The organism is Streptomyces sp. NPDC029122, assembly GCF_055569445.1.
In genome coordinates, this window is sequence record NZ_JBVHWK010000011.1 from 1 (window position 1) to 110061 (window position 110061).

Annotated in this window: 104 protein-coding genes, 1 tRNA gene and 1 pseudogene (1 of these 106 only partly in view); 66 read left to right on the forward strand and 40 right to left on the reverse strand. The window is 72.6% G+C overall.

Annotated features, from left to right (window positions below):
• From ACZ4WZ_RS15450 to ACZ4WZ_RS15465, 4 genes are all read left to right on the forward strand, one after another.
• On the forward strand, nucleotides 1-510 hold a 510-nt coding region (locus ACZ4WZ_RS15450), incomplete at its 5' end, for an Hsp70 family protein (protein WP_467890134.1).
• Nucleotides 510-1184 (forward strand): nucleotide exchange factor GrpE, encoded by a 675-nt coding sequence (grpE, locus tag ACZ4WZ_RS15455; protein WP_467890137.1) that lies wholly within the window; start codon nucleotides 510-512, stop codon nucleotides 1182-1184. The genes ACZ4WZ_RS15450 and grpE, both read left to right, overlap by 1 nt.
• 39 nt (nucleotides 1185-1223) lie before the next feature.
• Nucleotides 1224-2399: a molecular chaperone DnaJ gene (gene dnaJ / locus ACZ4WZ_RS15460; RefSeq protein WP_467890140.1), complete on the forward strand. Its 1176-nt coding sequence runs from the start codon at nucleotides 1224-1226 to the stop codon at nucleotides 2397-2399.
• A gap of 1 nt (nucleotide 2400) precedes the next feature.
• Nucleotides 2401-2865 carry a heat shock protein transcriptional repressor HspR gene (locus ACZ4WZ_RS15465; RefSeq protein WP_467890142.1) on the forward strand — a complete coding sequence of 155 codons (465 nt, stop codon included), beginning with the start codon at nucleotides 2401-2403 and terminating at the stop codon, nucleotides 2863-2865.
• 105 nt (nucleotides 2866-2970) lie between these two features.
• Here the strand turns inward: ACZ4WZ_RS15465 and ACZ4WZ_RS15470 are convergent, their stop codons facing one another.
• On the reverse strand, nucleotides 2971-4002 hold the full coding sequence (locus ACZ4WZ_RS15470) for a helix-turn-helix transcriptional regulator (RefSeq protein WP_467890146.1): 1032 nt from the start codon (nucleotides 4000-4002) through the stop codon (nucleotides 2971-2973).
• Nucleotides 4003-4284: 282 nt separating this feature from the next.
• On the opposite strand from ACZ4WZ_RS15470, the gene ACZ4WZ_RS15475 reads away from it, so the two are divergent.
• Entirely contained in the window at nucleotides 4285-4599 is a 315-nt protein-coding gene (locus tag ACZ4WZ_RS15475) for a Rieske (2Fe-2S) protein (protein ID WP_030228709.1), read from the forward strand.
• A gap of 174 nt (nucleotides 4600-4773) precedes the next feature.
• Here the strand turns inward: ACZ4WZ_RS15475 and ACZ4WZ_RS15480 are convergent, their stop codons facing one another.
• Nucleotides 4774-5178, reverse strand: a complete 405-nt coding sequence (locus ACZ4WZ_RS15480) for a pyridoxamine 5'-phosphate oxidase family protein (RefSeq protein ID WP_467890149.1) — start codon at nucleotides 5176-5178, stop codon at nucleotides 4774-4776.
• A 158-nt stretch (nucleotides 5179-5336) separates the two neighbouring features.
• Here ACZ4WZ_RS15480 and clpB point away from each other — a divergent pair, with 158 nt between their 5' ends.
• Both clpB and ACZ4WZ_RS15490 read left to right on the forward strand, forming a co-directional pair.
• The gene (gene clpB / locus ACZ4WZ_RS15485; RefSeq protein WP_467890152.1) at nucleotides 5337-7943 is read left to right on the forward strand and encodes an ATP-dependent chaperone ClpB; all 2607 of its coding nucleotides are present in this window, start codon (nucleotides 5337-5339) and stop codon (nucleotides 7941-7943) included.
• Between the two features lie 145 nt (nucleotides 7944-8088).
• Nucleotides 8089-8628 (forward strand): type III secretion system chaperone family protein, encoded by a 540-nt coding sequence (locus tag ACZ4WZ_RS15490; protein ID WP_467890155.1) that lies wholly within the window; start codon nucleotides 8089-8091, stop codon nucleotides 8626-8628.
• Between the two features lie 13 nt (nucleotides 8629-8641).
• Here ACZ4WZ_RS15490 and ACZ4WZ_RS15495 read toward each other — a convergent pair whose 3' ends face one another.
• Complete coding sequence (locus ACZ4WZ_RS15495) at nucleotides 8642-9787, reverse strand: hypothetical protein (RefSeq protein ID WP_467890158.1); 1146 nt, start codon at nucleotides 9785-9787, stop codon at nucleotides 8642-8644.
• Between the two features lie 13 nt (nucleotides 9788-9800).
• On the reverse strand, nucleotides 9801-10988 hold the full coding sequence (locus ACZ4WZ_RS15500; protein ID WP_467890161.1) for a pyridoxal phosphate-dependent aminotransferase: 1188 nt from the start codon (nucleotides 10986-10988) through the stop codon (nucleotides 9801-9803).
• Nucleotides 10989-11720: 732 nt separating this feature from the next.
• Here ACZ4WZ_RS15500 and ACZ4WZ_RS15505 point away from each other — a divergent pair.
• The 9 genes from ACZ4WZ_RS15505 (at nucleotide 11721) to ACZ4WZ_RS15545 (ending at nucleotide 21550) form a co-directional block, all read left to right on the forward strand.
• Complete coding sequence (locus ACZ4WZ_RS15505; RefSeq protein ID WP_388933309.1) at nucleotides 11721-12239, forward strand: DUF2617 family protein; 519 nt, start codon at nucleotides 11721-11723, stop codon at nucleotides 12237-12239.
• A 192-nt stretch (nucleotides 12240-12431) separates the two neighbouring features.
• Entirely contained in the window at nucleotides 12432-14072 is a 1641-nt protein-coding gene (locus ACZ4WZ_RS15510) for a polyamine aminopropyltransferase (protein ID WP_467890164.1), read from the forward strand.
• A 54-nt stretch (nucleotides 14073-14126) separates the two neighbouring features.
• Nucleotides 14127-14963 (forward strand): SRPBCC family protein, encoded by an 837-nt coding sequence (locus ACZ4WZ_RS15515; RefSeq protein ID WP_467890167.1) that lies wholly within the window; start codon nucleotides 14127-14129, stop codon nucleotides 14961-14963.
• 19 nt (nucleotides 14964-14982) lie between these two features.
• The gene (locus tag ACZ4WZ_RS15520) at nucleotides 14983-15771 is read left to right on the forward strand and encodes an aldose epimerase family protein (RefSeq protein ID WP_467890170.1); all 789 of its coding nucleotides are present in this window, start codon (nucleotides 14983-14985) and stop codon (nucleotides 15769-15771) included.
• 21 nt (nucleotides 15772-15792) lie between these two features.
• Nucleotides 15793-16356, forward strand: a complete 564-nt coding sequence (gene pyrE / locus ACZ4WZ_RS15525; RefSeq protein ID WP_467890173.1) for an orotate phosphoribosyltransferase — start codon at nucleotides 15793-15795, stop codon at nucleotides 16354-16356.
• A 301-nt stretch (nucleotides 16357-16657) separates the two neighbouring features.
• Complete coding sequence (fbaA, locus tag ACZ4WZ_RS15530) at nucleotides 16658-17680, forward strand: class II fructose-bisphosphate aldolase (RefSeq protein WP_388933322.1); 1023 nt, start codon at nucleotides 16658-16660, stop codon at nucleotides 17678-17680.
• A 267-nt stretch (nucleotides 17681-17947) separates the two neighbouring features.
• A complete protein-coding gene (locus ACZ4WZ_RS15535; RefSeq protein ID WP_467890176.1) occupies nucleotides 17948-18736 on the forward strand; it encodes a ScbR family autoregulator-binding transcription factor in 789 nt (262 codons plus the stop codon).
• 82 nt (nucleotides 18737-18818) lie between these two features.
• Nucleotides 18819-19526 carry an AfsR/SARP family transcriptional regulator gene (locus ACZ4WZ_RS15540; RefSeq protein WP_467890179.1) on the forward strand — a complete coding sequence of 236 codons (708 nt, stop codon included), beginning with the start codon at nucleotides 18819-18821 and terminating at the stop codon, nucleotides 19524-19526.
• Between the two features lie 104 nt (nucleotides 19527-19630).
• On the forward strand, nucleotides 19631-21550 hold the full coding sequence (locus ACZ4WZ_RS15545) for a helix-turn-helix domain-containing protein (protein WP_467890182.1): 1920 nt from the start codon (nucleotides 19631-19633) through the stop codon (nucleotides 21548-21550).
• 41 nt (nucleotides 21551-21591) lie between these two features.
• Here ACZ4WZ_RS15545 and ACZ4WZ_RS15550 read toward each other — a convergent pair whose 3' ends face one another.
• Nucleotides 21592-22761: an IS701 family transposase gene (locus ACZ4WZ_RS15550; protein WP_467890185.1), complete on the reverse strand. Its 1170-nt coding sequence runs from the start codon at nucleotides 22759-22761 to the stop codon at nucleotides 21592-21594.
• Nucleotides 22762-23036: 275 nt separating this feature from the next.
• Here ACZ4WZ_RS15550 and ACZ4WZ_RS15555 point away from each other — a divergent pair.
• The 5 genes and pseudogenes from ACZ4WZ_RS15555 to ACZ4WZ_RS15575 form a co-directional block, all read left to right on the forward strand.
• Nucleotides 23037-24089, forward strand: a pseudogene (locus tag ACZ4WZ_RS15555) (CE1758 family FMN-dependent luciferase-like monooxygenase); the annotation flags it as partial.
• A 150-nt stretch (nucleotides 24090-24239) separates the two neighbouring features.
• Complete coding sequence (locus ACZ4WZ_RS15560) at nucleotides 24240-24653, forward strand: DUF3151 domain-containing protein (RefSeq protein WP_467890523.1); 414 nt, start codon at nucleotides 24240-24242, stop codon at nucleotides 24651-24653.
• Nucleotides 24654-24782: 129 nt separating this feature from the next.
• Complete coding sequence (locus ACZ4WZ_RS15565) at nucleotides 24783-25631, forward strand: tryptophan 2,3-dioxygenase family protein (RefSeq protein ID WP_467890188.1); 849 nt, start codon at nucleotides 24783-24785, stop codon at nucleotides 25629-25631.
• The gene (gene kynU, locus ACZ4WZ_RS15570; protein ID WP_467890191.1) at nucleotides 25624-26835 is read left to right on the forward strand and encodes a kynureninase; all 1212 of its coding nucleotides are present in this window, start codon (nucleotides 25624-25626) and stop codon (nucleotides 26833-26835) included. The genes ACZ4WZ_RS15565 and kynU overlap by 8 nt, the downstream gene beginning before the upstream one ends.
• A gap of 171 nt (nucleotides 26836-27006) precedes the next feature.
• Complete coding sequence (locus tag ACZ4WZ_RS15575; protein WP_467890194.1) at nucleotides 27007-27885, forward strand: alpha/beta hydrolase; 879 nt, start codon at nucleotides 27007-27009, stop codon at nucleotides 27883-27885.
• Nucleotides 27886-27909: 24 nt separating this feature from the next.
• Here the strand turns inward: ACZ4WZ_RS15575 and ACZ4WZ_RS15580 are convergent, their stop codons facing one another.
• Nucleotides 27910-28587 (reverse strand): macro domain-containing protein, encoded by a 678-nt coding sequence (locus tag ACZ4WZ_RS15580; RefSeq protein ID WP_467890197.1) that lies wholly within the window; start codon nucleotides 28585-28587, stop codon nucleotides 27910-27912.
• A 170-nt stretch (nucleotides 28588-28757) separates the two neighbouring features.
• On the opposite strand from ACZ4WZ_RS15580, the gene ACZ4WZ_RS15585 reads away from it, so the two are divergent.
• The gene (locus tag ACZ4WZ_RS15585) at nucleotides 28758-30392 is read left to right on the forward strand and encodes an ADP-ribosyltransferase domain-containing protein (RefSeq protein WP_467890199.1); all 1635 of its coding nucleotides are present in this window, start codon (nucleotides 28758-28760) and stop codon (nucleotides 30390-30392) included.
• 21 nt (nucleotides 30393-30413) lie between these two features.
• Here the strand turns inward: ACZ4WZ_RS15585 and ACZ4WZ_RS15590 are convergent, their stop codons facing one another.
• The 3 genes from ACZ4WZ_RS15590 to ACZ4WZ_RS15600 form a co-directional block, all read right to left on the reverse strand.
• The gene (locus ACZ4WZ_RS15590) at nucleotides 30414-30917 is read right to left on the reverse strand and encodes a carboxymuconolactone decarboxylase family protein (protein ID WP_388933356.1); all 504 of its coding nucleotides are present in this window, start codon (nucleotides 30915-30917) and stop codon (nucleotides 30414-30416) included.
• A gap of 93 nt (nucleotides 30918-31010) precedes the next feature.
• On the reverse strand, nucleotides 31011-31640 hold the full coding sequence (locus ACZ4WZ_RS15595; protein WP_467890202.1) for a DUF6879 family protein: 630 nt from the start codon (nucleotides 31638-31640) through the stop codon (nucleotides 31011-31013).
• Between the two features lie 198 nt (nucleotides 31641-31838).
• On the reverse strand, nucleotides 31839-33122 hold the full coding sequence (locus tag ACZ4WZ_RS15600) for an adenylosuccinate synthase (RefSeq protein WP_467890205.1): 1284 nt from the start codon (nucleotides 33120-33122) through the stop codon (nucleotides 31839-31841).
• A 184-nt stretch (nucleotides 33123-33306) separates the two neighbouring features.
• Here ACZ4WZ_RS15600 and ACZ4WZ_RS15605 point away from each other — a divergent pair, with 184 nt between their 5' ends.
• A complete protein-coding gene (locus ACZ4WZ_RS15605) occupies nucleotides 33307-34179 on the forward strand; it encodes a diacylglycerol kinase (protein WP_467890526.1) in 873 nt (290 codons plus the stop codon).
• Nucleotides 34180-34249: 70 nt separating this feature from the next.
• Here ACZ4WZ_RS15605 and ACZ4WZ_RS15610 read toward each other — a convergent pair whose 3' ends face one another.
• The 7 genes from ACZ4WZ_RS15610 to ACZ4WZ_RS15640 all read right to left on the reverse strand — a co-directional run bounded on the left by ACZ4WZ_RS15610 (nucleotide 34250) and on the right by ACZ4WZ_RS15640 (nucleotide 41685).
• The gene (locus tag ACZ4WZ_RS15610; protein ID WP_467890208.1) at nucleotides 34250-35467 is read right to left on the reverse strand and encodes a cytochrome P450; all 1218 of its coding nucleotides are present in this window, start codon (nucleotides 35465-35467) and stop codon (nucleotides 34250-34252) included.
• A gap of 26 nt (nucleotides 35468-35493) precedes the next feature.
• Entirely contained in the window at nucleotides 35494-36153 is a 660-nt protein-coding gene (locus ACZ4WZ_RS15615; RefSeq protein WP_467890211.1) for a response regulator, read from the reverse strand.
• Nucleotides 36150-37478, reverse strand: coding sequence for a sensor histidine kinase (locus ACZ4WZ_RS15620; protein ID WP_467890214.1), 1329 nt, complete (start codon nucleotides 37476-37478; stop codon nucleotides 36150-36152). Before ACZ4WZ_RS15620 ends, ACZ4WZ_RS15615 begins: the two co-directional genes overlap by 4 nt.
• A gap of 87 nt (nucleotides 37479-37565) precedes the next feature.
• Complete coding sequence (locus tag ACZ4WZ_RS15625) at nucleotides 37566-38237, reverse strand: response regulator (RefSeq protein ID WP_467890217.1); 672 nt, start codon at nucleotides 38235-38237, stop codon at nucleotides 37566-37568.
• Entirely contained in the window at nucleotides 38234-39541 is a 1308-nt protein-coding gene (locus tag ACZ4WZ_RS15630; RefSeq protein WP_467890220.1) for a sensor histidine kinase, read from the reverse strand. The genes ACZ4WZ_RS15625 and ACZ4WZ_RS15630 overlap by 4 nt, the downstream gene beginning before the upstream one ends.
• 10 nt (nucleotides 39542-39551) lie before the next feature.
• Complete coding sequence (locus ACZ4WZ_RS15635) at nucleotides 39552-40763, reverse strand: acyltransferase family protein (protein WP_467890223.1); 1212 nt, start codon at nucleotides 40761-40763, stop codon at nucleotides 39552-39554.
• The gene (locus ACZ4WZ_RS15640) at nucleotides 40756-41685 is read right to left on the reverse strand and encodes an alpha/beta hydrolase (protein WP_467890226.1); all 930 of its coding nucleotides are present in this window, start codon (nucleotides 41683-41685) and stop codon (nucleotides 40756-40758) included. The genes ACZ4WZ_RS15635 and ACZ4WZ_RS15640 overlap by 8 nt, the downstream gene beginning before the upstream one ends.
• Nucleotides 41686-41949: 264 nt before the next feature.
• On the opposite strand from ACZ4WZ_RS15640, the gene ACZ4WZ_RS15645 reads away from it, so the two are divergent.
• The gene (locus ACZ4WZ_RS15645) at nucleotides 41950-42429 is read left to right on the forward strand and encodes an HIT family protein (protein WP_467890228.1); all 480 of its coding nucleotides are present in this window, start codon (nucleotides 41950-41952) and stop codon (nucleotides 42427-42429) included.
• Nucleotides 42430-42458: 29 nt separating this feature from the next.
• Here the strand turns inward: ACZ4WZ_RS15645 and ACZ4WZ_RS15650 are convergent, their stop codons facing one another.
• The 5 genes from ACZ4WZ_RS15650 to ACZ4WZ_RS15670 all read right to left on the reverse strand — a co-directional run bounded on the left by ACZ4WZ_RS15650 (nucleotide 42459) and on the right by ACZ4WZ_RS15670 (nucleotide 46599).
• Nucleotides 42459-43094, reverse strand: coding sequence for a LysE family translocator (locus ACZ4WZ_RS15650; protein WP_467890231.1), 636 nt, complete (start codon nucleotides 43092-43094; stop codon nucleotides 42459-42461).
• A gap of 5 nt (nucleotides 43095-43099) precedes the next feature.
• A complete protein-coding gene (locus ACZ4WZ_RS15655; protein WP_467890234.1) occupies nucleotides 43100-43546 on the reverse strand; it encodes a nuclear transport factor 2 family protein in 447 nt (148 codons plus the stop codon).
• Between the two features lie 81 nt (nucleotides 43547-43627).
• Nucleotides 43628-45376, reverse strand: coding sequence for a serine/threonine-protein kinase (locus ACZ4WZ_RS15660; RefSeq protein ID WP_467890237.1), 1749 nt, complete (start codon nucleotides 45374-45376; stop codon nucleotides 43628-43630).
• A 124-nt stretch (nucleotides 45377-45500) separates the two neighbouring features.
• Nucleotides 45501-45977, reverse strand: coding sequence for a MarR family winged helix-turn-helix transcriptional regulator (locus ACZ4WZ_RS15665; protein ID WP_467890240.1), 477 nt, complete (start codon nucleotides 45975-45977; stop codon nucleotides 45501-45503).
• A complete protein-coding gene (locus tag ACZ4WZ_RS15670) occupies nucleotides 45970-46599 on the reverse strand; it encodes a DJ-1/PfpI family protein (RefSeq protein ID WP_467890243.1) in 630 nt (209 codons plus the stop codon). The genes ACZ4WZ_RS15665 and ACZ4WZ_RS15670 overlap by 8 nt, the downstream gene beginning before the upstream one ends.
• A gap of 163 nt (nucleotides 46600-46762) precedes the next feature.
• On the opposite strand from ACZ4WZ_RS15670, the gene ACZ4WZ_RS15675 reads away from it, so the two are divergent.
• From ACZ4WZ_RS15675 to ACZ4WZ_RS15685, 3 genes are all read left to right on the forward strand, one after another.
• Nucleotides 46763-48115 carry an aminotransferase class III-fold pyridoxal phosphate-dependent enzyme gene (locus ACZ4WZ_RS15675; RefSeq protein WP_467890246.1) on the forward strand — a complete coding sequence of 451 codons (1353 nt, stop codon included), beginning with the start codon at nucleotides 46763-46765 and terminating at the stop codon, nucleotides 48113-48115.
• Between the two features lie 109 nt (nucleotides 48116-48224).
• A complete protein-coding gene (locus tag ACZ4WZ_RS15680) occupies nucleotides 48225-48896 on the forward strand; it encodes a GntR family transcriptional regulator (protein WP_467890249.1) in 672 nt (223 codons plus the stop codon).
• A gap of 100 nt (nucleotides 48897-48996) precedes the next feature.
• Nucleotides 48997-49647: a hypothetical protein gene (locus tag ACZ4WZ_RS15685; RefSeq protein WP_467890251.1), complete on the forward strand. Its 651-nt coding sequence runs from the start codon at nucleotides 48997-48999 to the stop codon at nucleotides 49645-49647.
• 68 nt (nucleotides 49648-49715) lie between these two features.
• Here the strand turns inward: ACZ4WZ_RS15685 and ACZ4WZ_RS15690 are convergent, their stop codons facing one another.
• On the reverse strand, nucleotides 49716-50441 hold the full coding sequence (locus ACZ4WZ_RS15690; protein ID WP_467890253.1) for an SLATT domain-containing protein: 726 nt from the start codon (nucleotides 50439-50441) through the stop codon (nucleotides 49716-49718).
• A gap of 274 nt (nucleotides 50442-50715) precedes the next feature.
• Here ACZ4WZ_RS15690 and ACZ4WZ_RS15695 point away from each other — a divergent pair, with 274 nt between their 5' ends.
• The 7 genes from ACZ4WZ_RS15695 to ACZ4WZ_RS15725 all read left to right on the forward strand — a co-directional run bounded on the left by ACZ4WZ_RS15695 (nucleotide 50716) and on the right by ACZ4WZ_RS15725 (nucleotide 57058).
• Entirely contained in the window at nucleotides 50716-51060 is a 345-nt protein-coding gene (locus ACZ4WZ_RS15695; RefSeq protein ID WP_388933403.1) for a YbaB/EbfC family nucleoid-associated protein, read from the forward strand.
• Nucleotides 51061-51161: 101 nt separating this feature from the next.
• Nucleotides 51162-51761 carry a recombination mediator RecR gene (gene recR, locus ACZ4WZ_RS15700; RefSeq protein ID WP_467890255.1) on the forward strand — a complete coding sequence of 200 codons (600 nt, stop codon included), beginning with the start codon at nucleotides 51162-51164 and terminating at the stop codon, nucleotides 51759-51761.
• The gene (locus ACZ4WZ_RS15705) at nucleotides 51754-52401 is read left to right on the forward strand and encodes a DUF5063 domain-containing protein (RefSeq protein ID WP_467890258.1); all 648 of its coding nucleotides are present in this window, start codon (nucleotides 51754-51756) and stop codon (nucleotides 52399-52401) included. Before recR ends, ACZ4WZ_RS15705 begins: the two co-directional genes overlap by 8 nt.
• Nucleotides 52402-52593: 192 nt before the next feature.
• Complete coding sequence (locus tag ACZ4WZ_RS15710; RefSeq protein ID WP_007264986.1) at nucleotides 52594-53874, forward strand: aspartate kinase; 1281 nt, start codon at nucleotides 52594-52596, stop codon at nucleotides 53872-53874.
• Nucleotides 53871-54941: an aspartate-semialdehyde dehydrogenase gene (locus tag ACZ4WZ_RS15715; protein ID WP_467890261.1), complete on the forward strand. Its 1071-nt coding sequence runs from the start codon at nucleotides 53871-53873 to the stop codon at nucleotides 54939-54941. The genes ACZ4WZ_RS15710 and ACZ4WZ_RS15715 overlap by 4 nt, the downstream gene beginning before the upstream one ends.
• A gap of 264 nt (nucleotides 54942-55205) precedes the next feature.
• Entirely contained in the window at nucleotides 55206-55925 is a 720-nt protein-coding gene (locus tag ACZ4WZ_RS15720) for a SigE family RNA polymerase sigma factor (protein WP_467890263.1), read from the forward strand.
• Nucleotides 55922-57058 (forward strand): hypothetical protein, encoded by a 1137-nt coding sequence (locus ACZ4WZ_RS15725; protein WP_467890266.1) that lies wholly within the window; start codon nucleotides 55922-55924, stop codon nucleotides 57056-57058. The genes ACZ4WZ_RS15720 and ACZ4WZ_RS15725 overlap by 4 nt, the downstream gene beginning before the upstream one ends.
• On the opposite strand, the gene ACZ4WZ_RS15730 is transcribed toward ACZ4WZ_RS15725, so the two are convergent.
• Entirely contained in the window at nucleotides 57036-57899 is an 864-nt protein-coding gene (locus ACZ4WZ_RS15730; RefSeq protein WP_467890268.1) for an SURF1 family protein, read from the reverse strand. The two genes, ACZ4WZ_RS15725 and ACZ4WZ_RS15730, sit on opposite strands and share 23 nt — an antisense overlap.
• A gap of 43 nt (nucleotides 57900-57942) precedes the next feature.
• Nucleotides 57943-59778, reverse strand: a complete 1836-nt coding sequence (locus ACZ4WZ_RS15735) for a S9 family peptidase (RefSeq protein ID WP_467890270.1) — start codon at nucleotides 59776-59778, stop codon at nucleotides 57943-57945.
• Nucleotides 59779-59887: 109 nt separating this feature from the next.
• Here ACZ4WZ_RS15735 and ACZ4WZ_RS15740 point away from each other — a divergent pair, with 109 nt between their 5' ends.
• From ACZ4WZ_RS15740 to ACZ4WZ_RS15755, 4 genes are all read left to right on the forward strand, one after another.
• Nucleotides 59888-60055: a hypothetical protein gene (locus ACZ4WZ_RS15740; RefSeq protein WP_467890273.1), complete on the forward strand. Its 168-nt coding sequence runs from the start codon at nucleotides 59888-59890 to the stop codon at nucleotides 60053-60055.
• Nucleotides 60056-60213: 158 nt separating this feature from the next.
• A complete protein-coding gene (gene codA / locus ACZ4WZ_RS15745; protein ID WP_467890276.1) occupies nucleotides 60214-61515 on the forward strand; it encodes a cytosine deaminase in 1302 nt (433 codons plus the stop codon).
• Nucleotides 61516-61525: 10 nt separating this feature from the next.
• Nucleotides 61526-62119, forward strand: coding sequence for an HD domain-containing protein (locus ACZ4WZ_RS15750; protein ID WP_467890279.1), 594 nt, complete (start codon nucleotides 61526-61528; stop codon nucleotides 62117-62119).
• Nucleotides 62120-62149: 30 nt separating this feature from the next.
• Nucleotides 62150-63283 carry a hypothetical protein gene (locus tag ACZ4WZ_RS15755; RefSeq protein WP_467890281.1) on the forward strand — a complete coding sequence of 378 codons (1134 nt, stop codon included), beginning with the start codon at nucleotides 62150-62152 and terminating at the stop codon, nucleotides 63281-63283.
• On the opposite strand, the gene ACZ4WZ_RS15760 is transcribed toward ACZ4WZ_RS15755, so the two are convergent.
• Nucleotides 63280-63930, reverse strand: a complete 651-nt coding sequence (locus tag ACZ4WZ_RS15760) for a TetR-like C-terminal domain-containing protein (RefSeq protein ID WP_467890283.1) — start codon at nucleotides 63928-63930, stop codon at nucleotides 63280-63282. The genes ACZ4WZ_RS15755 and ACZ4WZ_RS15760 overlap by 4 nt on opposite strands.
• A gap of 101 nt (nucleotides 63931-64031) precedes the next feature.
• On the opposite strand from ACZ4WZ_RS15760, the gene ACZ4WZ_RS15765 reads away from it, so the two are divergent.
• On the forward strand, nucleotides 64032-64844 hold the full coding sequence (locus ACZ4WZ_RS15765) for an alpha/beta hydrolase (protein WP_467890285.1): 813 nt from the start codon (nucleotides 64032-64034) through the stop codon (nucleotides 64842-64844).
• Nucleotides 64845-65420: 576 nt separating this feature from the next.
• On the forward strand, nucleotides 65421-66239 hold the full coding sequence (locus ACZ4WZ_RS15770) for a hypothetical protein (RefSeq protein ID WP_467890287.1): 819 nt from the start codon (nucleotides 65421-65423) through the stop codon (nucleotides 66237-66239).
• Between the two features lie 195 nt (nucleotides 66240-66434).
• Here the strand turns inward: ACZ4WZ_RS15770 and ACZ4WZ_RS15775 are convergent.
• A tRNA-Pro gene (locus ACZ4WZ_RS15775) sits at nucleotides 66435-66508 on the reverse strand.
• 100 nt (nucleotides 66509-66608) lie between these two features.
• Nucleotides 66609-67547, reverse strand: a complete 939-nt coding sequence (locus tag ACZ4WZ_RS15780) for a metallophosphoesterase (protein WP_467890291.1) — start codon at nucleotides 67545-67547, stop codon at nucleotides 66609-66611.
• Nucleotides 67548-67615: 68 nt separating this feature from the next.
• Between ACZ4WZ_RS15780 and ACZ4WZ_RS15785 the strand changes: the two genes are divergently transcribed.
• On the forward strand, nucleotides 67616-68077 hold the full coding sequence (locus ACZ4WZ_RS15785; protein ID WP_388933441.1) for a GatB/YqeY domain-containing protein: 462 nt from the start codon (nucleotides 67616-67618) through the stop codon (nucleotides 68075-68077).
• Nucleotides 68078-68167: 90 nt separating this feature from the next.
• On the opposite strand, the gene ACZ4WZ_RS15790 is transcribed toward ACZ4WZ_RS15785, so the two are convergent.
• Nucleotides 68168-70513: a transglycosylase domain-containing protein gene (locus tag ACZ4WZ_RS15790; RefSeq protein WP_467890294.1), complete on the reverse strand. Its 2346-nt coding sequence runs from the start codon at nucleotides 70511-70513 to the stop codon at nucleotides 68168-68170.
• 397 nt (nucleotides 70514-70910) lie between these two features.
• Between ACZ4WZ_RS15790 and ACZ4WZ_RS15795 the strand changes: the two genes are divergently transcribed.
• On the forward strand, nucleotides 70911-71261 hold the full coding sequence (locus ACZ4WZ_RS15795; RefSeq protein ID WP_361602800.1) for a WhiB family transcriptional regulator: 351 nt from the start codon (nucleotides 70911-70913) through the stop codon (nucleotides 71259-71261).
• A gap of 38 nt (nucleotides 71262-71299) precedes the next feature.
• Here ACZ4WZ_RS15795 and bagB read toward each other — a convergent pair whose 3' ends face one another.
• Both bagB and bagA read right to left on the reverse strand, forming a co-directional pair.
• A complete protein-coding gene (gene bagB / locus ACZ4WZ_RS15800) occupies nucleotides 71300-72631 on the reverse strand; it encodes an ATPase BagB (RefSeq protein WP_467890297.1) in 1332 nt (443 codons plus the stop codon).
• Complete coding sequence (gene bagA, locus ACZ4WZ_RS15805; protein ID WP_467890299.1) at nucleotides 72628-73614, reverse strand: ATPase BagA; 987 nt, start codon at nucleotides 73612-73614, stop codon at nucleotides 72628-72630. Before bagA ends, bagB begins: the two co-directional genes overlap by 4 nt.
• A gap of 46 nt (nucleotides 73615-73660) precedes the next feature.
• Between bagA and ACZ4WZ_RS15810 the strand changes: the two genes are divergently transcribed.
• The 5 genes from ACZ4WZ_RS15810 (at nucleotide 73661) to ACZ4WZ_RS15830 (ending at nucleotide 76583) form a co-directional block, all read left to right on the forward strand.
• A complete protein-coding gene (locus tag ACZ4WZ_RS15810) occupies nucleotides 73661-73822 on the forward strand; it encodes a DUF4177 domain-containing protein (protein WP_007264966.1) in 162 nt (53 codons plus the stop codon).
• Nucleotides 73819-74289 (forward strand): RidA family protein, encoded by a 471-nt coding sequence (locus tag ACZ4WZ_RS15815; RefSeq protein ID WP_467890303.1) that lies wholly within the window; start codon nucleotides 73819-73821, stop codon nucleotides 74287-74289. Before ACZ4WZ_RS15810 ends, ACZ4WZ_RS15815 begins: the two co-directional genes overlap by 4 nt.
• A gap of 202 nt (nucleotides 74290-74491) precedes the next feature.
• Nucleotides 74492-75400 carry an NUDIX hydrolase gene (locus ACZ4WZ_RS15820; RefSeq protein WP_467890305.1) on the forward strand — a complete coding sequence of 303 codons (909 nt, stop codon included), beginning with the start codon at nucleotides 74492-74494 and terminating at the stop codon, nucleotides 75398-75400.
• Nucleotides 75397-76242, forward strand: a complete 846-nt coding sequence (locus ACZ4WZ_RS15825; RefSeq protein WP_467890308.1) for an MBL fold metallo-hydrolase — start codon at nucleotides 75397-75399, stop codon at nucleotides 76240-76242. The genes ACZ4WZ_RS15820 and ACZ4WZ_RS15825 overlap by 4 nt, the downstream gene beginning before the upstream one ends.
• The gene (locus ACZ4WZ_RS15830; RefSeq protein WP_467890310.1) at nucleotides 76239-76583 is read left to right on the forward strand and encodes a hypothetical protein; all 345 of its coding nucleotides are present in this window, start codon (nucleotides 76239-76241) and stop codon (nucleotides 76581-76583) included. The genes ACZ4WZ_RS15825 and ACZ4WZ_RS15830 overlap by 4 nt, the downstream gene beginning before the upstream one ends.
• Nucleotides 76584-76678: 95 nt before the next feature.
• Here the strand turns inward: ACZ4WZ_RS15830 and ACZ4WZ_RS15835 are convergent, their stop codons facing one another.
• Together ACZ4WZ_RS15835 and ACZ4WZ_RS15840 are read right to left on the reverse strand one after the other, a co-directional pair.
• On the reverse strand, nucleotides 76679-77482 hold the full coding sequence (locus ACZ4WZ_RS15835; RefSeq protein WP_467890313.1) for a nucleotidyltransferase domain-containing protein: 804 nt from the start codon (nucleotides 77480-77482) through the stop codon (nucleotides 76679-76681).
• A 142-nt stretch (nucleotides 77483-77624) separates the two neighbouring features.
• Nucleotides 77625-78299: a Crp/Fnr family transcriptional regulator gene (locus ACZ4WZ_RS15840; protein WP_007264960.1), complete on the reverse strand. Its 675-nt coding sequence runs from the start codon at nucleotides 78297-78299 to the stop codon at nucleotides 77625-77627.
• Between the two features lie 358 nt (nucleotides 78300-78657).
• Here ACZ4WZ_RS15840 and nth point away from each other — a divergent pair, with 358 nt between their 5' ends.
• The 3 genes from nth to ACZ4WZ_RS15855 all read left to right on the forward strand — a co-directional run bounded on the left by nth (nucleotide 78658) and on the right by ACZ4WZ_RS15855 (nucleotide 81517).
• Nucleotides 78658-79413, forward strand: coding sequence for an endonuclease III (nth, locus tag ACZ4WZ_RS15845; RefSeq protein ID WP_467890529.1), 756 nt, complete (start codon nucleotides 78658-78660; stop codon nucleotides 79411-79413).
• Between the two features lie 171 nt (nucleotides 79414-79584).
• Nucleotides 79585-80301 carry an NUDIX hydrolase gene (locus tag ACZ4WZ_RS15850; RefSeq protein WP_467890316.1) on the forward strand — a complete coding sequence of 239 codons (717 nt, stop codon included), beginning with the start codon at nucleotides 79585-79587 and terminating at the stop codon, nucleotides 80299-80301.
• A 13-nt stretch (nucleotides 80302-80314) separates the two neighbouring features.
• Nucleotides 80315-81517 carry a MarP family serine protease gene (locus tag ACZ4WZ_RS15855; protein ID WP_467890532.1) on the forward strand — a complete coding sequence of 401 codons (1203 nt, stop codon included), beginning with the start codon at nucleotides 80315-80317 and terminating at the stop codon, nucleotides 81515-81517.
• Nucleotides 81518-81924: 407 nt separating this feature from the next.
• Here ACZ4WZ_RS15855 and ACZ4WZ_RS15860 read toward each other — a convergent pair whose 3' ends face one another.
• The 5 genes from ACZ4WZ_RS15860 to ACZ4WZ_RS15880 all read right to left on the reverse strand — a co-directional run bounded on the left by ACZ4WZ_RS15860 (nucleotide 81925) and on the right by ACZ4WZ_RS15880 (nucleotide 89768).
• Nucleotides 81925-82884 carry an alpha/beta fold hydrolase gene (locus tag ACZ4WZ_RS15860; RefSeq protein ID WP_388933466.1) on the reverse strand — a complete coding sequence of 320 codons (960 nt, stop codon included), beginning with the start codon at nucleotides 82882-82884 and terminating at the stop codon, nucleotides 81925-81927.
• Entirely contained in the window at nucleotides 82881-83342 is a 462-nt protein-coding gene (locus ACZ4WZ_RS15865; RefSeq protein WP_467890320.1) for a phage holin family protein, read from the reverse strand. Before ACZ4WZ_RS15865 ends, ACZ4WZ_RS15860 begins: the two co-directional genes overlap by 4 nt.
• Nucleotides 83343-83396: 54 nt before the next feature.
• Nucleotides 83397-84890: a Na+/H+ antiporter NhaA gene (nhaA, locus tag ACZ4WZ_RS15870; RefSeq protein WP_467890323.1), complete on the reverse strand. Its 1494-nt coding sequence runs from the start codon at nucleotides 84888-84890 to the stop codon at nucleotides 83397-83399.
• A 183-nt stretch (nucleotides 84891-85073) separates the two neighbouring features.
• Entirely contained in the window at nucleotides 85074-87029 is a 1956-nt protein-coding gene (acs, locus tag ACZ4WZ_RS15875; RefSeq protein WP_467890326.1) for an acetate--CoA ligase, read from the reverse strand.
• A 243-nt stretch (nucleotides 87030-87272) separates the two neighbouring features.
• Complete coding sequence (locus ACZ4WZ_RS15880) at nucleotides 87273-89768, reverse strand: SulP family inorganic anion transporter (RefSeq protein ID WP_467890329.1); 2496 nt, start codon at nucleotides 89766-89768, stop codon at nucleotides 87273-87275.
• A 233-nt stretch (nucleotides 89769-90001) separates the two neighbouring features.
• Between ACZ4WZ_RS15880 and ACZ4WZ_RS15885 the strand changes: the two genes are divergently transcribed.
• Nucleotides 90002-91312, forward strand: coding sequence for a polysaccharide deacetylase family protein (locus tag ACZ4WZ_RS15885; protein ID WP_467890332.1), 1311 nt, complete (start codon nucleotides 90002-90004; stop codon nucleotides 91310-91312).
• On the opposite strand, the gene ACZ4WZ_RS15890 is transcribed toward ACZ4WZ_RS15885, so the two are convergent.
• The gene (locus ACZ4WZ_RS15890; RefSeq protein WP_467890335.1) at nucleotides 91269-92282 is read right to left on the reverse strand and encodes an ATP-binding protein; all 1014 of its coding nucleotides are present in this window, start codon (nucleotides 92280-92282) and stop codon (nucleotides 91269-91271) included. The genes ACZ4WZ_RS15885 and ACZ4WZ_RS15890 overlap by 44 nt on opposite strands.
• A gap of 109 nt (nucleotides 92283-92391) precedes the next feature.
• Here ACZ4WZ_RS15890 and ACZ4WZ_RS15895 point away from each other — a divergent pair, with 109 nt between their 5' ends.
• A complete protein-coding gene (locus tag ACZ4WZ_RS15895; protein ID WP_467890337.1) occupies nucleotides 92392-93222 on the forward strand; it encodes a Fic family protein in 831 nt (276 codons plus the stop codon).
• Nucleotides 93223-93821: 599 nt separating this feature from the next.
• Here the strand turns inward: ACZ4WZ_RS15895 and ACZ4WZ_RS15900 are convergent.
• Nucleotides 93822-94691 (reverse strand): HAD family hydrolase, encoded by an 870-nt coding sequence (locus tag ACZ4WZ_RS15900; protein ID WP_467890340.1) that lies wholly within the window; start codon nucleotides 94689-94691, stop codon nucleotides 93822-93824.
• A gap of 488 nt (nucleotides 94692-95179) precedes the next feature.
• Between ACZ4WZ_RS15900 and ssd the strand changes: the two genes are divergently transcribed.
• The 7 genes from ssd to ACZ4WZ_RS15935 all read left to right on the forward strand — a co-directional run bounded on the left by ssd (nucleotide 95180) and on the right by ACZ4WZ_RS15935 (nucleotide 100375).
• The gene (ssd, locus tag ACZ4WZ_RS15905) at nucleotides 95180-96328 is read left to right on the forward strand and encodes a septum site-determining protein Ssd (RefSeq protein ID WP_467890535.1); all 1149 of its coding nucleotides are present in this window, start codon (nucleotides 95180-95182) and stop codon (nucleotides 96326-96328) included.
• Nucleotides 96325-97473 (forward strand): TadA family conjugal transfer-associated ATPase, encoded by a 1149-nt coding sequence (locus ACZ4WZ_RS15910; RefSeq protein ID WP_467890343.1) that lies wholly within the window; start codon nucleotides 96325-96327, stop codon nucleotides 97471-97473. The genes ssd and ACZ4WZ_RS15910 overlap by 4 nt, the downstream gene beginning before the upstream one ends.
• On the forward strand, nucleotides 97434-98354 hold the full coding sequence (locus ACZ4WZ_RS15915) for a type II secretion system F family protein (RefSeq protein WP_467890346.1): 921 nt from the start codon (nucleotides 97434-97436) through the stop codon (nucleotides 98352-98354). The genes ACZ4WZ_RS15910 and ACZ4WZ_RS15915 overlap by 40 nt, the downstream gene beginning before the upstream one ends.
• Nucleotides 98354-99130 (forward strand): type II secretion system F family protein, encoded by a 777-nt coding sequence (locus ACZ4WZ_RS15920; RefSeq protein ID WP_467890349.1) that lies wholly within the window; start codon nucleotides 98354-98356, stop codon nucleotides 99128-99130. Before ACZ4WZ_RS15915 ends, ACZ4WZ_RS15920 begins: the two co-directional genes overlap by 1 nt.
• A gap of 72 nt (nucleotides 99131-99202) precedes the next feature.
• The gene (locus ACZ4WZ_RS15925; protein WP_388933502.1) at nucleotides 99203-99400 is read left to right on the forward strand and encodes a DUF4244 domain-containing protein; all 198 of its coding nucleotides are present in this window, start codon (nucleotides 99203-99205) and stop codon (nucleotides 99398-99400) included.
• A complete protein-coding gene (locus ACZ4WZ_RS15930; protein ID WP_467890353.1) occupies nucleotides 99387-99764 on the forward strand; it encodes a TadE family type IV pilus minor pilin in 378 nt (125 codons plus the stop codon). The genes ACZ4WZ_RS15925 and ACZ4WZ_RS15930 overlap by 14 nt, the downstream gene beginning before the upstream one ends.
• Nucleotides 99765-99970: 206 nt before the next feature.
• Complete coding sequence (locus ACZ4WZ_RS15935; RefSeq protein ID WP_467890537.1) at nucleotides 99971-100375, forward strand: Rv3654c family TadE-like protein; 405 nt, start codon at nucleotides 99971-99973, stop codon at nucleotides 100373-100375.
• Here the strand turns inward: ACZ4WZ_RS15935 and ACZ4WZ_RS15940 are convergent.
• Nucleotides 100347-102794, reverse strand: coding sequence for a DEAD/DEAH box helicase (locus ACZ4WZ_RS15940; protein ID WP_467890356.1), 2448 nt, complete (start codon nucleotides 102792-102794; stop codon nucleotides 100347-100349). The two genes, ACZ4WZ_RS15935 and ACZ4WZ_RS15940, sit on opposite strands and share 29 nt — an antisense overlap.
• 82 nt (nucleotides 102795-102876) lie before the next feature.
• On the opposite strand from ACZ4WZ_RS15940, the gene bldG reads away from it, so the two are divergent.
• The 7 genes from bldG to topA all read left to right on the forward strand — a co-directional run.
• On the forward strand, nucleotides 102877-103218 hold the full coding sequence (gene bldG, locus ACZ4WZ_RS15945; protein ID WP_361602310.1) for an anti-sigma factor antagonist BldG: 342 nt from the start codon (nucleotides 102877-102879) through the stop codon (nucleotides 103216-103218).
• A gap of 103 nt (nucleotides 103219-103321) precedes the next feature.
• Nucleotides 103322-103762 carry an ATP-binding protein gene (locus tag ACZ4WZ_RS15950; protein WP_467890361.1) on the forward strand — a complete coding sequence of 147 codons (441 nt, stop codon included), beginning with the start codon at nucleotides 103322-103324 and terminating at the stop codon, nucleotides 103760-103762.
• 278 nt (nucleotides 103763-104040) lie between these two features.
• On the forward strand, nucleotides 104041-106443 hold the full coding sequence (locus ACZ4WZ_RS15955) for a sodium-translocating pyrophosphatase (RefSeq protein WP_467890364.1): 2403 nt from the start codon (nucleotides 104041-104043) through the stop codon (nucleotides 106441-106443).
• 172 nt (nucleotides 106444-106615) lie between these two features.
• Nucleotides 106616-107176 carry a small secreted protein gene (locus tag ACZ4WZ_RS15960; protein WP_467890366.1) on the forward strand — a complete coding sequence of 187 codons (561 nt, stop codon included), beginning with the start codon at nucleotides 106616-106618 and terminating at the stop codon, nucleotides 107174-107176.
• A 150-nt stretch (nucleotides 107177-107326) separates the two neighbouring features.
• The gene (locus ACZ4WZ_RS15965) at nucleotides 107327-108841 is read left to right on the forward strand and encodes a DUF7059 domain-containing protein (protein WP_467890369.1); all 1515 of its coding nucleotides are present in this window, start codon (nucleotides 107327-107329) and stop codon (nucleotides 108839-108841) included.
• Nucleotides 108842-108966: 125 nt separating this feature from the next.
• Nucleotides 108967-109164, forward strand: coding sequence for a hypothetical protein (locus ACZ4WZ_RS15970; protein WP_467890372.1), 198 nt, complete (start codon nucleotides 108967-108969; stop codon nucleotides 109162-109164).
• A 267-nt stretch (nucleotides 109165-109431) separates the two neighbouring features.
• Nucleotides 109432-110061, forward strand: the 5' portion of a protein-coding gene (topA, locus tag ACZ4WZ_RS15975; RefSeq protein ID WP_467890375.1) for a type I DNA topoisomerase. The gene runs 2214 nt beyond the window's last position; 630 of the gene's 2844 nt are visible here — the first part of the coding sequence; the start codon lies at nucleotides 109432-109434; the stop codon falls past the right edge of the window.

The following is a 110061-nucleotide window of genomic DNA, read 5'->3' on the forward strand; positions in this document are numbered from 1 at the left end:
TCCTTCGACATCGACGCCAACGGCATCATGCACGTCACGGCCAAGGACCTCGGCACGGGCAAGGAGCAGAAGATGACCGTCACCGGCGGCTCCTCGCTCGGCAAGGACGAGGTCGACCGCATGCGCCAGGAGGCGGAGCAGTACGCGGAGGAGGACCTGCGCCGCAAGGAGGCCGCCGAGTCCCGCAACCAGGGCGAGCAGCTCGTCTACCAGACGGAGAAGTTCGTCAAGGACAACGAGGACAAGGTCCCGGCCGACGTCAAGGCCGAGGTCGAGGCCGCCGTCACCGAGCTGAAGGAAAAGCTCAAGGGCGAGGACACCGCCGAGATCCGCACCGCGACCGAGAAGCTCGCCGCGGTCAGCCAGAAGCTCGGCCAGGCCATCTACGCCGACGCCCAGGCCGCCCAGGCCGCCGGTGACGCGGGCCAGGCCGGCGCGGCGGACGCCGCTGACGACGTCGTCGACGCCGAGATCGTCGACGACGAGAAGCCGAAGGGCGGCGCTGCCTGATGTCGGAGGAGACCCCGGGTTTCGACAAGGAGCCTGAAGTCCCCACCGGCGCCGGCGCTGACGACGCGGAGCCGAAGGCCGCCGACTCCTCCACGGAGGGCGAGGCGGCCCCGGCCGGGGACAAGGCCCAGGGCATCGGGCAGGAAGCGGCCCTGCTGGCGCAGCTGGACCAGGCCCGTACCGCGCTCGGCGAGCGCACCGCGGACCTCCAGCGGCTCCAGGCCGAGTACCAGAACTACCGCCGCCGCGTGGAGCGGGACCGGGTCGCCGTCAAGGAGATCGCGGTCGCGAGCCTGCTGACGGAGCTCCTCCCGACCCTGGACGACATCGGCCGGGCGCGGGAGCACGGCGAACTGGTCGGCGGCTTCAAGTCGGTGGCCGAGTCGCTGGAGACCGCCGCCGCCAAGATGGGGCTGCAGCAGTTCGGCAAGGAGGGCGAGCCCTTCGACCCGACGATCCACGAGGCCCTGATGCACTCGTACGCGCCGGACGTCACCGAGACGACCTGCGTGGCGATCCTGCAGCCGGGGTACCGGATCGGCGAGCGCACGATCCGCCCCGCGCGGGTCGCGGTGGCCGAGCCCCAGCCGGGCGCGGCTCCCGCCGCGAAGTCCGAGTCCGGTGACGGCGACACGCCGTCCGACAAGGACACGGATGCCCCCGACGAGGGCTGACGCACACCATGTAGGGATCCGAGAGGAGGGACACCCGGGATGAGCACGAAGGACTTCGTCGAGAAGGACTACTACAAGGTCCTCGGTGTCCCGAAGGACGCCACCGAGGCCGAGATCAAGAAGGCGTACCGGAAGCTCGCCCGCGAGTTCCACCCGGACGCCAACAAGGGCGACGCCTCGGCCGAGGAGCGCTTCAAGGAGATCTCCGAGGCGAACGACATCCTCGGCGACGCCAAGAAGCGCAAGGAGTACGACGAGGCCCGCACGCTGTTCGGGAACGGCGGCTTCCGCCCCGGCCCGGGCGGCGGCGGCTCGTTCAACTTCGACCTGGGCGACCTGTTCGGCGGTACGCAGCAGGGCGGCCAGGGCGGCTTCGGCGGCGGCCTGGGCGACGTCTTCGGCGGCCTGTTCGGCCGCGGCGCCGGCACCGGGGCGGGCCACCGCACCCAGCCGCGCCGCGGTCAGGACATCGAGTCGGAGGTCACCCTCTCCTTCACGGAGGCCGTGGACGGCGCGACCGTCCCGCTGCGGATGTCCTCGCAGGCCCCCTGCAAGGCCTGCTCCGGCACCGGCGACCAGAACGGCACCCCCCGGGTGTGCCCGACCTGCGTCGGCACCGGCCAGGTCTCCCGGGGCAGCGGCGGCGGCTTCTCGCTGACCGACCCCTGCGCGGACTGCAAGGGCCGCGGCCTGATCGCGGAGACTCCCTGTGAAGTGTGCAAGGGCAGCGGGCGCGCCCGCAGCTCCCGCACCATGCAGGTCCGGATCCCGGCGGGCGTCTCCGACGGCCAGCGGATCCGGCTGCGCGGCAAGGGCGCGCCGGGCGAGCGGGGCGGCCCGGCGGGCGACCTGTACGTGGTGGTGCACGTCGGCACGCACCCGGTGTTCGGCCGCAAGGGCGACAACCTCACCGTGACGGTCCCGGTGACCTTCGCTGAGGCCGCTCTGGGCGCCGACATCAAGGTGCCGACCCTGGGCGGCCCCCCGGTCACCCTGAAGCTCCCCCCGGGCACCCCCGGCGGCCGCACCATGCGGGCCCGCGGCAAGGGCGCGGTCCGCAAGGACGGCACCCGCGGCGACCTGCTCGTCACGGTGGAGGTCGCGGTTCCGGCGGAGCTGTCGGACAAGGCCCGCGAAGCCCTGGAGACGTACCGGGACGCGACCGGGTCCGAGGACCCGCGCGCCCTCCTGTTCGAGTCCGCGAAGGGAGCATGACATGGACGGCCGCCGACGACAGCCCCGCTTCGGCGAGGGGGCGTACCAGCTCACCGACGAGACCCCGGTCTACGTGATCTCGGTGGCCGCCCAGCTCTCGGGCCTGCATCCCCAGACCCTGCGCCAGTACGACCGCCTCGGCCTGGTCTCCCCGGACCGTACGGCCGGCCGCGGCCGGCGGTATTCGGCCAGGGACATCGAACTGCTCCGCACGGTGCAGCAGCTGTCCCAGGACGAGGGCATCAACCTGGCGGGGATCAAGCGGATCATCGAATTGGAGAACCAGGTGGCCGCGCTCCAGCAGCGCGTCGCCGAGCTGTCCGCGGCCGTGGACGGAGCGGCAGCCGCCCTCCGGGCCCGCGAGGCCCAGGTGCACGCCTCGTACCGCCGCGACCTGGTCCCGTACCAGCCGCCGGTGCCGGGCAACGCACTGGTCGTCTGGCGCCCCAAGCGCACCGGCGACTGACCTCCCCCAGCGCCCTGAAGGCCCCGTCAGCCCCCTCCCGTCGCGGAGCGGGCCCGACGGGGCCTTCCGCGCGTCACGGGCCCTCTGAGGGCCCGCGGGCCCTCCTCAGCCCTCGGGGAGCTCCGCCGGGTTCGCGCTGTGCAGGATCCCGGACTGGGCGATGAGGTAGCCCAGCTGGGCCCGGCTGCCGCTGCCCAGGGCGGCGGCCAGCTTCGCGATGTGCGCCCGGCAGGTGCGTACGTTCATTCCCAGCCGACGGGCGATCGCCTCGTCCACGTGCCCCTCGATCAGCAGCTGGGCGATGGACCTCTGGACCCCCGAGATACCATCCGGGTGGTGCGTGTAAGTGACCTCGTCGCCCAACGGCACGGCTCTGCGCCACAGTTGTTCGAAGACCTTGATGAGGTAGTCCACCAGTCCCGGGTGCCGCAGTTCCAGGGCCACCCGCCGGTCGTCGCTGGCGGGGATGATGGCCACGGTGCGGTCGAAGATCATGAGACGCTCTATCAGCTCCTCCAGCGTGCGGATCTCCACCTTCCCCGTGGAGATCCGGTCCACGTAGGCGAGCGTGCCCTGGCTGTGCCGCACGGTGTGCTGGTAGAGCGTCCGGATGCTCACCCCGCGGTCGATCATCGGCGTGGCCCGCTCCAGGGACTCGCTGAGGACGAAGGTGGGGCGGGCGCCACCCGGCTGGACCGTCAGGGCCTCGGTGTGGCACTCGGCGGTGGCCAGGTCGATGGCGGCGTTGATCTGGTCGAATCCCTCCAGCACCGTGATGGCGTGGGTGTTGGCGGGGCTCTGCGCGCTGATGGTGAGGAACGGCTCGAATGCATCGGTGAGATCTACGGCGGTGCGTCTGCGCTCCTGGATCTCGCGTTCGATCGGATGGAGCCGCTGGGCCAGCGCGATGGACGGAGGAACCGCGCGCAGCTGGTTCGCGTCGTCCGGGTCGGGTCGCAGCAGTGCGAATTCGAGCAGGCAGGGGGCGTTCACGACCTCGCCGCGGGCCACGCGGCCGGTGCTCAGGGCGGCGGCGTACAGTCGCGCTCCCTCGCTGCACATCTCGGTGACGGGGTGGCGATGTGTCGGGTTTATGTCGCTCTTGGGCAAATCTCCACCCCCCAGGGTCCTGAACATGTAAGAACATGATGCATCGTCCCTGTGGCACTGACGTGCCTGAATGAGCCATCGTCTGTCAGTGCGGGGGAGAGGATTCCATCAAGTGAGGACGAAGCCGACCATGTATAAGAGAATGCTTCGCTCGGCGCTTGCCGTTGTTTTCTCCGCCGTCGCGGTCTTTGGAGCAGTCGTCGCCGTCAGCGGTGACGAGGGAAGCGCTCAGGCTGGTGCCAGCTCGTTGGCCGGGACGGCGGCCGAGAGCGATTTCGGCTGGAACAGCACCCCTGCGAAGGCGTCCTGATGACCCCCGACGACCGCGACTTCCGCCGCGAAATGGCTTCCGCCTACCGTTCCGGGTGGCAGTTCATCGACCTCGCCACGGCGATCCCCTACGCCGGCGACTCGCTGATGGTCACCCTTTTCGGCCAGCCGATAGTCGTCGTGCGCGAGGAGGACGAGGACGTCCGTGCCTACCGCTGCCTGCGCCGCCCCCGGGGCGCACCGCAGCCCGTCCGCTGCGAAGTGCGGTACGGCATGGTCTTCGTCAACCTCGATCAGCGTGACCACCAGCTCTTCGAACCCGATATCACCACCGCCACCCCCCGCAGTGCCTGAGGCGATTCCCCCGTCGTTGCAGATCGCTCCAGGTGCTACCCCCACACAACGGCGCCATCGTGGACCTGACCACGATGGCGCCGTTGTGATGTGCGCGTCCAGTGGTTGAACCGGACAATCGCCCGAGGACCCGTCGGGAAACGCTCGAGGACTCCTGCCGCCCCCCGCGCGCCCTCAGGCCCGGCCCATGGCCCGGTCGAGGGTGATCTCCAGGACCACCCGGTCCGGGTTCGGCGAGGGCGTCCGCCCGTACCGCTCCGCGTAGCGCGCCACGGCCTCGGCGACCGACGCCTCGTCCGTACGGATGACCGCGCGCCCCTCCAGGGTGGCCCAGCGCTTGCCCTCCATCTGGCAGACCGCCGCCCGCGCGCCGCCGCCGGGCGCCGCCAGGACGTTGCGGACCTTCTTGCTGTGCTTGTTGCTGATCACCCGTGCCAGCCCCGCCTCGGGGTCGTAGGTCACGCCCACCGGCACCACGTGCGGGGTGCCGTCCGGCCGCGGGGTGGTCAGGGTGCAGACGTGCCGCTCCCGCCAGAAGGCGAGGTACTCGGGCGTCGGGTTGAGTACGTCATGGGACATGGGCGGAAGCGTACGCCCGCGGACCGGCCGATCCGGCAGGAGAACGGCCTTGAGTGGAATAGACTCAACTTTGCGGATGCTGAATCTGTCAGAGTCCGCACGCCGCCGCCCGTCGTGCGCAAGCGCCACCCAGGCCCGCAGGAGAGGAGAAACCGAGAATGGACGCCGAGCTGACCAACAAGAGCCGCGACGCCCTGAACGCGGCCACGAGCAGGGCCGTCAAGGACGGCCACGCCGACCTGACCCCCGCGCACCTCCTGCTGGCCCTGCTCGCCGGCGAGGACAACGAGAACGTCACCGACCTGCTCGTCGCCACCGACGCCGACCAGGCCGCCGTCCGCGCCGGGGCCGAGCGGCTGCTCGCCGCCCTGCCCAGCGTCACCGGCTCCACCGTCGCGCCCCCGCAGCCCAGCCGCGACCTGCTCGCCGTACTGGCCGAGGCCGACGGCCAGGCCGGCCGCCTGGGCGACGAGTACCTCTCCACCGAACACCTCCTCATCGCCGTCGCCGCCAAGGGCGGACCGGCCGGTGAGGTCCTGTCCGCCCAGGGCGCCACGGCGAAGAAGCTGCTGGACGCCTTCCAGAACGCACGAGGAGCACGGCGGGTGACCACCCCCGACCCCGAGGGCCAGTACAAGGCCCTGGAGAAGTTCGGCACCGACTTCACCGCCGCCGCGCGCGACGGCAAGCTCGACCCCGTCATCGGCCGCGACCACGAGATCCGGCGCGTCGTCCAGGTCCTCTCCCGCCGCACCAAGAACAACCCGGTGCTCATCGGCGAGCCCGGCGTCGGCAAGACCGCCGTCGTCGAGGGCCTGGCCCAGCGCATCGTCAAGGGCGACGTCCCCGAGTCCCTCAAGGGCAAGCGGCTCGTCTCCCTCGACCTCGGCGCGATGGTGGCCGGCGCCAAGTACCGCGGCGAGTTCGAGGAGCGGCTCAAGACCGTCCTCGCCGAGATCAAGTCGAGCGAGGGCCAGATCATCACCTTCATCGACGAGCTGCACACCGTCGTCGGCGCCGGCGCCGGCGGGGACTCCGCCATGGACGCGGGCAACATGCTCAAGCCCATGCTGGCCCGCGGCGAGCTGCGCATGGTCGGCGCGACCACCCTCGACGAGTACCGCGAGCGGATCGAGAAGGACCCGGCGCTGGAGCGCCGCTTCCAGCAGGTGCTGGTCGCCGAGCCCACCGTCGAGGACACCATCGCGATCCTGCGCGGGCTCAAGGGCCGCTACGAGGCCCACCACAAGGTCGTCATCAACGACAGCGCCCTCGTCGCCGCCGCCACCCTCTCCGACCGCTACATCACCTCCCGCTTCCTCCCCGACAAGGCCATCGACCTCGTCGACGAGGCCGCCTCCCGGCTCCGCATGGAGATCGACTCCTCGCCCGTGGAGATCGACGAGCTCCAGCGCTCCGTCGACCGCCTGCGGATGGAGGAGCTGGCCCTGAACAACGAGTCCGACCCCGCCTCCCGCGAGCGCCTCGACAAGATCCGCAAGGACCTCGCGGACAAGGAGGAGGAGCTGCGCGGCCTCACCGCCCGCTGGGAGAAGGAGAAGCAGTCCCTCAACCGCGTCGGCGAGCTCAAGGAGCGCCTGGACGACCTGCGCGGCCAGGCCGAGCGCGCCCAGCGCGACGGCGACTTCGACACCGCCTCCAAGCTGCTCTACGGAGAGATCCCGCAGCTGGAGCGCGAGCTGGCCGCGGCCACCGAGGCCGAGGCCGCGGCCGAGGCGTCGAAGGACTCCATGGTCAAGGACGAGGTCGGGCCCGACGACATCGCCGACGTGGTCGGCGCCTGGACGGGCATCCCGGCCGGCCGCCTCCTCGAAGGGGAGACCCAGAAGCTCCTGCGCATGGAGGACGAGCTGGGCCGCCGCCTGATCGGCCAGACCGAGGCCGTACGGGCCGTCGCGGACGCCGTGCGCCGCACCCGCGCCGGCATCGCCGACCCGGACCGGCCGACCGGCTCGTTCCTCTTCCTGGGCCCGACGGGCGTGGGCAAGACCGAGCTGGCCAAGGCCCTCGCGGACTTCCTCTTCGACGACGAGCGGGCCATGGTCCGCATCGACATGTCGGAGTACTCCGAGAAGCACAGCGTGGCCCGCCTCGTCGGCGCCCCGCCCGGCTACGTCGGCTACGAGGAGGGCGGCCAGCTCACCGAGGCCGTCCGCCGCCGCCCGTACAGCGTGGTGCTGCTGGACGAGGTCGAGAAGGCGCACCCCGAGGTCTTCGACATCCTGCTCCAGGTCCTCGACGACGGCCGCCTCACCGACGGCCAGGGCCGGACGGTGGACTTCCGCAACGCCATCCTGATCCTCACCTCCAACCTGGGCAGCCAGTTCCTGAGCGGGCACGGCCCGGGTGAACCGGTCACCTCGGAGGAGCGCAAGAAGGAGCAGGTCCTCGAGGTGGTCCGGGCGAGCTTCAAGCCGGAGTTCCTCAACCGCCTCGACGACCTCGTGGTCTTCTCCGCGCTGACCCGCGACGAGCTGACCCACATCGCGGAACTCCAGATCGCCCGGCTCGCCAAGCGCCTCGCCGACCGCCGGCTCGTCCTGGACGTCACCCCCGAGGCCCTGGCCTGGCTGGCGGACAAGGGCTACGACCCGGCGTACGGAGCCCGGCCGCTGCGCCGCCTCATCCAGACGGCCGTCGGCGACCGCCTCGCGAAGGAGATCCTCTCCGGCGAGGTCCGCGACGGCGACACCGTACGGGTCGACGTGGCCGGCGACGGCCTGCTGGTCGGCCGGGCAGCGTAAGGGTCCGCCCCCGGACGGGTGAGCCCCGTCCCGCAAGGGCCGCCGCGCCCCCGTGTCCGCCCGGAGCGGATCGGGGGTGCGGGGCTGGACACGGGGTGGGCGCGATGGGGGAGGATGGCTGTATCCGCACGAAGGGAAGTACACGGTGAGCATCGACCCGGCCTCGATTCCGAACTTCGGGGGTAAGCCCGAACCGCAAGGCCAAGGACCGGCGGGCCCCGTCGTGCCCGACCAGGACCTGGTCAAGCAGCTCCTGGAGCAGATGGAGCTGAAGTACGTCGTCGACGACGAGGGCGACCTCGCGGCGCCGTGGGAGGACTTCCGCACCTACTTCATGTTCCGCGGCGAGGGCGAGCAGCAGGTCTTCTCCGTCCGGACCTTCTACGACCGCCCGCACGCCATCGACGACAAGCCGCAGCTGCTCGAGTCGATCGACGACTGGAACCGCCGCACCCTGTGGCCCAAGGTCTACAGCCACACGCACGACGACGGCTCCGTCCGCCTGATCGGCGAGGCGCAGATGCTGATCGGCACCGGCGTCAGCCTGGAGCACTTCGTGTCCTCCACGGTCAGCTGGGTCCGCGCGTCGATCGAGTTCGACAAGTGGCTGCTCGAACAGCTCGGCCTGGAGAAGGACGTCGACTCCGCCGAGGGCGACGACAAGAAGGAGGAGGACGGCGAGTAGCCGTCCGTCCCCCTTACAGGGGTACCCGCGCCATCAGGAGCAGGTACGCCCCGTAGCCGTACGAGAGCCCGGCCAGGCCGGCGGTCACCGCGACCGCCGTGCGCGGCCGGGCTCTCGCCAGTGCGGCCGCCACCGGCAGCAGCAGCGGGAACGCGGGCAGCAGGAACCGCGGCTTCGACTCGAAGAAGCCCGCCCCGCCGAAGGTGATCACCAGCAGCGTCCCGGCGTACACGAGCAGCGGCAGCGGCGTCCGGTCCAGTACGGCCAGCACCGCGAGCAGCCCGGCGGCGGCCAGCGCGGCCAGCGTCACCCCGGCCGGGATGGTCACGGGCCCGCCGGACAGCGCCCGCCAGGCCGTCTCCAGGGTCCCGCCGCCGAAGTCGAAGCGCGAGCCCCACTGCCGCTGCACGGTGAAGTAGCCGAGGGGGTCGTGCCGGTGCGCCCCGACGGCGACGACGTACGCGGCCCAGCCCGCGGGCGCGAGCAGCCCGGCCGCCCACACCGCGGGCGCGCGGTTGCCCCGTACCACCAGCTCCCGCAGGGCCAGCACCGTCACGGCCGCGGCCACGGCGATCCCGGTGGGCCGGGTCAGTCCGGCGAGCGCCGCCAGGGAGGCCGCCCACAGCCAGCGCTCCCGCAGCAGCGCGTACAGGGACCAGGCGGCCAGCGCGCACAGCAGCGGCTCCGTGTAGGCGAGGCTCAGCACCACCGCGTGCGGCAGCGCCGCCCACAGCGCGACGAGCAGCACCCCGGCCCGCGCCCCGAGCAGCAGCTCCCCGATCCGGTACACGCCGACGGCGGCCACCGCCGCGGCCGTCCAGGCCACCACCAGCCCCGCGAGGGGACCGCCGCCGAGGAGGTCCACCAGCAGCGGGTACAGCGGGAAGAAGGCGTAGTCGCTCTGGATGGAGTCGGAGGCGGGCCACATCTGGGTGCGGCCGTAGCCGTTGGCGGCGATGGAGAGGTACCAGAAGGAGTCCCAGGAGCCGCCGAGCACCTTCACCGGGTTCCGGCCGTCCCACCAGGCGCCCAGGGCGATCACCAGCACCCCGGCGCCGCGCACCGCGGCGAACGCCCCGAGTGCGAGCCCGGCCGGCCGGGCCGTCCCCGGTCTTCGTCCCGTCCGCGCGGAGGCGGGCGGGATGCGTCCCGTCGTCACGCCCATGCCGGCCCTACAGCTGCCGGAGGCGGTCCACGGCCTCCTGGAGGACGTGGGTCTGCTTGCAGAAGGCCCAGCGGACCTGGGTGGCCCCGGCGGACGTGTCGTCGTAGAAGACCTGGTTGGGGATGGCGACCACCCCGCAGCGCTCGGGCAGGGCGCGGCAGAAGGCGAGGCCGTCCTTCTCGCCCAGGGGAGAGATGTCGGTGGTGACGAAGTAGGTGCCCTGCGGGCGGAAGACCTCGAAGCCGGCGGCGGCCAGCCCGTCGCAGAGGAGGTCGCGCTTGGCGGCGAGGTCCGCGCGGAAGCCGTCGAAGTAGGACCCGGGGAGGGCGAGGGCCTCGGCGACGGCGTACTGGAAGGGGCCGGAGGAGACGTACGTCAGGAACTGCTTGGCCGAGCGGACCGCGGAGACCAGCGCGGGCGGGGCGGTGACCCAGCCGACCTTCCAGCCCGTGAAGGAGAAGGTCTTGCCGGCGGAGGAGATGGTGACGGTGCGTTCGCGCATGCCGGGCAGGGACGCCAGCGGCACGTGCCCGCCCTCGAAGACGAGGTGCTCGTAGACCTCGTCGGTGACGACCAGCAGGTCGCGTTCCACGGCCAGTTCGGCGATGGCGGCCAGTTCCCCGCGGGTCAGGACGGTGCCCGTCGGGTTGTGCGGGGTGTTGAGCAGGAGCAGCCGGGTGCGCGGGGTGACGGCGTCGCGCAGGGCGTCGAGGTCGGGGCGGAAGTGCGGGGCGCGCAGGGTGAGCGGGACGCGGACCGCGCCGGCCATGGCGATGCAGGCGGCGTAGGAGTCGTAGAACGGCTCCAGCGCGATGACCTCGTCGCCCGGTTCGAGGAGGGCGAGGAGGGAGGCGGCGATGGCCTCGGTGGCGCCGGCGGTGACGAGGACCTCGGTGTCCGGGTCGTAGGACAGGCCGTAGAAGCGCTGCTGGTGGGCGGCGATCGCGGTGCGCAGCTCGGGGATTCCGGGGGCCGGCGGGTACTGGTTGCCGCGGCCGTCGCGGATCGCGCGTACGGCGGCTTCGGCGATCTCGGCGGGGCCGTCGGTGTCGGGGAAGCCCTGGCCCAGGTTGATCGACCCGGTGCGGGCGGCCAGTGCCGACATCTCCGCGAAGATCGTGGTGCCGAAGGCGGCAAGGCGGCGGTTGAGGAAGGGGCGGCTGCTGCTGCTCGCGGGTGCGCTCATGGGCGCCATCCTGCGGGGAACCTCTGGAGTTGCTCAAGTGTGCTTTCGGGGCGTTGGCGCGGGGGCATCCCCCCTGCACGCGGGCCACGGGGGTGCCGCGACCCGGGTGACCGGGGTGTGAGGAAGGGGGCGGGACCGTGGTCCTTGTCCTGGTTCTCGTGGTGGCGGCGGTCGTGGGGATCGTCCTGCTGGTGACGCACTTCTCCGGGCCGGGCGGCACCGGGTCCGGGGGCTCCGGCTCCGGCTCCAGCTCCAGCTGGTGGGCGGGTGGCGGAGGGTCCTCGTTGTCCTGCGGTTCGTCGTCGTCGTCCTGCGGTTCGTCCTCCTCGTGCGGGTCCTCGTCGTCCTGCGGTGGCGGAGGCTGCGGGTCCAGCTGACACTGGTACGGGTGTTGCGGGCGGCGAACCGGACGGTGCGGGGAAGCGTGCGCGGATCCGGTGTGGAAGGGGCGCCCGCAGGGGACAACTTCCTTCGGGCGTCCGCTTGTTCGGGCCGACACTACGGCGTACGGGCGGCGTCGTGTTGAACACGTGAACCGTGAAGCCCCCGGGGGGATGTAAACCCCGTCAAGTTGGGTAAAAACGCTGTGAGTGCCGTGCCTTTCATGATTCCCTCGGTTGAGTAGACCAGTCCCCGGACCTCCCGGGACTTCCTGTGGACCCGTGCCGGTGTCCCCCCACCCGTTGACTACCGCTGGCGGGCCCCGGCCCATCTCCCCTCGCGCGTTTGCGGAGCCGACTCATGCTCACGACCCTCCAGACCACCTACACCGACACGCGTGCCGCCGATCTCGCCTGGGCCCTGGGACGCGACCGGCTGCCCGCCCTGGCCGTACTGAACCTCCAGCTCGCGGACGCGAAGGTGGAGTTGCGCCTGCTCGGGGCCTCTCACCAGGTGCTCCTGGAGGAGGGTGAGGTGCTCTGCTCGGAGACGGTCGCCTGTATGCCCGGCAGCAGTACGCCGCTGCCGCTCGGCGTGGCGAAGCGGGTGGGCGACTACGAGTACGAGTTCGCCGCGCGGGTCGAAACCCTCTCGCGGGGCTCCTTCGCGGGACGGGCCCAGGAGCTGCTCGCACTGGTCGCGGACCACCCCAACGGGCTAGCCGGCACCTTCCCCGGTGACCCGCACGCGTTCACCGCGATGCTCGCGCAGCGCCACGAGGGCCAGGTGCGCTGGCGGACCTGGCACGCGTACCCGCAGGAGGGGCAGTTGGTGGCCACCCGCACCCGGGTGGGCGTGCGGATGGGCGCGCCCGTCTAGAGCGGACGCCCGGCCGGGCCCCGACGCTCACGTTCCGGCGGGCGCTCCCGGCCGGGTACTCCAGGTCGGGTGCTCCCGGCCGGACGGTCGCGCGCGGGCTTGCCCCGATTACTCCAACTGGCCTGACCGACACGCCACTTACACCCATGTGGGTGACAGGGTGTCGGTGGGCGGTGACGTACGGTTCGCTGCATGATCGACCGTTCCGCCCCCCGCGGGCTGCTCCCGGCGGCGGAGCCGCGGGGCGTGCAGACCGTCCATGCCGCCCTGCCCGTACGCCCGCGGACCGGCCGACTCCTCGTGCTGGCCACGGTGTTCGTCTGCGCGGCCTGCGGGCTCGTCTACGAGCTGGAGCTGCTCGCCCTCGGCTCGTACCTCATCGGCGACTCCGTCACCCAGGCGTCGGTCGTGCTGTCCGTCATGGTCTTCGCCATGGGCGTCGGCTCCCTCCTCGCCAAACGCCTGCGCCGCCGGCCCGCCCTCGGCTTCGGCGCCATCGAGGCCGCGCTCGCCCTGCTCGGGGGCTTCTCCGCCATGGCCCTGTACGCGAGCTTCGCCTGGCTCGGCGAGTCCAGGACCGCGCTCGTCGCCTTCTCCTTCGGCATCGGAGTGCTCATCGGCGCGGAGATCCCGCTGCTGATGGTCCTCATCCAGCGCATCCGCAGACAGGACGCCGGCGGGGCCGTCGCCGACCTCTTCGCCGCCGACTACGTGGGCGCCCTCGTCGGCGGGCTCGCCTTCCCCTTCCTGCTGCTGCCCGTGCTCGGCCAGCTCACCGGGGCCATGCTCACCGGCACGGTCAACGCCGTCGTCGGCGGCGGACTCGTCCTGTGGCTGTTCCGCCACGACCTCAGCAGACGCTCCCGCTGGCTGCTGGTCACCGCCAACGCGACCGTGCTCGCCCTGCTCGCCTGCGCCACCCTCCTCGTCGACGACTTCGAACGGGCCGCGCGCACCGCCGTCTACGGCGCGGAGGTACGGGTCGCCGCGCAGACCGGGGTGCAGGAGCTGGTGCTGACCGGGCCGTCCACCGGGTCCCCGCGCTCCCTCGACCTCTTCCTGGACGGCCGGCTGCGGGTCAGCGGCTACGACGAGTACCGCTACCACGAGGCCCTGGTCCACCCCGCCATGACCGGTCCGCACGCCCGCGTCCTGGTCCTCGGCGGCGGCGACGGGCTCGCCGCCCGCGAGGTGCTGCGCTACCGGGACGTCGCCTCCGTCACCGTCGTCGAGCTCGACCCCGGCGTGGTCCGCCTCGCCCGCACCGACCCGATGCTCTCCGCGCTCAACGCCCGGGCGTACGAGGACCCGCGCATGGACGTGGTCACCGAGGACGCCTTCCGCTGGCTGCGGGGCCCCGCAGCCCGGCACCGCTTCGACGTCATCCTCTCCGACCTGCCCGACCCCGGCATCACCCCGAGCACGAAGCTGTACTCGCAGGAGTTCTACGGGCTCGTCGCGCGGGCCCTGACGCCGGGCGGACGCATCGCGGTGCACGCCGGCCCCCTCACCACGAGGCCGCGTACGTACTGGACCGTCGAGTCCACCCTGCGGGCGGCCGGCCTGCTCACCACCCCCTACAGCACGGGCGGCCGGCTCTCCGGCTTCGCCGCCGGGCCGGACCGCACCCAGGGCGCGGCCGACGCGCCGCCGCAGGACTGGGGCTTCGTGCTCGCCGCCCACGACCGGGTGCCCGAGCTGCGCGTGGACCGCGACACCCCCGCCCTGCTGGCCGTGTCGACCCAGGGGCTGCGGGACGCGGCCCGGGACGCCGCCCGGGGCCGGCCGGCCGGGCTCCCGCCGTCCACGCTGCCGCATCCGCGATACCAGTGAGCCCGGGCGTCGTGTCCGTGTGCACGGGCGGGTCCCGTCGGTAGGCTCGACCGCATGGAGCATCAGGTGTTCGTTCCGGTACCGGCAGAAGACGTCCGCGCCGTGCTGCGTGATCCCGCCCGGGTGGCCCGCTGCGTCCCCGGGCTCCAGCAGGACGCCGACACCGCTGCCGGGCCGCCGGCCGGGCGGCTCAAGGTCCGGGTCGGCGGGCACACCGTGACCTACCGGGGCGTCCTGTCCCTCACCGAGCGGGACCCCGACCACTTCGCCGCGGAGGGCGAGGGCGCCGAGGTCCGCGGCAGCGGGACCGTCAGCCTCGCGCTCGTGCTGCGGCTGGTGCCGTACGACGGCGGGACCCGGCTGGAATTCAGCGGCGGGGCCACGGCGGACGGCCGGGCCGCCGCCTTCGACCCGCAGGCCGCCGCCACCGCCGCCGGGCGGCTGCTCGACCGCTTCGCCGCCAACCTGGCCGGCGCGGCCGGCGCCGCGGGCGACCCGGTGGCCGAGGCCGAGGAGGCGGAGACCGAGGGGGAGGCCGAGTCCGGCCCGTCGGTCTTCGACACCGAGGTCCCGCCTCCCTCGCTCGACCCCTTCCTCGACGGCGATCTCACCGAGTTCGCCTCCTTCGCCGGGGCGGGGAGCGGGGAGGAGCCGGACGCGGGCCCCGCCGGCCCCGGACGCCCGCCGGCCGAGGCGGCCCACGCCCGCCGCACGATGATCGGCCGCAGCGCGGAGGAGGTCGACCACGCGCCCCCGCGCGGCCGCTACGCCCCGGTCCCGGCCCCGTCCTCCGCCGGCGGCCAGAACGGCCTGCGCTGGATCGCCCCGGCGGCGGCCCTGGCGCTGGCCTCGGCGGTCGTGGTCGGAAGGGCGTTGCGCCGGCGCCGTTGACGCGCCGTAGGGTCGCCGTATGACTACGCAACTGAGCGCCGGCGGCGCGGAACTCACCATCGATCAGGAAAACGGCTGCCGGGTCAGCAGTCTGCGCGTCGACGGCATCGAGCTGCTGCGTCAGGGCCCGAAGTTCGGGTCCTTCCCGATGGTCCCCTGGTGCGGGCGTACGGCGAACGGCCGGTTCCATGACGGCGCCAAGGTCCACCAGCTGCCGCTCAACCATCCGCCGCACGCCCTCCACGGCTTCGCCCGCGACGCGCCCTGGAAGACGGCCTCCGTCGACGGCACCACTGCGGCCTTCACCTATGACCTCGTCGACCCCTGGCCCTACGCCGGCCGGGTGACGCAGGTCTTCGAGCTGGGCGAGGACGCGCTGACGATCCGCATGGGCGTGGAGACGTACCAGGACTCCTTTCCGGCGCAGGCGGGCTGGCACCCCTGGTTCAACCGGGTCCTGACCGACGGCGGGGAGCCGGCCCGGATCGGCTTCGACCCGGCCTGGCAGGAGGAACGCGACGAGGACCACATCCCCACCGGCCGCCGGATCGACCCGAAGCCCGGCCCCTGGGACGACTGCTTCGGGATGCCCTACGGGGTCGACGTCACCCTCGCCTGGCCCGGCCAGCTGGACCTGAGGGTCACCAGTCCCGCCGAATGGGTGGTCGTCTACGACGAGCAGCCCGAGGCCGTCTGCGTCGAGCCGCAGTCGGGCCCGCCGAACGGCCTGAACACCCTCCCGCGCCTGGTCACACCGGTGGACCCGCTGGAGATCTCCACGACGTGGGCGTGGCGCCGGCTCGGCTAGCCCGCACTTAAGCTCGTTGTCATGAGTGACGTCAACGAAGTAATGCCGTCCGGCACACGCGATGCGCTTCTGCAGCAGATCAAGGACAAGGCCGTCGTGCACGGCAAGGTGACGCTTTCCTCCGGCAAGGAGGCCGACTACTACATCGACCTCCGCCGGATCACCCTCGACGGCGAGGCGGCCCCGCTGGTGGGGCAGGTCATGCTGGACCTCACCGCCGACCTCGAGTTCGACTGCGTCGGCGGCCTGACCCTGGGCGCCGACCCGGTCGCCACCTCGATGCTGCACGCCTCCGCCGCGCGCGGCGAGCGCCTGGACGCCTTCGTCGTCCGCAAGGCGCAGAAGGCCCACGGCATGCAGCGCCGCATCGAGGGCACTGATGTGAAGGGCAAGCGCTGCCTGGTCGTCGAGGACACCTCGACCACGGGCGGCTCGCCGCTGACCGCCGTCGAGGCGGTCCGCGAGGCCGGCGGCGAGGTCGTCGCCGTCGCCACCATCGTGGACCGCGGCGCGGCCGACGCGATCGCCGAGGCGGGCCTGCCCTACCTCACCGGCTACCGGCTCGGGGACCTGGGTCTCGCCTGAGCCCTCCCCGGCGGCTGCGGCCGTCTCGGATCGTGGGCGTGAAGGGGTGGCGGCCGGTCGCGGTCCGGGGTCAGGGCAACGGGCGGCCCAGGTCCCGGAGGCCGACGCTCCGGTCCTGACCTGCGCCTTTTCGGAGGGCCGGGGTGTTTCACGTGGAACACCCCGGCCGTCCCGCCGAACGAGGGGTGACAGGCGGGGTGGAGTGTCGCGCCGAGTCTGGAAAGATAGGCGCGACGGCGACGTCGCCCCCAGGTCAGGGCCCGCAATAAGCACACTCCCCGCACATCCAAGGAGCGGACAGATGCCCATCGCAACCCCCGAGGTCTACAACGAGATGCTCGACCGGGCGAAGGCAGGCAAGTTCGCCTACCCGGCCATCAACGTCACCTCGACCCAGACCCTGCACGCTGCGCTGCGCGGCTTCGCGGAGGCCGAGAGCGACGGCATCATCCAGATCTCCACCGGCGGTGCCGAGTTCCTGGGTGGCCAGTACAGCAAGGACATGGTCACCGGCGCGGTCGCCCTGGCCGAGTTCGCGCACGTCGTCGCCGCCAAGTACGACGTCACCGTCGCGCTGCACACGGACCACTGCCCCAAGGACAAGCTGGACGGCTACGTGCGTCCGCTCCTGGAGGTGTCCGCCGAGCGCGTCGCCCGCGGCCTGAACCCGCTCTTCCAGTCGCACATGTGGGACGGCTCCGCCGAGACCCTGGCCGACAACCTGGCCATCGGCCAGGAGCTGCTCGCCAAGGCAGCCGCCGCGAAGATCATCCTCGAGGTCGAGATCACCCCGACCGGCGGCGAGGAGGACGGCGTCAGCCACGAGATCAACGACGAGCTGTACACCACCGTCGACGACGCGATCCGCACCGCCGAGGCCCTGGGCCTGGGCGAGAAGGGCCGCTACCTGCTCGCCGCCTCCTTCGGCAACGTGCACGGCGTCTACAAGCCGGGCAACGTCGTCCTGCGGCCCGAGCTGCTCAAGGACCTCCAGGCCGGCGTCGCGGAGAAGTTCGGCAAGGCCTCTCCGTTCGACTTCGTCTTCCACGGCGGCTCGGGCTCCACGCCGGAGGAGATCGCCACCGCGCTGGAGAACGGCGTCGTGAAGATGAACCTCGACACCGACACCCAGTACGCCTTCACCCGCCCGGTCGCGGACCACATGTTCCGCAACTACGACGGTGTCCTGAAGGTCGACGGCGAGGTCGGCAAGAAGTCCACCTACGACCCGCGCACCTGGGGCAAGCTGGCCGAGGCGAGCATGGCCAAGCGCGTCACCCAGGCCTGCGCCGACCTGCGTTCCACGGGCACCAAGCTGAAGTAAGCGGCGAGGGCCCGAAGGGGTCCGCCGGGACCTGAAGGGGTCCGCCGGTCCGTCACGGACCGGCGGACCCCTTTTCCGTACGCCCCGCGCCGTGGATGCGGCTGGGTACGACAGGGGTCCGGCAGGGATTCGGTGCGGATTCGGTACGGATTCGCCCGAGGTGACATACGCCGGTGGACGTGGAGGGCGGCGATGGTGTGGAATCTAGGCAGAGAAACGTACCCGCCGGGATGTAATGCCGGCGGGCCAGGAGAGGCGACGCCGGCGATGAAGACAGTGCGACCCCAGGTGAAGCAGGACCGGGCGGTGCGCACGCGTCGGGCGATCCTGGAGGCGGCGGCGCTGGTGTTCGAGGAGTACGGCTACGACACGGCCAAGCTCTCGGACATCGTCAACATCGCCAAGGTCACCAAGGGCGCGCTCTACTTCCACTTCGACTCCAAGGAAGGCCTGGCCCAGGCCGTCATCGACGCGCAGAACGAGTCGCAGCCGCAGATGCCGCCGCAGCAGTACAAGGCGCAGGAGTTCGTGGACATCGGCATGGTCTTCTCGCACCAGCTGCGGCACGACGCGCTGATGCGGGCCAGCGCCCGGCTCACACTGGACCACGCAGGCCGCAGCCTGGACCGGGTGACCCCGTACCAGACCTGGATCGAGCTGCACGTCCCCTTGCTGGAGGAGGCCCAGCGGCGCGGGGAACTGCTGCCGAACGTGGACCCGTGGGTCCCGGCCCGCCTGATCGTGGGCGCGTTCGCGGGACTGAACACCATGTCGTACACGCTGGGGCTGGACCTGGACGCGCAGGTCTCGGAGCTCTACACGCACGTGATGCCCGGCGTGGTGGTCCCGGCCGTGGCGATCCGGCTGGACACGGCCCCCGGGCGGGGGGCGCGGGCGCTGTACGGGCCGCAGGGGACGCACGAGTGCCGGTACGGCTGCGCGGGCGGTGTGCCGCCCCGGGAGGGGGAGGCGCCCGAGGAGGTCCGCGTGACCGCCGAGGGAGATCGCGTGGCCGCCGAGGGGGCCCGGGCGGCCGTCGAGGAGATCTCCGCCTGAGGCCGGTCCGTCCCGCCCGCCCCCTTCCCAAAAAGATCCTTCCGGGTATGATTTTTCTGCTCGCCTGCCCAGGGAGATCACTGTGGACATTGAGGTACTCGGCGCACCACGGGTCACCGAGAACGGTGTGCCCATCACGGCCCCCACGCCGGAGTCCCGGCACGTCCTGGCGGTCCTCGCCGCCTGTCCCGACCGGGTCGTGCCCGCTTCCGTCCTCGCGGACGAGCTGGCCCGCCGCGTCCCGCCCGAGCACGCCCACGCCGCCCTGCACACCGCCGTACGCCGGCTGCGCGAGCGGTTCGCCGAGGCGCTGGGCGCCAGCTCGGTACGCACTCCCGAGACCGTGCTGTCCACGCGGCCCGGGGGGTATCTTCTCGACACCGGCGGCGGCCGCTGCGACGTCCGCGAGTTCGAGCGCGAGGCGGGCGCCGGCTACCGGGCCATGGGGCGGGGCGACGCCGTGCGGGCCGCCGCGAGGCTCCGCCGGGCACTGGACCTGTGGACCGGCCCCGTCCTGGACGGCATCGACGCCGGGACCTGGCTGCGCCGCCGCATCGCCTGCCTCGACGCCGACCGGCTCTCCGTGCTCGGCCAGTGGGTCGAGGCGGAGCTCGCGCTCGGACGCCACCGCGAGCTGCGCCTCGCGCTCGCGGGCCTGCGCGGCGCGGGAGCGGGCCGCCCCGGCGACGCGTACCTGGCGGCCCTGGGCCGGGCCGAGGCCCGCGTCGAGGCCGCACGGACGGCCCGCCCGGCCCCCGGGCTCACCCTGAGCTGCGCCGCCCGCACCTGACTTGGCGTCATACCCCCGGGGCGGCTGCTTGACCCCCCGCCCGGCGGAACCTAGGTTCGGGTCCGGGGACGGAAAGCGGCTGGTCGGGTGGGGGGAGCGGCGGTATGCGCGGGGACGGGGGCGGCCCGCTGGCCGTACTGGAACTGCTCGCTGCGGACGCCCCGCAGAGCCGCTACGAGACCCTGCTCGCCGAGGCCCGCGCCGCGGGCGCGGACGAAGCCGAACTCGCCGCCCTCACCCGGGCCGTGGAACTCGCCCGCTCGGTACGGGCCCGCGCGAGCAGCGGCAAACAGCGCGAGGCCGCCCTCACCGCCCTCGTCGACACCGCCCACGACCTGACCTCCCCGTACGACATCGACGGCCTGCTGCGCCTGATCACCCGCCGGGCCAGACGCCTCCTCGGCTTCGACATGGCCTGGCTGTCGCTGAGCCGCCCGGACGGGTCCGCGTACGTACGCACCTCCGAGGGCGAGACCACCGCGCTCAACGTAGGCCTCGAACTCGGCACCGGCCGGGGCCTCGGCAGCATCGCGCAGGCCCGCCGCTCCCCGGTGTGGACCCCGGACTACCTCGCCGACACCAGCATCGCGCACGCCCCCGGCATCGACGCCGTCGTCGAGGCGGAGGGTCTGCGCGCGATCATCGCGGTCCCGCTGCGGCGCGGGGACTCCACCCTCGGCGCCCTCTACGGATCCGACCGCGCTGTACGGGAGTTCACCCCGGACGAGATCGGCATCATGCTCTCCCTCGCCGACCTGGCCGCGGTCGCCATCGAGAAGGCCCGGCTGCTGGAGCAGACCCGCGACGAGGTCACCGAGCTGGAGGCCTACGGCTCGCGCACCCACACCGCCCTCACCCGGGTCCGCTACCTGTGGGAGTGCCACGCCCGGCTGGCCGGGCTGGTCCTGGACGGCGCCGGTCTCGCCACCGTTGCCCGGGCCACCGCCGACGCGCTGGACGGCGTGCTCCAGGTGCGCGACCCGGGCGGGCGGCCGCTGACCGCGACCGGGGAACTCCCCGGCCTGGACGAGGAGGCGGTGACCAAGGGCGCCCTCCAGGCCCTCACCGACCGGCGTCCGGTGCGCCTGCCCGGCGACCTGTGGCTGGCCCCGGTACTGGCGGGCGCCGAGGACCTCGGGGTGCTGCTGCTCAGCGCCTCCGCGCCGCTCGCCGAGGAGGACGTACGGCTGCTCCAGCTGTCCGCCCAGTCCGTCGCCTCCCTGATGCTGATCCAGCGGGGCACGGCCGCCGCCGAGGGCCCCGTCCACGACGAACTCCTCGCGGACCTGCTGGACCGGCCCCACTCCGTCGACCTGCACCTGCTGGAGCGCACCCGCCGGCTCGGCATCGACCTCGACCGCCCGCACGTGGTGGTCGTCGCCCGGCCGGAGGGCGGCGAACTGGGCAAGGCCGTGGCCTGGGCGTCCTCGTACGCGTACCGGACGGGCGGGCTCAAGGGCGTCCGCCGGGGCTGCATCGTCCTGGTCCTGCCCGGCACCGACGCCTCCGCCGCCGCGCACCGGGCCTCCGCGGAGCTGTCGCCGCTGCTCGGCCACGCCGTGTCCACCGGGGCCGCCGGGCCCACCCGGGGCCCGGGCGAGGTGGCCCGCGTCTACGCCGAGGCCGTGCGCTGCCTGGACGCGCTGACCGCGCTCGACGGGGTGGGCGGCACCGCCTCCCTGCGCGAACTGGGCTTCCTCGGCATGCTGCTGTCCGCCGACCACGACGTGGAGTCGTTCATCGCCGGGACCATCGGCCCCGTCCTGGAGTACGACGCGGACCGGCTGACGGAGCTGACCCGCACCCTGGAGGCGTACTTCGCCTCGGGCGCCAGCCCCACCCGCGCCGCCGAGGCCCTGCACGTGCACCCGAACACCGTCTCGCGCCGGCTGGACCGCATCGCCGAACTCCTCGGCCCCGACTGGCAGGAGCCCGCCCGCGCCCTGGAGATCCAGATGGCCCTGCGGCTGCGCCGGACCCGCACGGTCCTGCACGACCGCCGCGCCGCCGCCGACCGGGCCTGAGGCCCCGCACCCGGCCTTCCGGAGCCCGCCGGGGCGGGGCCTCACGCCGCCGCGTAGTGCTCCGTGCCGGTCAGGGCACGGGCCGCGTGCGCGACCGAGGCCAGCGTGACGTGCCGGTGCCAGCCGGGCAGGGCCCGGCCCGCGAAGTCCCGCAGCCCCGCCTCCCGTCCGCTGTGCTCGGCGGCGAAACCGACCCGCCGGCCCTGCTTCGTCAGCCGCAGCAGCGGGCCCACGGGGAGCCGTACCAGGTCCGTCAGCCACAGCTGCGCCGGAGGGCGGCGCGGGTCCGTCCACTCGCCGACCAGCAGCAGGTGGCGGCGGCGGGCCGGAGAGGGGTCGGGCATCATCACCCGCACCGCGACCGCCAGGGTGCTGCGGTGACGGCCCCCCGGCAGCGTCGGGTCCGGGTCGGTCCACTCCACCGGGGTGCACAGCCCCTTCACCGCCTGCAGGACGTCCCGCGCGGGGCGCGCCCCCGCGCCGTGGCCCGGCAGCGCCGGGTCGGTGACCAGCAGCGGAGTGGCCGGGCCGATGCGGGCGATGACGGGCAGTCCGGCCTCCGCGAAGCGGTTCATGGTGGAACGGCTGCCGATCCGCTGGATGTCGAGCACCACCGGGCGCCGGTTGCCGCTGCGCCGCACGGTCTCGATGACGGCGGTCGCCGCGGACTCCTCGTACGCGGCCTGCGCGTCGGCCGGCTCCAGCGGTTCGGAGCCGTCGCCCTCCGGCAGGTGCATCCGCCACCCGACCGGAGTGACCAGCCCCGCCGAGGCGAACCAGGTCCCGAAGGCCTGCTGCCCCCGGAACATCTGCCCCTGGTGCGGGTCGAAGCGGTGCGCCACCCCCACCGAGTGCTCCCCGCCCTTCGGGATGGCCATCGGCTGCGCCACCCACGCGGTCAGGGGGGTGGCCGCCTGGAGGAACCCGGCGAGCGAGGCGCGGATCGGCTCCCAGTCCCAGGTGGAGCCGGAGATGAAGTGGTGCATGCTCTGCTCCGCGGCACCGCCCCCGAACTGCCCCGCGATCCCGCGCATCGACTTCCGGCCGGGCAGCGCCAGCAGCCCCCGCACGTACTGCCGGCCCTTCTCCCGCTGGTCCTTGCGGCGCAGCGAGCACAGGACCGCGGCACACAGGTCGTCGGCCGCCTCGTGGACCGGGTCCCGCCGGACCGGCACCGCCGTCCCCGTCCCCCTGCTGTTGATGCTGCTCATGACCGCTTTCACGACATGCCCCCCTCGGCGTGCGTCCACTGCGCCTCTACCGTCCGCCGAGCACCCCTCTTCCGGGGAGGTGCGCCGGCCACCGCACTTCGCCGGATCGTGGTGGGGCCGCCACACCCCCGCCGGACTTGACGGACTGCCCGGGCGGACCTGGCCGGTCCCCCGCGCGTCGGGCACGGTCGGATCGCGGGGCCCACGGGCCGCGGTGCCGGGCCCGCCCCGGCGCGGTGCCCCGCACGGCGGCGGTGCGACACGGGAGGGGCGGGGTGCAGTTCGGCGTCTTCTCGATCGGCGAGGCCGTCCCCGATCCGTCGACCGGCCGCACGCCGACCGAGCACGAGCGGATCCGGGCCATGACCGCCCTCGCCGTGCGGGCGGAGGAAGCCGGCCTCGACGTCTTCGCCACCGGCGAGCACCACAGCCCGCCCTACGTGACCTCCTCGCCGCCGACGCTGCTCGGCTACCTCGCCGCGCGCACCCGGCGGCTGATCCTGTCGACCGCCACCACCCTGGTCACGACCAACGACCCGGTCCGCGTCGCCGAGGAGTACGCGCTGCTCCAGCACCTGGCGGGCGGCCGCCTCGACCTGATGACGGGCCGGGGCAACACCCCGAACTGCTATCCCTGGTTCGGCCAGGACCTGCGCCAGGGCATCGCGCTGGCCCGGGAGAACTACGCCCTGCTGCACCGCCTGTGGCGGGAGGAGGACGTCGACTGGCGGGGCCGTTTCCGGGCCCGCCTCGACGGCTTCACCTCCGTGCCCCGCCCGCTGGACGGCGTACCGCCCTTCGTGTGGCACGCGTCGGTGCGCTCGCCGGAGATCGCGGAGCAGGCCGCGTACTACGGCGACGGCTTCTTCGCGGACAACCTGTCCGCTCCCGTCGAGCAGTACGCGCGCCTGGTGGAGCTGTACCGCGCCCGGTACGAGGAGCACGGCCACGGCACCGCCCGGCAGGCCGTCGTCGGGCTCGGCGGGCAGGTCTTCGTACGGGCGCGCTCGCAGGACGCGGTGCGCGCGTTCCGCCCGTACTTCGACCGGTCCCGGCTCCACGGCGGGCGCTGGTCCCTGGAGGAGTGCGCGGCCCGGACCCCGCTGGCGGTGGGCAGTCCCGACCAGGTCATCGAGAAGGTGCTCACCTTCCGGGAGGTCTACGGGGACTACCAGCGCCAGCTCTTCGCCGTGGACCACTGCGGGCTGCCGCTGGACGCGGCCCTGGAGCAGGTCGACGTGCTGGGCGAGCGGATCGTGCCGGTCCTGCGCCGGGAGCTGGCCGCCTCACGGCCCGCGGGCGTACCCCCGGCTCCCCGCCATCCGGCGGCCGGGCCGGGGGGTGCGGGCCACCCGCCGGCCGGACGCGCTGCCCGGCGCTGCTCGGCCGCGGGCCGTTTGGCCGTGGGCCCCGCGCCTGCCTCGCCGCTGCCGCCGCCCGCTTCGCCACTGCGCGCCGTCGTCGGCCAGACTGGGCCCATGTCGATTCACCAGAACCTGCTCGGGGGCCCCGCCCCCACCCACCTGCCCGACGAGCCCGCGCCCCGCGAGGCGCTCGCCGCCGGTACCGACCCGGCCGAGGTGGCCGCCGCGCACCCCTCCTCCTCGCTCGCCTGGGCCGCCCTCGCCGACCAGGCGTACGCCGCCGGCCGGACGGTGGAGTCGTACGCGTACGCCCGTACCGGCTACCACCGCGGCCTCGACGCGCTGCGCCGGGCCGGCTGGAAGGGCCACGGCCCCGTGCCGTGGGAGCACGAGCCGAACCGCGGCTTCCTGCGCGCCCTGCACGCCCTGGCGCGGGCCGCCGGGGCCATCGGGGAGAAGGAGGAGTACGAGCGCTGCTCGACCTTCCTGCGCGACTCCTCGCCGACGGCGGCGGACACGCTCGCATAACGCTGTCGAGGCTCGCCCTAGAGGGTCTCCGGATCCCCTGCTTATGATGCGTGGCAGGGGACCGGGGCTCCACTTACCTCACCGGAAGGAGCGGACCGCTACCCGGAAGCACGTGTCGAGGAGACAGAAATGTCGCACGCCCTTGATGCCTCCGGAGCCGGTTCGGACACCCCGAACCTCGACTTCGACGGCACGACTCCGTACGAGGACTACGTCCAGGCGGACGTCCTCACCCACCTCCAGCACCTGCGCTCGGACGACCCCGGCGAGATGGTGTTCCTGGTGACCACCCAGGTCATGGAGCTGTGGTTCACGGTCATCGTCCACGAGTGGGAGACGGCCGCCCGCGCCCTGCGCGAGGACGACATCCCCGTCGCGATGGACGCGCTGAAACGATCCCTCCGCGAGCTGGAGGCCCTGAACGCCTCCTGGCGGCCGCTGGCCCAGCTCACCCCCGCGCAGTTCAACGCGTACCGCGCCGCCCTGGGCGAGGGTTCCGGTTTCCAGTCGGCGATGTACCGCCGGATGGAGTTCCTGCTGGGTGAGAAGTCGGCGTCGATGCTGGTCCCGCACCGGGGCGCGCCGCGGGTCCACGCCGAACTGGAGAAGGCCCTCCACGAGCCCAGCCTGTACGACGAGACCCTGCGCCTGCTGGCCCGCCGCGGCCTTCCGGTTCCCCGGGCGGTCCTGGACCGGGACCTCGCCCTGCGGTACGAGCCCTCCGCCGAGGTCGAGGCCGTCTGGACGGCCCTGTACGCGGACCCGTCCGGCCCGCACGCCGACCTGCACCGCCTCGGCGAGGTGCTGACGGACGTCGCCGAGCTGGTCTGGCGCTGGCGCAACGACCACCTGGTCGCGACGCGCCGGGCGATGGGCGCGAAGACGGGAACGGGCGGCTCGGCCGGGGTGACCTGGCTGGAGAAGCGCGCGTCGAAGAACGTCTTCCCCGAGCTCTGGACGGCCCGCAGCCATGTCTGACCCCGGCCTGAACCCCATACCGGAGCTCCAGGAACGGGCCGCGAGGCTCGACGACGAGGACGGGCTCGGCAAGCTCCGCGCGCGCTTCACCCTCCCCGAGGGGGTCGTCTACCTCGACGGGAACTCCCTCGGCCCGCTGCCGGCGGGCGTTCCCGGCGCCGTGGCCGACGTCGTGCACCGCCAGTGGGGCGAGCTCCTCATCCGCTCCTGGGACGAGAGCGGCTGGTGGACCGCCCCGCAGCGGATCGGCGACCGCATCGCCCCGCTGATCGGTGCCGCCCCCGGTCAGGTGACCGTCGGCGACTCCACCAGCGTCAACCTCTTCAAGGCGCTGGTCGGCGCCGCCCGCCTGGCGGCGCCCGGCCGGACCCGGATGCTGGTCGACGCCACCACCTTCCCGACGGACGGCTACATCGCCGCGTCCGCCGCCCGGATGACCGGCCTCGAACTCGTCCCGGTCGATCCGGCCGACGCGGCCGGCGCCTTCGGCGACGACACCGCCGTGGTGCTGCTCAACCACGTCGACTACCGCACGGGCCGGCTGCACGACCTGCCCGCCCTCACCGGCGCCGCGCACGCCGCGGGCGCGCTGATCGTGTGGGACCTGTGCCACAGCGCCGGAGCCCTGCCCGTCGGCCTCGACGCGCACTCCGTCGACCTCGCGGTGGGCTGTACGTACAAGTACCTGAACGGCGGCCCCGGTTCCCCGGCCTACATCTACGTGGCCGAGCGGCACCAGGGTGCCTTCGACTCCCCGCTGCCCGGCTGGAACGGCCACGCCGAGCCCTTCGCGATGACCCCGGAGTACGTCCCCGCCGGGGGCGCGGCCCGGGTGCGCGTCGGGACCCCGGACATCCTGTCCATGCTGGCGCTGGAGTCGGCCCTCGACGCCTGGGAGGGCGTCGACATCGAGGCGGTGCGCGCCAAGTCCCTCGCGCTGACCGACTTCTTCCTCGAGTGCGTGGCCGCGTACGTCCCGGACGGGCGGGTGGAGCCGGTGACCCCGGCCGAGCACGGCCGGCGCGGCAGCCAGGTCTCGTTGCGGGCCGTGGGCGCCCGCGAGGTGATGGCCGAGCTCATCTCCAGGGGGGTCGTCGGGGACTTCCGCGCCCCCGACGTCCTGCGGTTCGGGTTCACGCCGCTCTACGTCGGTTTCGCCGACGTGGAGCACGCGGCGCGCACACTGGGTCGCATTTTCGGGTGACGCGGTAGCGAAACGTCACACCACGGGGCGGGCGGGGCTACGGCTCCGCCCGCCTCCGTGCGGGCCCGATCCGGCGGCTGGTGGGGCGTGCAGGCCTGGTACGGTCCCGCTCTGTCGGAACACCGGAACATCTGTCCCCCCTGTCCCACGCGTTACCGAGAGGTTGAGCCGATGACGGACCCCGCAGTCGAACGGGACGCCGCCGAGGCCGCCTCGGCCTTCGCCCACCCCCCGGTCGCGCCCGACGCGAGCGCCGCGTACGGGGACCACCCCGACCAGGTCATCGACTTCTACGCCCCGCGCGGCGAGGGCCCGGCCGGCTCCGCCCCGCTGGTCGTGGTCCTGCACGGCGGGGCCTGGCGGGCCCCGTACGACCGGCAGCACATCACCCCCTTCGCGGACCTCCTCGCCCGGCGGGGCTTCGCCGTCGCCAACGTCGAGTACCGGCGCGGCAGCTCCCTGCCCCACCAGGACGCCGAGGGGCCGGTGGCCGGGCGCTGGCCCGAGACCTTCGACGACGTGGCCGCCGCCATGGACGCCCTGCCCGGCCTGGCCGCGGCCGCCCTGCCCGCCGCCGACTCGCGGCGGACCGTGGTGGCCGGCCACTCGGCGGGCGGCCAGCTCGCGCTGTGGGCGGCGGCGCGGCACGTCCTGCCGTACGGCGCGCCCTGGCGGCTGTCCGGCCCGCCGCCGCTGCGCGGTGTGGTGGCGCTGGCCCCGATCGCGGACTTCGGGGTCGCGGAGGAACGCGGCGTGTGCGGCGGCGCGTCGGCGCAGCTGCTGGGCGGGCCGGAGCACTGGGAGGCCCGGCTGCCCTTCGCCGATCCGGCGGCGCTGCTCCCCACGGGCATCGCCACCACCGTGGTGCACGGGCGGGAGGACATCGTGGTCCCGCCGGCGGTGGCGGAGTCGTACGTGGCCGCGGCCGCGAAGGCGGGCGAGATGGTCGGTCTGACCCTGGTCGAGGGCGTCGGCCACTTCCCCCTGATCGATCCGGCGGCGGACGCCTGCGCGGTGGTCGCGGAGGAGATCTCCCAACTGGCCTGGTAGCCGCCCGCGGTGTGGAGCGGCCGGTCAGCGGCGGGACGCGGCCCGCCGGGGCGGGGTGATGCGGACGCGCTTGCCGGCCGGGGCGCTCTCTATGTCGTCCAGCTGCGCGGTGATCGTCGCGCGGAGGTCGTCGTAGTCCTCGAAGCGGTGGTCGTTGAAGAGCGTGTAGCCCGTCCACATCAGGTTCGCGCAGACCCGCGCCGGTACGCGACCGGTCCGGGCGCCCATGCCGACGAGCGCCACCGAGCGGATGCTGCCGGGCCGCGTCTCGTTCTGCTGGTGGATCGCCTGGAAGGCGGCCGCACAGGCCAGGGCCACGTTCAGGGTCTCGCTGACGTTCTGCGAGGACGTCTCCATCGTCGGCGTCGAGATCAGGAACCGCGGGGTGACCGCCCCGGACGGCACGCACACCGCGCTGCCCACCGGGAGGCTGCCCGCGAACCGGTCGCGTATCGCCCGCTGCACGCGCAGCTGGATGCCGGCTCCCAGGAACCGCTTGACGGCCGCGTCGACCCCGCCGTCCATGCGCCCCCGGGAGTTGGTCGGGCTGACCCACGCGTCGACGTCCTCGTCGAGGATCGATCCCCGGCGGATCTCGATCCCGGGGGTGTCGGCGAAGGCGGCCCGCCACGCCTCCACCACACCGGGGTTGACGTCGGTCAGTACGACCCTGAGCGCAGGCTGCACGCGGTCCTCGGTCATCATCCACTCCTATCGGGAATCGGTCTTTCCGACCGCTCACCACGTTAGCGGCGGCCACTGACAATCGGCCTCCGGACAGCAGCCGATGACGGTCGGTCAGCGGTGTCAGTGGCCGCTGCTAGCCTGCGGAAAGATTCGAAGTCCGGTTCGACATTTCGGAGTTCCTCACCATGCCCGAAACCAATTCCCCGGCCCCCGCCGCACAGCCCGACCCCAATGACCCGCTGGCCCTGGCCGAATTGTTCAAGGGCGGCGGCGAACCGTGGTTTCCGCTGCTCAAGCCGGTCATCGAGGCGCAGCCGAACGCCGCCGCGTTCATCGGTGCGGGCCGCGGTCCGGAAGTCGTGCCCGTCCGCGAACTGACCTTCCAGGCGCTCAAGCCGAATCCGCCGCACAAGTGGAAGGTAGTCGTCTTCGGGCAGAATCCGTATCCCAGGCCGGAAAGCGCCACCGGCATAGCCATGTTCGACAACACCTTCCACGACTGGAAGGACAGCCAGTTCGGCAGGGTCGTCAGCATTCGCTGCATCATCAAAGCGGCGGCGATGTGGAAGTACGGAATTCCGAAGAAGACCCCGATCGCCGACATACGCGCGCTCCTGAAGGAGCGGGACACCGTGCAGCCGCCGGAATGGTTCCAGGCGATGCTCACCCAGGGCGTGCTCCTGCTGAACGCGGCGCTGACCGCCGCGAGCGACGGGGCGCGCGGCGGGGCCGATCCGCACACCGCCTTCTGGCGGCCGGTAGCCGAGCGGATCGTCGAGGAGATCCTCAAGGCCAAGCAGGACGCCGACGAGGAGGACCGCGGCGTCGTCTTCGCCTGGTGGGGGGCACACGCGCGCAGCCTGAAGAAGGTCGTCCTCGAACTCCAGAAGAAGTACCCCGGGGTCGAGGTCCGGCACATCGACCACGCCAATCCCGCGGCCCAGGGCGACATCTTCTGCGACGGCGACCACTTCGCGACGGTCAACGACGCCCTCGCCTCCGTGGGCGCGGACCCGGTCGACTGGCTGCCGGCCAAGGGGTGGAACGAGCGGGCCGCCGCCGGGACCGGCGGGACGGACGGCGAGGACGTCGCCGCCCGCATGGGCGCCTTCATCGCGTCCACCATGGAACTGCACCAGCTGTATCTGGAGCGCCTCGCCGGCGTCAAGGACGAGGGGCTCGTCCTCCCCGCGATCACCGGGGTGTTCGACACCCCGCTCATGGAGTTCCGGGACGCCGTCGCGCCCGTCGCCGAGGTGCTGTCCGGTCTCGGCCGGCACGTCGACGAGTCGTACGCGTTCGGCAAGGCGCGGGCGGACGGAGCGGCCGGCGGACTGTCCGCCGACGCGGTCTCCGCCCTCCACCTCTACACCTGCGAGTCCGCGTTCTACCGGAAGATCAACGCGGCCCTGCGCGACCCGGACCGCTCGCGCCTCGTCCCGTACCTGCCGTACCTGCGGCTGCTGTTCGCGGCGGTCTCCGGGCTGCCCGCCCGCACGGAGCCGCTGTACCGCGGTGTGGCGCTGGACCTGCGGGCGCAGTACCCGATGGGCCGCACCGTCACCTGGTGGGGCGTGTCCTCCTGCACGCCCAAGCTCGGCGTGGCCCGGGGGTTCCTCGGCAGCCGCGGCAAGCGGACGCTCTTCGAGGTGGTGCCCGCGCGGGCGGTGGGCATCCGCGACTTCTCCGCGTTCACCGAGGAGGAGGAGTTCATCCTCTCCCCGGGGACGCAGCTGAAGGTCACGGACGTGAAGACCGAGCGCGGCGGCCTGTGCACGGTGCGGCTGACCGAACTGGAGGACCAGACGCTGGTGTCCTGACCCGGCAGCGGCCGCCGGCCCTCAGTCCCACTGCTGGTCGGCGAGGGAGGCCACCGGCTGGGGCTTGCCGATCACGGCCACGGCGATGAAGAAGCCGATCTGGCCGATCGCGATGGTGAGGGTGGCCAGCGCCTTCTCGTCGTAGTGCTTCGCCACCTCCGCGTACAGCGCGTCCGGGACGCGCTCCTCGCCGTGCGGGGCGGGCTGGAGGGTGGCCTCCACCAGTGCGAGCGCGGCGCGCTCGGCCTCCGTGAAGTAAGGGGCGTCCTGCCAGGAGGAGACGGCGGTGATGCGCTCCTCCGTCTCCCCGGCCTTGCGGAGGAAGGCGGTGTTCAGGACGGTCAGGTAGGTGTTGCGGACGATCTGTCCGGCACGCAGGTGGACCAGGCTGATCGTGGTGCGCGGCACCGAGCGGTTGCCGGTGGCGCGGAAGAGGGCGGCACTGATGTCGCTCAGCTCGGGCACGAACTCGCCCGGGTCGGACATCCGCGAGACCGGGGTGGCGGTGGCGGAGGTGTTCGTCATGGCTGCTGCTCTCCTTCAGTCGGTGTCTTCACAGCACTGACGGACGGAAGAGCGCGGATGTGACAGGTCCGGGGAGGAGGATCCGGGAAGTTTTCAAGCCGCCGGGGGCGGCGGCAGGTGCGCGACGGAGTGGGTGAAGTACGTCCGCAGGTCCTCGGCCCTCGCGTAGGCCCGCCTCACGTACACCTCCCAGGGTTTGACGATCGCCGGGTCCTCGTACCGGCGGCTGCCCGTGTGGACGCCGTCGGGGGTGTGGAGGACCTCGTACAGGACACGGCCGTCCAGGATCACGATCTCCGGCAGCGGGCCGCCGCCGGCCGCCTCGGCGAAGGAGAACTCCTCGGCGGACAGCACCCGCGTCTGGTGCCCGGCCTCGGCGCGCATGTGGAGCCAGTGCAGCCGCCACTGCACGTACGGGGACAGCGGCTCCTCCACCACCCGCAGCCGGCGGAGGGGCGAGCCGTTGCGGCTGTCGTCGTCGGCGGCCCTGCGCGCGGTGGTGCGCTCCGCCTCGATCAGCCGGAGCACCTCCCGCCAGTCGCCCCGGCGCAGTGCCTCCCGGGCCGGGTTGCCGGTCTCCTCGAAGTGCTGGAGCCGCTCCAGCCGCCAGGAATCGCCGTTGCGGACCGCCGCGCGGCGGGCCCGCAGGTCCTCGGCGTAGGCGTCGGCGTCGAGCGCCTCGCCTCGGGTCGCCGGGAGCGCCGGCGCGCGGAGATCGTGCATGGAATCCCCAGCCCTGGGTGACGAATGGGCCGACTGTACCGAACGCGATCCGTCGGACGCGGTACGTGTTCGCGCGGGTCTGCCGAATCGTGTCTTCAGGCCCCGGGTACGCCGAAGGGGCGGGGTGCGCGGTGCGCTCCCCGCCCCTTCGGACGCGGGTGGCCGTGGTGGCCGTGGTGGCCGTCCTGGCCGTCGTGGCTAGAGGAACGAGTTGATCTCGATCGTCTCGGTGCGGCCGGGGCCGACGCCGATCGCGGAGATCGGTGCGCCCGACATCTCCTCCAGCGCCTTCACGTAGTTCTGCGCGTTCTTCGGCAGGTCGGCGAAGGTCTTGGCCTTGGTGATGTCCTCGGACCAGCCCGGGAGGGTTTCGTAGATCGGCTTCGCGTGGTGGAAGTCCGTCTGCGAGTACGGCAGCTCCTCGACGCGCTTGCCGTCGATCTCGTACGCGACGCAGACCGGGATCTCCTCCCAGCCGGTCAGCACGTCCAGCTTGGTGAGGAAGAAGTCCGTCAGGCCGTTCACGCGGGTGGCGTAGCGGGCGATCGGCGCGTCGAACCAGCCGCAGCGCCGGTCGCGGCCGGTGGTCACACCGCGCTCGCCGCCGATGCGGCGCAGCGCCTCGCCGTCCTCGTCGAACAGCTCGGTCGGGAACGGGCCCGCGCCGACGCGGGTCGTGTAGGCCTTGAGGATGCCGATGACGCGGCTGATCTTCGTCGGGCCCACGCCGGTGCCGGTGCAGGCGCCGCCGGCGGTCGGGTTCGAGGAGGTGACGAAGGGGTACGTGCCGTGGTCGACGTCGAGCAGGGTGCCCTGGCCGCCCTCGAAGAGCACGACCTTGTCGTCGTCGAGCGCGTTGTTGAGGATCAGGGTGGTGTCGGCGACGTAGCCCTTGATCTGGTCCGCGTACTGGAGCATCTCCTCCACGATCGCGGAGGCCTCGATCGCGCGGCGGTTGTACAGCTTCGCGAGGAGCTGGTTCTTGCCCTCGAGGGCCGCTTCGACCTTCTGGGTGAGGATCGACTCGTCGTAGAGGTCCTGGACGCGGATACCGATGCGGTTGATCTTGTCCGCGTACGTCGGGCCGATGCCGCGACCGGTGGTGCCGATCTTGCGCTTGCCGAGGAAGCGCTCGCCGACCTTGTCGAGGGTGACGTTGTACGGCGTGATCAGGTGCGCGTTGCCGCTGATGAGCAGCTTGGAGGTGTCGATGCCGCGCTCGTTCAGGCCGCGCAGCTCGGAGAGCAGGACGGCCGGGTCGACGACGACACCGTTGCCGATGACCGGGGTGCATCCGGGGGAGAGGATGCCGGACGGGAGAAGGTGCAGCGCGTACTTCTGGTCACCTACGACCACGGTGTGGCCGGCGTTGTTGCCACCCTGGTAGCGCACTACATAGTCAACGGATCCACCGAGCAGGTCGGTGGCCTTTCCCTTGCCCTCGTCACCCCACTGAGCTCCGAGCAGCACAAGAGCGGGCACAGGCGTACACCTCTTCCGGATGGGGCATGTCCAAGGTCAGGGGGCGTACGACGATGTACACCGCAGGCTGAGCCGTCGGACCGGTACCCCGGAATAGACGAAGGCCCTGGCGCAATAGCGCAAGGGCCTCTTGCACAAAGATGCTACCCGAGGAAGGACCGAGGTGTCGGCTCCAGAGCCCGTCATGAGCCATGCGGGCGCGCCGGTAGGCGGCCTGCTCGTGCTCGTCGACCCGGTCGCCCGCCGTCTTGACGGCGAGTCCGTGCGAATCGCGAAGGATGTGTTGTCAGCGGGAGCCGCGGCGAAAATCTGCCTCCCGGATTCGCAGGAGGAGTTTGCGCGGGCCCTCGCCCGCCGGGGTCATCGGCGGCCGGTGATCGTGGGGGACGACCGGGCCCTGGTGCGGGCCGTGGGGCTGCTGCACCGGGAGCCGGAGCCGGGGGACGGGGTGGTCTCGCTGGTCCCGGTGGGGGCGCCGGGTTCCCTGGCGCTGGCCCGCTCGCTCGGGGTGCCGCTGTCGGCGGTGCTGGCGGCCCGGGCGGCGCTGGACGGGGTGGCCCGGCCGCGGGACCTGCTGGTGGACGACGGCGGCGGCGTGGTGCTGGGCGGGCTGCGGATCAGCCCGCCGGTGCCGGCCGTACGGCGGGGCGGGGGCTACCGCTCGCTGCTGCGGACGCTGCTGCCGGGCCCGGCGGCGCCCGTGCGGCCGGTGCACCGGCTGCGGGTCGAGGTGGACGGGGTGGTGCTGGCCGACGGGGACCGGCCCGTGGAGGACGTGGCCGTACGGACCGCCGGGGGCGGGGCGGGGCCGGCGGAGGTGGTGGTCCGGCTGGCGGGTGCGCCGCCGCTGACGGGCCGTGCGGAGGCGGTCACGGTGTCCGGGGTGTCTGGTATGTCCCGGTACTCGGGGGTGCCCGGGGCGTCGGGGGTGCCGGGGGTGTCCGGGGTCTCCGGTGAGGGCTTCCGCTACCGGGCCGACCATGCCCTGGCCGGGCCGGTGCGCCGGCGCACGTGGACGGTGCGGCGGTCTGCGTGGTCGCTGACGCTGCCCCGGTGAGGCGGCGTACGGCCGGGCCGCGGCGGGGCGCACCCGGTGGGCGCCCCGCTCCGCGCTGCCCGGGCAGGCCCTAGAACTCCACCAGCAGCTCCCGCAGGCCCCGGATCACATAGCCGTCCTGCCACTGCGGCTCCCGCACGAGCCGCATCGGCGGGCCGCCCGCGTCGAGCAGCGCCCCGAAGGAGGACGCCAGCTCCAGCCGGGCCAGGGGTGCGCCCAGGCAGTAGTGGATCCCGGCACCGAAGGTCAGGTGCGGATTGTCGGCCCGCTCCAGGTCGAGCGCGTCCGGGTCCTCGAAGCGCGCCGGATCCCGGTTCGCGGACCCGAAGAGCAGCGCCACCTCGGCTCCGCGGGGGATGACGGTGTCCCCGACCTCGATGTCGTCGAGCACCCAGCGCTCGAACATCTGGAGGGGCGTGTCGTAGCGCATCAGTTCATCCACAGCTGTGGACAACTTTTCCGCGTCCACCGCTCCGGGGTGCGCACGCAGCGCGGAAAGCTGCTCGGGGTTGCGGAACAGGGCCCACCAGCCGTTCACCGTGGTGTTCACGGTCGCCTCGTGCCCGGCGTTCAGCAGGAGGACACAGGTCGAGATCATCTCCTGCTCGCTGAGCCGGCCCTCCTCATCGTGGGCGGCGATCAGCCCGGAGATCAAATCAGCGCCGGGCTCCTTGCGGCGCTCGGCGATCAGCTCCCGCAGGTACGCGCTGAACTCCACGCTCGCCGTCACCGCCCGCCGCGCGGTCTCCGCGTCGGGCCGCAGCTCGTACATCCCGCAGATCTCCGCCGACCAGGGCCTCAGCAGCCCCCGGTCCGCCTTGGGGACCCCCAGGAGCTCCGCGATCACCGCCACCGGCAGCGGCTCGGCGACGGCCGTGAGCAGGTCCCCGCCTCCGGCGTCCCGCAGCCCGTCCACCAGTTCCCGGGCCAGCCGCTCGACCGACGGCGCCAGCTGCTCCACCCGGCGCGGGGTGAACGCCTTCGACACCAGCCGCCGCACCCGGGCGTGCGCGGGATCCTCCAGGTCCAGCAGGCCGTTCCCGTTGAGCACGTGGAACGGTTCGTGCTCCGGCGGCGGAGCCTCACGCCCGAACTCCTCGTGGCTGAACCGGTGGAGGTACGTCCTCCCCAGCCGCCGGTCCCGCAGCAGCGCGCTCACATCGGCGTAGTGCGGCACCAGCCACTGACCCGTCGCCTCGCACCACACCGCCCGCCCCTGCTCCCGCAACTCCCGGTAGGCGGGGTACGGATCGGCGACGAAGGCGGCATCCCACGGATCAAAACCCATTCCCGCAGCCTAAGGGCGACCCCGCGCTAAGCGGGCGTCACCAACCGGGTCTCGTAGGCGTACACCGCGGCCTGGGTCCGGTCCCGCAGCCCCAGCTTCACCAGGATCCGGCTCACATGCGTCTTGATCGTGGACTCCGCGACCAGCAGCCGGTCCGCCATCTCCCCGTTGGACAGACCCTGCGCGATCAGCACCAGCACCTCCGTCTCCCGCTCCGTCAACTCCGCCACCCCCGACGGATCCGCCGTCCTCCGCACCTCCGAAAGCTTCGAGAACTCCGAGATCAGCCGCTTCGTCACCGACGGGGCCAGCAGTGCCTCTCCGGCCGCCACCACCCGCACCCCCTCCGCCAGCTGCCGGGCGGAGGCGTCCTTCAGCAGGAACCCGGACGCCCCCGCCCGCAGCGCCTGGTACACGTACTCGTCGAGGTCGAAGGTCGTCAGGACCAGCACCTTCGCGTCCGAGTCCGCCGCCACGATCTGCCGTGTCGCCTCCAGACCGTTCACCTCCGGCATCCGGATGTCCATCAGCACCACGTCCGGCCGCAGGGCCGCCACCTGCGCGATGGCCTGCCTGCCGTCGACCGCCTCTCCGACGACCTCGATGCCCTCCATCGCGTTCAGCAGGACGGAGAAACCCTCGCGGACCATCATCTGGTCGTCGACGATCAACACCCGGATCGTCATGCCGGCTCCTCCTCGGACTGGGGCCGGCTGCGCACCGGTATGAAGACGGCCACCTCGTACCCGCCCCCCGCGGTCTCCCCGGCCGTCATCTCCCCCTCCAGCATCGCCACCCGCTCCCGCATTCCGGTGATCCCGTGCCCGGCTCCCGGCGAAGGCCGGATGTCACCGGCCGCCGGGCCGTTGACGACCCGTATCCCCAGGCCGCCCAGCACGTACGAGACCTCCACCCCGGCCACCGCACCCGGAGCGTGCCGCAGGCTGTTGCTCAGGGCCTCCTGGGTGATCCTGTACGCCGACAGCTCCACGCCCTGCGGCAGCTCGCGCACCGCACCCGTGACGGTCTTGTCCACCCGCAGCCCCGCCTCCCGCACATTGGCCAGCAGCCCGTCCAGGGAGGCCAGCGTCGGCTGCGGGGCGTCCGGCGCCTCGTAGTCCGCGGACCGCACCACGCCCAGCACCCGGCGCAGCTCCGTCAGAGCCGCCACCGCGTTCTCGCGGATGGTGACGAAGGCCGCCTCCAGCTCTGGCGGCGGATTCTTCACCCGGTACGGGGCCGCCTCGGCCTGGATCGCCACGACCGACATGTGGTGCGCGACCACGTCGTGCAGCTCCCGCGCGATGGTCGTCCGCTCCTCGAGCAGGGTCCGCCGGTCCCGCTCCACGGCCGTCACCTCCTGCTGGGCGATGACCGCCCGCCGCGCCTCCCTGCGGGTGTTGCGGACCGTCACCGCCAGGAGGGCCACCGCCGAGAAGAAGGCCATCGGCGCGACCGTGGTGCCGTCCCCGTCCCCCACCAGGACCGGAAGGACCGTCCCGTACAGCAGGGTGATGACCCACATCCACCCGGCGGCCCGGGGCCGAACCCGCACGGCCACGAAGGTCATGACGGCGAGGGTCGCGAGGAAGGTGCTCGGCGACCAGGGCCAGGTCATGGTCCGGTCGGAGACCATCGACAGGGCGGTGGTCACGGCCAGCACCACCCAGAACGCGCCCGCGGGCCGCACCAGGGTCATCAGCACCGGTGCCGCAGCCAGCAGCCCCAGCAACAGGAACTGGAGCGGCGGCCCGCCGTACATGTTGTCGGCGCTCGCGAGCACGGTCACGAAGAACGCCGTGGCGACCACCACCGCATGCGGCAGGTAGGCCGCCTTGGGCCGTATCCCCCGGGGCAGCCGGCGCACCAGCGGTCCGTCCGTGCGCATCAGGGGGAGCGGCCGGTAGGCGAAGGCATCGGTGAGCAGGTCGTCCCGCAGGCTCTGGATGAGGCCCGAAGCCAGCCGCAGTTCGGGGGGCCGGGGGGTCACCCCGGTGGTCGTCTCGGTCATGTCCAAACCGTAGGCCGCCGCCCCCCTCGACCGCGTCGCCGCTGAAGGGGATATGACGGCGTCCCCCTCAGGTACTACACGGTGCCCTCAGTAGCCCACCGGGCGGATCAGCCCCGTCTCATAGGCGAACACCGCGGCCTGGGTCCGGTCCCGCAGGCCGAGCTTCAACAGGATCCGGCCCACATGGGTCTTCACCGTCTGCTCGGCCACCACGAGATGCGCGGCGATCTCCGCGTTGGAAAGGCCCTGGGCGATGAGCGACAGCACCTCGGTCTCCCGCTCCGTCAGCTCCTCGATCCGCGCCCTGGACGGTGCGCGCGGAGCGCCCAGCCGGGAGAACTCGGTGATCAGCCGTCTCGTGATGTTCGGTGACAGCAGGGCCTCCCCGGCCGCGACCACCCGCACGGCCTCGGCCAGCTGGTCGGCGGAAGCGTCCTTCAGGAGGAAACCGGAGGCGCCCGCGCGCAGCGCCTCGTACACGTACTCGTCCAGGTCGAAGGTGGTCAGTACCAGGACCTTCACCGCCGAATCAGGTGTGCCCGTGATGACGGAGGTGGCCTCGATACCGCCCATCCCCGGCATGCGGATGTCCATCAGGACCACGTCCGGCGCGAGTTCCCCGGCCTTCGTCACGGCGTCCGCGCCGTCCGTGGCCTGGCCGACCACCTCGATGTCGGGCTCGGCGTTCAGCAGGACGGTGAAGCCCTGCCTGACCATCATCTGGTCGTCGGCGATCATCACCCTGATGGGAGTGCTCATACGTCCTTCTTCATCTCGGAGGGCGAACCTCCTGGCGGATCCAGGGGGAGTACGGCGCTCACCTCGTACCCGCCGTCGGGCCGCGGGCCCGCGGCCAGTTCGCCCCCCAGCATGCCCGCCCGCTCCCGCATGCCGAGCAGCCCGTGCCCCGCTCCGGGCGAGGGCGGGGCCGGCCGGGTCGGGGCGGAGTTCGCGACGCACAGGTGCAGATCGCGCGGCCCGTAGGCGATGCCCACCTCCACCCGGGAACCGGGGGCGTGCCGCAGACAGTTGCTCAGAGCCTCCTGCACGATCCGGTAGGCGGTGAGCTCCACACCGGGGGCCAGCGGTCGCCGTATGCCCGCGATCTCGGTGGTCACCTCCAGCCCCGCCCCCCGCACGTTGGCCACGAGGCCGTCGAGCTCGGCGAGGGTGGGCTGCGGATGGTGCGGGTTCGCCGGATCGTCGGCCTGCTCGGAGCGCAGTACGCCGAGGACACGACGCAATTCGGTGAGGGCCTCCAGCGCGTTCTGCCGGATGCCCGCGAGGTTCTCCTTCAGCTCCGCCGACGGGTTCTCCACCAGGTGCGGGGCCACCTGCGCCTGGATGGAGATCACCGACATGTGATGGGCGACCACGTCGTGGAGCTCACGGGCGATCCGGCTGCGCTCCTCCAGCAGCGTCCGCCGCGCCCGCTCCTCCTCCGTCAGCGTCTCCTGTGCGACGAGCCGGCCGCGGGCCAGCCGCGTCGCCCGCAGGGCGTATCCGAGGAGCCCGGCGAAGCCGAAGGCGAGGCCGGTCACGAAGAAGCTGCTGGTGCTCCGCTCCGGCCTGAAGAGCAGTTCGGCCAGGCCGGTGAAGGCCATGGAGATGGCCACGACCGCTCCGGTCACCCGGGCCGGTACCCGCAGGGCGACCAGCAGGACCAGCGGGACGAAGGCGACGACGGCGCCAGGCATCCAGGGCCAGGTCTGCCCCGGCCCCACGTGATCGTGGATCGCGTAGGCGATCACTCCGGTCGTGATCAGACCGAGCCACCAGGCGGCGACCGGCCGCGACAGCGCGAGCCCGATCGACAGTCCCGTCATGAGGGACATGACCACTGGCGGTCCGCCCGTGACGTGGTAGTGGTCGAAGAGCTGCTGGTTGGTCAGGAAGCCGAAGAAGACGGCCAGGTACACGACCACCACCTGCGGCAGCCGGCTCAGCCACCGGGGCCGCGACATCTTCGGGAGCGGATCCCGCCGCAGGGTGAACAGTTCCTGGAGCAGGGCTCCGCCCTCGGCGGTGGACGGCTCGGCGGGCGGGACGGATCGCTGGGTCACACGGGCCAGACTAGGCATGGGCGGCCTCCCGATCGGACGGCCGCAGGGGGCCTCGGGGCCGTGACGCCGGCCCGGTGCGGACCGTCCGCGGGGTTCGGCGGCCGCGCGGCCGTTCGTGGATGTGGAAAGCGGCCCAGCAGACGGCCAGGGCCGCCGCGAACACCGGAAGCCACAGCAGCCGGGCGGCTATCCAGCCCGCCGTGCCGGGCACCGTGTGCAGGCCGGGCAGGTCGGACGGGACCAGCAGCCCGAGAGCGGTGACGGACATCATCGCGGTCTGGTGCCAGAGGAAGACGGTCATCGCGGACAGGTTCATCAGGGCCACCTTCGCCCAGCTCCGGGGCCGGTGCCGCATGGCCCGTGCCAGCGGTCCGCGCACCAGCAGAGCCAGCCCGCACTGGGCCAGCCCGAAGGCCACGGCGGCAAGCGTCGGAGGGTTCAGGTTGGACACCGCCGCCCCGGGCACCCCCACCATCGACGCCGGATATCCGCCCCACAGGACCAGTGCGGCGGTGGCGGCCGCGCCCCCGCCCAGCAGCAGCAGGGCCGGACGGCGCCGGGCGAACGCACCCCCTGCCCAGGCGGCGCCCAGGGTGTAGGGGACGAGCCAGCCCGCCGCGACATTGACCCAGCCGATCCACTCCGGCCCGCCCAGGCCGAACCTCCACACATCGACCCCCGCCACCACGGCCACGGGCCACAGCGGGCTGAGCCGGGCCACCAGCGGGGTGACCGCGGTCAGCGCGGCGAACACCAGCAGGAACCACAGCGGCGACCACACCAGCCGGAGCAGGGTCCGGACGGTGTCCCACTCCGCGCCGCCCAGCAGCAGCCCTCCCGCCACGACGGCCCACAGCACGAGCACCGCCGCCACCGGACGGAACAGCCGGCCCAGGCGCCGGCGGACCCAGCTCCCGTACGTGACCCCGCGCGCCCGCGCCGACGCGTAGCCCTGGGCCCCGACATGCCCACCCACCAGGAAGAACACGGCCAGGGTCTGGAACACCCAGGAGACCGGCGCCAGCCAGGGCATGTGGGCCAGCGGACTCGCCCCGCGAAGACCCCCGTCGGTACTGGTCAGCGAGGTCACCAGCCAGTGCCCGAGGACCACCCCGAGGATCGCCAGGGCCCGCAGGGCGTCCACGGACCGGTCCCGGTGGGCCGGGGTCGCGTCCTCGATGCGATCGGCGAGGTCCGACCAGCGGCGGTGCAGCCTACGCATGCGGGGCCTCCGCTCCGAGGACGATGCGGGCCAGGCTGCCGAGGGACTCGGTGCCGGGCTTGAGGTAGTCGCTGTGCCCGGCGGAGCCCGCCGCGAAGACGCGCGCCCCGAACGCGGGATCCACGGGATCGGTACCGAAACCGACCCCGCCCAGCCGGACATGGGGAACACCGCCGATCCAGTCACCGGAACCCCGGCCGGCCCACACCCGGGCGGTGGTCGGCAGATCCGACGCGGAGGCCGCTCCCGTGCCCGGACTGCCGTACAGGGCCATGTCCGTGACCTCGGGGCCGGTACGGGTCCGGCCGCAGACCACGGAGCCGTACGAATGGCACAGCAGGGAAATCCGGGCGCTGGCCGGGGCCACGCTCCGCAACCCGGTGAGGAACGGCCGCAGTTCGGCTGCGGCCCGGTCGGCGCGGGCGGCGGTCAGGACGGTGGTGCTCACCGTGCCCGGCGTGTCGTAACCCAACCAGGCCACTACCGCCGAGCGTGGATGCTCGGCCCGGAGCCGCTGCTCGAGGGAGAGCGCCCCCTCGCGGAAGCGCTGGTAGGTGTCCAGGTTCGTATCGGAACCCGGTACCAGGACCGCGATCCGGTCCGCGCCGCCCAGATCGCCGAACACCTCTATCGCGCGGCCCTGTCCGCGGCCGTCGAAGGCGAGGAACTGCGCTCCGGACCCCGCCATCGCCCGCAGTCTCGTCGCCCGGCCGCCGTGGCCCGCGTCCGCGGCCGTCCGCGCCGCCTCGGTGATGCCGGTGAGGGCGGCCGCGTACCGGTTCCGCAGGGTGGCGGACTCGGGGACGGCACCCGGCGCCGGCGCGGGGATCCGCGGGGATGCGGCGGCGGACACGGGGAGCACGACGGCCGCGGCGACGAGACCGGCGAGCAGGGTGCGGCGGAGGCGGCTGCCAGTGCTCATGTCGGGTTCCTCTTCCTGTCCTTCGCTCCAGGGCGGGCAGGCGCCCGCTCTCGCAACGAAGTTAGGAATCGGAACCCCTCGTCGGCGTCACGCCGCGGAGCGGGCTTCAGAGGTGGCTCTCAGGTATGACCGGCAGTACCAGAGAGCCAGCCCACAGCCGTTCTCCACCGGTTCACGAACACCGTGACGGGCACACCAGCACCCGGCCGCGCACGGTCGCGGACGGACAAAGGGGCCTTCAGTGCCGTTGGTTAGGGTCTCTGAATGAACGAGACCGACTGGCGGAACGACCGCATAGGCAGCGCCCACCGGGGCGAGAACCCCACCGTCCTGCGCCGACTCGACGCCGGATTCGCGGCCATCGGGGACCGGCAGTTCCTGCCCGGGTACTCGGTGCTGCTGACCGACGACCCCGCCGTGACCCGGCTCTCCGAGCTGGCCCCGGCGCGCCGGATCGCGTACCTCACCGACCTGGAGCGGCTCGCCGAGGCCGTCGAGCGCGCCTGCGCGCGGCTCGACCCGGCCTTCCGCCGCGTGAACATCGAGATCCTCGGCAACACCGACCCCTACCTGCACGCCCACATCTGGCCCCGGTACGACTGGGAGCCCGAGGACCTCGTCCGGATGCCGGTCTGGCTCTACGAGGACGAGGAGTGCTGGCGCGGCGACCGCCACGCGCTGGCGCCCCGCCACGACGGGACGAGGGCCGCCATCTCCGAGGAGCTCGACCGCCTGCTCGCATAGCCGCCCGGTCCCGGCCCCTTACCCGGGAGCTACGCCGTGGACGTGGCCACGCGCACCCCGAACCCGATCAGGACGATGCCCGTCGCCCGGTCCATCGTCCGGCGGACGCGCGGCCGCGTGAAGAACCGCCGGGCGCGCGACAGGACGTAGACGTACGTGCTCAACCAGGCCAGCGTCAGCAGTACGTGGACCAGGACGAGAAGCGCCATCCCCGCCGCCGGGCTCAGGTCCGGCGGTGCGAGGCTGGGCAGCAGACCGGTGTAGAAGACGGCGATCTTCGGGTTGAGGGCGTTGCTGACCAGGCCGGTGCGCCAGGCACTGCCGCGGCCGCGCGCGGCGCGGCCGCCCTGCTCCGGGGCGGTGTCGTCCAGGGCGGCCCCGCCGCCCGGGCGGCGTAGGGACTGCGCGCCGAGGAAGCAGAGGTACGCCGCTCCCGCCAGCTTGACCACGAGGTACACCTCGGCCGAGGCGGCGAGCAGCGCCGCGAGCCCGGCCACCGTGAGGGCGCCCCACAGCAGCAGCCCGGCGGCGATCCCCCCGACGGTGCGGAGCCCGTCGGCCCGTCCCCTCGAGACGGCCCGCCGGGTCACGATGGCCATGTCGGGGCCGGGGACGAGGGTCAGCAGGGCGAGGACGCCGGTGGCCGCGGCGAGTTGCGTGAGCACACGGCTCAGTCTGCCACCAGGGGTTCGACGTAAACGGCTCTCCAGCGGGGCGCGGGGTCCTGTCCAGGGCTCGTCCAGTACTCGCGGGCTCCGACGACCTGTCCGTCGCGCACCGTCCACAGGGATACGGCCCGGTAGAGGACGTGGTCCTCGGGTATCTCCACCTCGGTGACGACGAGGTCTCCGTCCGCGAGGATGCGCAGGACCTCGACCGAGCCGATGGACCGCTCCTCGGTGCCGCCCGCGCCGCCGGTTCCGCCTGCGGCTCCCGTGCCGCCCGTGCCGTCCGCCTCGTCGCTGAGGACGGCGACGAAGTTGGTTCTGCCGACGATCCGCTCGCCGCTGACCGGCCACTCGATGACCGCGTCCTCGGCGACGAGCCCGGCCACGCCGTCCCAGTCGCGTGCCTCGATCCGCTCCCACAGTTGTGCCACTACCTTCAAGGGCTCCATGTGCCGCAGTGTGCGATGGGCGCGTCGTACGCAACAAGGCCTGTTTGCAGGCTTATTGACTTCGACACAAACGGCTTCCGGCTACTCCCTGTCATACCTGAGAGGGGGATTGGCTCCCCCGTCCAGCTCGCGGAGCAGGCTCCCGTCGGACAGCAGCAGCAGTCGGCTCCAGCCGCCCGGGGTGCAGGTGGGAGGGGCTCCGGAGGTGACGGTGGAGGAGTCGAGTTCCACCGGATCCGGGGCACTGCGCAGGGAGGCCCGCCAGGAGCAGGAGTACGCCGGGTTCTCGACCCGCAGGGTCATGACGGAGTCGCCGACGGTGCCGGGGGTGAGGGTGAGGCGCCAGCTGGTGGAGCCGGAGGTGGCCCGCCAGGTGCCGGCGTAGGCCTGCGGGAGCCGGCCCGCCGGGGTCCCGCTTCCCGGGCTCCCGGCGGCCGGAGCGGATGCGGAACCGGAACCGGATCCGGATGCGGAACCCGATGCGTCCGTGGAGGCGCCCGGGCCGCCGGTGGCCGCCACCGGCGGCGGGGACGCGGGATCCTCGCTCATCACGGCGTACACCGTGCCCCCCGCGGCCGCGGCGACGACGACCGCCACCGCGGCGAGGAACGCCGTCGACGCGGTCTTCGGGCGGGACGGGGGAACGGCGGGCGGCGGCCCGTAGGGGTGGTGGACGTGGGCCGGGAAGGGAGTGGTGGCGGGAGCCGTGGTCGGCACGGGCGGCAAAGGCGGCACCGCTGAGGCCGGCGGGACCACCGAGGCCACCGTGGCCTCTGAGGCCAGAGAAACCACCGGGCCCACCGAGACGGAAGGGGCGGAAGGGGCTGGAGGGACCACCGATGCCACCGTGGCCGTCGGTGCCCACGGGGCGGCGCCGGCCGGCCCCGGGCCGGGAGCGGACGCCGGCCCGGCGTCCTCGCGGTCGAGCAACTGCACGGCCTGCCGCCCCAGCTGCGCCACGAGCGGTGTCGGGAGCCAGGGTTCCAGGGCCCGCCCGTCGGACACCGTGTCGCCCGCCCCCACGCGGGCCAGGACGGCCTCCGGGTCCGGCCGGGCGGCGGGATCCTTGTGCAGGCAGTCCGCGACGAGCTCACGCAGCCCCACCGGTACGCCGTCCAGGTCGGGTTCGGCCTCGACGATGCGCAGCAGCAGCGCGGCGGTCCCGCCGGGGTGTTCCGCGTCGCCGAACGGCAGCCGCCCGGAGGCCGCGTAGGCCAGGACGGCACCGAGGCAGAACACGTCGCAGGCCGGGGTGACCGGTTCGCCGCGCACCTGCTCGGGGGCCATGAACCCGGGCGAGCCGATGAGTTCCCCGGTCCGGGTCATCCCGCTGTCGGTGTCCTCCAGGGGGCGGGCGATGCCGAAGTCGATGACGCGGGGGCCGTCGAGGGTGAGCAGTACGTTGGAGGGCTTCAGATCCCGGTGGATCAGCCCGGCACGGTGGATGTCCTGGAGGGCGTACGCGAGTCCGGCCGCGAGGATCCGTACCGTGCGGGCGGGGAGCGGGCCGAAGTCGTGGGCCACGACCTGGCGCAGGCTCGGTCCGGCGACGTAGCCGGTGGCGAACCAGGGGGTCACCGCCTCGGTGTCGGCGTCGAGGACGGGCGCGGTCCAGTCGCCGCCGACGCGCCGGGCGGCGGCGACCTCCTGGCGGAACCTGGAGCGGAACTCCTCGCGGAGGGCCAGACCTGGGTGGACGAGCTTGACCGCGACGGTGCGGCCGCGGTCGGAGCGCGCGAGGTAGACCTGGCCCATGCCGCCGGCCCCGAGCCGGGACAGGAGGCGGTAGGGGCCGATGTGGTGCGGATCGGCGGGGTGGAGCTGTTCCATCGCCGGGTGGTCCCTTCCCCCTGGGCTGGCCGGACGGAGCGAGCGTAGTGCGGTGCGGCCCGCAGCGGGAGGGAGGGAGGGAGGGAGGGAGGGGGCGGCCGTGGCCGTGGCCGCCCGTCCGGGCTCAGGAGGCTTCCCGGTCCTCCGACGCGATGGCCGCCAGGGCCGCCGAGAGGCGTTCCAGAGCGGTGACCGTTTCGGCGAGGCCCGCTTCGCCCAGGGCTGCCGTCAGCCGGGTGGCCAGCGCCGCGTGGTCCGGGTCGATGCGGGCGACCGCGGCGCGGCCCGCCTCCGTCGGGCGGAGCAGCTTCGCGCGCCGGTGGGCCGGGTTCTGGACGTACTCGGCGAGGCCGTCGGCCGCCAGCAGGTCGGCGACCCGCTGCACGCTCTGCCGGGTGATCCCCATGGTCCGGGCGATGCCGGCGACCGGCAGGGGCTCCCGCAGCACGGCGCCCAGCACCTGCCAGCGCGCGGCCGTCAGTCCGGCCGGGCGGGCCAGTTCCTCCGAGACGGAGAGGAACTGCCCGTTGAGCCGGAAGACGCCGAGCGCGGTGCGGCTGAGGAGGTCCTGCCGGGCCGGTACGGAGAGCGGGTCAGGCATCGCCCGCCTCCGCGGCCGCCATGAGGACCGGGAACGCGCTCGCGTCGGAGTCGTGGAAGAGGCGGTACCAGGCGTCGAGCACGTCCGGCTTGTACGCGCCGAGCCGGGCGAAGACCTCCCGCGCGAAGGCCACCGGTTCGGTCGGGCCCGCCGTGATCAGGTCGCCCGCCGTCACGGCGTCGGCCTCCACGTACTGCCCCGCGCCGCCGTACCCGGGCTGCTCCGCGAGGTAGAACGGGGCCGCGCTGGTGTGCGGGCGGTCGTCCAGCAGGCCCTCCCGCGCGAGGCCCGCCGTGGCTCCGCAGATGGCCGCGACCGGCACTCCGGCCGCCAGGAACTCGCGGGCCTTGGCCGCGAAGGGGGCCAGGTCGTCGCCGGTGTCCCAGAGCGCGGCGCCGCTCAGCACCAGCAGCGAGGAGTCCTCGGGCCGCAGGTCGGCGAGGGACAGGTCCGGCAGGATCCGGACCCCGCCCATCGTGGTCACGGGAGTGCCGGCGGCGAAGCCGACGGTGCGGATCTGGTGGCCGCGCTGGGCGAGGTGCGCGGTGGTGTGGCCGGTCTCCCAGTCCGCCCAGGTGTCGTAGACCGCGAGGTGGACGGGCTTGGCGGGGGTCTCGGTCATGGTGCTCGCCTCCGGACGCAGGACGAAATGTATGACAGAAGGCTGTCATTTTGGGAGTGTGCTGTCAATGACGGTGCCGGCAGACAGACTGCCGAGAGCGGCCCCCCACCCCCATACAGTCCGCCGATATCCCTTCCGACCTGCGCACTTCTAGCGTGACCGCATGACCCCTCATGTCACCGGCGCGTCCGTCAAGGCCGCCGACCGCGCTCACGTCTTCCACTCGTGGTCCGCCCAGTCCCTGATCGACCCGCTGGCCGTCGCCGGCGCCGAGGGCTCGTACTTCTGGGACTACGACGGCAACCGCTACCTCGACTTCTCCTCCCAGCTGGTGAACACCAACATCGGCCACCAGAACCCCAAGGTGGTCGCGGCCGTCCAGGAGCAGGCCGCCAAACTCTGCACCCTCGCGCCCGGTTTCGCCGTGGACGTCCGCTCCGAGGCCGCACGCCTCATCGCCGAGCGCACCCCGGGGGACCTCGACAAGATCTTCTTCACCAACGGCGGCGCCGAGGCCGTGGAGAACGCCGTACGCATGGCCCGGCTGCACACCGGCCGTCAGAAGGTGCTCTCCGCCTACCGCTCGTACCACGGGGCCACCGCCGCCGCGATCAACCTGACCGGCGACCCGCGCCGCTGGCCCTCGGACACCGCCTCCGCCGGTGTCGTCCACTTCTGGGGGCCGTTCCTCTACCGCTCGCCCTTCCACGCCACCACCGAGGCCGAGGAGTGCGAGCGCGCCCTCGCCCACCTCGCCGACACGATCGCCTTCGAGGGCCCGCAGAGCGTGGCCGCGATCATCCTCGAGTCGGTGCCCGGTACGGCCGGGATCATGACCCCGCCGCCCGGCTACCTGGCCGGCGTGCGCGAGCTCTGCGACCGCCACGGCATCGTCTTCGTCCTCGACGAGGTCATGTCGGGCTTCGGGCGCACCGGCGCGTGGTTCGCCGCCGACCACTGGGACGTCACCCCCGACCTGATCACCTTCGCCAAGGGCGTGAACAGCGGCTACGTGCCGCTCGGTGGCGTCGCCATCTCCGCCGCCATCGCCGAGACCTTCGCCACCCGCCCCTACCCCGGCGGGCTCACGTACTCCGGCCACCCCCTGGCCTGCGCCGCCGCCGTCGCAACGATCAACACGATGGAGGAGGAGGGCATCGTCGCCAACGCCGCCCGCATCGGCGCCGAGGTGATCGCCCCGGGGCTGGCCGACCTCGCCGAGCGGCACCCCTCCGTCGGGGAGGTCCGCGGGCTCGGCGTCTTCTGGGCGCTGGAACTCGTACGCGACAAGGAGACGCGCGAGCCGCTCGTCCCGTACAACGCCTCCGGTGCCGCCAACGCCCCCATGGCCGAATTCGCGGCGGCCTGCAAGGCGTCCGGGCTGTGGCCTTTCGTCAACATGAACCGGACACACGTCGTCCCGCCGTGCACCGTGACGGAAGCCGAGGCCAAGGAAGGCCTGGCCCTCCTCGACGAGGCGCTGACGGTGGCCGACCGCCACACGGTCGGGGCGTGAGGGTCCGGATAGCGGGCGACATATCCGCATACCGGTCCTAGACCGCTCGGTTTCAGCCGCGCTGTCTGGCCTAAGGTGTCCGAAGCTCTATGGAGGAGACGGACCCCCTATGCCAGGCAGCCGGAGCGGAGGCGTCACCCGCAACACCCTTCGGCAGCAGATCGCGGACGCGCTGCGTGACGAGGTGCTCGCGGGGCGTCTCCCTCCGGGGACCGAGTTCACCGTGAAACAGATCGCCGAGCAGTACGAGGTCTCGGCGACCCCGGTGCGCGAGGCGCTGGTCGACCTCTCGGCGCAGGGACTGCTGGAGTCGGTGCAGCACCGGGGCTTCCGGGTGCGGGTCTACACGGTCGACGACTTCCGGGGGATGATCGAGGCCCGGACGCTGGTACTCGACGGGATCTTCCGGCGGCTCGGCGAGTGCGGAGCCCCGATCGGCACGGGAGAACTGCTGGTCTCCGTGCGCCGCCGTGCGGAGGAGGCGCGGCGAGCGGCGCGCAGCGGTTCGCTCGAAGTGCTGATCGGCTACGACCTGCGCTTCTGGCGGGAGCTCAGCGAACTGGCCGGCAACACCTACATCTCGGACTTCCTGCACCGCATCCGCGTGCAGTGCTGGGTCTTCTCGGTGCCCCACCTCCAGGGGGCCCCGGAACTGCGGGCCGCGCTCTGGGACGGGCACAACGAGCTGGTGGACGCGGTGACGCTGGCCGACGCCGACGAGGTACGGCGCATCGTGCGCGCGTACAACCAGCACGGGCTGGACTGGGCCGCGAGCCTCTGACGCCGCCGGCCCGCCCGGCCGGGTCCTGCGCACCCCTTCGCGGAGCGTGTCCGGAGCATTACCCTGGCCCGATCGGCGGCAACGACTGATCGGAGCCCGCGTGGCCTGTGACCTGTGGCTGGTCCCTCTTGTCGACGTGCTGTGCCACAGCCCCGACAACCCCTTCGCGGAAGAGATCGCCTCGTACGACAAGGCGCTGGGCGAGGCGGGTCTGCCGTCGGTTCCCGTGTTCGCGTACATGCCGGGCCTGAGCGGGGACGTGGCCCCGGTGGCCGGCTTCGACTACGACGCCCTGCACTTCCTGCGGCGGGCGTACCTGCTCCAGATCCGCGGTCTGCCGGTGACGCCGGTGGACGAGCTGGGCGGGGACTACGAGCAGCTGCTGGAGATGTTCGAGGCCACAGCGCAGCAGTCGCACCTGGTGTGGCACTACGACCACGCGGGGGCGTACGTCCCGGTGGACTTCGCGGTACCGCTGGCGAACGAGGAGCTGCTGGCCGGGGGCGGCCCGCTGGGCTCGGCGCAGGGGCTGCTGCGGGAGCTCGCCCTCGTGGCCCCCGCGATCGGGATAGACCCGGCGAACCCGCCCGCCGCTCCGGCGCCGCCCGGGGGACCGACCTCGCTGGAGGAGCCCGCGGGGCCCGTTCCGTACGACGAGAGCCCCTTCGCCCGGGAGCGGCACGTGTGGCTGGGCCTGCACGCGGCGGCGACCCGGAGCCTGGGCCAGGGCTCGATGATCATCTTCAGCTGACCGCCTGACCGCCTGACCGCCTGACCGCCCCACCGGCGCGCCGCCCCGCGAGCGGCGCGCCCCCGTGTTCAGCGCGGCTGCTCCGGGGGCCGCTGCCGGGGCATGTTGGGGCGGGTGCCGGGGGGCAGCGGGAAACGGGCCGGGGGGACGCCCGGGTCCGGGCGGGCGGGCGCCCCGGCCAGGGACTGCATCAGCAGCGGCGCCGACCCGGCCCGGAATTCCACCATCCAGTCGGCCGTCTCCGAGCGCACGAGCTCCGTGATGTCCTCCGAGAAGCGGCGCAGCACGGTCAGGCACCGTTCGGCGGCCTCACTGGCGGTCCCCTCGGTGGGTCCCAGTACCTCGCGCACGTTCTCCGAGGCCCAGTCGAACTGGAGCGTCTGCAGCCGCCGCTGGACGGCCTGCGCCGTCGCCACGTCCCGCATCCAGCCGGAGGTCAGCCCGAAGAACCGGTCGCAGGCCAGGCAGGCCGCGGCCAGCAGCAGCGACAGGTAGCCGTACGAGGCCGCGCCCGGGGCGGAGCCCGTCAGCTCCAGCAGTGGCAGCGCCGCGCCCGTGACGGCGCCGACGGCCGCGCCCGCCCGTAGCGTCCGCGCGCCCCGGCGCTTCCACGCCCGGTCGGACAGGTACCACTCGGCCGTGCGCAGTGCGTCGGCCTCCACCCGCCGGTAGAGCTCGTCGAGCCGCTCGGCGGGCTCTCCCCAGTCCCCGAGAGGGAACGGCCGCCCGGTGAGGTCGCCGTCCTCTGCGGGATCCCGGGGTGGCCCCTCGGGCTGCATCTCCGGCTGACTCACCCGGCACTCCCTCTGCCTGCGCTGACGTGTGATGCGCGTGTGCGCAATGGTGCGCATGCTCTTCCTACCTTCGAATGACGCGCGATGGACAACGAATCCCGGGTTTTCCGCCCGCAAGGAGGGCTCCAGCAGGGACGCGCACGCCCGGCCTCTCACCCGAAAGAGTTGGTCCTCCCGGCGTAGGGCGCGGCGCCCGGGGAGCACGTAGGCTCGGATTGACCGAGCCTTCCCCGAAGGCGATCCGCAGCCGTTGCGACGTACGGAGTGAGTACCTGTGATTCCCGGTGGTGGCCAGCCCAACATGCAGCAGCTGCTTCAGCAGGCCCAGAAGATGCAGCAGGACCTCGCGGCGGCTCAGGAGGAGCTGGCCGTGGCAGAGGTCGAGGGTCAGGCCGGCGGCGGTCTCGTGAGGGCGACCGTCACCGGTTCCGGTGAGCTGCGCGCCCTCGTCATCGACCCGAAGGCCGTGGACCCGGAGGACACCGAGACCCTCGCCGACCTGGTGGTCGCGGCGGTCCAGGCGGCCAACGAGAACGCACAGGCGCTCCAGCAGCAGAAGCTGGGGCCGCTGACCCAGGCGCTGGGCGGCGGCAGCGGCATCCCCGGCCTGCCGTTCTAGTCCGGTCCCGGGAGCCCCTCCTGCCGGACCCCCCGTCCGGCAGACACCCCGTAGACACCCCGTAGACATCCCTCCCGCCCGACACGAAAGAAGGCAGTCCGTTGTACGAAGGCGTGGTCCAGGACCTGATCGACGAACTGGGCAGGCTGCCCGGCGTCGGGCCCAAGAGCGCGCAGCGGATCGCCTTCCACATCCTGCAGGCCGAGCCCACCGACGTGCGGCGCCTGGCGCACGCGCTGCTGGAGGTCAAGGAGAAGGTCCGGTTCTGCGCGGTGTGCGGGAACGTGGCGCAGGAGGAGCGGTGCGGGATCTGCCGCGACCCGCGCCGCGACACGGCGGTCATCTGCGTGGTCGAGGAGCCGAAGGACGTCGTCGCGATCGAGCGGACCCGCGAGTTCCGGGGCAAGTACCACGTCCTCGGCGGGGCGATCAGCCCGATCGAGGGCGTCGGACCCGACGACCTGCGCATCCGGGAGCTGCTGGCGCGACTGGCGGACGGGACGGTGACCGAGCTGATCCTCGCGACCGACCCGAACCTGGAGGGCGAGGCCACCGCCACCTACCTCGCCCGCATGATCAAGCCCATGGGCCTGAAGGTCACCCGCCTGGCCAGCGGGCTCCCCGTCGGGGGAGACCTGGAGTACGCGGACGAGGTCACGCTCGGGCGGGCCTTTGAAGGAAGGCGACTTCTCGATGTCTGACGCAACGCTGCACGCCCAGGGCCAGGATCCGGACGACTTCGCCGTCCAGATCGCGGACCAGATCGAGTCCTTCATCGTCGCGGTCACCGAGGTGGCCAAGGGCGAGGACCCGGACAGCGCCGTTCCCTTCCTCCTCCTGGAGGTGTCCCAGCTGCTGCTGGCGGGCGGCCGGCTCGGCGCGTACCAGGACGTCCTCCCCGAGGAGCGCTACGAGCCCGACCTGGGCCCGGAGCCGGACGTGGACGACCTGCGCGAGCGGTTCGCCCTGATGCTGGAGCCGGTCGACGTCTACTCCGAGGTCTTCGACCCCTACGAGCCGCGCAAGACCCCGGTCGCGCACCGGATCTCCGACGACCTGGCCGACGTGGTCGCCGACCTGCGGCACGGGCTCATCCACCTCCAGGCCGGCCGGGTCACCGAGGCCCTGTGGTGGTGGCAGTTCTCGTACTTCACCAACTGGGGCCCGACGGCCTCGGCCATGCTGCGCGCCCTCCAGTCGCTGATCGCCCACGTACGCCTCGACCAGCCGCTCGCGGCCCTGGACGGCCTGGACACGGACGAGGACATGACCGAGGACGACCTCGCGGAGCAGGCCGGCGCGGTCATGGCCGAGGAGCTCGGCCAGCTGGGCCGCAAGTAGAGCGAGCGCGTGCCGGGTGGTTCCGGTGCCGGGTGGTTCCGGCCGGTTCCTGCTGGTTCCGGCCGGTTAGTGGTGTCCGCGGGGCAACCGTTCCGCTGATCTTTTGATCTCATGATGTGGTACGAGGCGGTCGGATCCCGGCCGCTCGTTAGACTGCACCAGCAAATGAGACGGACCGAGCGAGGAGCGCACGTGGGCCTTGTCGTGCAGAAGTACGGAGGCTCCTCCGTAGCCGATGCCGAAGGCATCAAGCGCGTCGCCAAGCGGATCGTGGATGCCAAGAAGAACGGCCACCAGGTGGTCGTCGTGGTTTCCGCGATGGGCGACACGACGGACGAGCTGATCGATCTCGCCGAGCAGGTATCCCCGATGCCTGCCGGGCGTGAATTCGACATGCTGCTGACCGCCGGAGAGCGGATCTCCATGGCCCTGCTGGCGATGGCGATCAAAAACCTGGGCCACGAGGCCCAGTCGTTCACCGGCAGCCAGGCAGGCGTGATCACCGACTCGGTCCACAACAAAGCGCGCATCATCGATGTGACGCCGGGCCGTATCCGCACCGCGCTGGACGAGGGCAACATCGCCATCGTCGCCGGCTTCCAGGGAGTGTCCGCGGACTCCAAGGACATCACCACCCTCGGCCGGGGCGGCTCGGACACCACCGCCGTCGCGCTCGCCGCGGCGCTGGACGCCGAGGTCTGCGAGATCTACACCGATGTCGACGGCGTCTTCACCGCGGACCCCCGCGTCGTGAAGAAGGCCCGGAAGATCGACTGGATCTCCTCCGAGGACATGCTGGAGCTCGCGGCCTCCGGTTCCAAGGTGCTCCTGCACCGCTGCGTCGAGTACGCGCGCCGCTACAACATTCCGATCCACGTCCGTTCGTCCTTCTCCGGACTGCCGGGTACCTGGGTCAGCAACGAGAAGCCCGAGTCGCAAGGGGACGAGCAGGTGGAGCACGCCATCATCTCCGGAGTCGCCCATGACGTCTCCGAAGCCAAGATCACCGTCGTCGGCGTTCCGGACAAGCCGGGCGAGGCCGCGGCGATCTTCCGCGCCATCGCGGACGCCGAGATCAACATCGACATGATCGTCCAGAACGTGTCGGCGGCCTCCACGGGCCTCACGGACATCTCCTTCACCCTTCCCAAGACCGAGGGCCACAAGGCCATCGACGCCCTGGAGAAGGCGAAGGCGCAGATCGGCTTCGACTCCCTGCGCTACGACGACCAGATCGGCAAGATCTCCCTGGTCGGCGCGGGCATGAAGACCAACCCGGGCGTCACCGCCTCCTTCTTCCAGGCGCTGTCCGACGCGGGCGTCAACATCGAGCTGATCTCCACCTCCGAGATCCGCATCTCGGTCGTCACCCGCCAGGACGACGTCAACGCGGCCGTGATCGCCGTCCACACGGCCTTCGGCCTCGACTCCGACAGCGACGAGGCCGTCGTCTACGGAGGCACCGGACGATGAGCCCGCACCGGTCGGCCCCGGCGCTCGCCGTGGTCGGGGCGACCGGAGCGGTCGGATCGATCCTGCTCCAGATCCTGTCCCAGCGGGCGGACGTCTGGGGCGACATACGCCTGATCGCCTCCCCGCGCTCGGCCGGCCGGGTGCTGGCCGTCCGCGGCGAGGAAACCGAGGTGATCGCCCTCACCGAGGACGCCTTCGAGGGCCTCGGTGCCGGCGATGTCGTGCTGTTCCTGACGCCGGCGGAGGTGTCGGCGCGCTGGGCCCCCGTGGCCACCGCGCGCGGTGCCGTCGTGGTGGACCAGTCCGCCGCCTTCCGGGAGGACCCCGGGGTGCCCCTGGTGGTGCCCGAGGTGAACGCCCACGCCGTACGGAACCGGCCGCGCGGGATCGTCGCGGGCCCGGACTGCGTGACCGCCGCGATGATCGCCGCCGTGGGCGCACTGCACGCCGAGTACGGGCTGGCCGAGCTGGTCGTCTCCTCGTACCAGGCCGCGAGCCGGGCGGGCCGGGCCGGTGCGGAGGCGCTGCGCAGGCAGCTGACCCAGGTCGCCGGGAGTCCCCTCGGGGAACTGCCCGGGGACGTACGCCGTGCCGTGGGCGAGGACACCGGGCCGTTCGCGGCACCGCTCGCGCTGAACGTGGTGCCGTGGTCCGGCGAGCTGCGGGCGGACGGCTGGTCCTCGCACGAGCTGGCCGTGCGGGCGGAGACCCGGCGCATCCTCGGTCTGGAATCGCTGCCGGTCGCCGTGACCTGCGTACAGGTCCCCGTGGTGACCGGGCACTCCCTGACGGTGCGGGCGCGCTTCGAGCGGGAGGTGGCCGCGGTGCGCGCCCGGGAAGTCCTGGAGGCCGCGCCGGGTGTGGTGCTCGTCGACGATCCGGCGATGGGGGAGTTCCCGACCCCGGCCGACGCGGCCGGTACCGATCCGGCCTGGGTGGGGCGGCTGAGGGGTTCGCTCGACGATCCGAGGGCCCTGGAATTCTTCGTATGTGCGGACAATCTACGCAAAGGCGCGGCATTGAATGCGACTCAGATCTCGGAACTGATCGCGGGTGAATTCGCGTAATCGCTTTGTAGGATCGGTGGTGATCCCTTGATCAAGGTGATGGTCCGAGTGCCGCCTGGATGAATGGGGCAATCGGGAAGAGCGGGTACGCATGAAGGCAATCGGGAAATTGCTGAAGACTCTGCCTCGCGCGTACAACCCTGACGGGGGGACGCGTGTCCAACGGGCGTGGCAGAGGCACTGTTGGACGTGGCCGTCCTACCGGCGCGCAGCGGGATCGTTCCCTCGCGGCGGCGCCCAGGCGCGCCCGGCGGCGGTTTCCCCGTGATCGTGCCCGTCCCGCCGGCCAGCGTGCCGCACATCGCACCACCGACCCGGGGGGGCCGCGTGCCCTCGCCCCGCGATAGCGCGGACACCCCCACGAGCCCGCAGACGGCCGGTGCCCTCCCGCCGGAGGCCTTGATACCGGCCGATACCGCAGCCGTCGGCGAGCCGGGCGCCGGTGCCGGAGCCGACGCCGTCGGCGACGCCGAGCGGCCGGTCGTGGCCGGTACCACCGTCGACCACCTCACCGAGACCTACCAGGCCCACTACCGCTCCCTCCTGGGCCTGGCCGCGCTCCTCCTCGACGACACGGCCTCCTGCGAGGACGTGGTCCAGGAGGCCTTCATCCGTGTCCACTCGGCCCGCAAGCGGGTACGGGACCGCGACAAGACCCTGGCCTATCTCCGCCAGACCGTCGTGAACCTCTCGCGCTCCGCGCTGCGCCGCCGCATCCTCGGGCTCAAGCTCCTGTCGAAGCCGATGCCGGACATGGCCAGCGCGGAGGAGGGGGCGTACGACCAGCTGGAGCGCGACGACCTGATCAGGGCGATGCGCGGACTCCAGCGCCGCCAGCGCGAGGTGCTCGTCCTGCGCTATTTCGCGGACATGACGGAGGTCCAGGTCGCCGAGACGCTCGGGATATCGCTCGGCTCGGTCAAGGCGTACGGATCGCGGGGCATTGCCGCGCTGAGGGTGGCGATGGAGGCCGCGCAGTCATGAGGGACGACCACAGGAACCCGGCCGGCCCCGCCGGGACGGCCACGGCCGACGAGCAGGCGCTGCGCGGCCTGCTGGCCGGGGCCGTTTGTGGACTGGAGCCTTCCGAGGGTGCCCTGGAGCGGCTGCGGCACGCGGTGCCCGCCCGCCGGGCCCGCAAACGGCAGGCCCTCCTCGCGACGGCCGCGGCGGCACTGCTCGCCGGCACCGCGGTCCCGGCCGCGCTGCACCTGGGCTCCGACGAGGGGACGGCGGCCGGACACTCGGCCATGGCCGGTCACGGGGAGTCGCAGGGCGGCAAGCCGGGCGACCTCTCCGATCCCCGCCAGAACGGCTCCGAGGACGTGGCCGGGCCCAGGCCGGTGGCATCCGCGGCCAAGGGCCGGGACGCCGACACCGGGCGCCCGTCCCCGCAGACGAGCGGCTCCCCCTCGGGGGGCGCGGTGGCAGGCCCCTCCAGCACCGGAGCGGGCGCCCCCGCCGGCGGCGCCGGCCACGGCCCGCTGCCGCCGCTGGGGGCCGCGCCCGGAGCGCCGGAGTGCACGGCCGACCAGCTGGGCGTGTCGGGCAGTGCCCGGCCCCCCGGGACCGACGGCAAGGTCTACGGCAGCTTCAAGGTCACCAACGTCTCCGCCCGCGGGTGCACGGTCTCCGGCCCCGACACCGTGACGGCCGCCTCGGTGGCCTCCGTCGGCCCGCCGCCCGCGCAGCCGCCGGTCACGGTGACCGGCCACACGGCGGGGGACCCGGCGAGCGCGCTGCTGCCCGACCCGTCCGCCGAGGCACCGGTCGTGCTGCTCCAGCCGAACAGCGCCTACGAGGTGCGGTTCGCCTGGGTGCCTTCCGACCGGTCCTGCCCGGCCGCCACGCACAGCGCGTCGCTCAAGCCCCAGCCGCAGCCCGCCGCCGGTGAGCGGGGCGGTGCGGCGGACGGTACGGCCGGCGCGGGCGAGCCGGCGGGCGCGGACGAGGCGCCGGCCAAGGACCCGCAGAGCGGCCCCGAGAACCCGGAGGGCGCCGGGGTGGAGGTCTCCCACACCCCGGGCGCGGGCGCCCCCGTCACCCAGACCACCATCCCGGAGGCCTGCGGCGGCACGGTCTACCGCACGGGTCTCATTCCGCCGGGCGCGCCGTAGCCGGTGCCGGTTCCGGTGCCGGTTCCGTGGCCGGGCCGGTGCCGGGGGCCGCGTCCGTAGCCGCCCGCGCCGCCGGGGCCGCGTCCCCGGCGGGCAGAAGCCCCGCCTCGGCGTCGCGCAGGGTCTCCACCTCGCGCCGGTAGAGCCGGAACCACATGAAGAGCACGAAGACGATGAAGACGAACCACTCGCCGGTGTAGCCGAGGTTCTGGAAGGCCTTCAGGTCCAGCCCGGTGTTGGCCGGTGCCTTCGCCGGCACGGGGGTCATCCCGTCCACCGGCGTCTGCACCGTCAGCCATGCGTCGTACAGCGGATCGTGCACCAGGTTGACCAGCGTGGCCGCACTGATCACCCCGAGCTGGCCCGGCGGCAGCCCGCCCTGCGCGTGCACGCCCTTGGTGCCCGAGTTCTCCGAGGACTGCAGGGCCCCCGTCACCTCGACCCGCCCGGCCGGCGGGGCCGGTGCCTTGGCCGGGTCCGCCGGCCCCGGCAGCCAGCCCCGGACCACGGGAATCGTCTTCCCGGAGTCGGCGCGCAGCAGGGTCAGGACGTAGAAGCCGGGCTTCCCGCGGAGTTCCCGTTCGGGGACCAGGAGCTGCTGTCCGTACTCTCCGGCCGTGGAAGCGAGCTGCCCGGAGGTCGTCGTGTCCACCGGGAGCAGCGAGTCCAGCGGGGCGGCCGCACGGGCGGCGGGACGCTCGGCCGACGCCTCCTTGTGGCTGCCGACGCGGTCCTCGAACCGGCCGAGCTGCCAGGTCCCCATGAACAGGCAGAAGGGGATGGCGAGCGCGACGAAGACGTTGATCCCCCACCAGCGCGGGGTCAGGAGAAACCGGTGCACCCCACCAACGGTACGGGGGGTGCGCCGGGGCTCCGGTGCCGGGTCAGCGCGGCAGGCCCTGCGGCAGGTGCTTGAGCGCGAATTCGAGGTCCATCCGGACCTGCTTGATGCGCTCCTCCACCACCAGCGAACCGTGCCCCGCGTCGTACCGGTACACCTCGTGCACCGCACCGCGTGCCGCGAGCCGGTCCACGTAGTTCTCGATCTGCCGGATCGGACAGCGCGGGTCGTTCACGCCCGCCGCGATGTGCACGGGCGCCTTCACCGCGTCCACGTAGGTCAGCGGCGAGGACGCCTCGAAGCGCTCCGGGACCTCCTCCGGGGTGCCCCCGAAGAGGGTGCGGTCCAGGGACTTCAGGGCCTCCATCTCGTCGTGGTAGGCCGTCACGTAGTCCGCCACGGGTACGGCGGCCAGCCCGACCGCCCAGTCGTCGGGCCGCATGCCGATGCCCAGCAGCGTCAGGTAGCCGCCCCAGGACCCGCCGGACAGCACCAGCCGCGCCGGATCCGAGAGGCCGGAGGTGACGGCCCACTCGCGGACCGCCGTGATGTCCTCCAGCTCGATCAGGCCGACCCGGTGCTTGAGGGCGTCCGTCCACTCACGGCCGTAGCCCGTCGAGCCCCGGTAGTTGACCCGCACCACCGCGAAACCGTGGTCCAGCCAGGCCGCCGGGGTGGCGGCGAAGGCGTCGGAGTCGTGCCAGGTGGGACCGCCGTGGATCTCGAAGATCGTCGGGAAGGGCCCGTCACCGTGGCCCACGGGCCGCTGGGCGAGTGCGTGGATCCGCCCGCCGGGTCCCTCCACCCACACGTCCTCCACCGGTACCGAGCCCGGCGGCCGCATGCCCGGAGGATCCAGGACGACGCCGCCGGCCGTGGACCGTACGGCGGCCGGTTCGGCTGCCGAGGACCACTGGTACTCCACCGTCCCGTCCGGGCGGGCCGTCGCGCCGGACACCGTCCCCGGCGGAGTGTCCACCCGTACGAGTTCCCGCGCGGCCAGGTCGTAGCGCCACAGCTCGCTGCGGGCCTCGAAGCCGTGCGCGATGAGCAGCGCGGTCCCGTCCGGGTACCACTCGGCGCTCACGTCGCCCGGCAGGTCGATGGCCAGGTCCTCCTCGGTCCCCGTGGCCACGTCCCACACCATCGGCTCCCAGCGGCCGCGCCGCTGGTGCCCGACGAGGAGCCGGGTGTCCCCGGCGACCGGCGCGAAGCCGAGCACCTCGAGGCCCAGTTCCTCGGTGCCGCCCCGGGAATCGTCCAGTTCCGCGACGGTGGCGCCGTCGAGGGTGACCACGCGCAGGGCCGAGTGCATGGCGTCGCCGTGCTCGGTGTGCTCGATCGCGAGCAGGGTCCCGTCGCGGGACAGGTCGCCCACGCCGGCCGACTCGCGGTGCCGGTAGATCACCTGAGGGGCCCCGCCGCCCGGGCGTACGACGTGGATCGTGGAGCCGTCCTCGTCGGTGGACCGTCCCACGACCGCCGTGCCGTCACGGCCGATGGCGAGCCCGGCGGGGTAGGCGGGCTCCAGCCCGGGCGTGGCGGGCTCGTCGGGTCCGCCCGCGAAGGGCTGGCGGACCCAGGTGCCGAACTCGTCGCCGTCGGTGTCGGAGAACCACCAGATCCACTCCCCGTCGGGGGAGAGGGCGCCGTCGGTGGTGCCGTTGGGGCGGTCGGTGGCCTGCCGCTGCGTACCGGTGGCCCGGTCCCAGGCGTAGAGCTCGTAGGTTCCGGTGGCGTTCGAGACGAAGAGCGAGCGGTCCGGGGCGTCCTCGGCCCAGTCGGGCAGTCCCACGCGCGGCGCCCGGAAGCGCTTCTCCCAGTCGGGCATCCCGGAAGCGGAGTCGGTGCCGGGGCTCAGGTCGCTGTCGCTGGTCATGCGCTCCATTCTCACGGGTCCTGCCGCACCGGGCGGCCGGGATGCCGAGTGGGCCGAACGGGCGCATGGTGGTGTGCGTACGACGAGCGCTCCCGAGAGGGTGTTGATCATGGCCAAGAAGGCTCGTGGCGGGCACCACGGCCACCAGGATTCCGAACGCGCGGTGGCGAAGAACACGGCGGCCGAGGCACGCGCCAAAGCGGCGGGCAGGGAAGCCCAGTCGCTCTCGGCGAAGACGCGCGGCATGCAGCAGAAGGCGCAGGCCAAGCGGGGCTGAGCCTCGGCACTGGCCAGCCCGGCGCGTTCCACGTGAAACGTGGAGGGTGCGTCGTTTCACGTGGAACGTGCGTGCGGGCGTGTGCGTCGTTCCACGTGAAACGTCCGGGCAGGTGCGTTCCACGTGAAACAGCGGGCCGCGTGCGTACGCTGGACCGCATGCGGATGATCGTCCGGGGAGCCCGGCTGCTGCACGAGCACGGCCTGTCCGACGTCGAGGTCGCCGAGGACGGCCGGATCGCCCGGGTGATCCCGCACGACGACCAGAAGGAGCCGCCGGCCACCGGCGTGCTCATCGAGGCCCACGGCGGGCTGCTCAGCGCCCCCTTCGCCGAGCCCCACATCCACCTGGACACCGCCCTGACCGCCGGTCAGCCCCGCCCGAACGCCTCGGGCACCCTCTGGGAGGGCATCGCCTGCTGGAGCGAGCGCAAGCGGACCCTGACCCGCGAGGACGTGGTCGCGCGGGCCACCGAGGTGCTGCGCTGGCAGGCGGCCAACGGCGTGCTGCACGTCCGTACGCACTGCGACGTCACCGACCCGTCCCTCACCGCGCTCGACGCGCTGCTGGAGGTCCGCGACCGGGTGCGGGACATCATGACCCTGCAGATCGTCGCCTTTCCTCAGGAGGGCATCGTCTCCTTCCCCGGTGGCGAGGCGCTGCTGCGCGAGGCCGTCGCGCGCGGGGCGGACGTCGTCGGCGCGATCCCGCACTTCGAGGACACCCGCGAGGACGGTGTCGCCTCGCTGCGGACCGCCTTCGCGGTGGCCGAGGAACACGGCCTGCGCGTGGACGCCCACTGCGACGAGATCGACGACGAGCAGTCCCGGTTCGTGGAGGTGCTGGCCACCCTGGCCCTGCGCTCGGGCCTGCGCGAGCGCGCCACCGCCTCCCACACCACGGCCATGGGCTCCTACAACGGCGCCTACAGCTTCAAGCTCCAGCGCCTGCTGGCCCGTTCCGGTATCAACCTGGTCGCCAACCCCTTCGCGAACCTCAACCTCCAGGGCCGCTTCGACGCCTACCCCAAGCGGCGCGGCCTCACCCAGGTCAAGGAGATGCTGGCCGCCGGGGTCAACGTGGCCTTCGGTCACGACGACGTGATGGACCCCTGGAACGCGCTCGGTACCGCCAACCCGCTCCAGACCGCCCTCGTCGGCCTCTACGCCGCCCAGCTCACCGGCGCCGACGACATCCCGCTGGCGTTCTCGATGGTGACGGACCGTGCGGCCCGCGTCCTCGGCCTGTCCCCCTCCGAGTACGGCATCGTGGCGGGCGCCCCCGCCTCCTTCGTCCTCCTCCCGGCGCCGGGCCCCGAGGAGGCGATCCGCCGGCAGGTCCGGCCCCGGTACGTGGTCTCGCGCGGCAGCGTCCTCGCCGAAACCCCGCCCGCACCGGCCCGGCTGTGGTGGCCGGGGGAGGCGGGCCCGTCGGAGGTGGACTTCAGCCCGCGCGTCTAAGGTGCGGTCCATGACGTGGACCCTTCACAACCTTGACTCGGACACCGCCCGTTCGGCCTTCGAGATCGCCTCGGAGTACGCCGACGCCGCCCTCCTCAACCACTCCGTGCGCTCCTACGCCTTCGGCGCCGAGTACGCGCGCGTGCACGGCCTCACGTACGACGCCGAGCTCCTCTATGTCAGCGCCCTGCTCCACGACCTGGGCCTGACCGCGCCCTTCGACAGCCACACCCTGCCCTTCGAGGAGGCCGGCGGCCATGTGGCCCGGCTCTTCACGGCGGGCCTGGGCTGGCCCCCGGCCCGCCGCGCCCGCGCGGAAGAGGTCATCGTGCTGCACATGCGGGACGACGTCACCGCCGCCCAGGACGTGGAGAGCCACCTTCTCCAGGTGGGCACGAGCGCGGACGTGTCGGGCCTGCGCGTGGCCGACTTCGACCCGTCCTTCCTGACGGGCCTCTTGGAGCACTATCCCCGCCTCGGCTTCGGCCCGTCCTTCCTCGCCCTGGTCGAGGACCAGGCGAGCCGCAAGCCCACCTGTGCGGCGGCGGCCTACGTCGCGGCCGGCGCGGCCAAGCGCATAGCCGCCAACCCCCTGGACGCGTGACGCCCGCGCGGATGCCGCGTTGAGGGGTGCGTGAACCCCACCCATCCCTCAGCGCAGTACCCCTTCTCGGACGCTGCCACACTGTCCTTTCGACCACTGAGCTTCGGGCAGTTGAGCCGTGGCTGGGTCGTCGATGTGAGAGCGGCCGATCTGGTCCCGCTCGCGGCCTCCGTGGACAGCGCGCGCCGGCTTCGGGCCCGGCGCGGGTTCCTGGCGGACAGTGAACCCAACCTCGGGCTGGCCGCGATGCTGCGCCACCGCCCGGCGGACTTCGGATTCGTGGGGCAGATCGTGCTGGGCGCCGAGGCCGTCGAGCTGGTCCCCGAGCCGGGGGCGTTCTCCGATCACATTCACGTCATCGGGCCGGAGTGCATCGACGGGCTGCAGCGGCTCCGGATCATCGCGGAAGCCGTCGGGTGCCTGCCGACCGCCGACCTCGAGCAGGCCGTTCTGCGTGTCGAGATCCTCTGCGGCAAGGAGCGCCGCCGAGCGCGGGTCCTGTACGACGCGGCCGATCGTTACCTGAACCCTTCGACGGCGCAAGACGGTCTCGTCCGGTGCCCCCACGTCCTCCGGCTGATGGACGCGGACTGGGAGAAAGGCACGTTCGACCCACGCCGTGGCGTCACCACAGGCCCACGTGGCGAGCACTTCACGATGGCCGAGGTGACCCAGTCCCTGGCCTGCCTCGCGCCCCAGCGCCACCCGGAAGCAGCGCACCTGGCGGCCACGCCCGAGGGGCGTGAGGTCTTGTGGGGCGGCATCGGCTCCGACCTGTACGGGCAGCTCTTCCATGCGGGAGTGACGCCGCTCGGTGTCGTCCGCGCGATGGAAGCCTGGCAGCAGGCGCGGGCCACGCTGCATTCCCTGCCCGGACGGCTCAAGCAGGGACACGGGCACCTGATCCAGTACGCTCCGGCCCTCATTTGCTGGATGGCGTGCCGCCGGCTGCCCCTGGACTCGCTCCACGACCTCCGGTCCGACTACCGGTGGGACGAAGCCATCTCGTTCCGGCTGCCCGCCGCGACGGAGGCTGCCGCCGAGCTCCTCGTGGGCCGCTACCGGGCCCTCCGGCCCGGCCGCGGACCCTACAAGCCGGAGGCGCCCACGATGGGCCTGTGGCTCGAACTCCTCGAGGACCTCGCCCCGCAAGCCCCCCTCTAGAGCCCCCGCTCCACCATGGTGATCACGTCCTGGCCCGCGTCGTGCGCCTGCTCCGGGGTGATGCCGCGGAGGGGGCCGTCGATGATCAGGGAGGCCAGGCCGTGGACCGCCGACCAGGCGAGGAACTCCGCGCCCGGGCGGCGGGAGTCCGGCAGGGCGCCGGTCTCCACGAGGGCGTCCAGTGAGGCGCTGAGCAGCTCGAACGGCGTGAGCCCGCCCGCCCCGGCGGCCGTGGCGTCGGCGGCGTACGTCATGTCGTCCGGGACGTGGAAGGCCGTCCGGAACCAGCCCGGCTCGGTCACGGCGAAGCGGATGTAGCCCGTCCCCACCGCCCGGAAGCGGGCCCGGGCCTGCTCGGCGGAGGTCCGGGCGGCGGGCAGGGCGTCGATCTCCGCCTCCATGGCCAGGGCCACGCGGGCCATCGCGGCCTGCGAGACCCCGTGCACCAGGGCGCCCCGGTCGGCGAAGTGACGGTAGGCGGCGTTCGGCGACACCCCCGCGCGCCGGGTGGCCTCGCGGAGCGAGACGGAATCCGGTCCGCCCTCGCGCGCCAGCTCCAGGGCGGCTTCGAGCAGCGCGTTGCGCAGGTTCCCGTGGCGGTACGTGCTGCGCTTGGGCGGCGGTGGCGGTTCGGTTTCCGAAGGCATGGGGCTCGGTTCCTCGCTATATGTGGACGGCGTCAACTTCCAGGTATAGCCTACGAGGGAGATGTGGACGTCGTCCACATGTGACTTCAGGGGGTCCCACCGTGCAGAAGGCCGTTTCCCGCGACGGAACCGTCATCGCCTACGACCGCACCGGCGAGGGTCCCGCCCTCGTGCTCGTGGGCGGCGCCTACCAGGTGCGGGAGGACCCGAGGTGGGCCACGCTCGCGGGCCTCCTCGGCGACCGGTTCACCGTCGTGACGTACGACCGGCGAGGCCGCGGTGACAGCGGCGACACCTCCCCCTACGCGGTGGAGCGCGAGATCGAGGACCTGGCGGCCGTCATCGCCGAACTCGACGGCCCCGTACGCGTGATGGGCATGTCCTCCGGTGCCGTCCTGGCTCTGGAGGCCGCCGCGCACGGCGTTCCGATGAAGGAACTGGCTCTGTACGAACCCCCGTTCGTCATCGACGACAGCCGTCCGCCGGTCCCCGTCGACTACGCCGACCAGCTGGACGCGGCCATCACCGAGGGCCGGCGCGACGACGCCGTCACCCTCATGCTGACCACCGCCGTGGGCGTCCCGGCCGAGTTCGTCGGGCAGATGCGCGAGAGCGGCATCTGGAGCCACTTCGCGGCGCTGGCCCACACCCTCCCGTACGACGCCCGCGTCATGGGCGACACCATGTCCGGCCGCCCCCTGCCGGCGGACCGCTGGGCGGCCGTACGGATCCCCGTACTGGCCATCGGCGGCGGCGCGAGCGATCCCTGGCTCCAGTCCGGCGCCCGCGCCCTCGCGGCCCTGCTGCCGGCCGGCCTCCACCGCACCCTGGACGGCCAGACCCACGACGTGGACCCGGCCGCCCTGGCCCCCGCCCTGGCGCAGTTCTACGACCCCGCCCGCCCCTCGGCCTGACACCTGCGGCAACCCCGGCACCAGTCCGGCCCTGGCGGCCATGCCCCCCAGGGCCACCGGTGTCATCCCAGGGGCTGCTGACCACCGGCCACCGCCACCAGCCGCAACACGCACGCCCCGCCGCCTCCACCCACGCCCACCGGGAATCGGTCCGTGACCAGCGCACACGCGGCCGCCCGGACGCCGATGCGGAGCGCGCCGAGCGCCGGACGCGTGACCGGTCCCCTTCGCCATGGTCGGCGCCTCCACCCGGCTCACGCGTGCGGCAGCTCTCGCGCGACACCCGTTGCACCGCGTGCAGCCCGTTCCTGCGCGTACCACCGCCCTGCGGTTCCCGTGTCAACCCGCACGGCCCCTCTGTCTCCGCAGGTCAGAGGGGGTCCGTGCGGCGTGCGGGGCGGCGCGGACCACGGTCCGGTCCGGGTGGGAACCACGGCGCCCACACCCGCTGTCAGGCGTGTCGGCTAGCATCAAGTCCGTTGTCTGCACGCGCATTTGAGCCGTGCTGCCGGCATGTGCTGCCGCGCCTGGGGAAGGGGACCCGTGTACTCGGAAATCCGAAAGATCACGCCGTAGTTGGCCCAGGAGTGGCTGAAGAAGAACACGAGCAACCGGCCGCTCAGCCGGCAGACGATCGCGCAGATGGCGCGGGCGATCGAGCGCGGCGAGTGGCAGCTCACTCACCAGGGCATCGCCTTTGACGAGGATGACGTCCTCATCGACGGTCAGCACCGCCTGGAAGCCGTGCTCAAGGCCGGGATCCCGGTCGAGATGATGGTGACGCTCGGTGTGCCGAGGGCCTCCTTCACCGTCATGGACACCGGCCGCAAGCGCACCGGGCGGGACGCCCTTTCCCTCGCCGGCGAGGTCAACAGCACGCACCTGGCGGCAGCCCTGCGCGGCCTGCACCTCTACCTCACACAGCCCGACCTGGGATGGTCGGGAGCGTCGTCCCTCGTCTCCAACGACCAGCTGCTCGGCATCCTCGCGGAGCACCCCGACATGCGGGACGCCGTCAACCACGGCATCCAGCTGAACAGGGGCATGAAGATCACGGTGACGGCCGCCTCGATCGGCTGGTACATCACCTGCCGGGAACGGCCCGACGTGGACCAGAGCCCGTGGCTCGACGGCCTCATGACCGGAGCGGGACTCTCCCAGTGGGATCCCCGGCTCACTCTGCGCAACACCCTCCTGGGCCTCGCGGCCGGCAAGCGGCACCGCAAGGCCGATGACTCGCGCGAGCACCTCCTCTACTACCTCAAGTCCTGGAACGCCTGGGTGGAGGACCGCGAACTGAAACTCCTGCGCCGCTCCCCGGGCGAGAAGATGCCCCAGATCACCAAGAGGGTCCAGCTGGCCGAAACTCCCGACACCCTCGACGATCTCGCCTGAAGGGAGCCGGCTCCGCCCTCCGGGGGTCGGGGCCGCCCGCCGGCGAGGCCCTCAACGGTCCCGCGTAGATCAAGAAGGGGCGGGGCAGCCGGGCTCCGAGCCCGGCTCTCCCACTGGCTCCCCAGACACGGCCCGTAAACCACTCAAGGGCCTGACCCGCGATGCGGATCAAGCCCTTGACCTGGTCTTACGAAGTCGGGGTGGCGGGATTTGAACCCACGACCTCTTCGTCCCGAACGAAGCGCGCTGCCAAGCTGCGCTACACCCCGATCGTCGCCCTGAAGTGTTGCTGTCCTGGCGACATCGATTACTTTAGCGGACCCTCGGCCTGAGACGAAATCCGGTTTCGCGCGGGCCCGGCCCGCGTGGTCAGGCCTTCGGGGCCAGGGTCAGGAGAGTCGCCTCCGGAGGGCAGGCGAAGCGGACCGGGGTGAAGCGGTTGGTGCCGCAGCCGGCCGAGACGTGGAGGTAGGCGCGCTGGCCCTGGGCCTCGTACGTGGAGAGGCCCTTCACCCGCTTCGTGTCGAGGTCGCAGTTCGTGACCAGCGCCCCGTAGAAGGGGACGCACAGCTGACCGCCGTGGGTGTGCCCGGCGAGGATCAGGGGGTAGCGGTCGGCCGTGAAGGATTCCAGCACCCGCAGGTACGGGGCGTGCACGACGGCCATCGAGAAGTCCGCGTCCGCCTCCGGGCCGCCCGCGACCCGCTCGTAGCGGTCCCGCTTGATGTGCGGGTCGTCGAGCCCGGTGAAGGCCAGCTCCAGCCCGTCGACCTTCAGCCGGGCCCGGGTGTTGGTGAGGTTCAGCCAGCCCGCCGCGTCGAAGGCGTCCCGCATCCCCTCCCACGGGTTGTGGACGGCGCCGACGACCGGCTTGTTGCCGTTCAGCCCGTGCCGGCCCTGCGCCTTCTCGATCAGGTACCGCCCCGGGTTGCGCAGCCGCGGCCCGTAGTAGTCGTTCGACCCGAAGACGTACACGCCGGGGAAGTCCATCAGCGGGCCCAGCGCGTCGAGCAGCTCGGGCACGCCCTCCGTGTCGGAGAGGTTGTCGCCGGTGTTCACCACGAAGTCGGGCCGCAGGCCCGCCAGGGACTGCAGCCAGGCGCGCTTCTTGCGCTGGCCGGAGACCATGTGGATGTCGGAGACCTGTAGGACCCGCAGCGGCCGCGTCCCGGCGGGCAGTACCGGGACCGTGATCCGGCGCAGCCGGAAGGACCGGGCTTCGAAACCGGCGGCATAGGCCACACCCGCGGCCCCCACCGCCGCGATGGAGGCGGTCACCTTCAGGGGGACTCCGTAACGCGCACGCATGCCCCCATCGTCGCAGACCCGGAAAACGGGTGGGCGCCACGGCCCCGGCACCTGGCAGACTCAGGGGCATGACCACGCTCAAGGCCAAGCTCCAGGAAGACCTCACCACCGCCATCAAGGCGCGCGACGAACTCGGTTCGTCCACCCTGCGCCTGACCCTCGCCGCCATCACCAAGGAGGAGGTCGCGGGCAAGGAGGCGCGCGTGCTCTCCGACGAGGAAGTCCTCAAGGTGATCGCCAAGGAGGCGAAGAAGCGCCGCGAGGCCGCGGATGCCTTCGCCCAGGGCGGCCGCGCCGAGCAGGCCGCGCGGGAGACGGCGGAGGGCGAGTTCCTGGACGCCTACCTGCCCAAGCAGCTCAGTGATGACGAGTTGACCGCGATCGTGGCGCAGGCCGTCGAGGAGGCCCGGGCGGCGGGTGCCGAGGGGCCGCGGGCCATGGGCGCCGTCATGAAGATCGTGAACCCGAAGGTGGCGGGTCTGGCGGAGGGCGGCCGGGTCGCCGCCGCCGTCAAGAAGCAGCTTTCGTAGGGACCAGTAGGGACCAGCAGGGACCAAGGGGAGGGCCCCGGTCGGATCACCGACCGGGGCCCTCCCCTTCGTTCTGCCCCGCCCGTGCGCCTACGGGGTCTCGCGGCCGCCGATCAGGCCCGGCTCCACCGGGACGACCGGGTCGGTCGGAATCTCGGGGGTCTGGCCGCCGCCTCCGGTGACGGTCCCGCCGCCGGTGGACCCGGTGGTGGTGCCGCCGGTGCGGGTGCCGCCGGGCTTGTTGTCGCCGCCGGGCCGGGTGGGCTTGCCGGGCTTGCGGGGGGTGGCCGGCGGGGTCGTGCCGCCCCGGCCGCCGTTGTTGCCGCCGTTGCCGTTCCCGGTGCCGCCGCCCCCGACCGAGGGCTCGGGGACGCTGACCTGCGCGAAGCTCGGGGCCTCGCGGCCGGACAGCGCGCCGGTGACCGCGTCCTTCCAGATCGGGCCGGGCAGACCACCGCCGAAGACCTTCGGGTAGTACTGGCCGCCGATGGTGATGTCCTCCATCGAGATCTTCTTCGAACCGCCGGAGCCGACCCACACCGCGCCGGACAGGTTCGGGGTGTAGCCCACGAACCAGGCGTTGTAGCGGTTGTCGGTGGTGCCGGTCTTGCCCGCGTTGTCGCGGTCGGTCAGGCCCGCCCGCTCACCGGTGCCGGAGTCGACGACCCCGCGCAGCAGGTGGTTGATGGTGTCGGCGGTGTCCTCGGACATCGCCCGGTCGCACTTGGTCTTCGGCACGGCCAGCGCCTTGCCGTGGGCGTCGGTGATCGACTCCAGGGCGATCGGGGTGCAGTGGACGCCCCGGTTCGCGAAGGCCGCGTACGCGTTGGCCATGGTCAGCGGGGACATCTCGGCGGAGCCGAGCGCGATGGACGGTGTCTCGGGCAGCTTCGAACCGTCGGCCGGGGCCACTCCGAGCTTCTGCGTCATCTCCATCACCGGGCAGAGCCCGATGTCCGAGATCATCTGCACGAAGTAGGTGTTGATGGACTTCTCCATCGCCGTCCTCAGCGCGTACGGGCCGACCTCGTCCCGGGTCTCGTTCTCGGCCGTCTCCCGCTTGCCGCCCACCGGCACGTTCTGCCAGGCCGGGCCGGAGCACCGCGACACCGGGCTCGGGTACTCCATCTTGTTCGGGGCCGAGTAGACCTTCGTCGGCTCCATGCCCTGCTCTATGGCGGCGGCCGCGATGAACGGCTTGAACGTGGAGCCCACCTGGAAGCCGAAGTTCGAGCCGCCCATCCGCTTGTCCACGGAGTAGTTGATCTGCGTCTCGTTCTTCCCGAAGCCGTACGGCTTGGACTGGCCCATCGCCAGCACCCGCCCGGTGCCCGGCTGGACCATGGTCACGGCCGTGGCGATCGAGTCGTCCTCGTTGACGTGGTCCTTGATCGAGGCGTTGGCGGCTTCCTGGGACTGCGGGTCCAGGGTGGTGCGGACGGTCAGGCCGCCCTGGTTCCAGACCTTCGCCCGCTCCTCGCGGGTCTTGCCGAAGACCGGGTCCGAGAGGAAGGTGGCGCGCACGTAGTCACAGAAGAACCCGGCGCCCTTGACTGCGGTGATGCAGCCGTTCTTGGGCCGGGTCACCTTCAGCGTGACCGGCTTCGCCTTCGCCTCGTCCGCCTCGGCCTGCGAGATGTCCTTCACGTCGGCCATGCGCTGGAGGACGACGTTGCGGCGCTTCATCGCCTCCTGGCTGTCGTTCACCGGGTCGTACCGGCTCGGCGACTGCACGAGGCCGGCCAGCAGCGCCGACTCCTCCAGCGTCAGGTCCTTGGCGGGCTTGCTGAAGTAGCGCTGGGAGGCGGACTCGATCCCGTACGCCCCCTGCCCGAAGTAGGTGATGTTGAGGTAGTTCTCGAGGATCTTCTTCTTCCCGAGCTCCTCCTCGACCTGGATCGAGTACTTCAGTTCGCGGATCTTGCGGCCGAGGCTCTTCTCCTGCGCCTCGCGCACCTTCGTCTCGTCGTCTCCGGCTTCCTCGACGAAGACGTTCTTCACGTACTGCTGCGTGAGCGTGGAGGCGCCCTGCGCCGCCCCGCCCTCCTGCGCGTTGCGGTTCACCGCGCGCAGGATGCCCTTGAGGTCGACGGCGCCGTGCTCGTAGAAACGAGAGTCCTCGATGGCGACGATCGCCTTCTGCATGTACGGCGACATGGCCGTGAGCGGCACGACCTGACGGTCCCGTGAATAGACGGTGGCGATCAAGCCACCCTCGGCATCCAGAATCGTGGTGCGCTGGCTCAGCGGAGGCGTCTTCAGATTGGCCGGGATCTCATCGAAACCCTCGACCGTGCCCTTGGCGGCGAGGCCCAGCGCACCGGCGCCCGGGATCGCGATACCGGCAAGTACGACTCCGGAGAGAACCGACACACCGAGGAACTTGGCGGCCTGCTGCGGCCCCGTCAGCCCTGCGCCCGAGCGCTTCTTTCCCATAGAGGGCAGCCTACGTTCTCATTCGCCGGACACGCGCGAATGCCTTGGCCTAAGCTGTCCCCAACTGTCACAGCAGCGCGGTGCGACATCAACCCCTCGGCTTGATTTTCACCCTCCCCGAATGGGGTGGACTCATGTCCGAATCCCGCCCTTCCCTCTGACGGCCGCTTACCGGAGCCTCCCCGATTTCACCCGAATCGCCGGAATGGCCGGGCATGTCGCCGGATCACTCCGTCGGGTGATCTGCCGCTTACCCATAGTCCGTTCGGACCATTCAAGATTGGGCCCGTCGGGGGTGTTGCACTGTGTCCACCTTCCGTAACGTCCTCAACTGGCAGCGGTGAATATGCCGCTACCGCCGTGGGGGAGCCTCGATTCGGGAGAGGACGGCACCGGGATGGGCTGGGTTACCGACTGGAGTGCGCAGGCAGCCTGCCGCACTACCGATCCGGATGAACTGTTCGTTCAAGGAGCGGCACAGAACAGGGCCAAGGCGGTGTGCACCGGATGTCCGGTGCGGACCGAGTGCCTGGCCGACGCACTCGACAATCGCGTCGAGTTCGGAGTGTGGGGCGGCATGACCGAGCGGGAACGACGCGCCTTGCTGCGCAGGCGTCCCACCGTCACCTCGTGGCGACGGCTGCTCGAAACCGCCCGCACGGAGTACGAGCGCAGTACGGGCATCCTCACCGTGGATGTCGACGCGGAGATCGACGTGACGTACGAAACCTACGCGGCAGCCGGGTAACCACCCGGGCACCGCGTCGGCACCCCTCGTACGCACGCCTATGCTCCGGCCGGAACCCCGGCCGAGAGTCGCTCTCCGATGGCCCGCAGCCCGGCGAGGTCGTGCACATCGCCGGGCAGGGCGGCCACTTCGGCCACCGCCACCTCGGGGTGAAGAGAAGTGAAACGGTCGCGTGTGCGCTGCTCACGCGCGATCACCTGCATCCGCTCGGCATGCAGGCGCAGCAGTCCCGCCGTGATCTGGTCCACGTCGTCCACACCGGCCGTGCCCTCCGTGTCAGCGGCCGTGCCCTCCGCGTCAGTGGTCGTCCCGCCCGTGTGAGCCGCGCCGTTCATGCCGGGGGAGCCGTCGTCGGCGGCGTCACGAAGTCCAGCCTTCCCGGACTCCTGATCGACAATGCCGCCCTCTTCAAGATTCTCCGCGGCGGCCAGCGCCCGCTCAGCAGACAGCTGTTCCGCGTCGCTCCCGTGCACCCGGTTCAGCACCAGGCCCGCCAGCGGCATCCTCTCCGCGGCCAGCCGCTCCACGAAGTACGCCGCCTCGCGCAGCGCGTCCGGCTCGGGAGCCGCGACCACCAGGAACGCCGTGCCCGGAGCCTGGAGCAGCCGGAACGTCGCGTCCGCGCGCGTCCGGAACCCGCCGAACATCGTGTCCATCGCCGCCACGAAGGTCTGTACGTCCTTCAGCAGCGAGGCACCCATCAGCTTGCTCAGCGTGCCGGTCATCATCGACATGCCGACGTTGAGGAACTTCATCCCCGCCCGGCCGCCGACCTTCGCCGGAGCCATCAGCACCCGGATGAACTTCCCGTCCAGGAACGACCCCAGCCGCTTCGGCGCGTCGAGGAAGTCCAGCGCGGACCGGCTCGGCGGGGTGTCCACGACGATCAGGTCCCAGTCGTCCCTGGCCCGCAACTGCCCCAGCTTCTCCATCGCCATGTACTCCTGCGTGCCCGCGAAGCCGGCCGACAGGGACTGGTAGAAGGGGTTCGCCAGGATCGCCCGGGCCCGCTCGGCGTCCGCGTGCGACTCGACGATCTCGTCGAAGGTCCGCTTCATGTCCAGCATCATGGCGTGCAGTTCGCCGTCGCCGCCGGAGCCGCCCTCTATGCCCCGTACCCGGCGCGGGGTGTTGTCCAGCGAGTCGATCCCCATCGACTGGGCCAGCCTGCGCGCCGGGTCGATGGTCAGCACCACCACCCGCCGCCCGCGCTCGGCCGCCCGTACGCCCAGCGCCGCGGCCGTCGTGGTCTTGCCGACCCCGCCCGCACCGCAGCACACGATGATCCGCGTCCCCGGGTCGTCCAGCAGCGCGTCGACCGCCAGCCGCTGCGGCGTGTCCAGCCCCATGCTCTCCCCGCCCTCGCTCATTCGGCGCCCACCTGCTTGCGCAGCTCCGCCGCCAGCTCGTACAGCCCGGCCAGTTCCATCCCCGAGCCGAGCAAGGGGAGTTCGTACGTCGGCACGCGCAGCCCCGCCAGCACCGCGCGCTGCTCCCGCTCGAGCTCGACCCGGCTCGCGTGCTCGGTGGCCTGCGTGAGGAGCGGCTCCACCAGCCGCTCGGCCAGCCCGCCCCGTCGCGCACCGCCCAGCCCCGCCCGGGACAGGGCCTTGGCGATCTCCGCGCGGCGGCCGTCCGCCGCCGCGCGCAGGGTGTCCTCGTCGAGGTGGTGCGGGCGCACCATGTTGACGATCACCCGGCCGACGGGCAGCCCCGCCGCCACCAGCTCGTCGATGCCGTCCGCCGTCTCCTGGACGGGCATCTCCTCCAGCAGGGTCACCAGGTGCACGGCCGTGTCGGGGGACTTGAGCACCTTCATGACGGCCTGCGCCTGGTTGTGGATCGGCCCGAACCGGGCCAGCCCCGCCACCTCGTCGTTGACGTTCAGGAAGCGGGTGATCCGCCCGGTCGGCGGCGCGTCCATGATCACGTGGTCGTAGGCGAACCGTCCGGCCTTGTCCTTGCGCCGGACCGCCTCGCACGCCTTGCCGGTCAGCAGGACGTCCCGCAGACCGGGCGCGATCGTCGTCGCGAAGTCGATCGCGCCGAGCTTCTTCAGGGCGCGGCCCGCCGAGCCCAGCTTGTAGAACATCTGGAGGTAGTCCAGCAGCGCCCGCTCGGCGTCGATGGCGAGCGCGTACACCTCACCTCCGCCCGCGCCGGGCGCGACGGCGATCTTCCGCTCCTCGTACGGGAGCGCTTCCGCGCCGAAAATCTGTGCGATGCCCTGCCTGCCCTCGACCTCCACGAGAAGAGTCCGCCTGCCCTCGCGCGCGAGGGCCAGCGCGAGTGCCGCGGCGACCGTGGTCTTGCCGGTGCCGCCCTTGCCGCTGACCACCTGGAGCCTGCTCACAGCGTCCGAGCCTAACCACTCCCGCTCAGGCATTACGCTCGCCCCCATGACCAAGAAGTTCGAATACGCGACGGTCCCCCTGCTGGTTCACGCCACCAAGCAGATCCTGGACACCTGGGGCGAGGACGGCTGGGAGCTCGTCCAGGTCGTGCCCGGCCCGAACAACCCCGAGCAGCTGGTGGCCTACCTCAAGCGGGAGAAGGCATGAGCGGCGCCGTCGAGGCCCGGCTCGCCGAGCTCGGCCTGACCCTGCCCGAGGTCGTCCCGCCGCTGGCCACGTACCAGCCGGCGGTCCGGTCGGGCGCGTACGTGTACACCGCGGGCCAGCTGCCGATGGTGCAGGGCAAGCTTCCCGTGACGGGCAAGGTCGGCGCCGAGGTCTCCGCGGAGCAGGCGAAGGAGCTGGCGGCGACGTGCGCGCTCAACGCGCTGGCCGCCGTCAAGTCCGTGGCCGGTGACCTGGACCGGATCGCCCGTGTGGTGAAGGTCGTCGGCTTCGTCGCCTCGGCCCCCGACTTCACGGCGCAGCCGGGCGTGCTGAACGGTGCGAGCGAGCTGCTGGGCGCGGTGCTCGGCGACAAGGGCGTGCACGCGCGCAGCGCGGTCGGGGTTGCGGTGCTTCCGCTGGACGCGCCGGTCGAGATCGAGATCCAGGTCGAGCTGACCGCCTCCTGACGCCCGGACCCCGCGGCGCGCGGCCGCGCAGGGCCGGATCTTCCGGCATGGCCGCTCGCGGGGCAGGGCGCCCCGGGCGCCCTGTCGGCTCCGCGCAGCCGCGTCCGCCGGGGCGGGGCCGTCAGGAAGGGCCAAGGTTCAAGATCCGCCTGGCTGAGGCCGGGGCCTCGAACATCGGGCCGGATGGCCATAGCATCCCGCCATGCCGAATGGTCAGCACGGTCAGCCCTCGCCCAGCCAGCCGCCCGCGGGAGGGCAGTGGTACCCCCCGGAGTGGCCGGACCGCATCCGCGCGCTCGCGGACGGGGCCCTCACCCCGGTGGAACCCAGACGCGCCGCCACCGTGATGCTGCTCCGTGACACCACCGCCGGTCCGGCCGTGCACATGCTGCGCCGGCGCTCCTCCATGGCCTTCGCCGGCGGCGCGTACGCCTACCCCGGCGGCGGCGTCGACCCCCGCGACGAGGACCACCGCATCGGCTGGGCCGGACCCGGCCTGGAGCTCTGGGCGCGGCGCCTCGGCACGGATGCCGCCGGCGCCCAGGCGATCGTCTGCGGAGCGGTGCGCGAGACCTTCGAGGAGGCCGGGGTCCTGCTCGCGGGCGAGACCCCGGACACGGTCGTCGGCGACACCACCGGCGACGACTGGGAGGCCGACCGCGAGGCCCTCGTGGCGCGCGAGCTGTCCTTCGCCGAGTTCCTCGACCGGCGCCGCCTGCTGCTGCGTTCCGACCTGCTCGGGGCGTGGGCCCGCTGGATCACCCCGGAGTTCGAGCCGCGCCGCTACGACACCTGGTTCTTCGTGGCCGCCCTCCCGGAGGGCCAGCGCACCCGCAACGCCTCGACCGAGGCCGACCGAACCGTCTGGATCCGCCCCGCCGAGGCCGCCGCCGGGTACGACAAGGGCGAGCTGCTGATGATGCCGCCGACCATCTCCACCCTGCGCTCCCTGGAGCCGTACGGCAGCGCCGCCGACGCGCTCGCCGCGGCCGGTGAGCGGGACCTGACCCCGGTCCTGGCCGAGGCCTCGCTGGAGGACGGCGTGGTGGTGCTCAGCTGGCCGGGCCACGACGAGTTCACCAAGCGCGTCACCCACGGAGGCTCCGCATGAGCGATGCAGCGGCCCTCCCCGGCCAGCCGCGCGGAATCGTCACCTCCGGGCCCGCCACCGCCCGCGCGGTCAACATCCTGGCGCCCAACCCCTCGGCCATGACCCTGGACGGCACCAACACCTGGCTGGTCTCCGAGCCCGACTCCGATCTGGCCGTCGTCATCGACCCCGGCCCCCTCGACGAGGCGCACCTGCGGGCCGTCATCGCCACCGCCGAGCAGGCCGGAAAACGGGTCGCGCTGACCCTCCTCACCCACGGCCACCCCGACCACGCCGAGGGCGCCGGCCGCTTCGCCGAGCTCACCGGTACGAAGGTCCGCGCCCTCGACCCCGCGCTGCGCCTCGGCGACGAGGGCCTGGCCGCCGGGAACGTCATCCGCACCGGCGGCCTGGAGCTGCGGGTGGTGGCCACCCCCGGGCACACCGCCGACTCGCTCTGCTTCCACCTGCCGGCCGACCGCGCCGTCCTGACCGGCGACACGGTCCTCGGCCGCGGCACCACCGTCGTCGCGCATCCCGACGGCCGCCTCGGCGACTACCTGGACTCCCTGCGCCGTCTGCGCTCCCTGACCGTCGACGACGGGGTCCACACGGTCCTCCCGGGGCACGGGCCCGTCCTGGACGACGCGCAGGGCGCCGTCGAGTTCTACCTCGCCCACCGGGCGCACCGCCTCGCACAGGTCGAGACGGCGGTGGAGAACGGTTTCACCACGGTGGAGGCCGTCGTCGCCCACGTGTACGCGGACGTGGACCGCTCGCTGTGGCCGGCCGCCACGTGGTCGGTCGAGGCCCAGCTCGAGTACCTCCGCGATCACGGACTGATCCCGGGGGGACCCGAATGAACACGCTGTTCCTGACGCTGGCGCTGCTCGCGACGGCCGGCTGGATCACCTCGACCCTGAACCTCAAGGTGCGGGCCCTGGAGGACAGGGCCGACCGGCTGGAGCGCCGCCTGGGCCTGGTCCTGGACCACTTCGGCATCGAGGAGCCCGAGCCGGCCGGGATGGACGAGGTGCGCGCCCTGATGCGCGAGGGCCGCACCATCTCGGCCATCAAGGTCTACCGCGGGATCACGGGCGCGGGGCTGGCGCAGGCCAAGCGGGCGGTCGAGTCCCTCGGGGACCCGGCGGCCCCGAGCGCCCAGGAGAGGCCCGGGCGGGAAAGTCCGGCGGCGAGGGCCTGAGCGAGGGCCTGAGCGAGGGCTTGGGCGAAGGCCTCAGCGGGGCCCGGGCGAGGGCTTGGGTGAAGGCCTCAGCGGGCCCGGGCGGGGGCGAAGTCCTAGGCGCGCGGCGTCTTCGTCCCGAGCCGGGCCGTGTACTCGTCCGCGAGCCACGGTCCGAGGTCGTCGAGGTAGGCCCGCGCCACGGCCGGATCGTCGACCGGGTCCAGCGCCACGACGGCGGCGCGCCGCAGCTGTGCGGCCCGCTCCGGGTAGTACGCGCCGAAGATCTCCGCGGACTCGGCGAGGTCGCTGGTCCAGCCGCCCCACCGGGGCATGACCAGGGTGAAGGCGGTCCGCACCAGGTGCCGTGAGAAGAACCGGTTCATCCTGAGGAACTCGGCGGGCTCCGAGGCGGCCTCGAACCGGGCCCGCCACCGCGGGAGCAGGGCGGCCAGGTCGCCGTTCGCCTCGCGGGCGAGCAGGGCGTCGGGCCGGTACCGGGGGAGGTGCTCGGCCAGGTCGTCGCCGAGCAGCGGGGTGCACAGGCAGGCGAGGAACCAGCCCAGGTCGTAACGTTCCTGCTCGCTCAGCAGCCGCTCCTTGCCGTACAGCAGGATGCCGACCCCGTCGATCTGCGGGAAGTCCTGGTCGAGGCCGCGCCCGAGCACCTCGGCGGTGTCCCGGTCCTCGTCGCCCGGCTCCCGGTGCAGGGCGATCAGCAGGTCGAGGTCGCTGCGCCCCGGCCGGGCCGTCCCGCGCGGTACGGAGCCGTAGAGGTAGGCGCTGTGCAGCCGGCGCCCGTACGCCTCCGCGACGCGGGCGCGGGCGGCCGCGACCGGGCCGGCGAACTCGGGCTGGACCCGCCCGAGGGACCCCTCCCGCTCGAAGTAGCCGTACGCGTCCAGCCCTCTGCGCTCCATGGCCCCACTCTGCACGCCCCCGGCCCTGACCGGCCGGTATTCACGGTCCGGTGTCCCGTCCCGGGGGTCCCGCGCCGGAAACGGACGGAGGGGCCCCGTCCGTACCCGGACGGGGCCCCTCCGCGAAGACCCGAAGGCCGCGTCAGCGCGAGCGCTTGGCGAGCCGCTCCACGTCCAGCAGGATCACGGCACGCGCTTCCAGGCGCAGCCAGCCACGGCCCGCGAAGTCGGCCAGCGCCTTGTTCACGGTCTCGCGGGAGGCGCCGACGAGCTGGGCCAGCTCCTCCTGCGTCAGGTCGTGGACGACGTGGATGCCCTCCTCCGACTGCACGCCGAAGCGGCGCGACAGGTCGAGGAGCGCCCGGGCGACACGGCCGGGAACGTCGGAGAAGACCAGGTCGGACATCTGGTCGTTGGTCTTGCGCAGGCGCCGGGCGACGGCGCGCAGCAGCGCGGTCGCGACCTCGGGCCGGGCGTTCAGCCACGGCTGGAGGTCACCGTGGCCGAGGCCGAGGAGCTTGACCTCGGTCAGGGCGGTGGCGGTGGCGGTGCGGGGTCCCGGGTCGAACAGCGACAGCTCGCCGATCAGCTCGCCGGGGCCGAGGACGGCCAGCATGTTCTCGCGGCCGTCGGGGGAGGTGCGGTGGAGCTTCACCTTGCCCTCGGTCACGACGTACAGCCGGTCACCGGGGTCGCCCTCGTGGAACAGGGCGTCGCCGCGCGCGAGGGTCACCTCGGCCATGGAGGCGCGGAGCTCCGCGGCCTGCTCGTCATCGAGCGCCGCGAAGAGCGGGGCGCGCCGCAGAACGTCGTCCACGAGTCTCTCTCCTATGTCGACCAGCCAGTGGGGACCGCTCCCCATTTTGCCGGACGGCTCAAACAGTGCGATCAATCACAAGGATGCCGGACGGATGGGTGTGCTGTGCGGCGAGAGGCCGATCGGGGTGGTGTTACCTGAGGTCCGGGCGGGTGTCGGCGCCCGGCCTTAGGCTGGTCGGGTGTCCAATAAGCCGGTGAGAGCACAGGCCAAGGGGTCCGCGGGAGTGACGGCGGCCCTCAATTCAGCCGTGGGCGAACAAGCCCAACCAGAGGCGTCCGAAAAGGTCCGACCTGTCCCGTTGGGCAAAGGTTCGGCCAAGAAACCGTCGGCGGCGAAGCCGGAATCCCGTCTGGCGATGGTCCGCCGGGCCCGCCGCATCAACCGCGAGCTCGCCGAGGTCTACCCGTACGCCCATCCGGAGCTGGACTTCCGCAATCCGTTCGAGCTCCTCGTCGCGACCGTCCTCTCCGCGCAGACCACCGACCTGCGCGTGAACCAGACGACCCCGGCCCTCTTCGCCGCCTACCCGACCCCCGAGGACATGGCCGAGGCGGTACCGGAGGAGCTGGAGGAGATCATCCGGCCGACCGGGTTCTTCCGGGCGAAGGCGAAGTCGCTGCTCGGCCTCTCGCAGGCGCTGCGCGACGACTTCGGCGGTGAGGTCCCGGGCCGGATCGAGGATCTCGTCACCCTGCCCGGAGTCGGCCGCAAGACGGCCAATGTGGTGCTCGGCAACGCCTTCGGGGTCCCCGGGATCACCGTCGACACCCACTTCGGCCGACTGGTGCGCCGCTTCAAGTGGACCGAGCAGGAGGACCCGGAGAAGGTCGAGGCGGAGATCTGCGCGATCTTCCCCAAGAGCGAGTGGACGATGCTCTCCCACCGCGTGGTCTTCCACGGCCGCCGCATCTGCCACGCCCGCAGACCCGCCTGCGGTGCCTGCCCCATCGCCCCGCTCTGCCCGGCCTACGGCGAGGGCGAGACGGACCCGGAGAAGGCGAAGAAGCTGCTGAAGTACGAGAAGGGCGGCTACCCGGGCCAGCGCCTCTCCCCGCCCCCGGACTACCCGGGCCTCCCGGCGCCGCCGCTGGGAGCCCGTACGGAGCCCTGAGCGCGGCCGGTCGGGCGCTACGGCGGCCGGGCCCGGCCGGCCCCAGCGGCAGGCGCCCCCGGGGGGCGCGCGGTGGGCGCCGCACGCGCCCCCGGCGGAACGAATCCGGACCCGGACCGCGTTCAGCGGTGTGGAGACGGTGTCGACAGAGGAACGCGGACAGGGGTGCCCATGACGCGCGGTACGCAGGACGAGACCACGGCAGCCGCCCGGGAGGGCGACGGCCTGGCCCTCACGACGGCCGGTCTGCCCGCCTGGCTCGACCCCGTCGTGGAGGCCGCCCGGAGCGTCCGGCCGCGCCAGCTCAGCCGCTTCCTGCCCCCCGAGGACGGCCGCGGCCGGCAGTCCGCCGTACTGGTCCTCTTCGGCGAGGGCCCGCGCGGCCCCGAGCTGCTGCTCCAGGAGCGGGCCGGCAGCCTCCGCTCGCACGCCGGGCAGCCCTCCTTCCCCGGCGGTGCCCTGGACCCGGAGGACGGCGACCCGCACACCACCGGCCCGCTGCGCGCCGCCCTGCGCGAGGCCGAGGAGGAGACCGGCCTGGACCCGGCCGGGGTCCAGCTCTTCGGGGTGCTGCCCAGGCTCTACATCCCGGTCAGCGAGTTCGTCGTGACCCCCGTGCTGGGCTGGTGGCGCGAGCCCTCGCCGGTCGGCGCGGTGGACCCGGCGGAGACGGCCCGGGTCTTCACGGTGCCCGTGGCGGATCTCACGGACCCCGCCCACCGGGTCACCGTGGTCCATCCGCGCGGGCACGAGGGGCCCGGATTCACCGTGGAATCCGCTCTGGTCTGGGGTTTCACCGCCGGTGTCATCGACCGGATCCTGCACTTCTCGGGTTGGGAGCGACCGTGGGACCGCTCACGTCACGTGCCGCTCGACTGGCACGCATGAGACGGTGACCCTCGTGAACGTGCTGGACATCCTGTTGCTGGTCGCCGCCGTGTGGTTCGCGATCGTCGGCTACCGCCAGGGGTTCGTCGTCGGCGTCCTGTCGGTGATCGGCTTCCTCGGCGGTGGTCTCATCGCCGTGTCCCTGTTGCCCCTGATCTGGGACCGGGTGACCGACAACGGCACTCAGGTGTCCACCACCGTCGTGGTGATCGCCGTCGTCGTGATCATCATCTGTGCCTCCATCGGCCAGGCGCTCACCACCCATCTGGGCAGCCGGCTCAGACGCCACATCACCTGGTCGCCCGCCCGCGCGCTGGACGCCACCGGCGGCGCCCTGGTGAACGTCGTCGCCATGCTGCTCGTGGCCTGGCTGATCGGCTCCGCGCTGGCCGGGACCTCGTTGCCCACCCTGGGCAAGGAGGTCCGCAACTCCAAGGTGCTCCTCGGGGTGTCGCGAGTGCTGCCCGACCAGGCGAACACCTGGTTCTCCGACTTCACCTCCACGCTCGCCCGCAACGGCTTCCCGCAGGTCTTCAGCCCGTTCTCGAACGAGCCGATCACCGAGGTGAAGGCGCCCGACCCGGCGCTCGCCCGCAGCGGGGTCCCCCAGCAGGCCAAGCTCTCCATCGTGAAGGTCGTCGGCACCGCGCCCAGCTGCAGCAAGGTCCTGGAAGGCACCGGCTTCGTCTTCGCACCCGGCAAGGTGATGACCAACGCCCACGTCGTCGGCGGGGTCGTGGAGCCGACCGTGCAGATCGGCGGCGAGGGCAAGCTCTACGACGGCAAGGTCGTGCTCTACGACTGGGAGCGCGACATCGCCGTCCTGGACGTGCCCAGGCTGAAGGCCCCGGCGCTGGAGTTCACCGACAAGGACGCGACGAGCAGCAGCGACGCGATCGTCGCCGGCTTCCCGGAGAACGGCGCCTACGACGTCCGCGCGGCCCGCGTGCGCGGCCGGATCAACGCCAACGGCCCGGACATCTACCACCGGGGCACCGTCCGCCGCGACGTGTACTCGCTGTACGCGACCGTCCGCCAGGGCAACTCCGGCGGCCCGCTGCTGACGCCCGAAGGCAAGGTCTACGGAGTCGTCTTCGCGAAGTCCCTCGACGACCCGAACACCGGCTACGCCCTGACCGCGGACGAGATCCGCGAGGACATCCGCATCGGGAAGACCGCCGAGCGCCGCGTGGACACCCAGGGCTGCGCCCTCTGACCCGTACGGGGCCGGGGGCGCCGCTCCTGGATCCGTGATCCGTCCCCGCGCGCGGGTCCCGCACGCGTCCCGGGTGCCCGTCCCGCGTGTGCGTCCTACATGCGTGGATGGCGCAGCCGGGCAGAGACCCAGCGGGCGCGTCGGCGCAGGATGCGCGGGATCCCGAGCCGGGGGTCGTGGCCGTCCCGGCCGGTCCTGTCGTGCGTGCCCGGCGCTGTGGCCGAGCGGCGTTCGCGTGCGGTGTCACCGTGGTCGTGCGTCCAGCCCATACAACGAGCTGTGCCCGGGCTCCAAGGTCCGTAACCCCGTCCGCGGCGGCCAATTGGCCTATGCGCCGGGCAATTGAATGCCCGTAAGACTGTCGTACGGGGCCCGCTGTCGATTCGTCAGGCCGCGCCGACGATCCGTCAGCGGTCGGGCTCGGGGTCCTTGAGCCAGTTCAGCAGCTCGGTGGTGAAGCCGTCCGGGTCCTCCTCGTGCGGGAAGTGCCCCAGACCGTCGAAGAGCCGCCAGCGGTACGGGGCTTCGACGTACTCCCCGGAGCCGGCCGCGCTGCGCGTGCGCATCACCGGGTCCAGCGAGCCGTGCAGGTGCAGCGTCGGCACCCGTACGGGCCGCTTCATCCGCCGGTAGAACTGGAGTCCGTCCGGGCGTGCCATCGACCGCATCATCCAGCGGTAGGGCTCGATCGAGCAGTGCGCGGTGGACGGGATGCACATCGCCCGCCGGTACACGTCCAGATCGGCGTCCTCCGGGAGCAGCGGCCCGGACCAGTCCCGGATCAGCTCGGCCACGAGGGCACCGTCGTCGGCGACCAGCTGCCGCTCCGGGATGAACGGCCGCTGGAACCCCCAGATGTGCGAACTCGCCCGGGTCTGGCCGAAGTCGGCCATCATCGCCGAGCGCCAGCGGCGCGGGTGCGGCATGGAGGAGACGACCAGCCGCCGCACCAGCTTCGGCCGCATCACGGCGGCCGTCCAGGCGAGGTAGCCGCCCAGGTCGTGTCCGACGAGGGCCGCGTCCGGCTCGCCGAGGGACCGTACGACCCCGGTGATGTCGAGCGCCAGGTTCGCCGGGTCGTAGCCGCGCGGGGTGCGGTCGCTGCCGCCCACCCCGCGCAGGTCCATGGCCACCGCGCGGTATCCGGCGTCCGCGAGCGCGGCCAGCTGGTGCCGCCACGTCCACCAGAACTGCGGGAAACCGTGCAGCAGCAGCACCAGTGGCCCGTCGCCGGCCTCCGCGACGTGGAAGCGGGCGCCGTTGGCGGCGACGTCCCGGTGCGTCACCGTCCTCCCGCCGGGGAGGTCGAGCCGTACCGCCGTGGCGGCGGTGGGCGGAGTACCGGAGTCGGCCGAGGGCGCTGTCATGAGGACGAGCGTGCCACACCCACAGCCTGGTCACTCACCGCGCGGGGATGGGGCTTGACGGTTCCGACGAGCGCCGCGGTCTGCTTGACCGAGTCCATGGTCTTCACCGGCGGCTTGATCTTCTTGAACTTGGTCACCGCCAGGAGTCCGATCAGCCCCGCCAGCAGCCAGAACGCGCCGCCGACGATGAGGAAGGACCAGGCCAGCCCGAGACCCAGATTGTGGATGCCGTAGGCCGCGGCGAAACTCAGTACGGGGAGGGAGAAGAGCACGAGCACGCCGGCCGCGATCGCGGCGCCGCTGCCGATGCCCGCACGCTTGACGTCCTGCTTGATCTCGACCTTCGCGAGGGCGATCTCGTCGTGCACCAGGGCGGACATCTCGGCGGTGGCCGAGGCGACCAGCTGGCCGAGTGTGCGCTCCGCTCCCGGAGCCCCTTGGTCCTCCACTGCGCTCATCCCTGTCTCCCTCTGTCGTCGTCCGCCGGCGGCTGTCCTCCGTCGTCCCTCAGATCATGCCGGACGGTCGGCGCGGGCGCTGGACCCGCCCGCCGCTTCGCCTCCGGCCGTGTCCGACGCCGTGGCCCGCCCGAGCGCCGCCGCTTCCGCCCTGCGGCGGTGTTCGGCGGCCTTCTCCTCGAGGATCTTCGCCATCCGCAGGTGGTACTCCGGCTTGTCCTGCTCGTAGATGTCCGGGATCCCGTCGAGATCGTCGTCGCGCTCCTCGGCCTCGGTCAGCGCCCGGTACGTGCGGTTGCGCATCTTGAGCATGGCGCTCGCGACGATCGCCGCGATGAGGGAGCCGATCAGTACGGCGGCCTTGACCTCTTCGGTGAGGACCTCGTCCCCGGCGAAGGCGAGTTCGCCGATCAGCAGGGAGACGGTGAAGCCGATGCCGGCGAGCGAGGCCACGGCGAGTACGTCGGGCCAGGCGAGGTCCTCGTTCAGCTCGGCCCTGGTGAAGCGGGCGGCCAGCCAGGTGCCGCCGAAGATGCCGACCGTCTTTCCGACGACGAGGCCGAGCACCACCCCGAGGGTTTCGGGGCGGGTGAAGACCTGAGCGATGGATTCGTCCGAAAGGGAGACCCCGGCGGAGAAGAGGGCGAAGAGCGGTACCGCCAGTCCGGCCGACAGGGGGCGCACGAGGTGCTCGATGTGCTCGCCGGGGGAGTGCTGCTCGCCCTCCTTGCGGGTGCAGCGCAGCATCAGGCCCATGGCCACGCCGGCGATGGTGGCGTGGACGCCGCTGTTGTACATCAGGCCCCAGATGACCAGGGCGAGCGGGACGTAGACGTACCAGCCGCGGACGCCGGCGCGCAGCAGGAACCAGAAGAGGACCAGGCCCGCGACCGCACCGCCGAGCGCGGCGAAGTCGAGGTCGCTGGTGAAGAACACCGCGATGATCAGGATCGCGAACAGGTCGTCGACGACGGCCAGGGTCAGCAGGAAGGCGCGCAGCGCGGAGGGCAGCGAGGTGCCGATGACCGCGAGGACGGCGAGGGCGAAGGCGATGTCGGTGGCGGTGGGGACGGCCCAGCCGGCGCTCGATCCGTTCCCCAGGGTGTTGACCAGTAGGTAGACGAGCGCGGGCACCGCCATGCCGCACAGGGCGGCGATCACCGGCAGGGCCGCCGCCTTGGGGTCGCGGAGGTCGCCCGCGACGAGTTCGCGTTTGAGTTCGATGCCGGCGACGAAGAAGAAGACGGCGAGCAGGCCGTCGGCGGCCCAGTGCTGGAGCGAGAGGTCCAGGCCGAGGGAGGCGGGGCCGATGTGGAAGGACCGGACGCGGTCGAAGCTCTCCGCCAGTGCGGGGATGTTCGCCCACATGAGGGCGGCGATCGCGGCCACCAGGAGGAGGACGCCGCCGACGGTTTCCGTGCGCAGAGCGTTGGAGACGAAGCGGCGCTCGGGCAGGGAGAGGCGGCCGAGGAGCTTGTGCCGGCGGTCGGGGCCGGGTGTGTGCGAGGGAGTGGCCACGGTGGAGAACCTCCGGGTGGTCGACGGCATGGCTATGCAGTTGCCGACCAGACTTCCCGGCGCACCCTGGGGACTTTCGGACGTCAGTTCTTGACGTTTCCTTGATTTTACAGGGTGTGCCCGGTCGTACCAGATGATCTTCATCTTGAACGGACGGAGGGCGCCCGGCGCGCTGCGCGCCGGACGCCCTCCTCAGGCCGTGGCCTGCCGGTCTCAGTCCTCGTCGGAGCTGCTGGGCAGCTTCGTCTGGATCAGGTCCATCACCGAGGAATCGGCCAGCGTGGTGACGTCGCCGACCGCGCGGTTCTCCGCCACATCGCGCAGCAGACGGCGCATGATCTTGCCCGAGCGGGTCTTCGGCAGCTCGGCCACCGGCAGGATGCGCTTCGGCTTCGCGATGGGGCCGAGGGTGGCACCGACGTGGTTGCGCAGCTCCGCGACCAGGCCCTCCGTCTCCGAGGCGGTGCCGCGCAGGATCACGAAGGCCACGATCGCCTGTCCCGTGGTCTCGTCGGCCGCGCCGACCACCGCCGCCTCGGCGACCGAGGGGTGCGAGACGAGCGCCGACTCGACCTCCGTGGTGGAGATGTTGTGGCCGGAGACCAGCATGACGTCGTCGACCCGGCCGAGGAGCCAGATGTCGCCGTCGTCGTCCTTCTTGGCGCCGTCGCCCGCGAAGTACTTGCCCTCGAAGCGGGACCAGTAGGTGTCGATGAACCGCTGGTCGTCTCCCCAGATGGTGCGCAGCATCGACGGCCACGGCTCGGTGAGGACCAGGTAGCCGCCCCCGCCGTTCGGGACCTCGTTCGCCTCGTCGTCCACGACGGTGGCCGAGATGCCGGGCAGGGCGCGCTGCGCCGAGCCGGGCTTGGTCGCGGTGACGCCCGGGAGAGGGGAGATCATCATGGCGCCGGTCTCGGTCTGCCACCAGGTGTCGACGATCGGGCAGCGGTCGCCGCCGATGTGCTTGCGGTACCAGATCCAGGCCTCGGGGTTGATCGGCTCGCCGACCGAGCCCAGCACGCGCAGGCTGGACAGGTCGAACTTCGCGGGGATGTCGTCGCCCCACTTCATGAACGTCCGGATCGCGGTGGGCGCGGTGTAGAGGATGGTGACGCCGTACTTCTGCACCACCTCCCAGAACCGGCCCTGGTGCGGGGTGTCGGGCGTGCCCTCGTACATCACCTGGGTGGCGCCGTTGGCGAGCGGCCCGTAGACGATGTAGGAGTGCCCGGTCACCCAGCCGATGTCGGCGGTGCACCAGTAGACGTCGGTCTCCGGCTTGAGGTCGAACACGGCGTGGTGGGTGTACGAGGCCTGGGTGAGGTAGCCGCCCGAGGTGTGCAGGATGCCCTTCGGCTTCCCCGTGGTGCCCGAGGTGTACAGGATGAAGAGCGGGTGCTCGGCGTCGAAGGCCTGCGGGGTGTGCTCCGTGGACTGGCGGCCGACCAGCTCGTGCCACCAGACGTCCCGGCCCTCGGTGAAGGCGGTGTCCTGGCCGGTGCGGCGTACGACGAGGACGTGCTCGACCTGCGGGCACTTGGCGACGGCCTCGTCGATGGCGGGCTTGAGCGCGCTGGGCTTGCCGCGGCGGTGACCGCCGTCGGCGGTGATCACCAGCTTGGCGTCGGCGTCCTGGATGCGGGAGGCGACGGCGTCGGCGGAGAAGCCGCCGAAGACCACCGAGTGGGCGGCGCCGACCCGGGCGCACGCCAGCATCGCGACGACAGCCTCGGGGATCATCGGCAGGTAGACGGCGACCCGGTCGCCGGCCCGGACCCCGAGTTCGGTGAGGGCGTTGGCGGCCCGGGAGACCTCGTCCTTGAGCTGGGCGTAGGTGATCGAGCGGTTGTCGCCGGGCTCGCCCTCGAAGTGGATGGCGACGCGGTCGCCGTTGCCGGCCTCCACGTGCCGGTCCACGCAGTTGTACGCGACGTTCAGCTTGCCGTCGGCGAACCACTTGGCGAAGGGCGGGTTGCTCCAGTCGAGCGTCTGGGTGGGCTCGGTGTCCCAGCTCAGCCGGCGTGCCTGCTCGGCCCAGAAGCCCAGCCGGTCCGCGTCGGCCTGTGCGTAGGCGGCCTCGGTCACGTTGGCGGCGGCGGCCAGATCGGCGGGCGGTGCGAACCGCCGCTCCTCCTTGAGCAGATTGGCCAGGCTGTCAGTGCTCACGACATCTCCCTTTCCCAGAGTTCTCGTTGTCCCCGGGCATAGCTGTGTCTCCGGGCATAGCTCATCAGTCGGATGTCCAGGTGACAAGGGGTAGCCGAAAATTGGTTTAGACCTATATCACGACTGGGGGCGTCCGCCGTACGTCCGCCGCATGCGAACGACGGCCCCTTCCCGCCGCAGGTGCGAGAAGGGGCCGTCAGCTTGCACGGATACGGGAGGGTATCGGTTCGAGCGAGTTGTGGATCAAGCGTTCTGGCCGACGCTGTCGAAAACCCGACAGTCGAAGAAGTCCTCTCCCTCGGACAGCAGGTAGGCCTGCGCCTCACCCACGTGGAAGTACATCCCGTGCAGCTCCAGCGTGCCCTCGGCGAGCCGGCGGGCCACCGACTCGTGCGCCCGCAGGTGTTCCAGCTGCTGCACCACGTTGGTCAGGCAGAGCTGTTCCACGGCGTCCGCCGGAAGCCGCCCGGAGATCCGGGCCCAGGCGTGGTGCCGGCTGCCCATCCGCTCCAGGCTGGGCCGGCCGTGGCGCAGCCAGCGCATCAGGGGGGTCATCGGGGCTTCGGGGTGGGAGTTCAGCAGGGCTTGCATGGCCCCGCAGCCCGAGTGCCCGCAGACCGTGATGCTGGCGACCTCGAGCACGTCCACGGCGTACTCGATGGCCGCGGCGACCGAATCGTCGGTGGCCTCGGCGCCGGGCAGGGGGACGAGATTGCCCACGTTGCGGACGGTGAACAGGTCGCCCGGACCGCTTGCCGTGATCATGCTGGTGACCAGCCGGGAGTCCGCGCAGGTCAGGAAGAGCTGGGAGGGCCGCTGCCCCTCACGGGCCAGCCGTGCCAGCTCGTCGCGGACGTGCGGGGCGGTGTCCCGCTGGAAGGCGCCGATCCCACTGGCCAGTTGACCGGCGCCGCGCCCCCGGGGCGCCACCGCGGAAGCGGGGGCTCCGGCCTTGCCGGGTGTCCCGGCCGTGCCGGGGGTCGTACGCCCGCCCGTGCCGCCGGGCCGGGCCGCGTCATCGTGGCCGACCGACAGGCCGGCGGCGTGCGCCGCGCGGTGGTCGCAGTGGTTCTGCCAGGGCGTCCAGGGGCGGCAGCACTGGTGCGCCGCGCGCCCGGAGTCGGTCCGGTGGTGCCCGTCTCCGCCGCCCGCACCGGAGAGGAGGGGGACGGGACTGGAGGCCGGGTCCGCTTCAGTGCCCGGTCCCGGACCCGTGCCCGCGAGCGCCCGCCCGCCGCGTCCGGTGAGTTCGAGCGATCCGCCGTGTGCCCGATGGGAGTTCTGCCAGTCGTGCAGGGTCTCGTAGGCGGCGTGGTCCATGAACGAGCCGTCCAGCTCGAGCACCACGTGCCCGCCGTGCGGGATCTGGCTCAGCACGCGGCTCAGCCTGGGGACGGCCAGGAAGGTCAACTGGCCGCGGGCGCACACGTGGTGTCCGCCGTCCAGCTCGGCCAGCGTGATCCGCGTCCGGGCCAGCCGGTGCAGGGCCAGGGCCACCGCGACCGCGATCCCCACGGCCACGCCCTCCAGCACCCCGCCCAGCACCACGGCCGCGATGGTCGTCGCGTAGACCAGCACCTCGCGGTGCCGGTTGACCGTACGCAGGTGGGTGATGCTGACCATCTGCACGCCTACGGCCATCACCAGGGCGGCCAGCGCCGCGAGCGGGATGAGGTCGAGGACGGGCACGAGCAGCCCGGCCGCGAGCACCACCCACAGCCCGTGGAACATGGCTGATTTTCGGCTGACGGCACCGGACTTGACATTGGCCACGCTGCGCACGGCCACACCCGTGATGGGCAGTCCGCCCAGCAGCCCGGAGGCGATGTTCGCCGCGCCTTGGCCGCGCAGCTCGCGGTCGAGGTCGGCGCGGGGCGGACGGTTGTCCGTACCGCGCTCGGAGGCGATCAGCTTGTCGGTGGCGACCGAGGACAGCAGGGACTCCACGCTGCCGACCAGGGTGATGGTCAGGACGGCGGCGATCAGTCCGAGGACCGGCCCCTCCGGCAGCTCGGGCAGTGCGTGGCTGCGCCAGGACGGCAGGTCGACCCGGGGCAGGGAGAGCCCGGCCAGCGCCGCGAAGGCGGTGGCGGAGGCGACGGCCGCGAGCGCGGCGGGCACCTTGCGCAGGGCGCGCCCCACCCGCCCGGGCAGCCGGCTCCAGCCCAGCAGCACGCAGATCGTCAGGGCGCTCACCGCGAGCGCCGCCGGATGCGGATCGGCCAACTGGGCGGGCAGACCGAGCACGTTGGCCACGGCGGAACTCTGCGGGCTGCCGCCGAGCACGATGTGCAGCTGGGCCAGCGCGATGGTCACGCCGATTCCGGCGAGCATGCCGTGCACGATCGCCGGACTCACCATGAGGGCCGACCGGGCGGTGCGCAGGAGCGCGAGCCCGAGCTGGCAGACGCCGGCGAGCACGGTGATGGCACATGTGGTGCGCCAGCCGTAGCGCTGGATCAACTCGGCGGTCACCACCGTGAGTCCGGCGGCCGGTCCGCTCACCTGGAGGGGGGCTCCGCCGAACCGGCCGGCCACGATCCCGCCCACGGCCGCGGCCACCAGTCCCGCCTGGAGCGGGGCGCCGGTGGCCAGCGCGATGCCGAGGGAGAGCGGCAGGGCGATCAGGAAGACGGCGATGGACGCGGACAGGTCGGCGGGGAGGTCCTTGAGGGGACCGGGCGTCTGGGGGGTGGTCGGGGCGGGGGCTTGGGCGGGGGCTGGCGTTGTGGCTGTCATGGGTCCCGTCTCCTCTGAGGAGGGATGAAGCGGCGGGAGTCTCAACACTCGGTAAATGAACGGTAATGGAGAGTAAAGGCCCATGGTGGACAATACGGGCAAATGGCCTAGGAATTAGCGCTCAGGGATGAATAAGCATTTTGTCGGGCTTGTCACGTCTTCTTCTTGGCGGACCGCATGGGACGTTGCGTCGCGGAAGTGCTGCGATGGAACTGCGAGGGAGAGGTGTGCGGATGATCGCCGCCACGAAGAAGATCGCCGGCGGCCTCGTCGCCACGGCACTGGTCCTGTGCGCCGCGGGATGCAGCGGTTCCGGGCCCGCCGAGCCCGGGACCTCCGGTCCGGGTGTGCGGAAGGGCCCCGCCGCCCCGGACGCTCCCGGCAGCCTCAACCGCCTGATCGGGGACGGCTCGACCGCCTACACCGGCTCGCAGCCGAACGTGCGGGCGCCGCAGAAGCTGAAGCCCGGCGAGAAGCCGCCGCAGTTCGTGGTGTTCTCGTGGGACGGTGCGGGCGAGGACAGCCAGAAGCTGTTCTCGCACTTCCGCGAGGTGGGCAAGCAGTACAACGCCCGGATGACGTACTTCCTCAGCGGTGTCTACCTGCTGCCGGAGGAGAAACGTTCCCTCTATACGGCGCCGCAGCACTCGGCGGGCCTCTCCGACATCGGCTTCGGCGACCTCCAGGGCATCAAGGACACCGCCACCCAGCTCCGCGCGGCCTGGCTGGAGGGCAACGAGATCGGCACCCACTTCAACGGCCACTTCTGCGGTCCCGACGGCGGCGTCGGCACCTGGTCCGTGGCGGAGTGGAAGAGCGAGATCAACCAGGCGAAGTCGTTCGTCAAGAACTGGAAGACGAACGCGGGCCTGAAGGGCATGGCCCCGCTCCCCTTCGACTACGACAAGGAGCTGATCGGCGCCCGCACCCCCTGCCTCGAGGGCCAGAAGAACTTCATGCTGGCGGCCAAGGACATGGGGTTCCGCTACGACTCCAGCGGCATCAGCAAGCAGATCTGGCCCAAGAAGACGGACGGGCTCTGGGACCTGCCGCTCCAGTTGGTGCCCATGCCGGGCCGTGCCTTCGACACGCTGAGCATGGACTACAACTACATGGTCAACCAGTCCGGTACGACGACCCAGGGCGACCCGTCGCAGCACCGGTACTGGGGCGACCAGATGCGCGACGGCCTGCGGCAGGCCTTCGACCGCGCCTACCAGGGGAACCGCGCCCCGCTGATCATCGGCAACCACTTCGAGTCGTGGAACGGCGGCACCTACATGCGGGCCGTCGAGGAGTCCATCAAGCACATGTGCACCAAGCCGGAGGTGCGGTGCGTGCCCTTCCGCGAACTGGCCGACTGGCTGGACGCCCAGGACCCGAAGACGCTGGAGTGGTTGCGCACCCTCGACGTCGGCGAAGCGCCGAAGGAGGGCTGGACGAAGTTCCTCACCGCGGGGCCGCCGGCGCCTCCGGCCGCCCCGCCGGGCGCGGACAAGGTCAAGCCGGCTGAGGAGCCGGCAGGGGAGCAGGACGAGGGCTGACCAGGGCCTCGTGGAGGACGAAGCCGGGGTCGATCTGGGCCGCCAGGTCGACCCCGGTCTTGGCGTTCCCCCAGCTCTCGGCGTTGCGCAGGTGGAAGTGCACCATCTGCTCGGTGTACCGGCCCCAGTCGCGGGCCGCGTAGGAGTCCTCCGCCGCGTCCTGGAGCGCCTGGAGCGCGAGCCGGTTGCTCGCCTCCAGCAGTTCGAACCCGGCCGGGCGGCCCCGCTCCATCGCCCGCACCCAGTCGGAGTGCCCGAAGGTGACGAGCAGGTCCTCGCCGACCTCGTCCTGGAGGAACTCGATGTCCTCCGGGCCCTGCACCTTGTTCCCGACCACCTTGAGCACCACGCCGAAGTCCCGGGCGTACTCCTTGTACTGACGGTAGACCGAGACGCCCTTGCGGGTCGGCTCCGCGACGAGGAAGGTCACGTCGAAGCGGGTGAACATGCCGGACGCGAAGGAGTCCGAGCCGGCCGTCATGTCGACGACGACGTACTCGTCCGGGCCGTCGACCAGGTGGTTGAGGCAGAGCTCGACCGCCCCGACCTTCGAGTGGTAGCAGGCCACGCCCAGATCGGACTCGGTGAAGGGTCCCGTAGCCATCAGCCGGACGGAGTCCCCGTCGTCGAGGGCCACCGTACGCGCGCAGGCCTCGTAGACCGGGTTGTCCTCGGTGATGCGCAGCAGGCGGGAGCCGGCGCCGGGCGGCGTGGTCTTGATCATGCTGTCGGCCGAGGTGATCCGCGGGTTGGAGCCGCGCAGGTACTCCTTGATCAGGGGCAGGTGCGCGCCCAGGGCGGGCAGTGCGGCGGCCTCCTCGTCGGTGAGTCCGAGGGCGGCCCCGAGGTGCTGGTTGATGTCGGCGTCCACCGCGACGACGGGCGCTTCATTGGCTGCGAGGTGGCGGATGAAGAGGGACGACAGCGTGGTCTTCCCGCTGCCGCCCTTTCCCACGAAAGCGATCTTCATGTTCACCAAGCGTAGCGGCTCGATAGCGCCACGTGGTCAAGGTGAGTGAAGAAGACCACTCCAAGGAGGGGTCGGTGCCGGGGCCGCGAAGTGCGTAGGCTCCCTACTTATGAGTAGCGCTTCTGACCCGTTGGCGGCCCTCGGATCCCTCCCGGGGGTCGCAGAGTCCGTGGATTCCGTACGCAAGGCCGTGGACCGGGTCTACGGGCACCGGGTGATGCGCCGGCGCAGCGGGGAGATCACCTCGGAGGCCGCCCTGCGGGGCGCCCGGGGCAGCGCGGCGCTGTCCGGCGCCGACTGGGCCCTGGAAGAGGTGCGCCGCCGTACCGACTTCGGTGCGGAGGACGAGGCCCGCACGGTGGGCGCCGCACTGCGCCTGACGGCGGAGGCCGGGCAGCTGCTGAGCATCTGGCGCCAGTCGCCGCTGCGGGTGCTGGCCCGCCTGCACCTCGTGGCGTGCGGGGCCACGGGCTCGGACGGCGACGATGGCGTGGTGGGCCGGCCGCGGCTGGCCGGCGAGCCGGTGGACGAGCCCCTGGTGGACCTGCCGCTCCCGGGCGCCGAGGAGGTGGCGGGCCGGCTGGACGGCCTGTCCCGGCTGGTGATCGCGGGGGGCTCCGCTCCGGCGCTGGTGACGGCCGCGGTGGTGCACGGGGAGCTGCTGGCCCTGCGGCCCTTCGCCTCGTACAACGGGCTGGTGGCGCGGGCGGCCGAGCGGATCGTGCTGATCAACAGCGGGCTGGACCCGAAGGCGATCTGCCCGGCGGAGGTCGGCCACGCGGAGCAGGGGGCGGAGGCCTACCTGAAGGCCTTTGAGGGCTATGTCTCGGGCACTCCGGAGGGGATGTCGGAGTGGATCGGTCACTGCGGCCGCGCGATCGAGCTCGGCGTGCGCGAGTCGACGGCGGTCTGCGAGGCGCTCCAGCGGGGCGCGGCCTAGGTCGTGCCGCGCGGCCGGGCTGCGTGTGCGGGAGTGGCGCCGACCGGGGTTCCGACCCGGGTTCCGGTCGGGGTTTCGGCCGGGTTTCCGGTCGGGGTTTCGGCCGGGTTTCCCGCAGGCGGGGAGTCCGGCTGAGGCGAAGGGGCCGACTGAGGGGGAAGGGGCCGGCTGGGCGCAGGGTTGCGGCGACACCGTGCTGCTTTGGTGTCGCCGCTGGCATTCACGCCCAGTTACCAAGCGTCCTCGATGGTTGCCCATCAGGCCGGGAACTTTGCCCGTGGCCTGGTGCGGCTGGCCCGTAATCGACGGGTCGACGTCGCGTGGGTGCTCGGCGTTCCTGCTTCGGTCCGTGGGCCTTACTGCGTTTTAAAGATGATCCTCTCGGATGTTCTTTGGTCTCGCGGGCCGTGACTCCTTTCTACTCCGCTTCGGCGCCGAGCGAAACCCCTGGCCGGAGTTCTTTACTTTCCAGAGCAAATCAGGGCGGATCGGACACTCCATATCGGCCCAGGCAAGGACGTATCCATGGTCGGCGGTGAGGCCCCGGCGAGGACGGCGAGGCCCCTGGGCGGGGCGGGCTTCCGCCCGCCCCGTGGGCTTCAGGCCGAGGCGGGGGCGGCGCTCGCGCGCCGCCGGCTCGCGTACCAGACCAGCCCGGCCGTGGCCGCCGCCGCGCCGATCGCGGCGGCGGCGACGAGCGCGGGCCGCGTCGGCATCGACAGTCCGGGCAGGCGCTGCTTCAGCCGCACCGGCTTGTTGAACACCAGGACCGGCCACTCACGTGCGACCGCTTCCCGCCGCAGCGCACGGTCGGGATTGACCGCGTGCGGGTGCCCCACGGCCTCCAGCATCGGCACATCGGTGGCCGAGTCGCTGTACGCGTAGCAGCGCGCGAGGTCGTACCCCTCGGACTCGGCGAGCTCGCGGACGGCTTCGGCCTTCGTGGGGCCGTAGGCGTAGTACTCGATCTCTCCGGTGAAACAGCCGTCCTCGCCGACCACCATGCGGGTGGCGACCACGCGGTCCGCGCCGAGCATCGAGCCGATCGGCTCGACGACTTCGGCCCCCGAACTCGACACGATCACCACATCGCGACCGGCCGTGTGATGGGCCTCGATGAGGGAGGCGGCCTCGTCATAGATGATCGGGTCGATCAGGTCGTGCAGCGCTTCGGCGACGATCTCCCGGACCTGCTGGACGTTCCACCCCTTGCAGAGGGCGGACAGGTACTCCCGCATCCGCTCCATCTGGTCGTGGTCGGCACCGCCGGCCAGGAAGATGAACTGGGTGTACGCGGTGCGCAGCACGGCCCGCCGGTTGATCAGGCCACCCCGGTAGAAGGACTTGCTGAACGTCAGGGCGCTCGACTTCGCAATGACCGTCTTGTCCAGGTCGAAGAAGGCGGCGGTCCTGGGTGAGGAGTGCGGCAAGGGCTGATTTTCCACGAGCCGAGCATATGCGCCCACCATTCGGCGTAAGGTGTGGCGCGTGGGTTTGCCTGAGAAGGCTCTCGGGTACACCATGGAAGTCACGGATCGTTCGCGACCGTGCTAACCCGGTCTGGCTCCTCCCCCCCCGAGTCGGACCGTGGGGACGACCCCCGCTCTCCCCCCCGGCGGGGGTCGTCGCATGTCCGGACGCGGTTCGCGTCCCTTCGCCCCGTCTTCGGCGATCATCTCCTCGGCCCTCCGTCCTCGATGGGCCCGCCTGGCACAGGCCTTCACTTCCCCGAACTCGTCACGCTGCGTAGTGGTTCCGCCGCGCTCCGGAAGTCACCTGATGGTGTGGCGAAGTTATTCACAGGTCTCTTCTTGTCCACAGTTTCCGAGCAAGATCCACTTCTTTTTCCGGATCCCTCCACCGTGATTCCAGCCGCGAAGTCCGCGGCCCGTGGATTTGCTGTGAGAAGGGGGCGGAGATCGTGGCTGGATCGAAGTCGTGTGAAGCGCAGGCACCCGTGGTGGCCGGTGGGGGAGGACCGCCCGCCCGTGCCGCGGGGGCCGTGCCGGGAGGCGGGCGGCCGCTGATCCTCACCGAGGACCCGCTGCTCCTGGACGATCTGCTGCGGCTGTGCGCCGCCGCGGGCGCCGAGCCGCACGTGCACCATGCGGTGCCGGAGCAAACCGGCGCCGGCGGTGACGGGGGTGTTCCCGGCGTGGCGGGTGCGGGCTGGGATTCCGCACCGCTCGTCCTGGTCGGCGACGACGCCGCCCGCCGGGTGCGCGGAGCGCCGCGCCGGGACGGGGTGTTCCTCGTCGGCCGGGACCTGGACGACCCCTCCGTATGGCAGCGGGCGGTGGAGATCGGGGCCCAGGAGGTCCTGCGCCTCCCCGACGCCGAGAGCCTGCTCGTCGACCGCATCGCCGATGTGGTGGAAGGCGCCGGGCGGCCCGCCCTGACCGTCGGGGTGATCGGCGGCAGCGGCGGGGCCGGGGCGTCCACCCTCGCCTGCGCGCTCGCGCTCCGGGCGGCCAAGGCCGGCGAGCGCACCATCCTCATCGACGCCGACCCGCTCGGCGGCGGCATGGACGTGCTGCTCGGCGGCGAGAGCGCCGAGGGACTGCGGTGGCCCGACTTCGCCGCCTCGCGCGGCCGGGTCGGGGCCGGAGCCCTGGAGGAGTCCCTGCCCGAACTGCACGCGCTGCGGGTGCTGAGCTGGGACCGCGGGGAGCGGGTGGTCGTGCCGCCCGCCGCGATGCGGTCGGTCGTGGCCGCCGCCCGCAGGCGCGGCGGCGTCGTGGTGGTCGACCTGCCCCGGCGGGTGGACGAGCCCGTGGCCGAGGTGCTGGCCCAGCTGGACCTGGTGCTGCTGGTGGTGCCGGGCGAGCTGCGGTCGGTGGCCGCGGCGGGGCGGGTGGCCGCCGGGGTGCGCATGGTGGCCCGGGACGTCCGCGTGGTCGTGCGGGGCCGCTGTCCCGACGGGCTCGACGCCGAAGCCGTGGCAGGGCTGCTGGGGGCGCCGCTGGCCGGCGAGGTACCGGTCGAGGTGGGGCTTCCGGGGCGGGTGGCCGAGGGTGAACCGCCGGGCGCGCGGGGCACGCTGGCCCGCTTCTGCGACGGCTTCTGGCAGCGGGCGCTCGGCTCCGCCCAGGGGGTGCCGGCATGAGCGCGGTGCTGCTGGACGCGGTGCGCCAGCACCTCGCCGAGAGCGGGGCGGAGCCCACGCCCGCCCGGGTGGCGGCCGCCCTGCGCGCCCAGGGGCGGCTCCTCGGGGACGCCGAAGTGCTGGGAGTGGCCGCCGAATTGCGGTCCGAGCTGGTGGGCGCCGGGCCGCTGGAGCCGCTGCTCGCCGACCCCGGGGTCACCGACGTGCTGGTGGCCGCCCCCGACCGGGTGTGGGTGGACCGCGGTGGCGGGCTGGAGCTGACCTCCGTGACCTTCGCCGACGCCGAGGCCGTGCGCAGGCTGGCCCAGCGGCTGGCCGCCGTCGCGGGACGGCGGCTGGACGACGCCCGGCCCTGGGTGGACGCCCGCCTGCCGGACGGCACCCGGCTGCACGCCGTGCTGCCGCCCGTGTCGGTCGGGTCGGCGTGCCTGTCGCTGCGGGTGGTGCGGCCGAAGGCGTTCACGCTGGACGAGCTGGTCGCCGCCGGGACCCTGCCGCCGGGCGGACACCGGCTCCTGCGGGCGATGGTCGAGGCCCGGCTGTCGTTCCTCGTCTCGGGCGGCACCGGGACGGGCAAGACCACCCTCCTCAGTGCCCTGCTGGGGCTGGTCGGACCGGGTGAGCGGATCGTGCTTGCCGAGGACTCCGCGGAGCTGCGCCCCGACCACCCGCATGTGGTGCGGCTGGAGACCCGGCCCGCGAACCAGGAGGGGGCCGGGCTGGTCACCCTCGCGGACCTGGTCCGCCAGGCCCTGCGGATGAGGCCCGACCGGCTGGTGGTGGGAGAGGTGCGCGGCGCCGAGGTCGCCGACCTGCTCGCCGCCCTGAACACCGGGCACGAAGGCGGCTGCGGCACGGTCCACGCCAATGCCGCGGGGCACGTTCCCGCCCGCCTGGAGGCGCTCGGGACGGCCGCCGGGCTCGACCGGGCCGCCCTGCACAGCCAGCTGGCGGCCGCGCTGACCCTGGTGGTCCACCTGGTCCGGGACCGCTCCGGGAAGCGGCGGGTGGCCGAGGTGCACGTACTGGAGCGGGACGGGGCCGGGCTGGTGGTGACCGTGCCCGCCCTGCGCTGGGGAGCGCGCGGCTTCCTGCGGGAGGCGGGATGGTCGCGGCTCGCCCCGCTGCTGGGAGGTGCGCGGTGATCACCGGACCGCTCGGGTCGGTGCCCGTGTTCGCCGGGGTGCTGTGCGCCGGGGCGGCCGCGTGGGGGCTCGCCGGGAGTGAGCGGCTGCCCCGGCGGGCCAGGCTGGTCCTGGCCGGGGGCGGACCGCTGGTGCCGGGCGGGCCGGCGCCCGGCCGGCGGCTGGCGGCCGCGCTGCGGGTCCGGGCCGCCGGCTGGCGGGAGTGGGCCGGCCTGGTGGCCGGGATGGTGGTCGCCGTACTGGGCGGGTCGGTGATCCCGCTGCTGCTCGGCGCGGCTTCGGTGCCGCTGCTGCGGCGCTGGCTGCGCGCCAGGGAGCGGGAGCGGGCGCGCGCCGCCCGTGCCGCGGGGGTCGTGGCGCTGTGCGGGGCCGTGGTGGGGGAGCTGCGGGCCGGCGCCCAGCCGGGGCAGGCGCTGACCGTGGCGATACGCCGTACGGCGGCCGGTCCCGGCGGCCCGGGCGCGGCGGAGGCGGGGGTGCTGGCAGCCGCCGCCTTCGGCGGGAACGTGGCCGAAGCCCTGCACCAGGCGGCGCGCGAGCCGGGCGCGCGCGGGCTGGCCGGGATGGCGGCCTGCTGGCGGGTGTCGGTGGACGGCGGAGCGGGCCTGGCGGCCGGCCTCGACCGGCTCGAAGGGGCGTTGCGGGCGGAGCGGGACCGGGAGGAGTCCCTGCGGGCCCAGCTGGCGGGGGCCAGGTCCACGACGGTGGTGCTCGCCCTGCTGCCGCTGGTGGGGCTCCTGATGGGCACCGCGCTGGGAGCGGATCCGCTGAGGGTGCTGCTGCACTCCCCGGTCGGGTGGGGCTGCCTGCTGGCCGGCGGGGTGCTGGAGGCGCTGGGGCTGCTGTGGTGCCGGCGGATCGTGCGGACGGGGGAGCGGTGATGGACGGTTCCGCGGTCCACAGGCTGGGGACGGCGTTGTGCGTGGCCGCGCTGGTGTGGTGGCCGGCCTCGGCGGTGGTGGCACGGCTGGGGAGGCGGGCGGTCCGGCGCAGGACCGCGGTCCTCTTCCGGGCCGGGCCGGTACGGCGGGGCCCGGTGTGGGGGCCGGGCGTCCGGGCTGCGGCGCTGTCCTGGGCGGGGCCGGCCGGAGCGCTGCTGGCGGGCTGGGTGCTGGTCGGCGGGACGGCGGGGGTCCTGGCCGGGTGCGGGGCGGCGTTCGCGGTGCGGTGGGCGCTCGCGCGGGCCCGGCCGTCCGCCGGGCCGGATCCGCGGGAGGCGGAGGGGCAGTTGCCGTTCGCTGCGGATCTGCTGGCGGCCTGTCTCGCGGCGGGCGCGGGGCCGGTCGAGGCGGCCGAGGTCGTCGGGGAGTCGCTGGGCGGTCCGGTGGGCGAGCGGCTGGCCCTCGCGGGTGCGGAGCTGCGCCTGGGCGGCGAACCGGGGGCCGCGTGGGGGAGGTTGGCGGAGATACCGGGTGCCCGGGGGCTGGCGGAGTGCCTGGAGCGCGCCGCGCGGACCGGGGCCCCCGCCGCGGAGCCGGTCTCCCGCCTCGCGGCGGCCTTGCGGGCGGACCGCTCCCGGCAGGCGGGTGCCCGGGCGCAGCGGGCGGCGGTGCTCGTCACCGCCCCGGTGGGGCTGTGTTTCCTGCCCGCGTTCCTCGCGGTGGGAGTGGCGCCGGTGGTGATCGGAATGGCCTCCGGACTGCTGTCGGAACGGTGAAGCGCACCGGCCGGAGCGGCGGAATCTAAAAGCTGAAATCAGATCAAGAGCGTAATCCCACAGGAGGGTGTCATGAGGATCATCCGGATTCGGGTGCGGGCGGTACTGAAGGGCCGTGGGGGTGATGCGGGAATGTCGACTTCGGAATACGCCATGGGCACGATCGCGGCGTGTGCGTTCGCGGCGGTTCTGTACAAGGTGGTGACGAGCGACGTCGTCTCGGCGGCACTCCAGTCGACCATCGGCAAGGCGCTCGATGTGCCGTTCTGAGCGAAAGCGTCGGGTCTCCGAGGACCGCGGATATGTGACGGCTGAGGCGGCTGTGGTCATTCCGGCTCTGGTGTTGTTCGCGGCGCTGCTGGTGTGGGCGCTGATGGCGGCGGCCGCGCAGATCCGGTGTGTGGACGCCGCGCGGGCGGGTGCCCGGGCGGCGGCCCGGTCCGAGCCCGTGGAAGCGGCGGTCGCGGCGGCCCGGGAAGCCGCCCCGGCGGGGGCGGAGGTGGAGCTGGAGCGGTCCGGCGATCTGTGGCGGGTCCGGGTGGCCGCTCCGGCGCCCGGCCCGGCCGTGCTGCCGGTACGGCTCGGGGCGCTTGCGGTGGCCCTGGCGGAGGACAGCGTGGGGCCGCCGCCATGAGCCGGGGCCGTGACGCCCGTCCAGGCCCGGGCCGGGGCATGCGAGGGAGCCGGGGCACGCTTCCGGGCCGGGATTCGAGTCCGGGCCGGGACGGGCCACCGGGCCGGGACGGGCCACCGGGCCGGGATTCGCGTCCGGGCCGGGACGGGCCACCGCGCCGGGACGGGCCACCGCGCCGGGACGGGCGTCCGGGGCGGGGGCCGGGCCTGCGCGGGTGTCCGCGGGACCGGGGCGTCGCGACGGTGTGGGCCACCGTGGTGGCCGCGGTGCTGGTGGCGGTGTTCGGGGGTGTGCTGCTGCTCGGGCAGGCGGTGGTGGCCCGGCACCGGGCGGGCGCGGCCGCCGATCTGGCAGCCCTGGCGGCGGCCGCGAGCTGGGCGCACGGCCCCGAGCGGGCCTGTGCGGCGGCCCGGCGGGTGGCCGGGGCCCAGGGGGCGGTACTGCCCGCCTGCCGGGTGGGCGGTGAGGTGGCGGAGGTCCGGGCCGGAGTCCGGGCCGGCCCCTTCACCTCCGAGGTCGCGGCCCGGGCGGGGCCGCCCGTGGCCTCCCCGGCCTCACCGGCCGGGGAGGCCGGAGAGGAGGTCAGGGAGCCGTGGAGAGGAGGCGGGTGAGGAGCCGTACGGCGCCGCGCTTGTGCAGGGGGTCGTTGCCGTTGCCGCACTTGGGGGACTGGATGCAGGAGGGGCAGCCCGCCTCGCACTCGCAGGCGGCAATGGCGTCCCGGGTGGCGGTCAGCCAGGCCTTGGCCGTCTGGAAGGCCCGCTCCGCGAAGCCGGCGCCGCCCGGGTGGCCGTCGTACACGAAGACCGTGGGCAGCAGGGTGTCCGGATGCAGCGGGACGGAAACCCCGCCGATGTCCCAGCGGTCGCAGGTGGCGAACAGCGGGAGCAGGCCGATGGAGGCGTGCTCGGCGGCGTGCAGGGCGCCGCCGAGGATCTCCGGGCCGATCCGGGCCTCGTCCAGCTGGTCCTCGGTCACCGTCCACCACACGGCCCGGGTGCGCAGGGTGCGCGGCGGCAGGTCGAGCTTGGCCTCGCCGAGCACCTCACCGGTGATCAGTTTGCGGCGCAGGTAGGAGACGACCTGGTTGGTGACCTCGACGGAGCCGAAGCAGAGCCTGGCCTCGCCCCAGGGGATCTCGGTCTCGGTCTCCAGGATGGAGATGGAGGTGGTGTCGCGGGCCGTGGTGGAGAAGGGCGGGTTCGCCTCCTCGACCAGGGCGGCGGAATCCTCCAGGTCAAGGTGTTTCACCAGGTAGGTACGGCCCTGGTGGAGGTGGACGGCGCCGTCGTGGACGGCCGTGTGGGAGGCGGATTCGTCGACGGTGCCCAGCAGACGGCCCGTCGAGGCCTCCACGATCTGCACCGGGCGCCCCCCGCCGCCGCGGATGTCGGTCAGGTCCGACGCCCGCTCCCGGCGGGTCCAGTGCCAGGCCGTGGCGCGGCGCCGGAGCAGTTTCGCCGCCTCCAGCTGCGGCATGAGGCCGCGGGCGGCGGGGCCGAAGAGGTCCAGGTCGGCTTCGGTCAGGGGCAGCTCGGCGGCGGCCGCGCACAGGTGCGGGGCCAGCACGTACGGGTTGTCGGGGTCCAGGACGGTGGCTTCCACCGGTTGGCGGAACAGGGCCTCGGGGTGGTGGACCAGGTAGGTGTCCAGGGGGTCGTCGCGGGCGACCAGCACGGCCAGGGCGCCCTGGCCCGAGCGCCCGGCGCGCCCGGCCTGCTGCCACAGCGAGGCCCGGGTGCCCGGGTAGCCGGTGATCAGCACGGCGTCCAGGCCGGACACGTCCACGCCCAGCTCCAGGGCGGTGGTCGCCGCCAGGCCCAGCAGTTCCCCGGAGTGCAGGGCCCGCTCCAGGGCCCGCCGTTCCTCGGGCAGGTAGCCGCCCCGGTAGGCGGCGACCCGCCCGGGCAGGGACCGGTCCACCGCCGCGAGCCGCTCCTTGGCGATCACGGAGATCAGCTCGGCCCCGCGCCGGGAGCGGACGAAGGCCACGGTCCGTACGCCCTGGACGACCAGGTCGGTCAGCAGGTCGGCCGTCTCGGCGGTGGCCGTCCGGCGCACCGGGGCGCCCTTCTCGCCCTTGAGCTCCGTCAGCGGCGGCTCCCACAGGGCGAAGACGACCTCGCCGCGCGGGGAGGCGTCGTCGGTGATCTCGGTGACCGGGACGCCGGTCAGCCGGGACGCGGCGGCGGCCGGGTCGCTGGCGGTGGCGGACGCCAGCAGGAAGACCGGCTCGGAGCCGTATCGGGCGCACAGCCGGCGCAGCCGCCGCAGGACCTGGGCGACGTGGGAGCCGAACACGCCGCGGTAGCTGTGGCACTCGTCGATGACGACGTAGCGCAGGGCCTTCAGGAAGGAGGACCAGCGGGGATGGGAGGGCAGGATCCCCCGGTGCAGCATGTCGGGGTTGGTCAGCACGTAGTTGGCGTACTGGCGCACCCACTCGCGTTCCTCGACGGGGGTGTCCCCGTCGTACACGGCCGGCCGTACGGCGTTCTTCAGCGGTGCGGCGAGCTTCCGGACGGCCCGCAGCTGGTCGGCGGCCAGAGCCTTGGTCGGAGCCAGGTAGAGGGCGGTCGCACCCCGCCCGTTGGGTGCCTCGGCGCCGTCCGCGAGGGCGGACAGCACGGGCGCCAGGTAGGCCAGGGACTTCCCCGAGGCGGTTCCGGTGGCGACGACCACGGATTCGCCGTCCAGGGCGTGCTCGGCGGCCGCTGCCTGGTGTTCCCACGGATGGTCGATCCCCGCGTCCCGGATCGCGGCCACGACATCCGTTCGGATGCGATGCGGCCAGACCGCATGACGGCCCTCCCGAGGGGGCAAGTGCTCCGTATGGGTGATGCGCGCAGCCCGGGAAGGCCCCCGTGACAGGCGGTCCAGGACCGTGCCGGGAGCGGGTCGTGGATCGGCGGGTGCCGTGGGCGGACCGGGGCGGTGAGTGTTGGCCATTGGAACCGAGTGTGTCACTGGCGTGCGGGACAATGGTCCCAAGGCGTCGTGCGCGCCTGCCGGTAAGTGATTGAATGCCATCGCGGCAGCCGATCCCCTCCCCTACCTTCGGACGGGGAGGCCCCTGGGGGGCGCCGCTCGATAGCAAGGTGCTGGAGGATCCGTGGACCTGTCCCTGTCGACTCGCACTGTCGGCGACCGCACGGTCGTAGAGGTCGGTGGCGAGATTGATGTGTATACCGCGCCCAAGCTGCGCGAGCAGTTGGTGGAGTTGGTGAACGACGGCAGCTACCACCTGGTTGTCGACATGGAGCGAGTGGACTTCCTCGACTCCACCGGCCTCGGTGTGCTCGTGGGAGGTCTCAAGCGCGTGCGCGCGCACGAGGGCTCGCTGCGTCTGGTCTGCAACCAGGAGCGCATCCTGAAGATCTTCCGGATCACCGGTCTGACCAAGGTGTTCCCGATCCACACCACGGTGGAGGACGCCGTCCAGGCCACCGACTGACGTACGGCTCCGGATACCGAGGAGCCGTCGAGGAGCGGGGGCGCCGGGCCGTGGACGGTCCGGGCCCCTGTCAAGGCACGCCCGTAGTCCGAGGGGGACGCACATGGCCACCGTTGAACTGCGCTTCAGCGCCCAGCCCGAACACGTCAGGACGGCCCGCCTCGTCGCGGCCGCCGTGGCGCGCCGGGCGGGGGTGGAGGAAGCCGTGCTCGACGAGGTGCGCCTCGCCGTGGGCGAGGCCTGTTCGCGTGCCGTCGGACTGCACCGCAGCAACGGCCTGACCGCGCCCGTGCGCGTCGTGCTGACCGAGGAGGAGAAGTCGTTCTCCATCGAGGTCGGCGACGAGGTGCCCGGGCCGGCCGGCGGTTCCGCCGAGTCGGTGCCGGGCATCGCCGCCGTCCTCGACCCGGACACGGACGAGGAGGACGAGATGGGTCTCGCGGTGATCAGCGGGCTCGTCGACGACGTCTCCGTGACCAGTGGGGAATCGGGCGGGACGATCCGGATGAGCTGGCCCGTCACCGCGGTGCCCCCGCTTCCGTAGCACCGTTCCCGCCCTATCTTCCGATCTTCATCAATTTCTTCGGATCTCTGTCAAGGCCCTGCTGAGCAGGGCCTTTTTCGTTTTCCCGGAAAATCCTCTAGATCGCTGATCAGTCGTCAATGTCTTTGTCCCATTACCTCTTTCGGGGGTAATGGAGTGACGCGATCTATTGCTGAGGAGCCAGAGTCCGCCAATTCCGTTTGACGCGCACTGTTTTGATCAGGTCGCGCTCCCTACAATCCGTCCACATCTTGAGCTCATCACGTCAAGGAGGACGAATGACGGGGCTCTTCACCCCTATCGCTCCGGATCACGCCCATGATCTGGCAGCCGCAGTACTCACTGATGACAACCGCATCATCGTGTTCGTCATCGCGGGCGTGGCCCTGGCCGCGCTCGTCGTCGCGCAGATCCTGGTCCGCCAGGTCCTCGCCGCCGACGAGGGCACCGACAGCATGAAGAAGATCGCCGCAGCCGTGCAGGAAGGCGCGAACGCCTACCTCGGCCGCCAGTTGCGCACCCTCGGCGTCTTCGCCGTGGTGGTCTTCTTCCTGCTCTTCCTGCTCCCCGCCGACGACTGGACACAGCGGGCGGGACGTTCCGCCTTCTTCCTCGTCGGGGCCATCTTCTCGGCCGCCACCGGCTACATCGGCATGCGCCTCGCGGTCCGCGCCAACGTCCGCGTCGCCGCGGCCGCCCGCGAGGCCACCCCCGCCGAGGGCGAACCCGCCAAGGACCTGACCGCCGTGGCCCACAAGGCCATGAAGATCGCCTTCCGCACCGGTGGCGTGGTCGGCATGTTCACGGTCGGCCTGGGCCTGCTCGGCGCTTCCTGCGTCGTCCTGGTCTACGCCGCGGACGCCCCCAAGGTCCTCGAGGGCTTCGGCCTCGGCGCCGCCCTGATCGCGATGTTCATGCGCGTGGGCGGCGGCATCTTCACCAAGGCCGCCGACGTCGGCGCCGACCTGGTCGGCAAGGTCGAACAGGGCATTCCGGAGGACGATCCGCGCAATGCCGCGACCATCGCCGACAATGTGGGCGACAACGTCGGCGACTGCGCGGGGATGGCGGCCGACCTCTTCGAGTCCTACGCCGTCACCCTCGTGGCCGCGCTCATCCTCGGCAAGGCCGCCTTCGGCGACCTGGGCCTGGCCTTCCCGCTGATCGTGCCCGCCATCGGCGTCATCACCGCCATGATCGGCATCTTCGCGGTCGCCCCGCGCCGCTCCGACCGCAGCGGCATGACCGCGATCAACCGGGGCTTCTTCATCTCCGCCGTGATCTCCCTCGTGCTGGTGGCCATCGCCGTCTACAGCTACCTCCCGGCCACCTACAAGGAGCTCGTCGGCGTCGAGGACGCCGCCATCGCCAACCACAGCGGGGACCCGCGCGTCCTGGCCGTCGTCGCCGTCGCCATCGGCATCGTGCTCGCGGCCCTGATCCAGCAGCTGACCGGCTACTTCACCGAGACCAACCGCCGCCCCGTCCGGGACATCGGCAAGTCCTCGCTGACGGGTCCCGCCACGGTGGTCCTGGCCGGCATCTCCGTCGGTCTCGAGTCCGCCGTCTACACGGCGCTCCTCATCGGCCTCGGCGTCTACGGGGCCTTCCTGCTCGGCGGCACGTCGATCATGCTGGCGCTCTTCGCGGTGGCCCTGGCGGGCACCGGCCTGCTCACCACCGTCGGCGTCATCGTGGCCATGGACACCTTCGGCCCCGTCTCGGACAACGCCCAGGGCATCGCGGAGATGTCCGGCGACGTCGAGGGCGCGGGCGCCCAGGTCCTCACCGACCTGGACGCCGTCGGCAACACCACCAAGGCCATCACCAAGGGCATCGCCATCGCCACCGCGGTCCTCGCCGCGGCCGCGCTCTTCGGCTCGTACAACGACGCCATCACGGGCGCGGTGAAGGAGGTCGGAGCCAAGGCCGGGGAGATGAACCTCAGCCTCGACATCGCCCAGCCCAACAACCTCGTCGGCCTGATCCTCGGCGCGGCCGTCGTGTTCCTCTTCTCGGGCCTGGCCATCAACGCCGTCTCCCGTTCCGCGGGCGCCGTCGTCTACGAGGTGCGCCGCCAGTTCCGCGAGCACCCCGGGATCATGGACTACTCGGAGAAGCCCGAGTACGGCCGCGTCGTGGACATCTGCACCAAGGACGCGCTGCGGGAGCTCGCCACGCCCGGCCTGCTCGCCGTGCTGACCCCGATCGCGGTCGGTTTCTCCCTCGGCGTCGGGGCGCTCGGCTCCTTCCTGGCGGGGGCCATCGGCACCGGCACTCTGATGGCGGTGTTCCTCGCCAACTCCGGCGGAGCGTGGGACAACGCGAAGAAGCTCGTCGAGGACGGCCACCACGGCGGCAAGGGAAGCGAGGCCCATGCCGCGGTCGTCATCGGCGACACCGTCGGCGACCCCTTCAAGGACACCGCGGGCCCGGCCATCAACCCGCTGCTGAAGGTCATGAACCTGGTGGCCCTGCTGATCGCCCCGGCGGTCGTGCAGTTCAGCTACGGCCCGGACACCAGCCCGGTCGTGCGGGCCGTCGTCGCGGTGGTCGCCCTCACGGTGATCGTCGGCGCGGTGTACGTCTCCAAGCGCCGCGGCATCGCCGTCGGCGACGACGCGGGGAGCGCGAACGCCGAACGGGTGACCCAGCCGGCCGGCACGGCGGTGGTCTCCTGACGCTCCAGGGCCCCTGAGGCCGGCTCCCGCTCCTCGCGGGCCGGCCCGGCTCGAAGATGCGCCCGAACGGCGGACGGGCGGCGCGTACTGACGCGCCGTCCGTCCGCCTTTGCGCGTGCGCTGTTGGTGGGCGTGTATCTTCCGGCCGAGAGCCTTCGAAGGGACCAATCCGGTGAACAAGAAGCTTGCGGCCGCGGTGTCCGGCGGTGCGGTACTGATGCTCGTCCTGTCCGGCTGCGGCGGTGGGGACGACGGCGACAAGAAGGCCGACGCCTGGGCCAAGAAGGTCTGCGACAAGTGGGAGCCAGAGCTCACCAAGATCAAGACGACCAACGACGAGCTGAAGCGGGTCGCCACCCAGAGCAGCAAGCCCGAGGAGGTCCAGAAGACCGACTCGGCCGCCTTCCAGACCCTCTCCGACGCCTACAAGACCATGGGCGGCGCCCTGACGGCGGAGGGCGAACCCCCCGTCAAGGACGGCAAGGCCGCGGCGGATTCCGTGGTCAAGAGCTACGGCGAGATCTCCAAGCGCTACACCGATCTCAAGACGAAGATCGACGCGCTCGACCCGAAGGACCAGAGCAAGTTCGCGGACGGCCTCCAGGAGGTCGCCGGCGGACTCACCGAGGTCGCGGCCAACGAGACGGCGGCCAAGGAGAAGCTCAATTCGACCGGCCTCAAGCGGATCTACAGCCAGAAGGGCTGCCAGGTCAAGACGCCCGCCAACGGCTGACCGGCCGGGCCGGTCGGGCCGGCGGGTCCACGGCGCCGGCGGCGGCTGCGCGACGCGCCGGTCGAGCCGGCGGGTCCACGGCGCCGGCAGTTCGTGTCCCGCGCGCGGGGGCTCGTACGGATTGCCGGTCCCAGCGGCCACAATGGTCGGGTGAGTACCACCAGCCTTCCCAAGCCCGACCGCGCCGCCGAGCTCCGCGAGGCCTTCCTCGCCGCGGGATTCACCGCCGACGGACTGCTCGACCTGCTCGGAGCCCCCGCCTACGCCGCGCTGGCCCGCAGCGAGACGGTCCCCGCCCTGCGGGCCACCCGCGGGGCGGGTGACGAGGCGCTCGCGGCTCTGATCCGGCTGTTCCTGCTCCAGCAGCCGGAGCCGTACGTGCACGCCGCCGCCGCGCTGCCCGTCGAGGCCGCCGTCGCCGACGGCTGGCTGCGCCGGGAGGGCGACGAGGTCCACGCCACCGTCGACGTACGCCCGTACGGCGGGCCCGACGGCGAGGACTGGTTCATCGTCTCGGACCTCGGCTGCGCGGTCGGCGGCGCCGGCGGGATCGGCAGCCGGGAGGAGGGCGTGGTGCTCGGCGTCGGCGGTGCCTCCACCACCCTGGCCGGGATCACCGTGCGCCTCCCCGTCGCCTCGGCGCTCGACCTCGGCACCGGATCCGGGATCCAGGCGCTGCACGCCGCCCAGCACGCCACCCGGGTCACCGCGACCGACGTCAACCCGCGCGCCCTGGAGTTCACCCGTTTGACGCTGGCGCTCTCGGGGGCGCCGCAGGCCGAACTGCTCGCCGGCTCGCTGTTCGAGCCCGTGGGCGATGCCACGTACGACCTGATCGTGTCGAACCCGCCCTTCGTGATCTCGCCCGGCGCGCGGCTCACGTACCGCGACGGCGGAATGGGCGGTGACGACCTGTGCCGGACCCTGGTCCAGGAGGCGGGGGCCCACCTCAACCCGGGCGGGTACGCGCAGTTCCTCGGCAACTGGCAGCACGTGGAGGGGGAGGACTGGCGCGACCGGGTCCGTTCCTGGGTGCCGCGCGGCTGCGACGCCTGGATCGTGCAGCGTGACGTGCAGGACGTCACGCAGTACGCCGAGCTGTGGCTGCGCGACGCGGGCGACCACCGCAGCGACCCGGCCGAGTACGCGGCGCGGTACGAGGACTGGCTGGACGAGTTCGAGGCCCGCAAGACGAAGGCCGTCGGCTTCGGCTGGATCACGCTGCGCCGCACGGACGCGGCCGAGCCCTCGATCGTGGTCGAGGAGTGGCCGCACTCGGTGGAGCAGCCGCTCGGTGACACCGTCCTCGCGCACTTCGCCCGCCAGGACTACCTGCGCGACCACGATGACGCGGCCCTGCTGGCCGGGTACTTCCAGCTGACCGCGGAGGTCGTCCAGGAGCAGGTCGGCGCGCCGGGCGCGGAGGACCCCGAGCACGTGGTGCTCCGGCAGAACCGGGGGATGCGCCGCGCCACCAAGGTGGACACGGTCGGCGCGGGCTTCGCCGGGGTGTGTGACGGCTCACTCAGCGCGGGCCGGATCCTCGACGCGATCGCGCAGCTGATGGAGGAGGATCCGGTCGTCCTGCGGGACCGGACTCCGGAGGCGATCCGGATGCTGGTGGAGCAGGGGTTCCTGGAGCCCGTGCAGGGTCCGGCCCGGTAGCCGGCGGCCCCCCGGCACCGTGATGTAACCCGGGGTTCGCCCGCCGTACCCCCTCGGCTGGCAGGCTCCCGGGCAGCGGGGATCCGGGGGGATCCCCGGGCGGCCCGGGGGAAAAGGGGAACGGCATGGAACGCGGTCCGGCGATCTTCGCGGCGGCCGTGTTCCTGCTGTTCGGGGCCGCTCTGCTGGCCTGGACGGGGGCGCGCGCCCGGCACGGCGCGCCGGTCGCCGAAGGCGTGCGCCCCGGGGTCGCCGTACCGGTGGCCGTACTGGCCGGAGCGGGCTCCGTGGCCCTCGGCGTCTGGTGTCTCCAGCGGTTCTGAAGCGGGCACCGGGGACGATCTCCACCGGGGTGTGAAACCCGACGTCGGGACGGGTTCCGGGGCGGGGCCAGACGGCCCCCAGGCCACCCTGCCCGGTGACCGCGAGGGTCCCGGCGCGGCATCCGGGCGGCAGAAACGGCACTTGTCGGGTTACCGTTCGAGTGGCCGTTGCGGGCTTGTGCCGTTTGACACGGGGGCGGGCTGTACCGTCACACTCCGCAGCGTCGCCGTACCGCGACCGAGTGCCGACCGGAGAGAAGAGCCAAGTTGTCCCCGACTAGCGAGACCGCAAAGGGCGGCCGCCGACTCGTCATCGTCGAGTCCCCTGCCAAGGCGAAGACGATCAAGGGCTACCTCGGCCCGGGATACGTCGTCGAGGCGAGCGTCGGGCACATTCGCGACCTCCCCAACGGCGCGGCCGAGGTCCCCGACAAGTACACGGGTGAGGTCCGCCGTCTCGGCGTGGACGTCGAACACGACTTCCAGCCGATCTACGTCGTCAACGCGGACAAGAAGGCGCAGGTCAGGAAGCTCAAGGACCTGCTCGCCGAGTCCGACGAACTCTTCCTCGCCACCGATGAGGACCGCGAGGGCGAAGCCATCGCGTGGCACCTCCAGGAAGTCCTCAAGCCCAAGGTCCCCGTCCACCGGATGGTCTTCCACGAGATCACCAAGGACGCGATCCGCGACGCCGTCGCCAACCCGCGCGAGCTGAACCAGCGGATGGTCGACGCCCAGGAGACCCGCCGCATCCTCGACCGCCTCTACGGCTACGAGGTCTCGCCGGTGCTGTGGAAGAAGGTCATGCCGCGGCTGTCGGCCGGCCGCGTCCAGTCCGTGGCCACCCGCCTCGTCGTCGAGCGCGAGCGCGAGCGCATCGCCTTCCGCTCGGCCGAG

What these genes read in the sequence shown, in the direction of transcription:
- ACZ4WZ_RS15955 (WP_467890364.1), top strand. Translation starts at nt 104,041, where the DNA reads ATGACGGGGCTCTTCACCCCTATCGCTCCGGATCACGCCCATGATCTG.
- ACZ4WZ_RS15670 (WP_467890243.1), bottom strand. Translation starts at nt 46,599, where the DNA reads ATGACCGAGACCCCCGCCAAGCCCGTCCACCTCGCGGTCTACGACACC.
- ACZ4WZ_RS15910 (WP_467890343.1), top strand. Translation starts at nt 96,325, where the DNA reads ATGAGCGCGGTGCTGCTGGACGCGGTGCGCCAGCACCTCGCCGAGAGC.
- ACZ4WZ_RS15575 (WP_467890194.1), top strand. Translation starts at nt 27,007, where the DNA reads ATGACGGACCCCGCAGTCGAACGGGACGCCGCCGAGGCCGCCTCGGCC.
- ACZ4WZ_RS15655 (WP_467890234.1), bottom strand. Translation starts at nt 43,546, where the DNA reads ATGGAGCCCTTGAAGGTAGTGGCACAACTGTGGGAGCGGATCGAGGCA.
- ACZ4WZ_RS15480 (WP_467890149.1), bottom strand. Translation starts at nt 5,178, where the DNA reads ATGTCCCATGACGTACTCAACCCGACGCCCGAGTACCTCGCCTTCTGG.
- ACZ4WZ_RS15815 (WP_467890303.1), top strand. Translation starts at nt 73,819, where the DNA reads ATGAGCGGCGCCGTCGAGGCCCGGCTCGCCGAGCTCGGCCTGACCCTG.
- ACZ4WZ_RS15785 (WP_388933441.1), top strand. Translation starts at nt 67,616, where the DNA reads ATGACCACGCTCAAGGCCAAGCTCCAGGAAGACCTCACCACCGCCATC.
- ACZ4WZ_RS15970 (WP_467890372.1), top strand. Translation starts at nt 108,967, where the DNA reads ATGGAACGCGGTCCGGCGATCTTCGCGGCGGCCGTGTTCCTGCTGTTC.
- bagB (WP_467890297.1), bottom strand. Translation starts at nt 72,631, where the DNA reads ATGAGCGAGGGCGGGGAGAGCATGGGGCTGGACACGCCGCAGCGGCTG.
- ACZ4WZ_RS15465 (WP_467890142.1), top strand. Translation starts at nt 2,401, where the DNA reads ATGGACGGCCGCCGACGACAGCCCCGCTTCGGCGAGGGGGCGTACCAG.
- ACZ4WZ_RS15930 (WP_467890353.1), top strand. Translation starts at nt 99,387, where the DNA reads ATGTGCCGTTCTGAGCGAAAGCGTCGGGTCTCCGAGGACCGCGGATAT.
- ACZ4WZ_RS15790 (WP_467890294.1), bottom strand. Translation starts at nt 70,513, where the DNA reads ATGGGAAAGAAGCGCTCGGGCGCAGGGCTGACGGGGCCGCAGCAGGCC.
- ACZ4WZ_RS15830 (WP_467890310.1), top strand. Translation starts at nt 76,239, where the DNA reads ATGAACACGCTGTTCCTGACGCTGGCGCTGCTCGCGACGGCCGGCTGG.
- ACZ4WZ_RS15660 (WP_467890237.1), bottom strand. Translation starts at nt 45,376, where the DNA reads ATGGAACAGCTCCACCCCGCCGATCCGCACCACATCGGCCCCTACCGC.
- ACZ4WZ_RS15665 (WP_467890240.1), bottom strand. Translation starts at nt 45,977, where the DNA reads ATGCCTGACCCGCTCTCCGTACCGGCCCGGCAGGACCTCCTCAGCCGC.
- ACZ4WZ_RS15895 (WP_467890337.1), top strand. Translation starts at nt 92,392, where the DNA reads ATGAGTAGCGCTTCTGACCCGTTGGCGGCCCTCGGATCCCTCCCGGGG.
- nhaA (WP_467890323.1), bottom strand. Translation starts at nt 84,890, where the DNA reads ATGCCGTCGACCACCCGGAGGTTCTCCACCGTGGCCACTCCCTCGCAC.
- pyrE (WP_467890173.1), top strand. Translation starts at nt 15,793, where the DNA reads ATGAGTGACGTCAACGAAGTAATGCCGTCCGGCACACGCGATGCGCTT.
- ACZ4WZ_RS15860 (WP_388933466.1), bottom strand. Translation starts at nt 82,884, where the DNA reads ATGACAGCGCCCTCGGCCGACTCCGGTACTCCGCCCACCGCCGCCACG.
- ACZ4WZ_RS15520 (WP_467890170.1), top strand. Translation starts at nt 14,983, where the DNA reads ATGACTACGCAACTGAGCGCCGGCGGCGCGGAACTCACCATCGATCAG.
- ACZ4WZ_RS15565 (WP_467890188.1), top strand. Translation starts at nt 24,783, where the DNA reads ATGTCGCACGCCCTTGATGCCTCCGGAGCCGGTTCGGACACCCCGAAC.
- grpE (WP_467890137.1), top strand. Translation starts at nt 510, where the DNA reads ATGTCGGAGGAGACCCCGGGTTTCGACAAGGAGCCTGAAGTCCCCACC.
- ACZ4WZ_RS15900 (WP_467890340.1), bottom strand. Translation starts at nt 94,691, where the DNA reads ATGGTGGGCGCATATGCTCGGCTCGTGGAAAATCAGCCCTTGCCGCAC.
- ACZ4WZ_RS15735 (WP_467890270.1), bottom strand. Translation starts at nt 59,778, where the DNA reads ATGACCAGCGACAGCGACCTGAGCCCCGGCACCGACTCCGCTTCCGGG.
- ACZ4WZ_RS15560 (WP_467890523.1), top strand. Translation starts at nt 24,240, where the DNA reads ATGTCGATTCACCAGAACCTGCTCGGGGGCCCCGCCCCCACCCACCTG.
- dnaJ (WP_467890140.1), top strand. Translation starts at nt 1,224, where the DNA reads ATGAGCACGAAGGACTTCGTCGAGAAGGACTACTACAAGGTCCTCGGT.
- ACZ4WZ_RS15950 (WP_467890361.1), top strand. Translation starts at nt 103,322, where the DNA reads ATGGCCACCGTTGAACTGCGCTTCAGCGCCCAGCCCGAACACGTCAGG.
- ACZ4WZ_RS15510 (WP_467890164.1), top strand. Translation starts at nt 12,432, where the DNA reads ATGATCGACCGTTCCGCCCCCCGCGGGCTGCTCCCGGCGGCGGAGCCG.
- kynU (WP_467890191.1), top strand. Translation starts at nt 25,624, where the DNA reads ATGTCTGACCCCGGCCTGAACCCCATACCGGAGCTCCAGGAACGGGCC.
- ACZ4WZ_RS15915 (WP_467890346.1), top strand. Translation starts at nt 97,434, where the DNA reads ATGGTCGCGGCTCGCCCCGCTGCTGGGAGGTGCGCGGTGATCACCGGA.
- ACZ4WZ_RS15780 (WP_467890291.1), bottom strand. Translation starts at nt 67,547, where the DNA reads ATGCGTGCGCGTTACGGAGTCCCCCTGAAGGTGACCGCCTCCATCGCG.
- ACZ4WZ_RS15605 (WP_467890526.1), top strand. Translation starts at nt 33,307, where the DNA reads ATGAGCCATGCGGGCGCGCCGGTAGGCGGCCTGCTCGTGCTCGTCGAC.
- ACZ4WZ_RS15920 (WP_467890349.1), top strand. Translation starts at nt 98,354, where the DNA reads ATGGACGGTTCCGCGGTCCACAGGCTGGGGACGGCGTTGTGCGTGGCC.
- ACZ4WZ_RS15545 (WP_467890182.1), top strand. Translation starts at nt 19,631, where the DNA reads ATGCGCGGGGACGGGGGCGGCCCGCTGGCCGTACTGGAACTGCTCGCT.
- ACZ4WZ_RS15925 (WP_388933502.1), top strand. Translation starts at nt 99,203, where the DNA reads ATGAGGATCATCCGGATTCGGGTGCGGGCGGTACTGAAGGGCCGTGGG.
- ACZ4WZ_RS15940 (WP_467890356.1), bottom strand. Translation starts at nt 102,794, where the DNA reads ATGGCATTCAATCACTTACCGGCAGGCGCGCACGACGCCTTGGGACCA.
- ACZ4WZ_RS15635 (WP_467890223.1), bottom strand. Translation starts at nt 40,763, where the DNA reads ATGCGTAGGCTGCACCGCCGCTGGTCGGACCTCGCCGATCGCATCGAG.
- nth (WP_467890529.1), top strand. Translation starts at nt 78,658, where the DNA reads ATGGTCCGCCGGGCCCGCCGCATCAACCGCGAGCTCGCCGAGGTCTAC.
- ACZ4WZ_RS15715 (WP_467890261.1), top strand. Translation starts at nt 53,871, where the DNA reads ATGAGCCCGCACCGGTCGGCCCCGGCGCTCGCCGTGGTCGGGGCGACC.
- ACZ4WZ_RS15620 (WP_467890214.1), bottom strand. Translation starts at nt 37,478, where the DNA reads ATGACCGAGACGACCACCGGGGTGACCCCCCGGCCCCCCGAACTGCGG.
- ACZ4WZ_RS15675 (WP_467890246.1), top strand. Translation starts at nt 46,763, where the DNA reads ATGACCCCTCATGTCACCGGCGCGTCCGTCAAGGCCGCCGACCGCGCT.
- ACZ4WZ_RS15680 (WP_467890249.1), top strand. Translation starts at nt 48,225, where the DNA reads ATGCCAGGCAGCCGGAGCGGAGGCGTCACCCGCAACACCCTTCGGCAG.
- ACZ4WZ_RS15505 (WP_388933309.1), top strand. Translation starts at nt 11,721, where the DNA reads ATGCTCACGACCCTCCAGACCACCTACACCGACACGCGTGCCGCCGAT.
- ACZ4WZ_RS15475 (WP_030228709.1), top strand. Translation starts at nt 4,285, where the DNA reads ATGACCCCCGACGACCGCGACTTCCGCCGCGAAATGGCTTCCGCCTAC.
- ACZ4WZ_RS15820 (WP_467890305.1), top strand. Translation starts at nt 74,492, where the DNA reads ATGCCGAATGGTCAGCACGGTCAGCCCTCGCCCAGCCAGCCGCCCGCG.
- ACZ4WZ_RS15550 (WP_467890185.1), bottom strand. Translation starts at nt 22,761, where the DNA reads ATGAGCAGCATCAACAGCAGGGGGACGGGGACGGCGGTGCCGGTCCGG.
- ACZ4WZ_RS15885 (WP_467890332.1), top strand. Translation starts at nt 90,002, where the DNA reads ATGATCGCCGCCACGAAGAAGATCGCCGGCGGCCTCGTCGCCACGGCA.
- ACZ4WZ_RS15740 (WP_467890273.1), top strand. Translation starts at nt 59,888, where the DNA reads ATGGCCAAGAAGGCTCGTGGCGGGCACCACGGCCACCAGGATTCCGAA.
- ACZ4WZ_RS15470 (WP_467890146.1), bottom strand. Translation starts at nt 4,002, where the DNA reads ATGTTCAGGACCCTGGGGGGTGGAGATTTGCCCAAGAGCGACATAAAC.
- ACZ4WZ_RS15750 (WP_467890279.1), top strand. Translation starts at nt 61,526, where the DNA reads ATGACGTGGACCCTTCACAACCTTGACTCGGACACCGCCCGTTCGGCC.
- ACZ4WZ_RS15585 (WP_467890199.1), top strand. Translation starts at nt 28,758, where the DNA reads ATGCCCGAAACCAATTCCCCGGCCCCCGCCGCACAGCCCGACCCCAAT.
- ACZ4WZ_RS15515 (WP_467890167.1), top strand. Translation starts at nt 14,127, where the DNA reads ATGGAGCATCAGGTGTTCGTTCCGGTACCGGCAGAAGACGTCCGCGCC.
- ACZ4WZ_RS15640 (WP_467890226.1), bottom strand. Translation starts at nt 41,685, where the DNA reads ATGAGCACTGGCAGCCGCCTCCGCCGCACCCTGCTCGCCGGTCTCGTC.
- ACZ4WZ_RS15795 (WP_361602800.1), top strand. Translation starts at nt 70,911, where the DNA reads ATGGGCTGGGTTACCGACTGGAGTGCGCAGGCAGCCTGCCGCACTACC.
- ACZ4WZ_RS15760 (WP_467890283.1), bottom strand. Translation starts at nt 63,930, where the DNA reads ATGCCTTCGGAAACCGAACCGCCACCGCCGCCCAAGCGCAGCACGTAC.
- ACZ4WZ_RS15580 (WP_467890197.1), bottom strand. Translation starts at nt 28,587, where the DNA reads ATGACCGAGGACCGCGTGCAGCCTGCGCTCAGGGTCGTACTGACCGAC.
- ACZ4WZ_RS15610 (WP_467890208.1), bottom strand. Translation starts at nt 35,467, where the DNA reads ATGGGTTTTGATCCGTGGGATGCCGCCTTCGTCGCCGATCCGTACCCC.
- ACZ4WZ_RS15825 (WP_467890308.1), top strand. Translation starts at nt 75,397, where the DNA reads ATGAGCGATGCAGCGGCCCTCCCCGGCCAGCCGCGCGGAATCGTCACC.
- ACZ4WZ_RS15705 (WP_467890258.1), top strand. Translation starts at nt 51,754, where the DNA reads ATGTCTGACGCAACGCTGCACGCCCAGGGCCAGGATCCGGACGACTTC.
- clpB (WP_467890152.1), top strand. Translation starts at nt 5,337, where the DNA reads ATGGACGCCGAGCTGACCAACAAGAGCCGCGACGCCCTGAACGCGGCC.
- ACZ4WZ_RS15590 (WP_388933356.1), bottom strand. Translation starts at nt 30,917, where the DNA reads ATGACGAACACCTCCGCCACCGCCACCCCGGTCTCGCGGATGTCCGAC.
- ACZ4WZ_RS15615 (WP_467890211.1), bottom strand. Translation starts at nt 36,153, where the DNA reads ATGACGATCCGGGTGTTGATCGTCGACGACCAGATGATGGTCCGCGAG.
- ACZ4WZ_RS15880 (WP_467890329.1), bottom strand. Translation starts at nt 89,768, where the DNA reads ATGACAGCCACAACGCCAGCCCCCGCCCAAGCCCCCGCCCCGACCACC.
- ACZ4WZ_RS15850 (WP_467890316.1), top strand. Translation starts at nt 79,585, where the DNA reads ATGACGCGCGGTACGCAGGACGAGACCACGGCAGCCGCCCGGGAGGGC.
- codA (WP_467890276.1), top strand. Translation starts at nt 60,214, where the DNA reads ATGCGGATGATCGTCCGGGGAGCCCGGCTGCTGCACGAGCACGGCCTG.
- ACZ4WZ_RS15835 (WP_467890313.1), bottom strand. Translation starts at nt 77,482, where the DNA reads ATGGAGCGCAGAGGGCTGGACGCGTACGGCTACTTCGAGCGGGAGGGG.
- ACZ4WZ_RS15865 (WP_467890320.1), bottom strand. Translation starts at nt 83,342, where the DNA reads ATGAGCGCAGTGGAGGACCAAGGGGCTCCGGGAGCGGAGCGCACACTC.
- ACZ4WZ_RS15595 (WP_467890202.1), bottom strand. Translation starts at nt 31,640, where the DNA reads ATGCACGATCTCCGCGCGCCGGCGCTCCCGGCGACCCGAGGCGAGGCG.
- ACZ4WZ_RS15500 (WP_467890161.1), bottom strand. Translation starts at nt 10,988, where the DNA reads ATGGCGCCCATGAGCGCACCCGCGAGCAGCAGCAGCCGCCCCTTCCTC.
- ACZ4WZ_RS15535 (WP_467890176.1), top strand. Translation starts at nt 17,948, where the DNA reads ATGAAGACAGTGCGACCCCAGGTGAAGCAGGACCGGGCGGTGCGCACG.
- ACZ4WZ_RS15725 (WP_467890266.1), top strand. Translation starts at nt 55,922, where the DNA reads ATGAGGGACGACCACAGGAACCCGGCCGGCCCCGCCGGGACGGCCACG.
- ACZ4WZ_RS15890 (WP_467890335.1), bottom strand. Translation starts at nt 92,282, where the DNA reads ATGAAGATCGCTTTCGTGGGAAAGGGCGGCAGCGGGAAGACCACGCTG.
- fbaA (WP_388933322.1), top strand. Translation starts at nt 16,658, where the DNA reads ATGCCCATCGCAACCCCCGAGGTCTACAACGAGATGCTCGACCGGGCG.
- ACZ4WZ_RS15645 (WP_467890228.1), top strand. Translation starts at nt 41,950, where the DNA reads ATGAACGAGACCGACTGGCGGAACGACCGCATAGGCAGCGCCCACCGG.
- ACZ4WZ_RS15625 (WP_467890217.1), bottom strand. Translation starts at nt 38,237, where the DNA reads ATGAGCACTCCCATCAGGGTGATGATCGCCGACGACCAGATGATGGTC.
- ACZ4WZ_RS15810 (WP_007264966.1), top strand. Translation starts at nt 73,661, where the DNA reads ATGACCAAGAAGTTCGAATACGCGACGGTCCCCCTGCTGGTTCACGCC.